The 114,190-nt window shown below is 68.9% G+C and carries 108 protein-coding genes, 3 tRNA genes and 2 pseudogenes (2 of these 113 running past the window's edge); 63 read left to right on the top strand and 50 right to left on the bottom strand.

Annotated elements, in window-relative coordinates; translation table 11 throughout:
* Positions 1-2,171, top strand: partial view of a phosphoribosylformylglycinamidine synthase subunit PurL gene (gene purL, locus QSU92_RS08985; protein WP_289261077.1) — the 3' portion only. It extends 160 nt beyond the left edge of the window; 2,171 of the gene's 2,331 nt are visible here — the last part of the coding sequence; its start codon lies beyond the left edge, outside the window; its stop codon occupies positions 2,169-2,171.
* Positions 2,172-2,270: 99 nt separating this feature from the next.
* Here the strand turns inward: purL and QSU92_RS08990 are convergent, their stop codons facing one another.
* Positions 2,271-2,723 carry an SRPBCC family protein gene (locus QSU92_RS08990; protein WP_289261078.1) on the bottom strand — a complete coding sequence of 151 codons (453 nt, stop codon included), beginning with the start codon at positions 2,721-2,723 and terminating at the stop codon, positions 2,271-2,273.
* Between the two features lie 189 nt (positions 2,724-2,912).
* Between QSU92_RS08990 and QSU92_RS08995 the strand changes: the two genes are divergently transcribed.
* The 7 genes from QSU92_RS08995 to QSU92_RS09025 all read left to right on the top strand — a co-directional run bounded on the left by QSU92_RS08995 (position 2,913) and on the right by QSU92_RS09025 (position 7,422).
* Positions 2,913-3,047 carry a hypothetical protein gene (locus QSU92_RS08995; protein ID WP_268815526.1) on the top strand — a complete coding sequence of 45 codons (135 nt, stop codon included), beginning with the start codon at positions 2,913-2,915 and terminating at the stop codon, positions 3,045-3,047.
* A 187-nt stretch (positions 3,048-3,234) separates the two neighbouring features.
* Entirely contained in the window at positions 3,235-4,200 is a 966-nt protein-coding gene (locus tag QSU92_RS09000; protein WP_289261079.1) for an HlyD family secretion protein, read from the top strand.
* A 45-nt stretch (positions 4,201-4,245) separates the two neighbouring features.
* Positions 4,246-4,440, top strand: coding sequence for a hypothetical protein (locus QSU92_RS09005; protein ID WP_289261080.1), 195 nt, complete (start codon positions 4,246-4,248; stop codon positions 4,438-4,440).
* A gap of 79 nt (positions 4,441-4,519) precedes the next feature.
* Complete coding sequence (locus QSU92_RS09010) at positions 4,520-4,918, top strand: hypothetical protein (RefSeq protein ID WP_333783417.1); 399 nt, start codon at positions 4,520-4,522, stop codon at positions 4,916-4,918.
* Positions 4,919-5,421: 503 nt separating this feature from the next.
* Positions 5,422-5,790 (top strand): GntR family transcriptional regulator, encoded by a 369-nt coding sequence (locus QSU92_RS09015; protein WP_289261081.1) that lies wholly within the window; start codon positions 5,422-5,424, stop codon positions 5,788-5,790.
* Positions 5,791-5,809: 19 nt separating this feature from the next.
* Positions 5,810-6,730 (top strand): ABC transporter ATP-binding protein, encoded by a 921-nt coding sequence (locus QSU92_RS09020; protein ID WP_289261082.1) that lies wholly within the window; start codon positions 5,810-5,812, stop codon positions 6,728-6,730.
* Positions 6,727-7,422, top strand: coding sequence for a hypothetical protein (locus QSU92_RS09025; RefSeq protein WP_289261083.1), 696 nt, complete (start codon positions 6,727-6,729; stop codon positions 7,420-7,422). Before QSU92_RS09020 ends, QSU92_RS09025 begins: the two co-directional genes overlap by 4 nt.
* Positions 7,423-7,459: 37 nt before the next feature.
* Here the strand turns inward: QSU92_RS09025 and QSU92_RS09030 are convergent, their stop codons facing one another.
* The 3 genes from QSU92_RS09030 to QSU92_RS09040 all read right to left on the bottom strand — a co-directional run bounded on the left by QSU92_RS09030 (position 7,460) and on the right by QSU92_RS09040 (position 9,164).
* Positions 7,460-7,705 carry a DUF3072 domain-containing protein gene (locus QSU92_RS09030; RefSeq protein ID WP_289261084.1) on the bottom strand — a complete coding sequence of 82 codons (246 nt, stop codon included), beginning with the start codon at positions 7,703-7,705 and terminating at the stop codon, positions 7,460-7,462.
* Between the two features lie 63 nt (positions 7,706-7,768).
* Positions 7,769-8,857: an ATP-binding protein gene (locus QSU92_RS09035; RefSeq protein WP_289261085.1), complete on the bottom strand. Its 1,089-nt coding sequence runs from the start codon at positions 8,855-8,857 to the stop codon at positions 7,769-7,771.
* A gap of 1 nt (position 8,858) precedes the next feature.
* Complete coding sequence (locus QSU92_RS09040; RefSeq protein ID WP_289261086.1) at positions 8,859-9,164, bottom strand: chorismate mutase; 306 nt, start codon at positions 9,162-9,164, stop codon at positions 8,859-8,861.
* Positions 9,165-9,249: 85 nt separating this feature from the next.
* Between QSU92_RS09040 and QSU92_RS09045 the strand changes: the two genes are divergently transcribed.
* Positions 9,250-10,398: an AI-2E family transporter gene (locus QSU92_RS09045; RefSeq protein WP_289261087.1), complete on the top strand. Its 1,149-nt coding sequence runs from the start codon at positions 9,250-9,252 to the stop codon at positions 10,396-10,398.
* Between the two features lie 335 nt (positions 10,399-10,733).
* Here the strand turns inward: QSU92_RS09045 and QSU92_RS09050 are convergent, their stop codons facing one another.
* From QSU92_RS09050 to QSU92_RS09060, 3 genes are all read right to left on the bottom strand, one after another.
* On the bottom strand, positions 10,734-12,005 hold the full coding sequence (locus QSU92_RS09050; protein WP_289261088.1) for a lactonase family protein: 1,272 nt from the start codon (positions 12,003-12,005) through the stop codon (positions 10,734-10,736).
* Positions 12,005-13,291: an adenylosuccinate synthase gene (locus QSU92_RS09055; RefSeq protein ID WP_289261089.1), complete on the bottom strand. Its 1,287-nt coding sequence runs from the start codon at positions 13,289-13,291 to the stop codon at positions 12,005-12,007. Before QSU92_RS09055 ends, QSU92_RS09050 begins: the two co-directional genes overlap by 1 nt.
* Positions 13,292-13,414: 123 nt before the next feature.
* Complete coding sequence (locus QSU92_RS09060; RefSeq protein ID WP_289261090.1) at positions 13,415-14,419, bottom strand: DUF1254 domain-containing protein; 1,005 nt, start codon at positions 14,417-14,419, stop codon at positions 13,415-13,417.
* Between the two features lie 61 nt (positions 14,420-14,480).
* Between QSU92_RS09060 and argG the strand changes: the two genes are divergently transcribed.
* The 4 genes and pseudogenes from argG to QSU92_RS09080 all read left to right on the top strand — a co-directional run bounded on the left by argG (position 14,481) and on the right by QSU92_RS09080 (position 21,287).
* Complete coding sequence (gene argG, locus QSU92_RS09065; RefSeq protein ID WP_289261091.1) at positions 14,481-15,917, top strand: argininosuccinate synthase; 1,437 nt, start codon at positions 14,481-14,483, stop codon at positions 15,915-15,917.
* A gap of 168 nt (positions 15,918-16,085) precedes the next feature.
* Positions 16,086-17,491: pseudogene (locus QSU92_RS09070) on the top strand (hemolysin family protein).
* Positions 17,488-18,522 carry a hemolysin family protein gene (locus QSU92_RS09075; protein WP_289261092.1) on the top strand — a complete coding sequence of 345 codons (1,035 nt, stop codon included), beginning with the start codon at positions 17,488-17,490 and terminating at the stop codon, positions 18,520-18,522. Before QSU92_RS09070 ends, QSU92_RS09075 begins: the two are co-directional and overlap by 4 nt.
* A 137-nt stretch (positions 18,523-18,659) precedes the next feature.
* A complete protein-coding gene (locus QSU92_RS09080) occupies positions 18,660-21,287 on the top strand; it encodes a penicillin acylase family protein (RefSeq protein ID WP_289261093.1) in 2,628 nt (875 codons plus the stop codon).
* Between the two features lie 19 nt (positions 21,288-21,306).
* Here the strand turns inward: QSU92_RS09080 and mnhG are convergent, their stop codons facing one another.
* The 7 genes and pseudogenes from mnhG to QSU92_RS09115 all read right to left on the bottom strand — a co-directional run bounded on the left by mnhG (position 21,307) and on the right by QSU92_RS09115 (position 28,709).
* Positions 21,307-21,663 carry a monovalent cation/H(+) antiporter subunit G gene (gene mnhG / locus QSU92_RS09085; RefSeq protein WP_289261094.1) on the bottom strand — a complete coding sequence of 119 codons (357 nt, stop codon included), beginning with the start codon at positions 21,661-21,663 and terminating at the stop codon, positions 21,307-21,309.
* Positions 21,660-21,932, bottom strand: a complete 273-nt coding sequence (locus tag QSU92_RS09090) for an MrpF/PhaF family protein (RefSeq protein ID WP_289261095.1) — start codon at positions 21,930-21,932, stop codon at positions 21,660-21,662. Before QSU92_RS09090 ends, mnhG begins: the two co-directional genes overlap by 4 nt.
* Entirely contained in the window at positions 21,929-22,531 is a 603-nt protein-coding gene (locus QSU92_RS09095; RefSeq protein ID WP_289261096.1) for a Na+/H+ antiporter subunit E, read from the bottom strand. Before QSU92_RS09095 ends, QSU92_RS09090 begins: the two co-directional genes overlap by 4 nt.
* Positions 22,528-24,084, bottom strand: a complete 1,557-nt coding sequence (locus QSU92_RS09100; RefSeq protein ID WP_289261097.1) for a Na+/H+ antiporter subunit D — start codon at positions 24,082-24,084, stop codon at positions 22,528-22,530. The genes QSU92_RS09095 and QSU92_RS09100 overlap by 4 nt, the downstream gene beginning before the upstream one ends.
* On the bottom strand, positions 24,081-24,620 hold the full coding sequence (locus QSU92_RS09105; protein WP_333783466.1) for an NADH-quinone oxidoreductase subunit K: 540 nt from the start codon (positions 24,618-24,620) through the stop codon (positions 24,081-24,083). Before QSU92_RS09105 ends, QSU92_RS09100 begins: the two co-directional genes overlap by 4 nt.
* Positions 24,621-24,646: 26 nt before the next feature.
* A pseudogene (locus QSU92_RS09110) lies at positions 24,647-27,581 on the bottom strand (Na+/H+ antiporter subunit A).
* A gap of 66 nt (positions 27,582-27,647) precedes the next feature.
* Positions 27,648-28,709, bottom strand: a complete 1,062-nt coding sequence (locus tag QSU92_RS09115; protein ID WP_289261098.1) for a LacI family DNA-binding transcriptional regulator — start codon at positions 28,707-28,709, stop codon at positions 27,648-27,650.
* Between the two features lie 59 nt (positions 28,710-28,768).
* Between QSU92_RS09115 and QSU92_RS09120 the strand changes: the two genes are divergently transcribed.
* Genes QSU92_RS09120 through QSU92_RS09140 form a run of 5 tightly spaced genes read left to right on the top strand, consistent with a single transcriptional unit; the run spans position 28,769 to position 34,909 of the window.
* Positions 28,769-30,001 carry an MFS transporter gene (locus QSU92_RS09120; protein WP_289261099.1) on the top strand — a complete coding sequence of 411 codons (1,233 nt, stop codon included), beginning with the start codon at positions 28,769-28,771 and terminating at the stop codon, positions 29,999-30,001.
* A 40-nt stretch (positions 30,002-30,041) separates the two neighbouring features.
* A complete protein-coding gene (gene nucS, locus QSU92_RS09125; protein WP_289261100.1) occupies positions 30,042-30,737 on the top strand; it encodes an endonuclease NucS in 696 nt (231 codons plus the stop codon).
* Positions 30,738-30,779: 42 nt separating this feature from the next.
* The gene (locus tag QSU92_RS09130) at positions 30,780-31,463 is read left to right on the top strand and encodes an HAD hydrolase-like protein (RefSeq protein ID WP_289261101.1); all 684 of its coding nucleotides are present in this window, start codon (positions 30,780-30,782) and stop codon (positions 31,461-31,463) included.
* 11 nt (positions 31,464-31,474) lie between these two features.
* On the top strand, positions 31,475-32,761 hold the full coding sequence (locus QSU92_RS09135; protein ID WP_289261102.1) for a hypothetical protein: 1,287 nt from the start codon (positions 31,475-31,477) through the stop codon (positions 32,759-32,761).
* Positions 32,762-32,791: 30 nt separating this feature from the next.
* Positions 32,792-34,909, top strand: a complete 2,118-nt coding sequence (locus QSU92_RS09140; RefSeq protein ID WP_289261103.1) for a DUF2156 domain-containing protein — start codon at positions 32,792-32,794, stop codon at positions 34,907-34,909.
* 9 nt (positions 34,910-34,918) lie between these two features.
* On the opposite strand, the gene QSU92_RS09145 is transcribed toward QSU92_RS09140, so the two are convergent.
* Complete coding sequence (locus QSU92_RS09145; RefSeq protein ID WP_179561133.1) at positions 34,919-35,125, bottom strand: cold-shock protein; 207 nt, start codon at positions 35,123-35,125, stop codon at positions 34,919-34,921.
* Positions 35,126-35,441: 316 nt separating this feature from the next.
* Here QSU92_RS09145 and QSU92_RS09150 point away from each other — a divergent pair, with 316 nt between their 5' ends.
* The 6 genes from QSU92_RS09150 to QSU92_RS09175 all read left to right on the top strand — a co-directional run bounded on the left by QSU92_RS09150 (position 35,442) and on the right by QSU92_RS09175 (position 38,991).
* Entirely contained in the window at positions 35,442-36,116 is a 675-nt protein-coding gene (locus tag QSU92_RS09150; protein ID WP_289261104.1) for a GntR family transcriptional regulator, read from the top strand.
* A gap of 4 nt (positions 36,117-36,120) precedes the next feature.
* Positions 36,121-36,612 (top strand): GNAT family N-acetyltransferase, encoded by a 492-nt coding sequence (locus QSU92_RS09155; RefSeq protein ID WP_289261105.1) that lies wholly within the window; start codon positions 36,121-36,123, stop codon positions 36,610-36,612.
* Positions 36,613-36,759: 147 nt separating this feature from the next.
* Positions 36,760-37,089 carry a PadR family transcriptional regulator gene (locus tag QSU92_RS09160; RefSeq protein WP_289261106.1) on the top strand — a complete coding sequence of 110 codons (330 nt, stop codon included), beginning with the start codon at positions 36,760-36,762 and terminating at the stop codon, positions 37,087-37,089.
* Entirely contained in the window at positions 37,089-37,454 is a 366-nt protein-coding gene (locus QSU92_RS09165) for a DUF1048 domain-containing protein (RefSeq protein WP_422880370.1), read from the top strand. Before QSU92_RS09160 ends, QSU92_RS09165 begins: the two co-directional genes overlap by 1 nt.
* A gap of 14 nt (positions 37,455-37,468) precedes the next feature.
* A complete protein-coding gene (locus QSU92_RS09170) occupies positions 37,469-38,233 on the top strand; it encodes an ABC transporter ATP-binding protein (protein ID WP_289265864.1) in 765 nt (254 codons plus the stop codon).
* The gene (locus QSU92_RS09175) at positions 38,230-38,991 is read left to right on the top strand and encodes an ABC transporter permease (RefSeq protein ID WP_289261108.1); all 762 of its coding nucleotides are present in this window, start codon (positions 38,230-38,232) and stop codon (positions 38,989-38,991) included. The genes QSU92_RS09170 and QSU92_RS09175 overlap by 4 nt, the downstream gene beginning before the upstream one ends.
* Before the next feature lie 118 nt (positions 38,992-39,109).
* On the opposite strand, the gene QSU92_RS09180 is transcribed toward QSU92_RS09175, so the two are convergent.
* Positions 39,110-39,193: transfer RNA gene (locus QSU92_RS09180), tRNA-Leu, on the bottom strand.
* A 188-nt stretch (positions 39,194-39,381) separates the two neighbouring features.
* Between QSU92_RS09180 and QSU92_RS09185 the strand changes: the two genes are divergently transcribed.
* From QSU92_RS09185 to pknB, 8 genes are all read left to right on the top strand, one after another.
* Positions 39,382-40,713 carry an alpha/beta hydrolase gene (locus tag QSU92_RS09185; protein WP_289261109.1) on the top strand — a complete coding sequence of 444 codons (1,332 nt, stop codon included), beginning with the start codon at positions 39,382-39,384 and terminating at the stop codon, positions 40,711-40,713.
* Positions 40,714-40,892: 179 nt separating this feature from the next.
* Complete coding sequence (locus QSU92_RS09190) at positions 40,893-41,633, top strand: FhaA domain-containing protein (RefSeq protein WP_289261110.1); 741 nt, start codon at positions 40,893-40,895, stop codon at positions 41,631-41,633.
* Positions 41,630-42,190, top strand: a complete 561-nt coding sequence (locus QSU92_RS09195) for an FHA domain-containing protein FhaB/FipA (RefSeq protein ID WP_289261111.1) — start codon at positions 41,630-41,632, stop codon at positions 42,188-42,190. Before QSU92_RS09190 ends, QSU92_RS09195 begins: the two co-directional genes overlap by 4 nt.
* 17 nt (positions 42,191-42,207) lie before the next feature.
* Positions 42,208-43,446 (top strand): PP2C family protein-serine/threonine phosphatase, encoded by a 1,239-nt coding sequence (locus QSU92_RS09200; RefSeq protein WP_289261112.1) that lies wholly within the window; start codon positions 42,208-42,210, stop codon positions 43,444-43,446.
* Positions 43,443-44,849, top strand: a complete 1,407-nt coding sequence (locus QSU92_RS09205; protein ID WP_289261113.1) for an FtsW/RodA/SpoVE family cell cycle protein — start codon at positions 43,443-43,445, stop codon at positions 44,847-44,849. Before QSU92_RS09200 ends, QSU92_RS09205 begins: the two co-directional genes overlap by 4 nt.
* Complete coding sequence (locus QSU92_RS09210; protein WP_289261114.1) at positions 44,846-46,303, top strand: peptidoglycan D,D-transpeptidase FtsI family protein; 1,458 nt, start codon at positions 44,846-44,848, stop codon at positions 46,301-46,303. The genes QSU92_RS09205 and QSU92_RS09210 overlap by 4 nt, the downstream gene beginning before the upstream one ends.
* The gene (locus tag QSU92_RS09215) at positions 46,300-48,078 is read left to right on the top strand and encodes a serine/threonine-protein kinase (RefSeq protein ID WP_289261115.1); all 1,779 of its coding nucleotides are present in this window, start codon (positions 46,300-46,302) and stop codon (positions 48,076-48,078) included. The genes QSU92_RS09210 and QSU92_RS09215 overlap by 4 nt, the downstream gene beginning before the upstream one ends.
* 78 nt (positions 48,079-48,156) lie before the next feature.
* A complete protein-coding gene (pknB, locus tag QSU92_RS09220) occupies positions 48,157-49,857 on the top strand; it encodes a Stk1 family PASTA domain-containing Ser/Thr kinase (RefSeq protein WP_479724387.1) in 1,701 nt (566 codons plus the stop codon).
* 11 nt (positions 49,858-49,868) lie between these two features.
* On the opposite strand, the gene QSU92_RS09225 is transcribed toward pknB, so the two are convergent.
* From QSU92_RS09225 to QSU92_RS09235, 3 genes are read right to left on the bottom strand one after another with little or no spacing between them, the layout of a single operon-like run.
* Positions 49,869-50,501, bottom strand: coding sequence for an anthranilate synthase component II (locus QSU92_RS09225; RefSeq protein ID WP_289261116.1), 633 nt, complete (start codon positions 50,499-50,501; stop codon positions 49,869-49,871).
* The gene (locus QSU92_RS09230; protein WP_164478133.1) at positions 50,498-50,653 is read right to left on the bottom strand and encodes a hypothetical protein; all 156 of its coding nucleotides are present in this window, start codon (positions 50,651-50,653) and stop codon (positions 50,498-50,500) included. The genes QSU92_RS09225 and QSU92_RS09230 overlap by 4 nt, the downstream gene beginning before the upstream one ends.
* Positions 50,653-51,510: a class E sortase gene (locus QSU92_RS09235; protein ID WP_289261117.1), complete on the bottom strand. Its 858-nt coding sequence runs from the start codon at positions 51,508-51,510 to the stop codon at positions 50,653-50,655. The genes QSU92_RS09230 and QSU92_RS09235 overlap by 1 nt, the downstream gene beginning before the upstream one ends.
* 55 nt (positions 51,511-51,565) lie before the next feature.
* On the opposite strand from QSU92_RS09235, the gene QSU92_RS09240 reads away from it, so the two are divergent.
* Positions 51,566-51,805 carry a cell division protein CrgA gene (locus tag QSU92_RS09240; RefSeq protein ID WP_124292017.1) on the top strand — a complete coding sequence of 80 codons (240 nt, stop codon included), beginning with the start codon at positions 51,566-51,568 and terminating at the stop codon, positions 51,803-51,805.
* A gap of 365 nt (positions 51,806-52,170) precedes the next feature.
* Here QSU92_RS09240 and QSU92_RS09245 read toward each other — a convergent pair whose 3' ends face one another.
* On the bottom strand, positions 52,171-53,052 hold the full coding sequence (locus QSU92_RS09245; RefSeq protein WP_289261118.1) for a rhomboid family intramembrane serine protease: 882 nt from the start codon (positions 53,050-53,052) through the stop codon (positions 52,171-52,173).
* A gap of 23 nt (positions 53,053-53,075) precedes the next feature.
* Complete coding sequence (locus QSU92_RS09250) at positions 53,076-53,633, bottom strand: peptidylprolyl isomerase (RefSeq protein ID WP_289261119.1); 558 nt, start codon at positions 53,631-53,633, stop codon at positions 53,076-53,078.
* Positions 53,634-53,734: 101 nt separating this feature from the next.
* Here QSU92_RS09250 and QSU92_RS09255 point away from each other — a divergent pair, with 101 nt between their 5' ends.
* Together QSU92_RS09255 and QSU92_RS09260 are read left to right on the top strand one after the other, a co-directional pair.
* Complete coding sequence (locus QSU92_RS09255) at positions 53,735-54,319, top strand: DNA helicase (RefSeq protein WP_124292014.1); 585 nt, start codon at positions 53,735-53,737, stop codon at positions 54,317-54,319.
* A 40-nt stretch (positions 54,320-54,359) separates the two neighbouring features.
* The gene (locus QSU92_RS09260; protein ID WP_289261120.1) at positions 54,360-54,839 is read left to right on the top strand and encodes an aminoacyl-tRNA deacylase; all 480 of its coding nucleotides are present in this window, start codon (positions 54,360-54,362) and stop codon (positions 54,837-54,839) included.
* Here the strand turns inward: QSU92_RS09260 and QSU92_RS09265 are convergent.
* The 10 genes from QSU92_RS09265 to dnaA form a co-directional block, all read right to left on the bottom strand.
* Complete coding sequence (locus QSU92_RS09265; RefSeq protein WP_289261121.1) at positions 54,836-55,294, bottom strand: NUDIX hydrolase; 459 nt, start codon at positions 55,292-55,294, stop codon at positions 54,836-54,838. The two genes, QSU92_RS09260 and QSU92_RS09265, sit on opposite strands and share 4 nt — an antisense overlap.
* Positions 55,295-55,353: 59 nt before the next feature.
* A tRNA-Ala gene (locus tag QSU92_RS09270) sits at positions 55,354-55,426 on the bottom strand.
* A 10-nt stretch (positions 55,427-55,436) separates the two neighbouring features.
* Positions 55,437-55,513: transfer RNA gene (locus QSU92_RS09275), tRNA-Ile, on the bottom strand.
* A 69-nt stretch (positions 55,514-55,582) separates the two neighbouring features.
* Positions 55,583-55,987: a DUF3566 domain-containing protein gene (locus QSU92_RS09280; RefSeq protein WP_124292011.1), complete on the bottom strand. Its 405-nt coding sequence runs from the start codon at positions 55,985-55,987 to the stop codon at positions 55,583-55,585.
* Positions 55,984-58,608: a DNA gyrase subunit A gene (gene gyrA / locus QSU92_RS09285; protein ID WP_289261122.1), complete on the bottom strand. Its 2,625-nt coding sequence runs from the start codon at positions 58,606-58,608 to the stop codon at positions 55,984-55,986. Before gyrA ends, QSU92_RS09280 begins: the two co-directional genes overlap by 4 nt.
* Positions 58,609-58,669: 61 nt before the next feature.
* The gene (gyrB, locus tag QSU92_RS09290) at positions 58,670-60,718 is read right to left on the bottom strand and encodes a DNA topoisomerase (ATP-hydrolyzing) subunit B (protein ID WP_289261123.1); all 2,049 of its coding nucleotides are present in this window, start codon (positions 60,716-60,718) and stop codon (positions 58,670-58,672) included.
* A 120-nt stretch (positions 60,719-60,838) separates the two neighbouring features.
* The gene (locus QSU92_RS09295) at positions 60,839-61,336 is read right to left on the bottom strand and encodes a DciA family protein (protein ID WP_289261124.1); all 498 of its coding nucleotides are present in this window, start codon (positions 61,334-61,336) and stop codon (positions 60,839-60,841) included.
* Entirely contained in the window at positions 61,329-62,585 is a 1,257-nt protein-coding gene (gene recF, locus QSU92_RS09300; protein ID WP_289261125.1) for a DNA replication/repair protein RecF, read from the bottom strand. Before recF ends, QSU92_RS09295 begins: the two co-directional genes overlap by 8 nt.
* 51 nt (positions 62,586-62,636) lie before the next feature.
* Complete coding sequence (dnaN, locus tag QSU92_RS09305; RefSeq protein WP_289261126.1) at positions 62,637-63,788, bottom strand: DNA polymerase III subunit beta; 1,152 nt, start codon at positions 63,786-63,788, stop codon at positions 62,637-62,639.
* A gap of 471 nt (positions 63,789-64,259) precedes the next feature.
* Positions 64,260-65,711, bottom strand: a complete 1,452-nt coding sequence (gene dnaA, locus QSU92_RS09310; protein ID WP_289261127.1) for a chromosomal replication initiator protein DnaA — start codon at positions 65,709-65,711, stop codon at positions 64,260-64,262.
* A gap of 326 nt (positions 65,712-66,037) precedes the next feature.
* On the opposite strand from dnaA, the gene rpmH reads away from it, so the two are divergent.
* From rpmH to QSU92_RS09355, 9 genes are all read left to right on the top strand, one after another.
* Positions 66,038-66,175, top strand: coding sequence for a 50S ribosomal protein L34 (gene rpmH / locus QSU92_RS09315; protein WP_124292004.1), 138 nt, complete (start codon positions 66,038-66,040; stop codon positions 66,173-66,175).
* A gap of 8 nt (positions 66,176-66,183) precedes the next feature.
* Entirely contained in the window at positions 66,184-66,519 is a 336-nt protein-coding gene (gene rnpA / locus QSU92_RS09320; protein WP_289261128.1) for a ribonuclease P protein component, read from the top strand.
* On the top strand, positions 66,519-66,875 hold the full coding sequence (gene yidD, locus QSU92_RS09325) for a membrane protein insertion efficiency factor YidD (protein WP_289261129.1): 357 nt from the start codon (positions 66,519-66,521) through the stop codon (positions 66,873-66,875). Before rnpA ends, yidD begins: the two co-directional genes overlap by 1 nt.
* A gap of 8 nt (positions 66,876-66,883) precedes the next feature.
* Positions 66,884-67,930, top strand: coding sequence for a membrane protein insertase YidC (gene yidC, locus QSU92_RS09330; protein WP_289261130.1), 1,047 nt, complete (start codon positions 66,884-66,886; stop codon positions 67,928-67,930).
* A gap of 30 nt (positions 67,931-67,960) precedes the next feature.
* Complete coding sequence (locus QSU92_RS09335) at positions 67,961-68,470, top strand: Jag family protein (RefSeq protein ID WP_289261131.1); 510 nt, start codon at positions 67,961-67,963, stop codon at positions 68,468-68,470.
* Positions 68,436-69,122 (top strand): 16S rRNA (guanine(527)-N(7))-methyltransferase RsmG, encoded by a 687-nt coding sequence (gene rsmG / locus QSU92_RS09340; RefSeq protein WP_422880371.1) that lies wholly within the window; start codon positions 68,436-68,438, stop codon positions 69,120-69,122. Before QSU92_RS09335 ends, rsmG begins: the two co-directional genes overlap by 35 nt.
* Before the next feature lie 2,490 nt (positions 69,123-71,612).
* On the top strand, positions 71,613-72,572 hold the full coding sequence (locus tag QSU92_RS09345) for a ParA family protein (protein ID WP_289265867.1): 960 nt from the start codon (positions 71,613-71,615) through the stop codon (positions 72,570-72,572).
* The gene (locus tag QSU92_RS09350) at positions 72,572-73,609 is read left to right on the top strand and encodes a ParB/RepB/Spo0J family partition protein (RefSeq protein ID WP_289261133.1); all 1,038 of its coding nucleotides are present in this window, start codon (positions 72,572-72,574) and stop codon (positions 73,607-73,609) included. The genes QSU92_RS09345 and QSU92_RS09350 overlap by 1 nt, the downstream gene beginning before the upstream one ends.
* A 58-nt stretch (positions 73,610-73,667) precedes the next feature.
* Positions 73,668-74,015: a tryptophan synthase subunit alpha gene (locus QSU92_RS09355; protein ID WP_289261134.1), complete on the top strand. Its 348-nt coding sequence runs from the start codon at positions 73,668-73,670 to the stop codon at positions 74,013-74,015.
* Positions 74,016-74,163: 148 nt separating this feature from the next.
* On the opposite strand, the gene trxA is transcribed toward QSU92_RS09355, so the two are convergent.
* The 4 genes from trxA to QSU92_RS09375 all read right to left on the bottom strand — a co-directional run bounded on the left by trxA (position 74,164) and on the right by QSU92_RS09375 (position 79,616).
* A complete protein-coding gene (gene trxA / locus QSU92_RS09360) occupies positions 74,164-74,487 on the bottom strand; it encodes a thioredoxin (RefSeq protein ID WP_289261136.1) in 324 nt (107 codons plus the stop codon).
* 95 nt (positions 74,488-74,582) lie between these two features.
* Entirely contained in the window at positions 74,583-75,569 is a 987-nt protein-coding gene (trxB, locus tag QSU92_RS09365) for a thioredoxin-disulfide reductase (RefSeq protein ID WP_289261138.1), read from the bottom strand.
* Between the two features lie 205 nt (positions 75,570-75,774).
* A complete protein-coding gene (gene murJ / locus QSU92_RS09370; RefSeq protein ID WP_333783418.1) occupies positions 75,775-77,283 on the bottom strand; it encodes a murein biosynthesis integral membrane protein MurJ in 1,509 nt (502 codons plus the stop codon).
* Positions 77,280-79,616: a DUF6049 family protein gene (locus QSU92_RS09375; RefSeq protein WP_289261140.1), complete on the bottom strand. Its 2,337-nt coding sequence runs from the start codon at positions 79,614-79,616 to the stop codon at positions 77,280-77,282. Before QSU92_RS09375 ends, murJ begins: the two co-directional genes overlap by 4 nt.
* A gap of 175 nt (positions 79,617-79,791) precedes the next feature.
* Here QSU92_RS09375 and QSU92_RS09380 point away from each other — a divergent pair, with 175 nt between their 5' ends.
* Positions 79,792-81,378: a N5-glutamine methyltransferase family protein gene (locus QSU92_RS09380; protein WP_289261141.1), complete on the top strand. Its 1,587-nt coding sequence runs from the start codon at positions 79,792-79,794 to the stop codon at positions 81,376-81,378.
* Between the two features lie 22 nt (positions 81,379-81,400).
* The gene (locus QSU92_RS09385; RefSeq protein WP_289261143.1) at positions 81,401-82,831 is read left to right on the top strand and encodes a CCA tRNA nucleotidyltransferase; all 1,431 of its coding nucleotides are present in this window, start codon (positions 81,401-81,403) and stop codon (positions 82,829-82,831) included.
* Positions 82,832-82,975: 144 nt separating this feature from the next.
* On the opposite strand, the gene QSU92_RS09390 is transcribed toward QSU92_RS09385, so the two are convergent.
* On the bottom strand, positions 82,976-83,632 hold the full coding sequence (locus QSU92_RS09390) for an FMN-dependent NADH-azoreductase (RefSeq protein WP_289261146.1): 657 nt from the start codon (positions 83,630-83,632) through the stop codon (positions 82,976-82,978).
* An 86-nt stretch (positions 83,633-83,718) separates the two neighbouring features.
* On the opposite strand from QSU92_RS09390, the gene QSU92_RS09395 reads away from it, so the two are divergent.
* The 5 genes from QSU92_RS09395 (at position 83,719) to QSU92_RS09415 (ending at position 89,013) form a co-directional block, all read left to right on the top strand.
* Positions 83,719-84,057 (top strand): winged helix-turn-helix transcriptional regulator, encoded by a 339-nt coding sequence (locus tag QSU92_RS09395; RefSeq protein ID WP_289261147.1) that lies wholly within the window; start codon positions 83,719-83,721, stop codon positions 84,055-84,057.
* Positions 84,058-84,366: 309 nt separating this feature from the next.
* The gene (locus QSU92_RS09400; RefSeq protein ID WP_289261149.1) at positions 84,367-85,587 is read left to right on the top strand and encodes a GAF domain-containing protein; all 1,221 of its coding nucleotides are present in this window, start codon (positions 84,367-84,369) and stop codon (positions 85,585-85,587) included.
* Positions 85,588-85,671: 84 nt separating this feature from the next.
* Complete coding sequence (exaC, locus tag QSU92_RS09405; protein WP_289261151.1) at positions 85,672-87,222, top strand: acetaldehyde dehydrogenase ExaC; 1,551 nt, start codon at positions 85,672-85,674, stop codon at positions 87,220-87,222.
* A 106-nt stretch (positions 87,223-87,328) separates the two neighbouring features.
* Positions 87,329-87,727, top strand: a complete 399-nt coding sequence (locus tag QSU92_RS09410; RefSeq protein WP_289261153.1) for a DUF779 domain-containing protein — start codon at positions 87,329-87,331, stop codon at positions 87,725-87,727.
* Positions 87,728-87,837: 110 nt separating this feature from the next.
* Positions 87,838-89,013, top strand: coding sequence for a mechanosensitive ion channel family protein (locus tag QSU92_RS09415; protein ID WP_289261155.1), 1,176 nt, complete (start codon positions 87,838-87,840; stop codon positions 89,011-89,013).
* 23 nt (positions 89,014-89,036) lie between these two features.
* Here the strand turns inward: QSU92_RS09415 and QSU92_RS09420 are convergent, their stop codons facing one another.
* The 4 genes from QSU92_RS09420 to QSU92_RS09435 all read right to left on the bottom strand — a co-directional run bounded on the left by QSU92_RS09420 (position 89,037) and on the right by QSU92_RS09435 (position 92,686).
* Complete coding sequence (locus tag QSU92_RS09420; RefSeq protein WP_289265869.1) at positions 89,037-89,525, bottom strand: FBP domain-containing protein; 489 nt, start codon at positions 89,523-89,525, stop codon at positions 89,037-89,039.
* Between the two features lie 336 nt (positions 89,526-89,861).
* Entirely contained in the window at positions 89,862-91,073 is a 1,212-nt protein-coding gene (locus QSU92_RS09425; RefSeq protein ID WP_289261156.1) for a hypothetical protein, read from the bottom strand.
* Complete coding sequence (locus QSU92_RS09430) at positions 91,070-92,086, bottom strand: hypothetical protein (RefSeq protein ID WP_289261158.1); 1,017 nt, start codon at positions 92,084-92,086, stop codon at positions 91,070-91,072. Before QSU92_RS09430 ends, QSU92_RS09425 begins: the two co-directional genes overlap by 4 nt.
* A gap of 9 nt (positions 92,087-92,095) precedes the next feature.
* Complete coding sequence (locus tag QSU92_RS09435; RefSeq protein WP_289261160.1) at positions 92,096-92,686, bottom strand: TetR/AcrR family transcriptional regulator; 591 nt, start codon at positions 92,684-92,686, stop codon at positions 92,096-92,098.
* Positions 92,687-92,813: 127 nt separating this feature from the next.
* Here QSU92_RS09435 and QSU92_RS09440 point away from each other — a divergent pair, with 127 nt between their 5' ends.
* The 6 genes from QSU92_RS09440 to rplI all read left to right on the top strand — a co-directional run bounded on the left by QSU92_RS09440 (position 92,814) and on the right by rplI (position 96,066).
* Complete coding sequence (locus tag QSU92_RS09440) at positions 92,814-94,148, top strand: glycosyltransferase (protein WP_289261162.1); 1,335 nt, start codon at positions 92,814-92,816, stop codon at positions 94,146-94,148.
* A gap of 36 nt (positions 94,149-94,184) precedes the next feature.
* The gene (locus QSU92_RS17585; RefSeq protein ID WP_422880438.1) at positions 94,185-94,247 is read left to right on the top strand and encodes a hypothetical protein; all 63 of its coding nucleotides are present in this window, start codon (positions 94,185-94,187) and stop codon (positions 94,245-94,247) included.
* 176 nt (positions 94,248-94,423) lie between these two features.
* The gene (gene rpsF, locus QSU92_RS09445) at positions 94,424-94,801 is read left to right on the top strand and encodes a 30S ribosomal protein S6 (protein ID WP_289265870.1); all 378 of its coding nucleotides are present in this window, start codon (positions 94,424-94,426) and stop codon (positions 94,799-94,801) included.
* A 5-nt stretch (positions 94,802-94,806) separates the two neighbouring features.
* On the top strand, positions 94,807-95,322 hold the full coding sequence (locus QSU92_RS09450; protein WP_289261164.1) for a single-stranded DNA-binding protein: 516 nt from the start codon (positions 94,807-94,809) through the stop codon (positions 95,320-95,322).
* Between the two features lie 27 nt (positions 95,323-95,349).
* Positions 95,350-95,604: a 30S ribosomal protein S18 gene (gene rpsR / locus QSU92_RS09455; RefSeq protein WP_289261166.1), complete on the top strand. Its 255-nt coding sequence runs from the start codon at positions 95,350-95,352 to the stop codon at positions 95,602-95,604.
* A 9-nt stretch (positions 95,605-95,613) separates the two neighbouring features.
* Complete coding sequence (gene rplI / locus QSU92_RS09460; RefSeq protein ID WP_289261168.1) at positions 95,614-96,066, top strand: 50S ribosomal protein L9; 453 nt, start codon at positions 95,614-95,616, stop codon at positions 96,064-96,066.
* A 386-nt stretch (positions 96,067-96,452) separates the two neighbouring features.
* On the opposite strand, the gene QSU92_RS09465 is transcribed toward rplI, so the two are convergent.
* The 5 genes from QSU92_RS09465 to QSU92_RS09485 form a co-directional block, all read right to left on the bottom strand.
* Entirely contained in the window at positions 96,453-96,590 is a 138-nt protein-coding gene (locus QSU92_RS09465; protein WP_289261170.1) for a hypothetical protein, read from the bottom strand.
* A gap of 430 nt (positions 96,591-97,020) precedes the next feature.
* On the bottom strand, positions 97,021-97,284 hold the full coding sequence (locus QSU92_RS09470; RefSeq protein WP_289261173.1) for a hypothetical protein: 264 nt from the start codon (positions 97,282-97,284) through the stop codon (positions 97,021-97,023).
* A 16-nt stretch (positions 97,285-97,300) separates the two neighbouring features.
* Positions 97,301-98,551: a chaplin family protein gene (locus tag QSU92_RS09475; protein WP_289261175.1), complete on the bottom strand. Its 1,251-nt coding sequence runs from the start codon at positions 98,549-98,551 to the stop codon at positions 97,301-97,303.
* 78 nt (positions 98,552-98,629) lie between these two features.
* A complete protein-coding gene (locus tag QSU92_RS09480) occupies positions 98,630-100,105 on the bottom strand; it encodes a hypothetical protein (RefSeq protein ID WP_289261177.1) in 1,476 nt (491 codons plus the stop codon).
* A gap of 108 nt (positions 100,106-100,213) precedes the next feature.
* Complete coding sequence (locus QSU92_RS09485) at positions 100,214-100,732, bottom strand: GNAT family N-acetyltransferase (protein ID WP_289261179.1); 519 nt, start codon at positions 100,730-100,732, stop codon at positions 100,214-100,216.
* Between the two features lie 520 nt (positions 100,733-101,252).
* Here QSU92_RS09485 and dnaB point away from each other — a divergent pair.
* Positions 101,253-103,715, top strand: a complete 2,463-nt coding sequence (gene dnaB, locus QSU92_RS09490) for a replicative DNA helicase (protein WP_422880439.1) — start codon at positions 101,253-101,255, stop codon at positions 103,713-103,715.
* Between the two features lie 80 nt (positions 103,716-103,795).
* Here the strand turns inward: dnaB and QSU92_RS09495 are convergent, their stop codons facing one another.
* Positions 103,796-104,437, bottom strand: coding sequence for a rhomboid family intramembrane serine protease (locus QSU92_RS09495; RefSeq protein ID WP_289261183.1), 642 nt, complete (start codon positions 104,435-104,437; stop codon positions 103,796-103,798).
* Between the two features lie 428 nt (positions 104,438-104,865).
* Here QSU92_RS09495 and QSU92_RS09500 point away from each other — a divergent pair, with 428 nt between their 5' ends.
* The 3 genes from QSU92_RS09500 (at position 104,866) to QSU92_RS09510 (ending at position 106,796) form a co-directional block, all read left to right on the top strand.
* Positions 104,866-105,246 (top strand): hypothetical protein, encoded by a 381-nt coding sequence (locus tag QSU92_RS09500; protein ID WP_289261186.1) that lies wholly within the window; start codon positions 104,866-104,868, stop codon positions 105,244-105,246.
* Positions 105,247-105,340: 94 nt separating this feature from the next.
* Positions 105,341-106,267 carry an NAD(P)/FAD-dependent oxidoreductase gene (locus QSU92_RS09505; RefSeq protein WP_289261187.1) on the top strand — a complete coding sequence of 309 codons (927 nt, stop codon included), beginning with the start codon at positions 105,341-105,343 and terminating at the stop codon, positions 106,265-106,267.
* A 262-nt stretch (positions 106,268-106,529) separates the two neighbouring features.
* On the top strand, positions 106,530-106,796 hold the full coding sequence (locus QSU92_RS09510) for a 2TM domain-containing protein (RefSeq protein ID WP_289261189.1): 267 nt from the start codon (positions 106,530-106,532) through the stop codon (positions 106,794-106,796).
* Positions 106,797-106,952: 156 nt separating this feature from the next.
* On the opposite strand, the gene QSU92_RS09515 is transcribed toward QSU92_RS09510, so the two are convergent.
* Positions 106,953-108,272, bottom strand: coding sequence for a condensation domain-containing protein (locus QSU92_RS09515; protein ID WP_289261191.1), 1,320 nt, complete (start codon positions 108,270-108,272; stop codon positions 106,953-106,955).
* A gap of 51 nt (positions 108,273-108,323) precedes the next feature.
* Between QSU92_RS09515 and QSU92_RS09520 the strand changes: the two genes are divergently transcribed.
* Positions 108,324-109,103, top strand: a complete 780-nt coding sequence (locus QSU92_RS09520; RefSeq protein WP_289261193.1) for an alpha/beta fold hydrolase — start codon at positions 108,324-108,326, stop codon at positions 109,101-109,103.
* A 144-nt stretch (positions 109,104-109,247) separates the two neighbouring features.
* On the opposite strand, the gene QSU92_RS09525 is transcribed toward QSU92_RS09520, so the two are convergent.
* Together QSU92_RS09525 and QSU92_RS09530 are read right to left on the bottom strand one after the other, a co-directional pair.
* On the bottom strand, positions 109,248-110,057 hold the full coding sequence (locus tag QSU92_RS09525; RefSeq protein WP_289261195.1) for an SDR family oxidoreductase: 810 nt from the start codon (positions 110,055-110,057) through the stop codon (positions 109,248-109,250).
* A gap of 88 nt (positions 110,058-110,145) precedes the next feature.
* Positions 110,146-111,759, bottom strand: a complete 1,614-nt coding sequence (locus QSU92_RS09530) for an SPFH domain-containing protein (protein ID WP_289261197.1) — start codon at positions 111,757-111,759, stop codon at positions 110,146-110,148.
* A 191-nt stretch (positions 111,760-111,950) separates the two neighbouring features.
* Here QSU92_RS09530 and gad point away from each other — a divergent pair, with 191 nt between their 5' ends.
* On the top strand, positions 111,951-113,345 hold the full coding sequence (gene gad / locus QSU92_RS09535; protein WP_289261199.1) for a glutamate decarboxylase: 1,395 nt from the start codon (positions 111,951-111,953) through the stop codon (positions 113,343-113,345).
* On the opposite strand, the gene QSU92_RS09540 is transcribed toward gad, so the two are convergent.
* A protein-coding gene (locus tag QSU92_RS09540; RefSeq protein ID WP_289261201.1) for a GNAT family N-acetyltransferase crosses the window boundary here: on the bottom strand, positions 113,342-114,190 show its 3' portion. Its footprint extends 186 nt past the window's final position; 849 of the gene's 1,035 nt are visible here — the last part of the coding sequence; its start codon lies beyond the right edge, outside the window; it ends in the stop codon at positions 113,342-113,344. The two genes, gad and QSU92_RS09540, sit on opposite strands and share 4 nt — an antisense overlap.

The raw sequence follows: 114,190 nt of genomic DNA on the forward strand, positions 1-114,190 counted from the left end.
ACTCGGTGATGTGGAGCGAGCACTGCTCCTACAAGTCGTCGAAGATCTACCTGCGCCAGTTCGGCCAGAAGGTCTCCGACGAGATGAACAAGCGCCTCATGGTCGGCATGGGTCAGAACGCGGGCGTCGTCGACATCGGCGAGGGCTGGGCGGTCACCTTCAAGGTCGAGTCGCACAACCACCCCAGCTACATCGAACCCTTCCAGGGCGCCGCGACCGGCGTCGGCGGCATCGTCCGCGACATCATCTCGATGGGGGCCCGCCCGGTCGCCGTCATGGACCAGCTCCGCTTCGGCGCGATCGACGACCCCGACACTGCGCGGGTGGTGCACGGCGTGGTCAGCGGCATCTCCTTCTACGCCAACTGCCTGGGCCTTCCGAACATCGGCGGCGAAACGGTCTTCGACCGCGTCTACCAGGGCAACCCGCTCGTCAATGCCCTCGCGGTCGGCGTGCTCCGCCACGAGGATCTGAAGCTCGCCAACGCCAGCGGCGCGGGCAATAGGGTCGTGCTGTTCGGCGCGCGCACCGGCGGAGACGGCATCGGCGGAGCATCCATCCTCGCATCGGACTCCTTCGACGCGAGCGGCCCGACCAAGCGCCCCGCGGTGCAGGTCGGCGACCCGTTCGCCGAGAAGGTGCTCATCGAGTGCTGCCTGGAGCTCTACCGCGACGAGCTCGTGGAGGCCATCCAGGACCTCGGCGCCGCCGGCATCTCCTGCGCGACGAGCGAGCTCGCCGCCAACGGCGGCTCGGGCATGCGCGTCGACCTCGAGAAGGTGCTGCTGCGCGACCCCACGCTCACGCCGGAGGAGATCCTCATGAGCGAGAGCCAGGAGCGGATGATGGCGATCGTCGCCCCCGACAAGCTCGACGCCTTCCTCGCGGTGACCACCAAGTGGGACGTCGAGACGAGCGTCCTCGGCGAGGTCACCGGCGACGGACGCCTGCAGATCTTCTGGCACGGCGAGGAGATCGTCAACGTCGATCCCTCGACGGTGGCCGTCGACGGCCCGGTGTACGAGCGCCCGGTCGCCTACCCGACGTGGATCGACGCACTGCGGGATGACTCCGCCGAGGCCCTCCCCCGCCAGAACGACCCCGCGAGCCTGCGAGAGCAGTTCCTCGCGCTGGTCGGCAGCCCCAACCTGGCCGATCCGTCGTGGGTCACGAACCAGTACGACTACTACGTCATGGGCAATACCGCGCTGTCGTTCCCCGATGACGCCGGCATGGTCCGCGTCGACGAGCGGTCGGGCCTCGGGTTCGCCATCGCGACCGACTGCAACGGCCGCTACTGCCAGCTCGACCCCTACGAGGGTGCCAAGCTCGCCCTCGCCGAGGCGTACCGGAACGTCGCCGTCACCGGCGCCGAACCGACCGCGGTCACCGACTGCCTGAACTTCGGCAGCCCGGAGAACCCCGAAGTGATGTGGCAGTTCTCACGCGCGGTCGAGGGGCTGGCCGACGGATGCCTCGAGCTCGGCGTCCCGGTCACAGGCGGCAACGTGTCGTTCTACAACCAGACCGGTGACCAGCCGATCCACCCCACCCCGGTGGTGGGCGTGCTCGGCATCATCGACGACGTCGCCCGCCGCATCCCGTCGGGGTGGCAGGATGCCGGCGAGAACATCTACCTCCTCGGGGTGACCTCGACCGAGCTCAGCGGATCGGCATGGGCCGAGACCGTACACGAGCACCTCGGTGGCCGCCCCCCGGAGGTCGACCTCCCTCAGGAGAGACGGCTCGCCGAACTTCTCCACGCGGCTTCGCAGCAGGGGCTCGTCTCCAGCGCCCACGACCTCTCGACCGGCGGTCTCGCACAGGCTCTCGCCGACTCGGTGCTGCGGTTCGGAGTCGGAGCCCGGGTGTGGCTGACGGAGATCATGGAGCGAGACAGCGTCGACGCGGCATCCGCTCTCTTCTCGGAGTCCACCGGACGCGTGCTCGTGTCGGTACCCCGCGAGGACGACGTCAAGTTCCGCGGGCTCTGCGAGGGTCGCGGCTACCCGGTGCTGCGCATCGGCGTGACCGACGCGCCCGCCCAGGGTGAGGCCGAGCTGGAAGTGCAGGGACTGTTCTCCGTGCCGGTGCCCGAGCTCGGAACGATCTCCCGCGCAACGCTCCCCGACGCCTTCGGCCCCACGATCACGGAGCCCGTCGCGGGGTGACGCACCTACGGTGACGCACCGCTGGTGACGCACCGCGAACGTCGAAGAGCCGGGAGCATCCCGCCCCCGGCTCTTCCGGCCCCCGCCTGCAGACCTGGATCAGGACTGCACGTCACCGCGCCATGCGCCGGTCTCGCCCCCGCGCGACTCGATGAACGTCTTGAAGTTCTTCAGGTCCTTCTTGACCGAGCGGTCGTCGATGCCGAGGGCATCCCCGACGTGCTCGACGAAGCCCTGCGGCTCCCAGTCCAGCTGCACCGTGACGCGCGTCTCGGTGTCGCTGAGCTTGTGGAAGGTCACCACGCCGGCGTGATCCTCACCGCCGGTGCTGCGCCACGCGACGCGCTCGTCGGGGTGCTGCTCGGTGATCTCGGCGTCGAACTCGCGCTCGACGTTGCCGATCTTCACGCGCCAATGGTTGTGGGTGTCATCCAGCTGGGTGATCGACTGGACGAAGCTGAGGAACTCGGGGAAGGTCTCGAACTGAGTCCACTGGTTGTAGGCCGTGGAAACCGGGACATCGACATCGACGGTTTCGATGATGCGCGCCATGTCGCACTCCTTTCGTCGACAGAGCCGGGTTCGGCCCCGTCGAGGGAAATCTATCGAGCGGGCGTCGATCCCGACGCGGCGTTGACGCCCGTCGATCGGTCGGCTATCGTCGCGCGATCGCGCTCCGAGACGAGAACGGATGCCGCGGAGCGCTCCTTAGACTGGAGGAGACCCCCGGACGGAGAGCCGATGAGCGACGACGACGATTTCGCCATGTACAGCGACGCGCGCCAGCGCCGGATCAAGGCGGTGGCGTGGGTCGTCATCCTTTCGCTCATCCTCGTCGGGGGCGGCGCGACGGTGCTGTCGCTGCTCTTCGGCTGACGCCTGCCGTCGGACTGCTCGCGCCGCACGCCCGCCGCACGCCGCACGCCGGAGGAGATCTGCACGCCGGATGACGCGGAGCGACGACTCACCCTCCGGTGGGCCGATATCCTCCCGGGTGCCGTGCGCGGCTCGCGCCCCGCGGAACTCGTGGCCCGCGTCCAGCCACCGTGACTAGCATGGCCGGGTGGACCCGCTCATGGCGATCGCCGAGTTCTGGTGGATCGGGGCGTCGGCAGCCGGCGCTGGAACCATCGGATGGTTCGGGCTGCGCCATCAGCGCGCAAAGGGATCGCGGCATCTCGCCCTCCACGCCGCCCGGCATGAACTGCGCGAAGCGCGCGACGCCGTCACCGCCTCGCGCGTCGAGGTGCGGGTCGCGCGCGCGGAGCTCGCCCGAGCGCAGGCCGATCGAGCGGCCGACCGCGTGCCGCCATCCGAGGTGACCCTCGCCCGGCAGCGGCTGCAGCAGGCCCAGCGCGAGGTTCGTGCCGCACACGCCGAGATCCGCCTGCGCCGGATCCAGGTGTCGGCGGCGCGGGCGACGATCCCGCGAGCGAAATCCACCCCCGACACCCTGCCGCTGGCGCGCTTGATGGCCGCGCACACCGCGATCGACGGGCGCTGGCTGGAGTACGAGACCGATCCCGCCAAGCGCATCGCATTCCCGGCGATGAGCGATGTGCGTCAGCCGTCGACGGCCGCCTACCTCGCCGCCCGCGCCGAGGCCAGTCGACTCCGCCCGCCCACGGCCGTCACCCGCATGACGCCCGTCGAGTTCGCGCAGTACCGGGCGGCCGTCGAGAACCTCGGCAAGCTGTTCGAGCGCGCAGAGCGCGAAGCGTGGCGGGCGTCTGGAGCCGGCGACGGCCCCTCACGCCAGGATGACCCCCACTGGGTCGATCTCGCCCAATCGGTCGCGCAGACCGTGATCGCCCGCGGGACCGAGGCGATCGCACGCGTCGCGGAGACGAACGCGCGCAATCGCGAACGAGCGGGCGGGCGGACGGATGCGGCGGGCGCCGCGCCGCGGCCCGACTCGGCGTCGACCGGCGGTGCCGGGCCCAAGGCGGGGGAGGGCCGACCGCCGCAGCCTCCAGGGTCTCCGGTGTGGCCTGTTCCCTCTCGCGGAGCGCGGCGGAACCAGGACTGACGGCGCTGCGGGGATGCGCGGATGACGATCGAGTGGGGATGACGGGTGGACTGGTCGAACATCTGGATGTTCTGGTGGCTGATCTTCCCGATCGGCGCCGCCATCGGCGGTGCCATCAAGTCGTTCGACCGTGCGTCGGAGCGGCGTCATCGGCGGCGGCTGGAGATGATGCGGGCCAAGGCCGAGCCTGCGCTCCGGCGCCATCCCCGCCGTCGCGGCGCGAGCTGCGAAGGCGGGTGACGCGGACGACGACGCCGGGCCCGCGGCATCCGATTCGGCCGACGCCACCCTCACGCAACTGCTCGCCATCCATGACGACGTGACCGCCCGCTGGCTCGATTACGAACTGGATGTCGCCAAGCTGATCGCCTTCCCCGCGATGAGCGACGGGCGCCAGCCGCTGACGGCGGCGTTCCTCCGCGCGAAGCGCGTCGCCGACCGGCTGCGACCGCCGTCGGCGACGGCGCGGATCAGCCCCGAGCAGCTGCGGGAGTACCGCGAGGCGGTCACCGACTACGAAGTCGCGTTCGACCTGGCCGAGCGCGACGCACGGCGGCTCAAGGACGCCAACTTCAGCGCCGAGGAGCGCAAGCGCCTCGACACCGCGCAGCAGCTCCTCTCGGTGGCGATCGATGAGGCGGCGACGCCTGCCGAGCGGCAGCTGGCCTATCGCCGCGTGCGGGAGGAGCCTCGACGGGCTCCTCCTCCTGTCGGATGACGCCATCGAGGTGCTGGAGAAGAAGGTCGCGCAGGAACTTCCCGCGCGCCCCTCGACCGCGCCTCCCGCGGCGCCGCCCGCGCCGTCCGCCTGAGGTCCTCCCCGCCGTCGCGCCACCCCCGCAAACCGGGCCTGTCGTCGCGGCCACTCGCCCACCCCGCACGACACTGGCTCCCAGCCATCCTGCTCCCCCGACACGATCTGCCCCTCCACGTGCAAGACCGGGGCACACCGTGACGGCGGACGCACCCCCGTGCTCGCCATCGCCCCGCTCACCCGGCGCAAACGGCCGCCCGCAGCAGCAGAGCGCGACAGGCGAAGCGGGGCGGTCCGAACCCGCGTTGTTCGCCCGGCGCAAACGGCCGCCCGCAGCAGCAGATCGTGACAGGCGTAGCGGGCGGGCGGCCTCCAGCGCGCGGGCCGTCGCCGCGGCGGAGGTTGACATTCGCCCCTCCCATGTTGCATGGTTAGTTAGTCAACTAATGAACCAGTGAGGAGTCGACGTGGTCGAAGAAGGCAGAGCGCTCTTCCTCCAGATCGCCGAGAGCGTGGAGGACGCGATCATCGACGGCAGCCTCACCGAGGAGAGCCAGGCGCCGTCGACGAACGAGCTCGCCGCCTTCCACCGCATCAACCCCGCCACCGCCGCCAAAGGAGTGAACATGCTCGTCGACAAGGGCGTGCTGTACAAGCGACGCGGGATCGGCATGTTCGTCGCCCCAGGGGCTCGCGAGCGCCTGCTCGACGAGCGCCGCACGGCCTTCGCCGACCGCTACGTCGGACCGCTTCTCGCCGAGGCCCGCAAGCTCGGCCTGGGCCCTGCCGACCTGACCGCCCTGATCAACGACCGCGCTGCGGTCACCGAACCCTGAGCTGCGAAAGGACACCACGATGACCCACGTGATCGAGGTGGAGCACCTGACCAAGCGCTACCGCGACACCGTCGCGGTCGACGACGTCAGCTTCTCCATCGAGAAGGACACCATCTACGGCCTCCTCGGCCGGAACGGCGCGGGAAAGACGACGGTGATGTCGATCCTCACCGCCCAGAACTTCGCCACCAGCGGCACCGTCCGCGTCTTCGGCCAGCACCCGTACGAGAACGCGCGGGTGCTCGAGCGCATGTGCTTCGTCCGCGAGAGCCAGAAGTACCCGGATGACGCGACCCCGCGTCACGCGCTGCGGATGGCCCGGCTCTTCTTCCCCCACTGGGACCAGGACCTCGCCGATCAGCTGGTCGACGACTTCCAGCTGCCGCTGAAGGGCCGCACGATCAAGAAGCTCTCGCGCGGTCAGCTCTCCGCGGTCGGAGTCATCATCGGACTCGCCTCCCGCGCCGAGATCACCTTCTTCGACGAGCCGTACCTCGGACTCGACGCGGTGGCTCGCCAGATCTTCTACGACCGCCTGCTCAGCGACTATGCCGAGCACCCGCGCACGATCATCCTCTCCAGTCACCTGATCGACGAGGTGTCGAACCTCCTCGGCCGGGTTCTGGTCATCGACCGGGGTCGGATCGTGATGGACGAGGAGACCGACGAGATCCGCGACCGCGCCGCGAACATCGTCGGCGACGCGGCGGCCGTGGAGGCTTTCACCGCCGGCCGCGAGATCATCCACCGACAGAGCCTCGGCCGCACGACCTCGGTGACGGTGCTCGGCCGCCTCTCGGCCGACGATCGTACGCGCATGGCGGAGGCGGGACTGGATGTCGCTCCCGTCTCGCTCCAGCAGCTCATCGTCCGCACCACCCAGCACGCCGCCGAACAGAGCGGCTCATTCACCTCGCTCGAGGAAGGAGCACTCCGATGAACCGCACGCTCCGCGTCGTCCGGATGCAGCTGATCAACCGGCAGACCTATGTGTGGGTGCCTCTCATCGTCCTCGGCGGCGCCCTCGTCTTGACCCTGGCGATCTGGTGGATCCTCGCAGGGTCGGGAGTGACCGGGAACTTCTACGGCGGCGGCGCCCAAGCCCCCCTGTGGTACCTCGCAGTCGTCGGCGTGCAGGCGCTGACCCTGACGTTCCCGTTCTCGCAGGCGATGAGCGTGACGCGCCGGGAGTTCTTCTTCGGCACGTATCTCACCGCCGCGCTCAGCGCCGCGAGTCTGGCGGTGATCTTCGTGATCGGCGGCTGGATCGAAACCCTCACCCAGGGGTGGGGACTCAACGGCTACTTCTTCTACGCCGCCGAGATCTGGCAGGGCGGACCGCTCGGTGCCGCGTTCATCTTCTTCACCGTCGCGATGCTGATGTTCACGCTCGGCTTCGCCGGCGCCACCGTCTACAAGCGCTTCGGCCCCACCGTCTTCACCGTGAGCCTCATCGGCCTGGGGGCGCTGCTCGTGGGAGCCCTGTTCATCGTCGGCCGACTCAACGCGTGGGGCCAGGTGTTCACGTGGATCGGCGACCAGGGACCCCTCGGGATGGCTGCCTGGGGACTCGTTGTGGCCGCTGCCCTCGGCGCGGCTGCGTTCGCAACGCTTCGCCGCGCGACGCCCTGACACACGCGCCGCGCGAGAAGCGCTGAAAGAGGGCGGGTCAGCTCGGCGAGCGGCCCGTCTTCTCCTGCAGCCGTTCGATGTGCTCCGAGGCCTCGGCCTTATTGAGATCGGCAGACAGCTCTTCCCCCGCCTCGCGGGCGAGGGTGTCGAGGTAGCTGCGCTGCGGAGCGGTCATGGGCTCGTCGCCGGTGACCCAGTCGGCCGGATCCTTCTCCGCGGCGTTGGTGGTGTCGTCGGACGTGGTCGCACCGAGGGTCTCGGCGCCGGATGTGTTGTCGGACATGCGTTCGAGAGTACGTCGGGCCACCGACATCCCTTTCACCCTTGACAAACGGTCCGGACCCGGTCACCGGATGGGCACCGCCACGTCGCTCCCGCCCTCGACGGTCAGCCGCCCGCCCATCTGCACCAGCCCGGCCGTCTCGACGAAACCGCCCGCGAAGAGCGCTTGCCCCTGCGCGAACAGCGGCGAGCGCTCGACGAGCGCCGCCGGTGCGTACCCGAAGACCTCGCCGAGCTCGGCCAGATCCCGCGGGGAGCTCATGCGCATGAGGGCGAGGTTGTCGCACTGCGACAGCGCGTTGGGGTGCACCTTCGAGGGGCGCTGGGTCGACAGCAGCAGCCACAGGCCGTACTTGCGGCCCTCGGCGGCAATCTGCACGATGCGCTCGGTGAGCTCGCGCTCCACCGGGGTCATCGGGTTCGGCTGCACGAGGTTGTGGGCCTCGTCGATGACGATCAGGCGGCCCACCCGGTCGGTGCGGTGCTCCCACAGGTGATCGAGCACGGCGAGCGCCGCCGCGAGCATCTCGGCCCGCGTGGGGAAGCCGCCGAGGTCGAGTACCGTCGCGTCGGGCTGCTCGCGGATGTCGTCAGTGACGCTCCGGCCGCGCCAGGCCCACAGGCCCCAGCCGCCGAGGCCGAGGTTCTCGAGCCGGGTCGCGAGGCGGTGACGCGCAGGATCGTCGCCCGACCGCAGATGTGCGACGAGGCTCCCGCGGCGGATGACGTCGAGCTCTTCCTCGAGCTTGAGCAGGGCGTTGAAGTCCTCCGCGTCCCGAACCGGATCGAGCTCGAGCAGCGCCGCGCGCGAGCGCCACGGCATGTCGAGGAATCGTGCCTGCAAGGCGTCGGGGCGGTCGCGCCCCGGGCGGAACACGCGGATGTCGCGCTCGTCCCAGGCGGCGCGCACCGCGTCATCCACTCCCTCCCGCACCGTGCCGAGGCCGACGAAGTCGGAGTTCGGATCCAGGATGACCAGGGGCAGGCGAGTGTGGAGGATGACGCGCTCGAGCAGCACACCGAGGGCGTAGGTCTTGCCCGACCCGCTCTGCCCGCACCAGAAGGTGTGCCGATTGAGCTTGCGCGCGAGCACCTGCGCGGGGGTGGGGTCCGCGGCCTCGAGGAGGGTGCCGATGTCGAGCCGATCGCCCATGTCAGCGCCCTCCGCGCACAGCGCCCGCCGCGGTGTGGTGGCGGATCACCTCGGCGACGACGAAGTTGAACCACTTCTCGGCGAACTCGGGATCGAGGTCGGCCTCCTCGGCCAGTCGCTTCAGGCGCGCGATCTGCTGCTCCTCGCGTCCGGGGTCGGAGGCCGGCATCCCGTGAGCGGCCTTCAACTCGCCGACCTGTTGAGTGCAGCGGAAGCGCTCGGCCAGAAGGAAGACCAGCGCCGCGTCGACGTTGTCGATGCTCGCGCGCAACCGCAGCAGCGTGGTCGTGGGATCTTCAGTCGTCATGGCTTTCCCCTCCCCGATCCACGACCATACCGCGCGGTCCCGAGTGCCGCCGAGGGCACGAGCCGTGCGCCCCTAGAGTGTGACCATGACCGACGTCAGCCCGCCCGCCTCGCCTTCCGCGGACGACCCTGTCACCAGCGCGCCCGACTCCGCCGTCGAGACTACCTACGTCAGGCGCCGCACCCTCTTCACCAGCGTGAACAACCCCTTCGCGGTGGGCTTCTTCCTCACCCTGGGCGGACTCGTCGCCCTGGGGCTCGGTGTCGCGTTCATCAACCTGTCGACGGTGCTGATCTACATCGCCTTCGCCCTGTTCGCGGCGCTCGGGCTCGACCCGATCGTGCGCTTCCTCGAGAGGCGCGGGCTCGGACGCGGGTGGGCGATCCTCATCGTCTTCGCGGGCTTCGTCGTCATCGTCGTCGGGGTGGTGTCGCTCGTCGTCCCGACGCTCGTGAGACAGATCACACAGTTCTTCACCGACCTGCCGTCGACGATCAACGCCTTCCAGGGCTCGGACGTCTACGCCTGGCTGCAAGACACCTTCGGCGACCAGATCGGCAGCCTGCTGGGCGAGTTCGAGACCTTCATCACCAACCCCGCGAACATCGCCGCGATCGGCGGCGGAGTCCTGCAGGTCGGCGCGACCATCGCGACGACGATCTCGGGCATCCTGATCGTGCTGGTGCTGAGCCTGTACTTCCTGGCATCCCTGGACACCATGAAGGTCGCCTTCGCCCGCCTGTCCCCCGCCCGCTACCGCCCGAAGGTGCGGTCGATGACCGATGAGATCACCGACTCGATCGGCGGATATCTCATGGGCATGGTGGTGCTGGCGTTCTTCAACTCGCTGGTGGCGTTCTTCCTCCACCTCTTCCTCGGTCTGCCCTTCCCGGCGCTGATGGCGGTCGCGGCATTCGCGATCACGCTCATCCCCCTCGTGGGTCCGGTGCTGTACTGGGTCTTCGCCAGCATCCTCGCCCTCTTCACCAACCCCCTCACGGCGCTGATCTTCGCGATCCTGTATCTGATCTACATCCAGATCGAGGCGTACGTGCTGACCCCGCGGGTGATGAGCCGCGCGATCGCCGTACCCGGGGCGCTGGTCGTCATCGGCGCGCTCGTCGGCGGCACGCTGCTGGGCCTCCTCGGCGCGCTCGTGGCGATCCCGGTCACGGCGTCGATCCTGCTGATCATCAAGCAGGTCGTCATCCCCCGCCAGGACGCGAAGCTGTAACTCGCGGTGGCGCGGGGTCCGTGCGCCCGCGGCACCCGACGCGACCCAGCGGCACCGCGAGCCGCCAGAAAACGTCGCTCCCGCGGCATCCGCCCCGCAGAAATCGACGGGTCGTGGGGGAGTTCTGGTGCGATGAGGCGCGAGGGCCGGGGCGCGGGCGGCGGCGCGGGGTCCGCGCGCCCGCGGCACCCGACGCGACCCAGCGGCACCGCGAGCCGCCAGAAAACGTCGCTCCCGCGGCATCCGCCCCGCAGAGATCGACGGGTCGTGGGGGAGTTCTGGTGCGATGAGGCGCGAGGGCCGGGGCGCGGGCGGCGAGGGCGACCCGCCGGCCCTCAGACCAGCGGCGTGAGGCAGGTCGGCGACGGCGCCGGCGCGCGATGGCGTACGCGACCCGGAACCCCGGAGCGGATGTCGAGGGTCAGCGACACTACATCGTCGGACCGTTCCCCGGCGACGAGCAGGGTGTCGCGCACCACACGGTGGTGCCGGGGCCAGTTCACGCCCGCCTCGACGAGGGCGACGGGCGCGAGGGTCTCCCCCGCGCCGCGCACCGCGACGACGGCGATCGTGTTGCTGCCACGCACTCCGGCGTAGAGGAACGCCCCGTCCCGCGACGGCGCCAGCTCGGCCGCGCTGTCGGCGGGGAGCGTCGCGGCTCCGAGCGGGGCACCCTGCACCACGCGCCAGCGCCCGGCTTCGTCGCGCGCGAGCGCGAACACCTCGCAGCTGTGCTCCGTCACCACGTAGAGGTGCCCGCTCGGGTGCCACACCATGTGCCGCGGACCGCTGCCGTACGGCAGGGCGACATCGTGAAGCGGTCGCAGCTTTCCGTCGACGAGCCGCCAGAAGCGCACGAGGTCGAATCCCAGATCGGATGTCGCGACGATCCCGCCGGGCAGGAACACCGTCTGGTGGGCCCGCGAGACCCGCTCCTGCTCCGCGCCGGGTTCAGGCAGGGCCGAGCCGGCACCGCCGCCCGCACCGCCGAACAGCGCGACCCCGTCGAGCCCGCCCGCCCCGTCAAGCCCGTCAAACCCGTCGAACCCGCCGACGCCGTCGAGCCCGCGCCCGCCGAAGAGCCCCGCATCCCCGCGACCCCCGAGGCCCAGCGCCGCCAGGTCGATGCCGACCTCGGCCGCGGCCGCCTCGACACCCGACACCGCCTCCACCGCCGCGCCCGGCGCCGCCGGATCCACCGCGGCCGGCGCGAACGACGGCCGACCGATTCGCCCATCGCCCGCAAGCGGGTACCGCACCACGCGCCCGCCGCCCCAGCACGTCGCGACGAGAGTCCCGCCGTCGGGCGACACCGCGACGTGGCACACGGCCTCCCCGGCCTCGACCGGATTACCGAGCGGAGTGAAACGGTCTTCCGCGATGCGGCGGAACGCCTGCACGGTCCCCTCCGCCTCGAGGGTCGCGTAGGCGACATCCGTCCGCTCGTTCCAGGTGACCCACGACGGCGAACTCGCTGAGACCGCCTCACCGACGAGGGCGAGTGGGCCCCCCGCGGAACCGGAGTCGGGCTCACCCGCCACGAGCATCCCGATGCCGGTGGCGATCCCGCCGCTGTCGGCGGAGTACCCGCCGACGAGGAACCGCATCAGTCGACCAGGTCGTGCCGCACGATGACCGCGTCGCGGGCCGCGCCCACGCCGATGACCGAGATGCGGGTGCCGCTCATCTCCTCCAGCGCCAGCACGTAGTCCTGTGCCGCCAGCGGCAGGTCTTCGAAGGTACGGGCGCCCGAGATGTCGTCCTTCCATCCGGGGAACATCTCGTAGATCGGCCGAGCGTGGTGGAAATCGGTCTGGTTGACCGGCACCTCCTCGAACCGCTCGCCGTCGACGTCGTACGCCACGCACACCGGGATCTCGTCGAGACCGGTGAGGATGTCGAGCTTGGTGAGCACGAGATCGGTGATGCCGTTGATGCGAGTCGCGTACCGCGTGATCGGCCCGTCGTACCAGCCGACGCGGCGCGGGCGCCCGGTCGTCGTGCCGAACTCGAACCCGCGCGAGCGCAGGAAGTCACCGTGCTCGTCGAACAGTTCGGTGGGGAACGGTCCCGACCCGACGCGCGTCGTGTACGCCTTGACGATGCCGACGATGCGGTCGAGGCGCCGGGGCCCGACCCCCGATCCGGTCGCCGCGCCGCCCGCGGTCGCCGACGACGACGTGACGAAGGGGTACGTGCCGTGGTCGACGTCGAGCATGGTCGCCTGCCCGCCCTCGAACACCACGACCTCATTCCGGTCGAGCGCCTCATCGAGCAGCAGTGAGGTGTCGGCAACCATCGGCCGCAGACGCTCGGCGTAGGACAGCAGGTCTTCGACGACCTCTTCGACGGCGATCGCGCGACGGTTGTAGACCTTCAGCAGAAGGTGGTTCTTCTGCTCGAGCGCCCCCTCGACCTTCTGGCGCAGGATGTTCTCGTCGAAGAGGTCCTGCACGCGGATGCCGACGCGGTTGATCTTGTCGGCATAGGCCGGGCCGATCCCGCGGCCGGTCGTGCCGATCTGGCGCTTCCCGAGGAAGCGCTCGGTGACCTTGTCGAGCGTGCGGTGGTACTGCGTGATCACGTGTGCGTTGGCGCTGATCTTCAGCCGCGAGGTGTCGAGGCCGCGCGCCTGCAGCGCCTTCAGCTCGGCGAAGAGCACCTCGAGATCGATCACGACACCGTTGCCGATGACGGCGTTGACACCCGGCGACAGGATGCCCGAGGGCAGCAGGTGCAGCGCATACTTCTCGTCGCCGATGACGACGGTGTGGCCGGCGTTGTTGCCGCCGTTGAACTTCACGACCCAGTCGGTGCGTTCACCCAGGAGGTCGGTGGCCTTGCCCTTGCCCTCGTCACCCCACTGAACGCCGACGATCACAATGCCTGGCATGGCCCACTCCCCCGTTGTCGGACGGTTACACCCGATCCTATCGGGCGGGCCCTCCACGCCCCCGGACCGCGCCGCGGTCGTCGTCGCCGCCGCGGTCGTCGTCGCGGTCCGGCGACGCCGCGATCACGACCGGGAGGAGTCGTCGGTGGGGGCCTCCGCCTCCGGTGTCCGCGCGTCGTCGACCGCCTCGCGCACCAGGTCGGGCACCTGCCAGCGCCCGTCCAGGATCTCCGGCCGAGGCCGGTAGAGACGGACGAGGAAGTTCCATCCCTCCGGCAAGGGGATGTCGTTGGGTCCTTCGACCTGGCCGGGAGGGGTGAATCGCACGGTGATCGAGCCGTCCTCATCGCGGACGCCGGTGACGCTGTTCACCGAGTACCGGCCCTCGGGGTTCGGCTCGAAGAAGCCACGGGCGTTGTAGACCGACACCGACCAGAAACCGTCGACCGGGACCTCGTGCATCGTGAGCTCGTAGTGCCCGACGGGCAGCTGGGGGTCCACCCCCAGGTAGGAGGCCTCCCACAGCGGCAGGCCGCCCCAGCCGGCGGCGGTGCCGATGAGGTGGCGCACCGGATCGACCTCGTCCCGGTCGCCGAAGGTGCGGTCGAACGCGCGAAGGCCCCGCGCGAGCGTCAGCAGTGCGTCGCGGGTCGCGTCGAGGGACGTCGGGTCCCAGTCGCCCGGCTCGAACACCCGGGCGGACCCCGCCTCGAGCACGAGCTGATCCTGCAGGGCGGCGACCTCGGCGACATCGTCCGGATCATCAGGGTCGACGAGCGTCCGCGCGGCGATGAGCACGTGATCGGCGCCGGGCGCGAGGGCCGCGACGTCGTGCTCGCCGGCATCGTGCATCACCGCCCGGACGTAGTGATCGCGATCGAGCACCATCACCGAGAGGTATCGGCCGGCGGCATCCGGAATCGTCACCCGGGCACCCTCGGACAGATCGACGATCGCGAAGCTGTAGAGGGTGTCGCGATTGAGCCGGATGACGGTCTGATGCGCGACGTCCGCAGGCTCGCGGCTGTGCTTGAACACGTTCACTCCGCCGGCATCGCGTTGGATGTCGGCGAACATCCGGTCGGTCTCGGCACGCACGAAGGTGTCGACATTGACATGCATCGCCATGAGAAAACCCTCCCGCACGACGGATCAGGGCGCAAACCCCCCGCTCACTAGACTTGGGGGCATGTCGAAGGTCCTTCAGTCCCTGCCCGTCGGCGAGCGCGTCGGCATCGCCTTCTCGGGGGGTCTGGACACCTCCGTCGCCGTCGCCTGGATGCGCGACAAGGGCGCGGTGCCCTGCACGTACACCGGCGACCTCGGGCAGTACGACGAGGACGACATCGCCTCGATCCCCGACCGCGCGCTGCAATACGGAGCCGAGATCTCGCGCCTGGTCGACTGCAAGACCGCCCTGGTCGAGGAGGGGTTCGTGGCGCTGGCGTGCGGCGCGTTCCACATCCGCTCCGGCGGCCGCACCTACTTCAACACCACGCCCCTCGGCCGCGCCGTGACCGGCACGCTGCTGGTGCGCGCGATGAAGGAGGACGGCGTCGACATCTGGGGTGACGGGTCGACCTACAAGGGCAACGACATCGAGCGGTTCTACCGCTACGGCCTGCTGGCCAACCCCGCCCTGCGCATCTACAAGCCGTGGCTCGACGCCGACTTCGTCACAGAGCTCGGCGGTCGCACCGAGATGAGCGAGTGGCTGATCGCGCACGGCTTCCCCTACCGCGACAGCGCCGAGAAGGCGTATTCGACCGACGCGAACATCTGGGGCGCCACCCACGAGGCCAAGACCCTGGAGCACCTCGACGTGTCGCTCGAGACGGTGCAGCCGATCATGGGCGTGCGGTTCTGGGACGACGGCGTCGAGATCGCCCCCGAAGACGTCAGCATCACCTTCGATGCCGGCAGGCCGGTGGCGATCAACGGCGAGCAGTTCGGCGACCCCGTCGAACTCGTCCGGGCCGCCAACGCCGTCGGCGGTCGCCACGGCCTCGGCATGAGCGACCAGATCGAGAACCGCATCATCGAAGCGAAGTCGCGGGGCATCTACGAGGCGCCCGGCATGGCGCTGCTGTTCATCGCGTACGAACGCCTCGTCAACGGCATCCTCAACGAAGACACCCTCGCGACCTACCACGAGCAGGGCCGCCGCCTCGGGCGCCTGATGTACGAGGGACGCTGGCTCGAGCCGCAGTCGCTGATGCTGCGCGAGTCGATCCAGAAGTGGGTCGGGTCCTCGATCTCGGGGACCGTCACTCTGCGCCTCCGCCGCGGCGAGGACTACACGATCCTCGACACGGTGGCCTCGGGCCTGTCGTACGCCCCGGAGAAACTGTCGATGGAGCGGGTCGGAGACGCCGCCTTCGGTCCCACCGATCGCATCGGCCAGCTGACGATGCGCAACCTCGACATCGCCGACTCGCGCGCTCGTCTCGAGCTCTTCGCCGGGCTCGGACTCATCGGCGGCGCCACCGGCGAGCTGGTCGGAAAGCTCGAGCAGGGTGGCGCCGACGACATCATCGAACCGGCCGAGCCCGACGAGCGCGGTCGACTGGCCGAGGCGACCGACGCCGCCTCGGGGGCCGCGGCGTTCGACGCCGGCACCGACTGACGGCCCTCTCGGACAGCCGGGCGGCCTGCGCCGCGCAGCTGCCGTATATCCTGGGGCAACCCCATCACCGGAGAGTGACCTCGCTGTGTACCCGATGACGGGGTCGTCCGCGGACGACCTCAGCCATAGTCCGAATCTCAGCCTCAGCCCGGCGTCTGGCCACACGCCATGATCGCGGCTCTTCTCCTGCTCCTGGTCGGCCTCGCGCTCACGGCCGTCATCATCGCCGCGAACGGCTACTTCGTCGCGCAGGAATTCGCGTACATGTCCGTCGACCGGTCTCGGCTTCGAGCTCGGGCGGAATCCGGCGACGCCGCCGCCGCGCGTGCCCTCAAAGTCACCAAACGGACCTCGTTCATGCTCTCCGGCGCGCAGCTGGGCATCACCATCACCGGCCTACTCGTCGGATACGTCGCCGAGCCCTTCATCGGAGAATCCCTGGGAGTGCTCCTGGGCGGAATAGGCATCCCTCCCGCCGTGGGCATCACAATCGGGACGGTCTCGGCGCTGGTGGTGGCCACCGTCGTCCAGATGATCTTCGGCGAGCTGTATCCGAAGAACCTCGCCCTCGCCAATCCCGAGCCGCTGTCGCGGGGTCTGGCCGCATCGACTCTGGTCTACCTGACAGTCTTCGGGTGGCTCATCACGGTCTTCGACAAGTCCTCCAACGCGTTGCTCCGGCTGCTGCGCGTCGAACCGGTCCACGACGTGGACAGCAGTGCGACGGCGAAGGATCTGGAGCGGATCATCGAGGACTCCCGAGCCAGCGGCGATCTGCCCGAAGATCTGTCTCTACTCCTCGACCGCATCCTCGACTTCCCGAATGAGGATGTCGAACACGCGATGATCCCCCGGGTGCGGGCGGGCACGGTCTCGCCAGAGACCTCGGTCGCCGAGGCCCGTGCGATGATGGCCGACGGTCACACCCGCTACCCCGTGGTCGGGCCAGGCGATGAGCCGCTCGGCGTCGTGCACCTGATCGACGTGCTCGAAGCCGCACCCGACGACGCGCGCTCGGTCACCGCCATCATGCGTCCGCCGACCGTGCTGGCGACGCTGATGCCCCTCACCGATGCCCTCGCCGAACTCGCCCGCGAGAAGAACGAGCTCGCATGCGTCATCGACGAATACGGCGGTTCGCGGGAGTGTTGACCGTCGAGGATCTCGCCGAGGAACTCGTCGGCGAGATCAACGACGAGCATGATCCACGCGACGACGAATCGTCGGCGACGACGGAGGACGGTGTGTGGGTCATCAACGGCGAGACCCACATCGACGAGATGGAACGGGTGATCGGTCGCGACCTGCCGCGCGGCGACTACGAGACGATGGCGGGCCTACTGATCGCCGAATTGGGCAAGCTGCCCGAGCTCGGAACGGAACTGGTGGTCGATCTCGTCGCAGAGGGCGCTGATTTCCTCGAGGACGAACCGCGCACCCGGAGTGTGGTGATCGAAGTCCTCGAGGTCGACCGTCATGTCCCGTCGCGTCTCCGAGTCGAGCTGACGCCCGAACCGGCCACCGAAGAGGATGACGCCGCTCCCACCGCGGATCGGGACGAGGAGCGGTCGTGAGCATTTGGGTCGTCCTCGCCACGGCGGGCCTCATCGCTTTGAGCGCGTTCTTCGTCGTCATCGAATTCGCCCTCCTGGGGGCGCGCAAACACCGTCTTGAAGAGATGGCCGGTAGCGATCCGTCGGCGCGCGCCGCCCTCCGCGGCATGAACGAGCTGACCATCATGCTGGCCGGAGCGCAGCTGGGCATCACCGCGTGCACCTTCGCCCTCGGTGCCGTCACGAAGCCGGCGATCGATTACTGGCTCGGCCCCGTGTTCGTGTCATGGGGCATAGCGGAGTGGCTGGCCGGCAGCGCGTCCTTCGCCATCTCCCTCCTGGTCGTGACCTTCCTCCACCTCGTCATCGGTGAGATGGCTCCGAAATCGTGGGCCATCGCACACCCCGAGCTCGCCGCTCGGCTGATCGGAATACCCTCCCGCGCCTTCATCTGGCTCTTCCGCCCGTTCCTGGTCTGGGTGAACCGGATCGCGAACGTCCTGGTCGCGCGCAGCGGCGTCGAACCGGTCGATCGCGCCGCCGTTGGAGGTCGAGATGCCCAGACCATCCGCAACCTGGTCGAATACTCCGGACAGGTCGGTGTGCTCGAGCCCGAGCTGCGCGAGCAGATCACCGAGGTGATCGAGCTGCAGAGCCTCACAGTGGCGGAGATCGCCTCACCGAAGGCCAGGCCGACCTCGCTCCCGCACACCGCCACCGTCAGTGATCTTCGTGATGCGGCCCTCCGGTCGGGCCACCTGCGCATCCTGCTGTCGGATGACCGGGGCGCGCTTGATTCCGTCGTGCACGTGCGAGACGCGCTACTCGCTCCGGATGACACCCCGGTCGCCGGCTTCGCACGCTCGGTCTTCCGGCTCGAACCCGCAACACCGGTATACGAGGCGCTCCGCCGCATGCGCGAGAACCGTGAGCAGCTGGCGGTGGTCTCCGGCGGTCCCGATGGCGGAGAAGGCGCGGGCGGCGGCGACCGGGTCATCACCCTCACGGATGTCGTCCGCCGGGTTCTGCCGAGCATCGCACCGCGCAGCTGAGGCCTCCCCCCGCCGACCGCCCGCGCCTTCCCGCTCTCCGTACCCCGACCCACGGGATACGATTCTCCGGTGCCGCCCGAACGGCACCGAGGCCCACGCTGTCTGGCACCCGGTCTCGCGAGTGGAGGTCCCCTTCGATGACGAAGCCCGCAGACGTGATCGACGACGTCGAGCTGTTCGACGAGCCCGAACCGCCCGCGAAACGATCTCTCGGCCGCCGCATCGCGATCACCGCCTACGCCGTCTTCGTCGGTCTCGTCGTGCTCGCGCTCATCGCGGCGAGCGTCGTGGTCTACTCCGTCCAGCGGTCCTTCCCCCAGCTCGACGGCGAAAGGACCCTCCCCGGCCTCACCGCCGAGGTCAGCGTGCAGCGCGATGCCCTCGGTGTCCCGACCATCACCGCCGCGACCTCCCGCGACCTCTTCTACGCGCAGGGGTACGTCCATGCGCAGGACCGGTTCTGGGAGATGGATTTCCGCCGTCACGTCACGAGCGGCCGGCTGTCGGAGCTCTTCGGCGAATCGCAGCTGCAGACCGACATCTTCCTGAGGACACTCGGATGGCGCGAGGTCGCCGCCCAGGAAGTGGCCGCTCTCGACCCGACGGCCCGTGCGAACTACGACGCCTACGCCGACGGGGTGAACGCCTACCTGGCCGATCATCAGGGCCCGGACGCCTCCTTCGAGTACGCCGTCCTCGGACTGCAGAACCCCGACTACGAGATCGAGCCGTGGACGCCCGAAGACTCCGTCGCGTGGCTGAAGGCGATGGCCTGGGACCTCCGCTCGAACATCGGCGACGAGACCGGCCGCGCGATCGCCGCGGCATCCTTCACTCCCGAGGAACTCGCCGACCTCTACCCCACCTACCCGTTCGACCGGAACCCGGTGATCGTCCCCGTTCTCGACGAGGCGGGAACGCCCCTGCCGGCGAGCGCGAACGGGAGGGCCGCGGACCCGTCGGTGGTCGAGGCCACCGTCGACTGGACCGAGGTCGGCGACGTCGTCGCGGCCGTCAGCACCCTCGTCGGGCCGATCGGCGAAGGCGTCGGCTCCAACTCCTGGGTCGTCTCGGGTGCCCTCACCGACACCGGGATGCCGCTCCTCGCCAACGACCCGCACCTGGGCGCGTCGCTCCCGAGCGTCTGGCACCAGGTCCAGCTGAAGTGCGAGCGCGTGCAGCAGACCTGCCCCTTCGACGTCGCCGGGTTCGGGTTCTCCGGTATGCCCGGGGTCATCATCGGCCACAACGCCGACATCGCATGGGGCTTCACCAACCTCACCACCGACGTCACCGACCTGTACCTCGAGCGGGTGCAGGATGACGCGTACTGGCGCGACGGGGAGCTGCTCCCCCTCACCACGCGACAGGAGACCATCGAAGTCGCCGGTGGCGACGATGTCGAGATCACGGTGCGCGCGACCGAGAACGGTCCCCTGATCTCCGATGCCGGCGGCGAGCTCGCCGGCATCGCCGACGACCCGTTCGTCGGCACCGAGGGCGCCCCCGCCGCGCCGAGCGACGCCCCCGACGGGGAGTACGCCGTGAGCCTGCGGTGGACCGCGCTCGAACCGGGTACGACGGCCACCGCCATCTTCGCCCTCAACCAGGCGAGCGATTTCGATTCCTTCCGCACCGCCGCGTCGCTGTTCGACGTGCCGGCGCAGAACCTCGTCTACGCCGACACGGCGGGCAACATCGGCTACCAGACGCCGGGCAAGCTGCCGATCCGCGGCGCCGGCGACGGGTCGCTGCCGCAGCCGGGGTGGGACTCCGCCTACGCCTGGCAGGGGTACATCCCCTTCGCGGAACTGCCGGTCTCGCTGAACCCTCAAACGGGGTACATCGTCACCGCCAACAACGCCATCGTGGACGAGGACTACCCGTATCCGCTCACCCGCGACTGGGACTACGGATGGCGTGCGGCGCGCATCGTCGAGATGCTCGAGCGACGAATCGCCGCGGGACCGCTGACAGCGACGGACATGCGCGACATCCAGGCCGACAACGCGATGTGGGTGGGGCCGCGCCTCATCGCCGCCTACGCGGGCGTGCGCACCGGTGACGAGGGAACGGATGCCGCACTCGACCTCCTCGGCGGGTGGGACGGACAGAATCATCCCGGGTCGGCGACCGCTGCATACGCCAACGTGCTGTGGGACGAACTGGTGCAGAACATCTTCGTGCGCGAGCGCGACACCGCGGCACCCACCGGCAACCAGGCCCGGATGTTCCTCGTCGTCGACACGCTGCTCGCCGACCCCGCGTCGCCGTGGTGGCAGAACGAAGGCCTCGATGTGGCGTCGCAGGCCGAGATGCTCGAGCGCACTGCGACCGACGCGTACGAGCGGCTCGTGACGCTGCAGGGCGACAACCCACGGATGTGGAAATGGGGCACCCTCCATGCCCTCGACCTGAAGAACGACACCTTCGGAACCTCGGGCATCGCGCCGATCGAGATGCTGTTCAACCGCGGCCCCTACCCCGTCGGAGGCGGTTCTTCGGTGGCGAACGCCACCGGCTGGGTGCTCGGTCAGGGCTTCGAGACCGTCACCGTGCCGTCCATGCGCATGATCGTCGACCTCGGCGATCTCGACCGGTCGAGCTGGCACCATCTCACGGGCGCGAGCGGCCACGCCTTCCACCCGAACTACGTCGATCAGACTCCCGCGTGGCAGCGCGCGGAGCCGCTCCCCTGGGCCTTCACCCCCGACGCGGTCGCGGCGACCACCACGCACACGCTGCGGCTGGTGCCCTCAGACTGACAGAACCGGCACCGACGGGTCAGCCACCCGCGGCGGGCGGTGTGCTCTTCTGCTCGGCGAGCTCATCCACGAGCAGATCGCGGTCGTCGATCGTGCCGTTGCGGTGCGCCTGGCGGGCGATCATGTGGGCCGAGAGCGGGGCGGTCGCCATCTGCAGCAGCATCACCGGCACGAGGAAGGCAACGACCGGCCACGACTCCAACGCCAGCGCGATGGCGATGCAGATGAGGAGCAGCCCGAGCACCTGGGGCTTCGTCGCAGCGTGGAGGCGCGCGCCCACATCCCGGAAGCGGAGCAGACCGATGGCGGCGGTGAGGCAGAGCAGACTCCCCGCGAGGATCAGCACGAGGGCGATGAGGTCGAGAACATCGGTCATCGCTCTGCGGTGTCCTTCCGTGCGACGAAGCGGGCGATGGAGATCGATCCGAACACCCCGACGGCGGCGATGACGAGGAGAACGGGAAGGGTGCGGGTGTGCTGGTTGATGGCCATCTCCGCGCCCAGGACGCACAGCACCTCGGTGAGGAGGACATCGGATGCCACGGCGCGGTCGAGGATGGAAGGACCGACGACGATGCGCCACAGCGTGAGCAGTGCCGCGACGACGAAGATCACGAAGATCGTGATGAGGAGCACGGTACTCATGTCGGTGTTCCTCCCTGTCGCGGGGTGTCGACCGTCGCTTCGCGGATGATCTCGAGCTGCGCGGTGGATCCGACGGCGCGCACGATCCGCGCCTCCCAGCCGAGCACGGTCTTGCGCTGCAAGTCGATGTCGTCGTCGTCATCCACCCCGATGACGTGCAGGTAGAGCACACGTCGGTCGCGATCGGCTTCGACGACGAGCGAGCCGGGGATCAGCGACGAAGTCACCGCGGTGTGCGTCATGATCAGGTCGTCGTCGGTGCGCAGGTGCACGGCGATGATCGCCGACCCCGGCAGCTTCCCCGGGTGAACGGTCTGCCACGCCACCAGAAGCGAACCGCGCACGAGCGATACGAGGAAGGTGACGACGAAGACCAGTCCGTACCAGAGGTTGAGTCGACCCGACAGCGCGACCGGCGGCAGCCGGAACACGCGCGTGACCACGATGGCCGCGACGAGACCCGTGAGGAACGCGAGCACGGTGAGCTGGCCCCACAGCAGCATCCACAGAGCGATCAGCCACAGGAAGAACGGCAGCTGACGCCACGTGATCCCGAGCATGCCGCGAGGCGGGGGCGGAGTCGCGCGATCCTCGCTCATGAGTCCGCCTCCTGCTCGAGCTGCACGAGCTGGATCGGCTCGAGCAGGGCCGCACCGATGCGTTCGCACACGCCGTAGAGCGGGCCGGCGAAGACCGTCAGCGCGACCGTGATGGCCACCATGCCGGTCGTCGCCGCCGTCATGATGCGGGGGATCGCGCGCCGCTCGGTCTGGATGCCCGCGGCCGGCGCCTGGCCGAGGTAGGAGATGCGCGCCTCGGTCTCGGTGGAGTCCTCGTCCTCGCGCCAGAACGACAGGTTCCATGCGCGCATCAGCGCGTAGAGGGTGAGCAGGCTCGTCACGATGCCGCCGACGATGAGCACGAGCATGATCGGGGTACCGACCTCGGCGGCGGCGTCGAACAGGGCGAACTTCCCGATGAACCCGGAGAACGGCGGCAGACCGCCGAGGTTCACGGCGGGGATGAAGTACAGCACCGCGATGACGGGTGCCGCTCGCATCAGCCCCTTCACGCGCAGGATCGACGTGCTCCCTGCTCGGCGCTCGATGAGCCCCACGGCGAGGAAGAGCGTCGTCTGCACGACGATGTGGTGGACGGTGTAGTAGATCGTCGCGCCGATGGCCGCGGGGGTCGCGATCGCCAGCCCGAAGATCATGTACCCGATATGACTCACCAGCGTGAACGAGAGGATGCGCTTGAGCTCCGCCTGCGCGATCGCGCCGAGCACCCCGACGATCATCGTCGCGAGCGCCACGCACATGAGGAGGAAGTTCAGGTCGTTGTCGTTGAACAGCTGGGTCTCGGTGCGGATCAGTGCGTAGACGCCGACCTTCGTCAACAGCCCCGCGAAAACCGCGGTGACCGGGGCGGGAGCGGTCGGGTAGGAGTCGGGCAGCCAGAACGACAGCGGGAAGACGGCGGCCTTGATGCTGAACGCCACGAGCAGGAGCAGATGCAGCACGGTCTGGGTGTCCTGCGGGAGCTCCATCATCCGCTCGGAGATCTGCGCCATGTTGACGGTGCCCAGGGCCCCGTAGATCGCGGCGATCGCCGCGAGGAAGAGGATGGATGACACCAGCGAGACGACGATGTAGACGACGCCGGTACGGATGCGGTTCTCGGTGCTGCCGAGGGTGATCAGCACATACGAGGCCACGAGCAGGATCTCGAACCCGACGTAGAGGTTGAACAGGTCCCCGGCGATGAAGGCGGTGAAGATCCCCGCCGCGAGCAGCAGGTACGACGGGTGGAAGATCGACACCGGCGTCTCGTCGTCGTTGTCGGCCGCGCCCTGACCCACCGAGAAGAGCAGAACCGCCAGCAGCACGATGCTCGAGACGACGATGAGCAGCGCCGAGAGCCGATCGACGTAGAGGACGATGCCGAAGGGGATCGGCCAGTCGCCGACCGATACCGCCAGGGCATCGCCCCCCTGGTCGACGACGACCAGCAGGATCGCGGCGATCACGGTGACGGTGGTCAGTGTGACGATCGAGATGGCGACCTGGGTGCGCCGATGCCGACCGGCCACGAGGGCGAGCGCTGCGCCGAGGAGGGGCAGCGTCGCCAGGAGCGGGACGAGGGCGATCATGCGTCTCCCCCTCGCTCGGTCGAGTCGGTCCGCCGCGACCGGCGCGTCGACGTCTCGGGCAGGTTCACCGGCGCGTCATCCTGCACGCCGGAGATGTCTCGGCTGCCGAGCACCGTGATCGGCGCGGTGTCGAGTCCGACGAAGTCGGTGGTGGCGTCGTCATCGGTGTCTTCGATCTCGGTCTCGTCGTCGATCATGTCCTCGTCGGCGGCGCCGCGATCGCGCACCGCCAGATCGGCCTCGTCGTCGGCGACAGTGTCGGCCTGGCCGAGCTGCCACGACCGGTAGATGAGAGCGAGGAGGAACGCCGACACGGCGAAGGTGATGACGATCGCCGTGAGCGTCAGCGCCATGGGAAGGGGGTCGGACATCTCCTCGGGTTCGCCGGACCCGAAGAACGGGGCGATTCCGGGCCGGCCGATCACCACGAGGAGGAACAGGTTGGCCGCGTTGCCGAGGAGGAGGAAGCCGATGAGCACGCGGGTGAGGCTGCGCTCGAGCATGGCGTAGACGCCGCAGGCGAAGAGCACGCCCATGATGAAAATGAGGGTGAGAGAGACGCTCACGACACGCTCACCCCCCTGGCCTTGCTCCCCTGCATCTGCCGATCGACCTCGGCGCCGAGCGAGCGCAGCACGTCGAGCACGAGGCCGACGACGACGAGGTAGACCCCGATGTCGAACAGGGTGGAGGTGACGAACTCCACGTGTCCGAGGATCGGGAGCTCGGCCTCGAACCAGGTGCTCGTCAGCGGCGGTGCGCCGAAGAGGAGCGGCACGATGGCGCATCCCACCGCGATCGACATGCCCACGCCCAGGAGGCGCCCGGCGTCGGTCGGTGCGGCGACGCCGAGTTCGTATCGCCCACCGGCGACGTACCGCATCACCAGCGCCATCCCGGCCACGAGTCCCCCGGCGAAGCCGCCGCCGGGCAGGTTGTGTCCGGCGAAGAGCAGATAGAGCGAGACGATGATGATCGAGTGGAAGAGGATCCGCACGATCACCTCGAGGAGGATCGAGCGGTTCTCCGGACGCACCTGCTGCCCGCCCACGAGCCACGCCATGCGCTGACGCCCGCTGTCCGCGTTCCGCGGCTTGACGCCCGACGGGGTCTCGATGAGCAGACGGCGATCGCGCCCACCCACGCGCGGCAGGGCGTTGGTGGCGGTCAGGTTGTCTTTGCGGTCGGTGACGAAGACGAGGGATGCCACGCCGGTGGCCGCCAGGATGAGCACGCTGAGGCTCTCCCATCGTGTCCCAGCCGCGGATGTCGACGAGGGCGACGTTGACGACGTTGCGGCCATGACCGAGTTCGTATGCGAGATCGGGCCAGGCCACCGAGACCGGATCCTGCAGACGCGCGCCGGTCGCGATGACGGCGATCGCCATCATCGTGATGCCGACGGCTCCGGCGACGAGCGCCCGCGGGATCGCGGCGACCGAGGCGTTGTGCTCCCCCATCCGCGACGGGATGCGGCGCAGCACCAGCGCGAACGCGACGAGGGTGACCGTCTCGATGAGGATCTGGGTCAGCGCGAGGTCGGGGGCGCCGCTGATCGCGAAGAGGGCGGCCATTCCCAGCCCCGTCACCGAGACGAGCACCACGCCGGTGTAGCGCTTCTTCGCGCGGACGGCGATCAATCCGGCGACGATCATCACGGGTGCGATGGCCAGCTGCGCAGGATCCTGGAACAGATCGACGTCGGCCCGCCAGTCCGGTCCGCCCATGATGAGGGCGGTCGCCTCGGCGACGACGAACACGATGAAGATCGTTCCGATGTAGACCGGCAGCGAACCGCGCTGGGTGAAGGTGGTCGTGGCCACCGACAGGCGGGCGATGCCGCGCAGCACGGCGTTGTAGACGTCGAACGCCTCGAAGGGAAGGACGCGCTTTGCGACATCCTTCCGCACCGTCGCCCAGAAGATCGCCGCGCCCAGCGCGATGGTGCCCAGCGAGATGAACAGCGCCGGCTCGAGACCGTGCCAGAGCGCCAGGTAGTAGGGCTCGGGCTCGGCGACACCCGGGGTGGCGAGGGGAGCCTCGTCGGCGTAGGTGGCGAGCACCGTGTCGACGGCCGGGGCCGCGAGACCCGCAACGAGGGTGAGGGCGGAGAGGATCAGCGGGGCGGCGAGGAATCCGGCGGGGGCGCCGGGCCACTCGGTGCGCTTCGGCTCGGTGCCGTCGGGTCGGATGCGCTTGGTCCAGAAGGCGCCCCAGACGAACCGGATGCCGTAGGCCATCGTCAGCGCCGAGCCCGCCGCGACACCGAGGATGCCCACGATCCCCCAGGCTTCGCCGCCCTCGGCCTCGTGGAGGAGCGCGGTGAGCGCGGTCTCCTTCGCGACGAAGCCGATCGTCGGCGGCAATCCCGCCATCGAGGCGACGGCGACGATCGACAGCGTCGCGAGGATCGGCGCCTGCCGGCCGAGGCCCGACAGCTCGCCGATGTTGCGGGTGGCGAGCTGTCGGTCGATGATGCCGACGACGAGGAACAGCGCGGACTTGAACAGCGCGTGGCTCAGAAGGAGGGCGAGCCCCGCGAGCGCGGTGTCGCGGACGCCGTACCCCAGGACGACGGTGAGGAAACCGAGCTGGCTGACGGTCCCGAATGCCAGGAGGCGCTTGAGGTCCGTCTCCCGGAGCGCCTGGAATCCGCCGAGCAGCATCGTGAAGACGCCGAGCGAGACGACGATAGGCCGCCATCCCGGCTCGTTCGCCTCGAACGGGGCGAAGAGGGCGATGAGGTAGATGCCGGCCTTCACCATCGCCGCGGCGTGCAGATACGCGCTGACCGGCGTCGGAGCGGTCATGGCGCCGGGGAGCCAGAAATGGAACGGGAAGACCGCCGACTTGCTGAGCGCGCCGACGAGCAGGAGCACAAGGGAGGCGACCACGACGGGGCCCTCGGGCCGGACGGCGAGGATCTCGGAGATGCTCGAGGTCCCCGTGTCGACGACGAGCAGCACGACGCCGATCAGCATCACCAGGCCACCGAGGGTCGTCACCAGCAGGGCCTGCAGGGCCGAGCGGCGACTCGCGCCGCGGCGGTGGTAGTACCCGATGAGCAGGTACGACAGGACGCTGGTGACCTCCCAGAACATCACCAGCACGACCAGGTCGTCGGTGAGCACAAGACCGTACATGGCCCCCGCGAAGGCCAGCAGCACTGCGGCGAACTGGCCGAGGCCTTCGGCGTTGTCGCGGAAATACCACCGGCAGTACAGCAGGACGAGGGAGCCGACTCCGGTGACGACGAGCGCGAGGATCCACGACAGGGTCGTCATGCGCATCGACAATTCGATGCCGAGCGGCGGGATCCAGTCGTATGACTCGAACGGAATGTTCCCCGCGAGCACCCCGGGTCCGAGGATGACGGTGTAGACGAAGGCGGCAGCCGCCACCGCGGCGGCGAAGAAGAACGCGCGCGCTCCGAGGCGATGGACCAGCCACGGGAGGACGAGCGATGACGCCGCGAACACAGCGAGGAAGACCAACATGCGGCCTCCTCAGGGTCGTCGGTCGGCCGGGGCAGCGCGACTCAGGCGATCGGGGTCGGACCCATTCTATTGGGCGGCCGGGGCCGGGCCGGTCGTGTTCCCCTCGCGGAAGGTGCAGGTGAAGTGCATCGACACGGGGCTGCCGCCCTCGATCATGCTGGCGACGGCGAGCCCGGCCGCGCGCCCCTTGTCAGCGGCCGGCTGCACGAGGGTGGTGAGGACATAGGGCGCGAGACCGTCGACCACGATGCCGTCGAAGCCGGTCACGCTGAGGTCGTCGGGCACCCGCATCCCGCGCTCCTCCGCGGCCCGGATGACGCCCGCGGCGAGCAGGTCGCTCTGGGCGATGACCGCCGTCGGCCTGTGCGGTCCCGCCAGCAGGTCGCGCCCCGCCGCAAGTCCCTCATCGATGAAGCTGCCCGCCGCGGCGTAGGCGGGGGCGTCAGGGTAGACGTCGCGCGCACCCGCGAGCCGGTCGCGGGTGACGTCGACGCTCACCTCCGCGTCGGATGAAAAGAACCCCCGCGGACGATCGGCGTTCACCGGGAGCGTCAGGATCACGACGTCCTCGTGGCCGAGCGCCCGCAGGTGACGGGCCGCGTGACGCTGCGCCTCCCTGTTGTCCAGCCCGATGCGGGGGATCTCGCCTCCGGCATCCCCCTCGATGACGACCACCGGGATGCCGCGAGCCCGCACAGTGTCCAGCGATCGCCGCATCAGCGGGCTGCACCCGATGAGCACGGCCGCATCGATCGGCGCAGTGGTCAGCGACGGCGCGGTCTCGGCGGTCTCATCGTCGCGCAGGAGCAGGAGCCCGGCACCGAGTCCGGCGACACCCTCGGTGAGTCCGTCCATCATCTGGGTCTTCACCGGGTCGAGGAAGGCCGTGCCGAGGTGCTCCTCGAAGACGACGCCCACGATGCCCGACCGCCCGCGTCGCAGGGACGCGGCCCGCGGATCGGGTCCGGTGTACCCCAGCGACGCCGCCGCCTCGAGCACCCGCGTCCGCGTGGCATCCGACACCGGCGTCTTGCCGCTGAAGACGACGGAGGCCGTCGACGCCGACACCCCCGCTTCCCGCGCGACGTCCGCGATCGTGGCACGGCGCCGCTCGTCGCTGCGTCTCATGCTCCCAGCCTAACGGCCGCGCCGTTCCGCGGATCGAAACGATTCGGTATCCTTCACGGGTGGAACTCGTCCTGATCCGTCCTCAGCTGGTGCGCTGGCGCACCGCCGTCTTCGCGATCTTCCTGGCCAGCGGCCTCAGCATCGCCACATGGGCGTCGCGGGTACCCGCCATCAAGAGCGCACTCGGTGTGGACAACGTCGAGATCGGGTTCCTCCTCCTCGGCGCCGGCATCGCCTCCATCCTGGGGCTCTCCGTCGCGTCGGCCGTGCTCGCCCGGTTCGGCGCCAAGCGCGGGATGCTCGGTGCGATGATCACCTTCGCCATCGGCGTCGCCATCGTAGGAGTGGGTACCGACGCCGTGCCGTCCTACGCCATCGTCCTCCTGGGCCTCTGCCTCTTCGGGTTCGGCAACGGCGCGGTCGACGTGATGATGAACGTCGACGGCGCGGCGATCGAGAAGCAGTCGAACAAGACGATCCTCCCTCTCTTCCACGCCTTCTTCAGCTTCGGAACCGTCATCGGCGCGGGCGTGGGCACCCTCGCCGCCGCGGTCGGCATCAACGTGCTCGCCCATACCGTGACGATGGCCGTCATCGTGCTCGCCATCGCTCTGGCCACGTATCCGGCCGTTCCGGCGCGCGAGCTCGCCGAAGACCCGACGCCGGGGGAGAAGGCCGACTGGCGCGAGCGCCTCCGCACCAACCTGTCTGCCTGGCGCGAGCCGCGCACCTACGCGCTGGGTGTGATCATGCTCGGCATGGCCTTCGCCGAAGGGGGTGCCAACGACTGGCTGGCCCTGGGTGTCGTCGAGGGTCACGGCGGCACGGAGGCCGTCGGCGCCGCGGGGCTCACCGTCTTCTCGATCAGCATGACCGTCGTCCGCGTGCTCGGCGGACCGCTCGTCGACCGCTTCGGTCGCGTCAACACCCTCCGCATCCTGGCGGTGACCGCCGCGGTCGGCCTGCTGCTGTTCATCCTCGCCCCCAACCTGCCGCTCGTCTTCGTCGGCGCGGCGCTCTGGGGCGCGGGAGCATCGCTCGGGTTCCCCCTCGGCATGTCGGCCGCCGCCGACGACCCGGCCCGCGCGGCAGCCCGGGTGAGCGCGGCCGCCACCATCGGCTACGTGGCGTTCCTCTGCGGACCGCCCATCCTCGGATTCATCAGCGAGCAGATCGGGCTGCTCAACACGCTGTTCATCCTGGTCGCGCTCATCGTGGCATCCGGCATCGCCTCTCCCGCCGCGCGACCGATCGCCGGCTCGACCGTCGGCGCCGGGCACCCGCACCACTGATCCTCGGGCAGCACCGCGCTTCGGCGACTACGCTCGACGGGTGCGCCTGGTCATCGCTCGCTGCTCCGTCGACTACACGGGCCGCCTCACCGCTCATCTCCCGCTCGCGACGCGCCTGCTCGTCCACAAGGGCGACGGGAGTCTGCTCGTGCACTCCGACGGCGGCTCCTACAAGCCGCTGAACTGGATGAGTCCGCCGTGCACGCTGACGGTGCAGACGCCGGATGAGGATGCCGCTGCGGCCGGCGTCATCGAGCAGTGGCGCGTCACACATGCCAAGACCGGCGACGCGCTGCTGGTGCACCTGTACGAGGTGCTGCACGATTCGTCGCACGACCTCGGGATCGACCCCGGGCTGCAGAAGGACGGGGTCGAAGCAGACCTGCAGCGGCTTCTCGCCGAACAGGTCGCGATCGTGGGGGAGGGGGTCTCACTCGTGCGACGTGAGTTCCCCACCGCCATCGGACCCGTCGACCTGCTGCTGCGTCACCCCGAGGGCGGCACCATCGCGATCGAGGTCAAGCGTCGCGGTGACATCGACGGCGTCGAGCAGCTCACCCGCTACCTCGAGCTGCTCAACCGCGACCCGCACCTCGCACCGGTGACCGGCGTCTTCGCCGCCCAGGAGATCAAGCCGCAGGCGCGCGTGCTCGCGGCCGACCGCGGCATCCGCTGCCTCACTCTCGACTACGAGGAGATGAAGGGCGTGGACTCGGGACACCTGCGGCTCTTCTGAGCGCGGTCCGAGAGGCCGTCGCGGACTTGTAGCGTGGAGGTCATGTCGACGCGCTCACCCTGGACCTGCATCCTGTGGGACGTCGACGGCACCATCATCGACGCCTCGGTCGGCATCCTTCGCCGGCTCACGATCACGCTCGAGCACTTCGGCAAGCCCGCGCCCACCCGCGAGGAGCTCGCCCACTGGATCGGCCCGCCGATGTACGAGTCGTTCCAGGTCAACGTCGGCATGACGCCTGACGAGTCGACCGAGGCCGTGGCGTTCTACCGGACGCTCGGCAAGCAGGACGGCTACACCACCGATGCGCGGCTCTTCCCGGGCATCGCCGAGATCATCCACGATGCCCACGCCGCCGGCATCCCCCAGGCGACGGCGAGCTCGAAGCCGGAGGTGCAGGTGGTCGCCCTCATGGACCACTTCGACCTCTCGCCCCTCTTCACAGCGATCGCGGGCGCAACCCCCGACGAGAAGACGCTGAGCGCGAAGTCCGACATCGTCGCCGAGGCGCTGCGCCGCCTCGAGGCCGCCGGCGTCGACATCGCCCGGCCCGTGCTGATCGGCGACCGCCACCACGACATCGAGGGCGGCGCCGAGCACGAGGTGCCCGTGATCTTCGTCACGTGGGGCTTCAGCTGGCCCCATGAGGCCGAGGGCGCGCAGGCGGTCGTGTCGGATCCCGCGCAGCTGCGGAGGCTCCTCTTCGTATCCGACGGCGACGGCTGAGCGAGGGCCCGATGACCGAGCAGGCCGACGACCTTCTCCGCTGGGTGGTCCCTGCCGCCGTCGTGTTCGGTGTGACGGCCCTCGCCGTCGTCGTCGGGCTCATCGCACTGCGGCGCTCGCGGCGTTCGCCCAAGGCGGTTGCCGCCGCCGAGTCGGCGCGGGACGAAGCCGGTCGCGCCCTGGTGAGACTCGATGACGCGGTCGATGACCTCGACGTCGAAGTGAGCCTGTCGGGGGCGCTCTACGGCGGCGACGCCCCGACGACCCTGCGCCGCGCGCGGATGACCGCCCAGCACGTGCGCGACGACGGATTCGAGGAGTACCGGCGCCTCGCCGCGCGACTCGAGCGCGGCGAGGAGGCGGCGCGCGTGCGCCGCACCGCCGAGTCGATCACCCGGAGCGTCGAGACCGCCCTTCTCGCCGTCGACGGCGCTCGCACCGCGCACGCCGCGTGGGTGACCGCGCACGTCACGGCCGCCGACCAGGTCCGCTCCGCGCAGGCGCGGCTCGCCGAGGTGCGGGCGGGGATGGGCGATCCCGAGGCCCTCATCGCGCAGCTCGCCCGATTCGACCAGCGCGAATGGCAGGATGCCGCGGCGGCAGCCCGCGCGGCCGTCACCGAGGCCGACGAGGCCGAGGAGCGCCTCGCCGAGGCGTCGCGCTCGGCCGCGGACCCCACCCGCAACGCCCTCGCCGACCTCGCCGCGGGGGAGCGGGCCCTCCGCCGCGCCGAGGCCGACGCCCGCACGCTCGAGGAGACCTACCGCCTCATCACGCAGGCCTCGCAGGCGCTGTCGGACGAGTTCGATTCGGCACGGGGTGCGCTGCGCGCCGCAACAGCGATCCGGACCAAGCTCGAGCCGGCCGATGCGGAGCGCCTCGGCGATGAGATCCGCGCTGTCGCCACCTCCCTCGACGCGCTCGAGGCGGGAGCAGCACGCCGGCCCACCCACACGATCGGCGAGATCGCGCGCCTGCGCGACCGCCTCGACCGCGCTCTCGGTGACGCCCGCACCGCGCAGCAGCGCCTCCGCGGAGCCCGTACCGCTCTTCCCGGCACGCTCGCCGCGGCCCGCAACGGCGTCGCGCTCGCCGAGGCGGCGATGTCGGGCGTGCACACCGGCGCCGACGCGCGGGCGCGCCTCATCTCCGCGCAGCGCGACCTCGCGGCCGCCCGGCACGCACAGGATCCGGTCGAAGCACTCGACGCCGCGCGGCGCGCGCTCCGGCACGCCGAAGACGCGCAGGCGCTCGCCCACTACGCCGCCGACAGCGGCGCGGCCATCGATCCCGCGTAGAGTCCGACGGCCCTCGCTAGGGTGAGTGCCATGGCGGGGGCGGGCGGCGACGCAGGCGGAACCACGACGAAGGATGCCGGGCGTGCTGCGCCGTACGCGCGGCATCCGGTCGTCCGGATCGCCCGTCGAATCCCCGCGACGCTGACCCTGGTCGCCCTGATCCTCGCGGCCGGAGTGATCTGGCAGGGACTCTGGCGCCCGTTCGAGGACGCCGACCTCCACGACACCGTCGCGTACGGTCTTCCCGCGCTCCTGGAGGGACGGTGGTGGACCCCGGTCACGGGCACGTTCTTCGTGAACCAGCCGTGGGTGTACCTGTTCACCATCGCCGGCTTCTGGGGGATGGCATATCTGGAATACCACCGCGGCTCACGCGTCGCCCTGGCGTACTTCTGGATCGGCCAGCTCTTCGCCGTATGCGCCACGGCGCTCCTGCTGTGGTTCGCCGCGCTCCTCCCGTGGGGATGGGCCCAGGCCGAGGCGGCCGCGCTGGACGTCGGCGCTTCAGGCGGCACGATGGCGTGCATCGCCGCGGCGATCGGGCTCTTCCCACCACCGTGGCGGGTGCGCGCATGGCTCGTGCTGCTCGGGTTCGTCTTCGTCGCGCTGCTGTTCTGGGGCGCGCTCCCCGACCTCGAGCATGTCGTCGCCGTCGTGCTCATCCTCTTCGTCGACCGGTCGCTGCGCCTCCAGCGCATCACGGTGCGCGAACAGCGACTGCTGGCCTTCGTGTCGATCGTCGTGCTCGGCGTCATCCAGATCGCCCTCATCGTCGTGCCGACCAACGGGCCATTCGGTCCCACCGAACCGGTCTCGGGCGGGTTCTTCGACGTCGCCGTCGACACGATCATCATCGCCGTCATCGCCAACGGGCTGCGCCTCGGACGCCGCTGGGCGTGGGTCCTCGGCCTCGTCCTCGGCATCCTGAACGTCCTCGTCGGCGTTCTCATCGTGGTGGCCATCGTCCTCAGCAGCGAAGCGCAGGTCGAGGTCGTGATCGACGGCGAGACCGAGATCGGGCTCGTCTCGGCGGCGCTGTGGCTCATGCTCGCCATCTACCTCGTGTGGGTGCGCGCGGCGTTCCGCGCCAAGCCGCGCCGCGGGCTCGGCGCGACGCCCGTGCCGAGCGTGAACGACGTCAAGGACATCATCCGCGCCGATGGCGGCGGCACCCTGTCGTGGATGGCGACGTGGGAGGGCATGGCGTACTTCCGTACGACCGCGGGCGTCGTGCCCTACCAGCGGCACCTCGGCACAGCCATCGCCCTCGGCGATCCGCTCGGTCCCGAAGAGTCGCGAGCGGACTCGGTGCGCGAGTTCGCCGACGCGGCCGAGCGCGCCGGCCTGATCCCGTGCTTCTTCAGCGCTGGCCAAGCCACCCGCGCGGCGATTCCCGAGGGATGGCGGAGCCTCGTGGTCGCCGACGACACGATCGTCGATCTCCCCGGCCTGCAGTTCACCGGCAAGGCGTGGGGCCCGGTGCGATCGTCGTTGAATCGCGCGGAGCGCGAGGGGATGACCTTCCGGATGACCCGGCTCGGCGACGAGCCGTGGGGCGTTCAGGCACAGCTTCGCGCGATCTCGGAGGCGTGGGTCGGCGACAAGGGCCTCCCTGAGATGCGGTTCACCCTGGGCACGCTGATCGAAGCGGCAGACCCCGAGGTGCGCCTGGCGCTGGCGCTGTCACCCGCCGGCGACGTCGACGGCTTCCTGTCGTGGCTGCCCGTCTACGGCGCCGGCGGCGACGTGCGCGGGTGGACGCTCGATCTCATGCGACGCCGCGAGGGCGGCTTCGGCCCCGTGATGGAGTTCCTCATCGGGTCATCCGCACGCCACTTCGCCGACGAGGGCGCGGCCGTGCTCTCGCTCTCGGGCGCACCGCTCGCCCACGAGGGCCCGGCCGACGCGGGGGTCATCGCCGACCTCACCGACCGCCTCGCGCAGATGCTCGAGCCGGTGTACGGGTTCCGATCGCTGCACCGCTTCAAGCAGAAGTTCAACCCGCGGTACGAGACGATGTACCTGCTCTACCGCGACGAGGGCGACCTCTCGCGGATCGCGGCCGGCCTCACCCGCGCGTTCCTGCCCGATGCGACCCTCCGGCAGTTCGCCGGCGCGGGTCTGGAGCTGGTGCGCGGAAAGGACTGACCGACCGGGTCAGACGGGGCGGATGTTCTCCGCCTGCAGACCCTTGGGACCCTGCGCCACATCGAACTCCACGCGCTGGTTCTCCTCGAGGGAGCGGTACCCGCTCGCCTGGATCGCCGAGTAGTGCGCGAACACGTCGGCGCTCCCGTCATCCGGTGCGATGAAGCCGAAGCCCTTCTCGGAATTGAACCACTTGACCGTGCCCTGCGTGCTCATCTACTGCCTTCGTTCCGCCCGCGAGCCCTGTGCCCGCGCGGCGTGACCCACGCTAACGAAGGCCGCGGTGTCACCGGGAGATGGTGACACAAACGTTGCGAAAGCAGACGTCTGCGGATGCCGGAGGAGCCGCGTATCGCTCGGTCCCATCGTCCGCCCGGGCCGAGCAGAGAGCTCGAGGCCCGGGCGTCGACGGATCCCCCCGGATGTGTCGCGGGCGCCGTCGCAGGGACGGCGCGTGGTCGCGACACTCTCACTGTACCGATATATCAGTACTGATGCGAGGAATGTGTCGGTTGAATACACTTGTGGCGCGATGGCCGACAACGACTTCGTTCCGCTGACGCCCCGCGAAGGTGCGGCGCTCGGCGACGACGTCTACGCAGTGCTGGGCGAGGCGATTCTGCGGGGCACGCTGCGCCCGGGAGATCGCCTGCGCGATGTCGAACTCGCCGCGCGGCTCGGCGTCTCGCGCACGCCGGTACGTGAAGCGCTGCAGCGCCTCGAACGACTCGGCCTGGTCGAGGTCGCCGCGAACAGGTATACCCGTGTCACAGAGGCGCACCCCGACGCGTACGCGCACACCACCGAGTTCATGACCTACATCGCCGGTGACGCGGCGATCCTCGGTCTTGCGCGGGCGACCTCCGAACAGCACACCGACCTCATCGAAGCGGTGGACGCCCTCATCGCCCGCTCCGAACGCAACGACGGCATGGGGATCCTCGGCGGTACGACCGCCTTCTACCAACTGCTGATCCGGGCGACGGGCAACCACGTCTTCATCACGATCATGCGCGAGGCGGGACTCGCTCTTCAGCGGAACCTGCAGGGATGGACCCAGCCCGACGAGGATGTCGAACTTCGCACCACCCGCTACCGGCGTCTGCGGGACGCTGTCGTCGCGCGAGACGGCCGAGCGGCCGAGAGCATCCTCATGGAGCCTGAACCATCTGCCCTCGCCCTGCGGGGACGACCCTCGCTAGGTTGACCTCGTGGGCCACATCGAACTGCGGGACCTCGACGACGACGACCTCGACGCCGTGTTCGAGATGATGCGCGACCCCGCCGCGGTCGAGCTGGCGGCCTTCACCGCCGACGATCCGGGCGACCGCGGTGCCTTCGACCGCTGGATCGCCCGCATCCGCGGGGACGACGACGTCACGTACCGCATCGTGACCGAAGACGGCGCCTTCGCCGGGGCTGTCGGATCCTTCACCGTCGACGGCGATCGAGAGATCACCTACTGGATCGCCCGCCACGCATGGGGGAGGGGCGTGGCGACGCAGGCGCTGCGCCTCCTCATCTCCCGCGAGCCCGTCCGCCCGCTCTTCGCTCGCGTGGCCGTGCAGAATGCGGCATCCCGCGCCGTGCTCACCCGGTGCGGCTTCACCGAGGTGTCTCGCACGACCTCGTTCGCCCCCGGCGTCGGTCGCGACATCGAGGAGGCCGTCTACACACTGCTGCCCGTGCTCGACGGCAACTGACGCCGCGGCGCGACGTCCCTTCTTCTGCTCCGGCCCGCGCCGCCGGCGCGCCCGCTCACCCCGTGCGCTCAGGACGCTGTTGCGTTCTCGGTAGTCAGCGCTACTATGTAGTGGTACTCACCGACACTGAGTACCGGAAGGTTCCCGATGGGCAAGCAGACGACCGAGATGCTGAAGGGCATTCTCGAGGGCATCGTGCTCGCGATCCTGGCCACTCGCCGCGCCTACGGCTACGAGATCACCGCGTGGCTGCGCGAGCAGGGCTTCACCGACATCGCCGAGGGCACCGTGTACGCCCTTCTCGTGCGGATAGAGCAGCGGGGTCTCGTCGACGTCGAGAAGGTGCCGTCGGAGAAGGGTCCGCCGCGGAAGGTCTACAGCCTCAACGCGGCCGGGCGCGACTACCTCGATGAGTTCTGGAGGACCTGGAGCTTCCTCTCCGAACGACTGCAACAGCTCCGCGAAGGGGGATCGTGATGGCCAACTGGATCGAATGGGTGACGGGGTCACTCGCCGACAAGCGACGCTGGAAGGCGTATCGAGCGCGGGTGGAGGCGCTGCCGGCCCCGTATCGGACCGCCGCGCGAGGCGTCGAGCGCTACCTGATGTACAACGGCGGCACCGACCAGGGCGAGCTGCTCCTGCAGATGTTCGACGACCTCGCCGATCTCTTCGAGCGCGCCGCCGCCGACGGGATGCCGGTGCGCGAGGTCGTCGGCGATGATCCGGTCGAGTTCGTCGACACGTTCAAGTCCAACTACGGCCTCGGGTCATGGATCACGAAAGAGCAGAAGAGGCTCGCCGCTGCGATCGAACAGGCGGAGAAGGAGGAGGCGCCGTGAACGCGCCGCTGACGATGACCGCCGGCCCCGCGGTGCACATCCGGGGGCTGGTGAAGGCCTTCGGCGACCTCTCCGTCCTGAAGGGCGTCGACCTCGACGTGCCGACCGGCACGATCTACGCCCTCCTGGGGTCCAACGGCGCCGGCAAGACCACGGCGATCCGCATCCTCGCCACGCTGCTGCGCGCCGACGCCGGCACCGTTCAGATCCGGGGACGGGATGCCGCGGCCGAGCCCGCACGCGTCAGAGAGGCGATCAGCCTCACCGGCCAGTTCGCCGCGGTCGACGAGGTGCTCACCGGGCGCGAGAACCTCGCGCTCATCGCTCGGCTCCGGCACGTGGCCGATCCCGCCGAGGTCGCCGATCGCCTGCTCGAGCGATTCTCCCTGACCGAGGCCGGCGGTCGCCGCGTCGGAACCTACTCCGGCGGGATGCGCCGCCGGCTCGACATCGCGATGAGCCTCATCGGCGATCCGCCTGTGGTGCTGCTCGACGAGCCGACGACGGGTCTGGATCCCCAGGCGCGCATCGAGGTGTGGGACGCCGTGCGCGAACTCGCCCGCGGGGGCACGACCATCCTGCTGACGACTCAGTACCTCGACGAAGCCGAGCAGCTGGCCGACCGCATCGCGATCCTGCACGAGGGGCGCATCATCGCCGAGGGCACGCTCGACGACCTCAAGCGACGTTTCCCGCCCGCCCGCGTGGAGTACGTCGAGAAGCAGCCGAGCCTCGAGGAGATCTTCCTCGCGATCGTCGGCCGAAAGGACACACCATGACCACACACGTCGTCGGCGACACCGCCGCGCTCACGGGGCGGTCGCTGCGCCACATCCTCCGCAGTCCCGACACCATCATCACCACGGCGGTGATGCCGATCGCCTTCCTGCTCCTCTTCGTCTTCGTCTTCGGCGGGGCGATCCAGACGGGAGGGGAGTCGTACGTCGACTACCTTCTGCCGGGCATCCTGCTCATCACCGTGGCCTCGGGAGTCGCGTACACCGCTTACCGGCTCTTCCTCGACCTGCAGGGCGGGATCTTCGAGCGCTTCCAGTCGATGCCGATCGCCCGATCGTCGACGCTGTGGGCGCATGTCCTCACGTCCGTCGTGGCCAACGCGGTGTCGCTGACCGTCGTCGTGGCGGTGGCGCTCATCATCGGCTTCCGGAGCCCTGCGGGCGTCGGGGCATGGCTCGCCGTCTGCGGCATCCTGCTCCTGTTCACCCTCGCACTCACCTGGCTCGCCGTCATCGCGGGACTCACCGCGAAGACCGTCGACGGCGCCAGCGCATTCTCGTACCCTCTGATCTTCCTGCCGTTCCTGAGCTCGGCCTTCGTCCCGACCGACACGATGCCCGGGCCGGTGCGGTGGTTCGCGGAGTATCAGCCGGTCACGTCGATCGTGAACGCGATGCGGGCGCTGCTGGCGGGCGAGACCCCGGGCTCCGACCTCTGGATCGCCCTCGCCTGGTGCGCGGGCATCCTCGTCGTGGCCTACCTCTGTGCGGCGCTGGCCTACCGGCGACGGTTCCGCTGACCGCGCGAAGACATCGGCCCTGCGGGGCGCGGCACTGCTCGCGCGGCCGCGCGTGTGTCGCGCCGCGAACGACGAAGCCCCCGACCGGCAATCCGGGTCGGGGGCTGATTCGTCGCTGTGCGCGAGGGGGGAGTTGAACCCCCACGCCCTTTCGGGCACTGGCACCTGAAGCCAGCGCGTCTGCCTATTCCGCCACTCGCGCGAGCCGCGGTTCATCGACCCGCGAAACTCAACTTCCCGAGGATATCACGGGCCAGGTGGCGCCTACACATACGGACGGAGGCGTCCATTTTTATCAATTTAGTTGATATTGCGGATGAGACGCGGCACGATGCCCTCAGGCCTTGTCGGCCGACAGGCTGCAACAACGACGTTGGAGGAGAAGCACACATGGCTCACAAGCGAAGGATGACCCATCTGACGGTGGCTGCGACGGCCGCCGTCGCGCTGGTCACCGCGGGAGCGCCCGCGGTCGCGGCCGAACAGGGAGAGCGCACGATAGAGGGCAGGCTCGCCGACACCACGTCCTACCGCTTCATCGTCCCGGACGATTGGAACGGCACGGTCTTCGTGAACCTCGACTTCGCGGGCGGACCGGCCTCGGCCGCGCAGCGCGCGCTGATCGACGAGGGCTTCGCCTACGGCGGAACCACCCGGAACGTCACCGGCTGGCGGTTGAGCGACGCCGTGGACAATCAGATCGAGGCGCTCGATGCGTTCGCGGACGTGATGGGCGACCCCGACCGCACGATCGCCATGGGCACGTCGATGGGGGGGATGATCGCCGCCACCGCGGGCGAACTGCACCCCGACCGCATCGACGGTGTGCTCGCCGGCTGCGGTGGCCTGTCGGGCACCGTGTCGCAGTGGAATCAGAAGCTCGACACCGTGTTCGTGCTCTCCCGCCTGCTCAATCCTGAGGGAACACTCCCGGTCGAAGACGTACCGGCCGACATCGAGAGCGCTCGCAGCGCCTGGCTGAACCGGCTCGCCGAGGCGCAGGAGACCCCGGAAGGACGGGCCCGGATCGCGCTCGCGTCGGCGATCGGACAACTGCCCGCATGGTCTCAGGAGGTCGCCGATCCTGCTCCGGGTGACGCCGAGCGCTATGAGGCGGCGTGGTACGGCGCCCTGGCGGGCGATCCGCTGCCGTACATCGGCCAGGCGATGAGCAGCCGATACACCAGCACACTCGTGTTCGGAGGAATGCCGTCGTGGAACACCGGCATCGACTACGCCGAGCAGCTGCGAAAGGCCTCGCCCGAAGCGCGCCGCGTCGTCAAGGCGCTCTACCGTGACGCCGGATTGTCCCTGGACGCAGATCTCGACACCGTGAATGCCGGCGACCGTGTCGAGGCGGATCCCGATGCCGTCGAGCGCTTCGCAGCGTCCTACGAGTTCACGGGAGAGATCTCGGTGCCGACGCTCACGCTGAACAACCTGGGCGACCAGATCTCGACCGTGGCGCAGCAGCACAAGTACGAGGAGCGCGTGCGGGTGGCGGGCAATCTGCCGCTGCTTCGCCAGACGTACGTCGCCTCGGCGGGGCACTGCGCATTCAGCACCGCCGAGACTCTCACCGCCGCCAACGTGCTGATCGAGCGACTGGAGACCGGGCGCTGGTCGCCGACGACCGCGAATCACCTGAATCGTGCCGCCGAGGCGCTCGACCAGGGTGAATCACGGTTCGTGAACTACCACCCCGACCGCTTCAACCGCTGAACGCGGGCGGACCAGACGGACGCCACCGACCCGGCGCGAAGGGCTGCCCGCACCCGCGGAGACAGCGCTTCGCGTCGGGTTGCGTTCTCAGGGCCACGGCGGGTCGAACGGGGTGTGGATCGGCTGTCCAGGCTGGACAACTAACATGTACCGACTGGATCGCCTGCCTGAGGAGCCCCGTGGGACTACTAGACAGCTTCGAGAAGGGACTCGAACGCGCCGTCAACAGCGCCTTCGCCAAGACCTTCCGTAGCGGGATCCAGCCTGTCGAGATCGCGTCGGCGCTCCGCAGCGAACTGGACAAGAAGGCCGCCGTCGTCAGCCGCGACCGCATCCTCACGCCGCACACGTTCACAGTGCGCCTGGCCCCGAGCGACGACGAGCGCATGCGCGCGATCGGGCCCGCTCTCGGGCAGGAACTCCAGGCGCTCGTCGAGAAGCACGCCCGCGCCCAGGGCTACAGCTTCGCCGGGCCCGTCACCATCACTCTCCAGCGCGACGACCAGCTCTCCACCGGAACGCTCCGCGTCGACAGCAGCAGCGCCGAGGGTGAGGTGTCGTGGCGTGGAGTGATCGATGTCGAGGGCAAGCGCCACCCGCTGGTGAAGGGCCGGACCGTGATCGGGCGCGGCAGCGACGCCGATGTCACGATCTCCGACGCCGGAACGAGCCGCAAGCACGTCGAGGTGCTGTGGGACGGCGAGCGCGCCATGGTGCGCGACCTCGGGTCGACAAACGGCACCCTCCTGGGCGGCAGCCGTGTGAGCGAGGCCCCCCTCGCCCCCGATTCGACCATCACGATCGGCCGAACCGATATCGTCTTCCGCGTGGTGGCGCAGGCGGTACCTCCTCGGCCCTCCCGGCCGGCTCCCGACGCCACGCGCGCCTTCGACATCCGCGAACAGGGGCCGCTGCCGTGAGTGAATTGACCCTCCTGCTGCTGCGCATCGGCTTCCTGGTGCTGCTGTGGTTCTTCGTCTTCGCCGTCGTGTATTCGCTGCGCGCCGACCTGTTCGGCATGAAGGCGCGGAAGATGCCCGAGCCGGCCGCCGCAGCCGCAGCCCCCGCGGGTGCCGCGGTCACGAAGTCGCCCTCGTCACCCTCGGCGCTCACCGAGCCCGTCGCCCGCGCACGCCCCGCCGCTGCCTCCGCCGCACCGCAGAAGGGCGGACCGGCGACACCCTCCACCGTCTCGCGCATCGTCATCACCAGCGGCCCGAAGGCCGGCCTCGAGCTGCCGCTCGGCAGCGAACCGCTCACGATCGGGCGATCGAGCGAGTCGGGACTGGTGATCCGCGACGACTACACCTCCAGCCACCACGCTCGCATCATGCTGTGGGGCAATCAGTGGATGCTGCAGGACCTCGATTCCACCAACGGCACCTGGCACGACGGCGCGCGTGTGTCAGCCCCGGTCGCCATCACCGTCGGTGCGCCCATCCGCGTGGGGGCGACCACCTTCGAGCTCCGGAAGTAGCGGACGGACCCTCCTTCATGGTCTTCCAGGGCTCGAGCGCCGCGATCTCGCACACCGGCAAGGTGCGCTCCAACAACCAGGACTCCGGGTACGCCGGGTCGAACCTCTTCGTCGTCGCCGACGGCATGGGCGGGCACGCCGGTGGAGATGTCGCCTCGAGCCTGGCCATCGAGCGCCTCCGCGACCTCGACGACTCGTTCACCTCGACCGCCGAGGCCGAACGCGCGCTGCGCGACGCCATCGCCGAGACCGCGCAGCACCTGATCGACACCGTGGGCGTCAAGCCCGAGCTGGCCGGTATGGGCACGACAGTGAGCGCCCTGCTGATGGTCGACGACTACGCCGTGATCGCCCACATCGGCGACTCGCGCATCTATCTGTACCGCGACGGCGCGCTGACCCAGATCACCACCGACCACACCTTCGTGCAGCGGCTCGTTGACTCCGGCCGCATCACCCCCGAGGAGGCGCGGTACCACCCGCGCCGGTCGGTGCTCATGCGGGTGCTCGGCGACATGGATCCCGATCCCGAGGTCGACACGTTCATCATGCCGACCCAGCCGGGCGACCGGTGGCTGCTGTGCTCGGACGGACTGTCGGGGGTCGTGGACGATCCGCACACCGCCAAAGCCCTCGGGCTCGGCCTCGCGCCCGGCCGCACCGCCGATGCGCTGCTCAAGCAGGCGCTCGACGGCGGCGCCCCCGACAACGTCACCATCGTCTTGGTCGACGTCGGCGGGCAGCATCCGGTCTTCTTCGGCACTCCCACGATCGTCGGCTCCGCCTCCAACCCGATCGGCGTCGAGGTGCCCGCCGCCCGCCCCGGACGCAGCAGCTGGCTGCACCCCAACCGCGGGGCGGCGAACGAACCTACGCACTTCGAGCCCGACGCCGAGTTCCTCGAGGAACTCATCGAAGAAGACCGGCGCCGCGCCCGGCGGCGCCGGATCGCGTGGTTCGCGGGGCTGATCCTCGTGATCGCCGCCCTCGCGACGACGCTGATCCTCGCCTACCAGTGGACGCAGACCCGCTACTTCGTCGGCGCCGACGAAGACACGGTGGTCATCTACCGCGGCGTGCAGCAGGACATTGGGCCGCTGCCCCTGTCGACCCCTTTCGAGGACACCGGTATCGACCTGTCCGACCTTCCCCCCTTCTCGCGCACCACCGTCCAGCGCACGATCACCGCGCAGTCGCTCGACGACGCCCGGACGATCGTCGACCGGCTGCGCATCGCCGCGGAGGCGAACTCATGACCGCAGCACCTCCGGGCGTCACCCGCCCCGACGCGCCCTCGACCGACACCGCCGTGATCCGTGCGCTCAAGCGCATCCGCGTGCCGCAGACGCAGCGCAACCGCGAGCTGTTCCTGCTGCTGTTCGCCTGCGCGCTCACGTGGGCGGCCGTCGCTCTGGTGCAGCTGGGCGCGATCGGCGCAATCGAGCCGACGTTCCTCTACTACTGCGGCGGTCTCACGGTGCTGGTGCTGGCTCTGCACATCGTGCTCCGGTTCCGCGCGCGCGACGCCGATCCGTTCGTCGTCCCCATCGCGACGATCCTCACCGGCCTCGGCATCGCGATGATCTACCGGATCGACATCGCCATCCGCGTGGAGGGATGGGATGCCGCGTCGACACGTCAGATGGCCTGGGCGGCGATCGCTGTGGTCGCCGCAGTGCTCGTGGTGATCTTCCTCCGCAACTACCGCGTGCTCTTCCGCTACACCTATGTCTCCGGCTTCGCGGGCATCGCCCTGCTGCTCCTGCCGATCGTGCCGGGCCTGGGCACCAACGCCAATGCCGATGTCTGGGTCTCGCTCGGATTCGTGTCGTTCCAGCCCGGCGAGCTCGCCAAGATCGCCCTCGCCATCTTCTTCGCCGGCTACCTCGTGCGCACCCGGGAGAGCCTCACCTCCACAGGCACGCGGTTCCTGGGCATGACCTGGCCGCGCGCCCGTGAGCTCGGGCCGCTGCTGGTCATCTGGCTCGTCTCGCTCGGCATCATCGTGATGCAGCGCGACCTCGGCACCGGCACGCTCATCTTCGGCATGTTCGTGGCGATGCTCTACGTCGCCACCGGCAAGACCAGCTGGGTGCTGATCGGCGTGGCTCTGGCCGCCTCCGGCGCCTTCCTCGCCTCCCGCGTCCTTCCCTACGTCGGCGGGCGCTTCGCCAACTGGCTGAACGCCTTCGATCCGGAGATCATCGAGCGCTCCGGCGGCAGCTATCAGCTCGTGCAGGGCATCTTCGGACTCGCCCACGGTGGACTCATCGGCACGGGGCTCGGTCAGGGCCGCCCGTTCATCACCCCGCTGTCGCAGAGCGACTACATCCTGCCGAGCCTCGGCGAGGAGCTCGGACTCGTGGGCGTCTTCGCGATCCTGTGCCTGTACATGGTGTTCGTCAGCCGCGGCATCCGCATCGGACTGGCGGGGCAGGACGACTTCGGCAAGCTCCTGGCCACGGGACTGGCGTTCACGATCGCGCTCCAGGTTTTCATCATGGTCGGCGGCGTCACCCGCCTCATACCCCTCACGGGCCTGACGACACCCTTCCTCGCCGCGGGAGGATCATCGCTCGTGGCGAACTGGATCATCGTCGCGCTGCTCCTGCGCATCTCCGATGCGGTCCGCAGCCGCCCCCGGGTGGTGATCGGATGACGAAGGAACTGCGCCGGCTCAGCATCATCGTGCTGCTGATGTTCCTCGCCCTCTTCGGGTCGACGAGCATCATCCAGGTCATCCAGGCCGAAGCCCTGGCGGCCAACTCGGCGAACACGCGCTCGCTCTACGACTCGTACGAGGTGCAGCGCGGCTCGATCGTCGCGAGCGGCATCGAGATCGCGTCATCCGTCCCCTCCGACGATGTCTACAGCTGGCAGCGGGTGTACCAGAACGGCGCCATGTGGGCGCCGGTGACCGGATACATCAACCCTGCTCTCGGCGCGTCGACCGGCATCGAGCAGGCGATGAACGGTGAACTCAGCGGAACCTCGAACGCGCAGTTCCTCTCCCGGATCGAGCGCATCTTCACCGGACAGCCGCCGCGCGGCTCGAACGTCGAACTGAGTCTGGATGCCACGGTGCAGCAGGCCGCCTACGACGCCCTCGGTGACCTGCAGGGTGCGGTCATCGCGATCGAACCCGACACCGGCCGCGTGATCGCGCTCGTCACGAGCCCGAGCTACGACACCAACCTGCTGGCCATCCACGACCCCGAGCAGGTCAACGCCACATACGAGCAGCTGCTGGCCGACCCCGCCGATCCGCTCATCGATCGCGCGATCGGCGGCGACCTGAACCCGCCGGGATCGACCTTCAAGCTCGTCGTCGCCTCGGCCGCCCTCGCGTCCGGGGACTACACACCCGAGTCCGAACTGCCCAACCCCGCGGTGTACCAGCTGCCGCAGTCGAGCAACGTGGTCTACAACGCCAGTCGCGGTGCGTGCGGTCCGGGCGAGACGGTGACCCTCGCCGACGCGCTGCGCCTCAGCTGCAACATCCCCTTCGCCGAGCTCGCCGTCGAACTCGGCGACACCGCGATCCGCGAAGAGGCCGAGAAGTACGGCTTCAACCGCAGCTTCGACATCCCGCTCACCTCGACCGCCTCTCCCTACCCGCGGGCACTGGATGACCCGCAGACCGCCCTCACCGGGTTCGGCCAGGGTCAGGTCGACGCCACGCCGCTGCAGATCGCCATGGTCTCGGCCGGGATCGCCAACGGTGGCGTCGTGATGAACCCCCGCATGGTCGACCAGGTCATCGGGCCGGATCTGTCGGTGCAGCAGACCTTCGAGAACACCGAGTTCGGCCGCGCGCTGGACGAGGATCTCGCCGAGGAGATGGTGGCGATGATGGTGGCCAATGTCCAGGACGGCGCGGCGAGCGGTGCAAGAATAGACGGGGTCGACGTGGCCGGGAAGACCGGCACGGCGGAGAACGGATCGGATGAGCCGTACACGCTCTGGTTCACCGGTTTCGCACCCGCCGACGACCCTCAGGTCGCCGTCGCGGTGGTCATCGAAGACGGTGGCGGACAGGGCCAGTCCGGCAGCGGGAACACAATCGCGGCGCCCATCGCGAAGACGGTCATGGAGGCGGTGTTGGGAAGATGAGACCCACGCAGGGAGTGACCTTCGGAGGACGCTACGAGCTGGACTCGCGCATCGCCATCGGCGGCATGGGCGAGGTCTGGGAGGCGACCGACCACGTCATCGGACGCACGGTCGCGATCAAGATCCTCAAGGACGAGTACATGGGGGACCCCGGGTTCCTCGAGCGCTTCCGCGCCGAGGCCCGCCACGCGGCCCTCGTGAACCACGAGGGGATCGCCAGCGTCTTCGACTACGGCGAGGAGGCCGGCTCCGCCTTCCTCGTGATGGAGCTCGTGCCCGGAGAGGCGCTCTCGACCATCCTCGAGCGCGACGGGGCCCTGTCGACCGACAAGACCCTCGACATCGTCGCGCAGACCGCCGCGGCGCTGCAGGCCGCGCACGCCGCTGGCCTGGTGCACCGCGACATCAAGCCGGGAAACCTCCTCATCACCCCCGACGGCCGGGTGAAGATCACCGACTTCGGCATCGCCCGCATCGCCGACCAGGTGCCGCTGACCGCCACCGGCCAGGTCATGGGGACCGTGCAGTACCTCTCGCCCGAGCAGGCATCGGGTCACCCCGCGTCTCCCGCGACCGACATCTACTCGCTCGGCATCGTCGCCTACGAGTCCCTCGCCGGCAAGCGCCCGTTCACCGGGGAGTCGCAGGTCGCGATCGCGATGGCCCAGATCAACGAGCAGCCTCCGCCGCTTCCCCCGACGGTCGCGCAGCCGGTGCAGAACCTCGTCATGGCGATGATCGCCAAGAAGCCGGAGGACCGCCCGGCGTCCGCCGCGGCGGTCGCGCGCGCGGCATCCGCCCTTCGCCGGGGCGACCTGGCTGCAGCGGCCGCAGCCGTGCCGGCCGTCGCCGGCGCCGCCGCGCTGGCCGACGACGCCACCCAGCTCCTCGCGCCGGCGGGTGCGACCGCCGCGGCGACCCAGATCCTCTCCGCACCGTTGCCCGACTACGCCGAGCCGCAGGAGCCGGAGCCGAAGAAGCGCAGCCGCTGGACCTGGCCGCTCGTGGCCCTCATCGTCATCCTGCTCCTCGTGCTCGGCGGAACGCTCTGGGCGCTGTTCGCCAATCAGGGCGACCCGTCGCCCGACCCCTCCGGGTCGACGACGACCTCGCGCCCGTCGCCGTCGCAGACGACCCCGTCGGCGACGCCGACTCAGGACCGCATCGACCTCGACACACTGGGTCTCGTCGGCGTCGACTGCGACACCGCACGTGCCGCGGCGCTGGATGCCGGCGTGCTCACCGTCAACTGCCAGCAGGGCAATGCGGCGCCCACGGCCGACGAGGTCTCGCTCGTGTACGACTACGAGCCGCAGGGATCCATCACCCCCGACCAGGTGCTGACGCTGTCGTTCTACGGACCGCAGACCGAGCTGCCGCAGCCGACCGCCCCAGCCCTCAACTCGGGCACGGTCGCCCCCGGTGGCACCCTGACCGTCAACTGGCAGGGCTACTCCTGCCCCGCCGGCGAGGGCTCGCCCGGCGCGTACACGCTCACCGCGGTGAACGGCACGTTCTCGAACGGCCAGAACACCATGCCCTTCGACACCAACACGCGCCAGGCGCAGCTGTCGGTGCCGAACAACGCCAGCGGCACCGTTCTGGTCACCTACACCGTCACCTGCACCGGCGGACCGTCCGGCGAGCGCACCTCCGGCAGCTCTCCCGAAGCGCAGGCGACGATCGAGGCCGCGCCCTCGCCTTCGGCCTCGCCGACCGACGGCGGTGGCGAAGGCGGCGAAGGCGGCGGCGGTGACGACGGCGCTGACGGCTGAGCCGCGCCATCCGGTTCGATCCCAGCAAGACCGCCGGGACCGTCCGTTAGGCTGTATCCGTTCCACCTGGGGGTGACTGTGACCACTGAGACGCGCGTGCTTTCAGGGCGATACCGCGTCGATGAGATCATCGGTCGCGGCGGGATGGCCACGGTGTACCGCGGCGAAGATCTGACGCTCGGCCGTCAGGTCGCGATCAAGATCCTCGACCGCGATCTCGCCGACGACAATGCCTTCCGCACCCGTTTCCGGCTCGAAGCGCAGGCGGCCAGTCGTATGGCCAATCCCGCGATCGTGCGTGTGTACGACGCCGGCGAGGACTCCGAGTCCGGCGTCGATGGAGTGACGCGCCCGGTGCCCTTCATCGTCATGGAGCTCGTGCGAGGGCGCCTGCTGAAGGACATCATCGCCTCGGGCCCGGTGCCGGTCTCCGATGCGGTGCGCTACGTCGACGGCATCCTCGAGGCCCTCGAGTACTCGCACCGCGCCGGGGTGGTGCACCGCGACATCAAGCCCGGCAACGTCATGGTCACCGACGCCGGCCAGGTCAAGGTGATGGACTTCGGGATCGCCCGAGCGGTGTCGGACTCGTCGTCGACCGTCGCCGAGACGACGCAGATCCTCGGCACCGCCGCGTACTTCTCTCCCGAGCAGGCCAAGGGCGAGCCGGTCGACGCGCGCGCCGACCTGTACTCCACGGGAGTGGTGCTCTACGAGCTGCTGACCGGCCGTCAGCCGTTCCGCGGCGAATCGCCCGTGGCGGTGGCGTATCAGCACGTCAGCGAGACGCCGCTCACGCCCTCGGAAGTCGTCGAGACCGTGCCGCGCGCGCTCGACACCGTCGTGCTGAGGGCGCTGGCGAAAGATCCTTTCCAGCGGTACCAGGATGCCGCGGGCTTCCGCGAGGCACTCGATGCCACCATCGACGGAAAGGCCCCGTCCAAGCGTCAGGTGGGCGCCCTCACCAGCGAGCTCTACGGCCCGAACCCGCGCGCCGCCGCCGAGACCGCGCGGTCGCTGCGGCAGCTCAGCACCGACACCACGATGAAGCGCACTCAGTCGGGCCCGCCGGTGGCGTGGATCTGGGCGGGAGTCGCGCTCTTGGCGGTGCTGCTGATCTCGGTGCTGTTCTGGGCGGTGACGATCCAGCCTGCGAACGAGGTGCCCTCGAGCGCCCGGATCGTCCCCGACGTCTCGGGCATGACCTACGAGCGCGCCGTGGTGGAGCTCGAGGGGCAGGACCTCGTCCCGTCCCAGATCTCCGAACCCAGCGTCGATGTGCCCGAGGGCGCGGTCATCCGCACCGATCCCGCTTCCGGTGTCTCGGTCTCGCCCGGGCAGGACGTGCTCGTCGTGGTCTCGGAGGGCCAGGATCTCGCGACGGTGCCCACCCTCGAGGGGGTGACACGGGATGCCGCGGCGCAAGCCCTCACCGATGCGGGGCTGCGCGTGGGAACCATCCGCACCGAGAACGATCCCGGCCGCGAGGCGGGCGTGGTCCTGTCGGCCGATCGCGACGCGGGCACCGAGGTGCCGGTGGGCACAGTGGTGAACCTCCTCGTCGCCACAGGCAATGTCACGATCCTGGATTACCGCGGCTACACCGTCGACGCCGCGACGCGCGAGCTGCAGTCCGACGCTCTCGGCCTCACGGTCGAGACGGCCGAAGACCCCGGCTGCCCGGCGACGGATCCGCCGACGGTGTCGCAGCAGTCGCTCGCCCCGGGCGACGTGCCGGTGCGCTCGACCATCACCCTGACGTACTGCACCGGCGGCTGAGCCGGCGAGCGTCAGCGGCGCGGGCTGAGGTGCGCGCCGCGCTCCGCGGCGCCGTCGAAGCCGAGCGTCTCGAGCCAGTTGCCGAGGAGTCGGTGGCCCCCCTCGGTGAGCACGCTCTCGGGGTGGAACTGCACGCCCAGCACCGGGGCGGAGCGGTGGGCGATGCCCATGATCACACCGCTCTCGGTCTCGGCTGTCACCATGAGCTCGGGCGGCAGCGTCGGGCGCTCGACGGCGAGTGAGTGATACCGCGTGGCCGTGAACGGATCGGCGAGCCCGGTGAACAGCGTGCTGCCGTCGTGACGCACCTCCGAGGTCATCCCGTGCATCAGCTCCGGGGCGTGACCGACCCGGGCGCCGAACGCTTCGGCGATGGCCTGGTGGCCGAGACACACCCCGAGAAGAGGGATGCCGCGGGCCGACGCCGCGCGCACGACCTCGATCGAGGCCCCGGCGTCGGCGGGCGTGCCGGGGCCGGGGGAGACGAGGATTCCACGGTGACCCTCGAGGGTCTCGTCGAGCGTCCCCGGTTCCAGCGCGTCGGCCTCCACCATGCCGGTGGAGGCGCCCAGCTGATGAAGGTAGCCGACGAGGGTGTGGACGAAGCTGTCGTGATTGTCGACGATGAGGACGTCGGCCGTCACTCGACCGTCACTTCCTGCGGATTGACGAACTGACTGACCCACGGGAAGGCGTAGAAGAACAGCCCGTAGAGGATCGCGGCGACCAGCACGATCACGATGAAGAGCCGCACCCACCAGGGGCCGGGAAGAACCCGCCAGAACGCGGCGTACATCAGCTGACTCCCTCGGTGAGCGAAGCCGGCGGTCCGTCGGCGTAGGGCTGGAACGACTCGAACACGCCGTAGGCGACGATGCGCTCGGCGAGCGAGAACATGGGGCTGCAGCTGGTCATCGTGATGTAGCGTCCGTTGGCCGGCACGTCGGGCATCTGCGGCACGGGCAGCAGCACCTCGACCTCGTCAGGCGTCACGTACTCGAGAGTGCGGAACCGGTAGGTGTACCACCCCGCCGGCGTCTCGATCACGATCGCATCCCCGACGTGGAGTTCGGCGATGCGGTTGAACGGCGCGCCGTAGGTGGTGCGGTGCCCGGCGACGGCGAAGTTGCCGACCTCTCCGGGCATCTTGCTGCCGGGGTAGTGGCCGATGCGGAAGTTGTCGAGGGTGCCGGCGCGCGTGACACCACCCGCCATGGTCCAGGCGTAGTCCGAGCCGAACCGCGGGATGCGCATGATCGCGAAGTCCTCCGTGCCGGTCGGCTCGGGGAGGATCACCGGCTCGACCGCCGCCGGCTCTGCATCGGCGGGTGGGTCGGACGGCGTCGGTACGGCCTCGGGAAGGCTCTCGCCGTACTGCTCGGCCCACTGCTCGGACAGCTCCCGTCCCTCCGCATTCGCCTGTGCGCCGAAGATCAGGTCGCCGAGATACATCTGCCATCCGACGTAGAGCAGGGTCACGACGCCCGCGGTGATGAGCAGCTCGCCGAAGACGCCGACGACGGACACGCGCGGTCGCGGCTTCGCGTGGCGCGGCGCTTTCCCGGGACGGGATGCCTGTGGTGGCGCCGCACGGGCGGTGCGATCACGGCGCAGGGCCGGCTCGGTCATCCGCTCGTCATGCTCGTCACCCACGGGGCGATTGTAGCCACCTCTCGCTGGGATCACGCTGGCGGATAGAATGGGGACCATGGCACGCTCAGGCAGGGACGACGACACGCTCATCGAGCGCGCGGAGGGCGAAGCCGCCCCCAACCCGGTGTGGTTCAAGCCGATCATGATCGGCCTCATGCTGATCGGACTCGTCTGGGTCCTCGTCTTCTACATCAGCGGCATGCAGTGGCCGATCCCCGGCATCGGCGCCTGGAACCTCGCGATCGGCTTCGGCATCGCGTTCATCGGGTTCCTGATGACCACCCGCTGGCGCTGACGCCCGACCCCCGGCGCCGACCCGGCCCATCTGCTGGCCCTCACCCGGCTCATCTGCCGTCCCCGACCAACCCTGCTGCGCTTGACGGCGTCGTCTCTGCGCACCGCGCCATAGGCGCGCATCCGGCCTTCGACGCCGACCTCTCCCACCCCTGACCGCGGTGACCTCCCCGACCGCGGTGATCTGAGCACCCGCGAACCGTGGCACGGTGAATCTCCGCGGTAGGGGACGGGTGGGCGGCGGGGCCGGGCGGCTGCGCCCAGCCGAGGAAGGACGGATGCCGCGGCATCCGATCTGTCCTCGGCGACCTAATTACACCCGTGTGATTCATCCCCACCTGGGGATGAATCTGTGGATAAGTGCGCTCAGAAGTACAGGACCGGCGGTACCAGCAGCAGCGCGAGCGATGCCACCGTGAGGGCGATGAGCAGTGCGATCTGCAGCGGCCGCCGCGACCGAGCCCGCGTCTGCGTGAGGATGACCGCGACGAGGAGTCCTGCGATCAGGCCACCGACGTGCGCCTGCCAGGAGATGTTGAATCCCGGGATGAATCCGATGACGAGGTTGATGCCGAGCACGATCGCGATGCCCGTCACCGGCGCGCCGAGGTGCCGGCCGATGATGAGGAGCGCCCCGAAGAGGCCGAACACCGCGCCCGAGGCTCCGACGACGGGCGTCCCGAACGACAGGAGCGTCACCGCCACCGAGCCACCCAGAGTGCTGATCAGGTAGAGCGCGATGAATCGCCATCTGCCCAGGAGCGGTTCGAGGCTGCGGCCGATGAGCCACAGCGCCAGCATGTTCAGGCCGATGTGCCAGAAACCCGAGTGCACGAGCGACACCGTGAGCAGACGCCACGGCTGGAAGACGCCGAAGGCCTCGGGGTAGAGCGTCGGCGCCCAGAACGACAGCGTGTCGGTCACCGCGCCGCCGAACCCGGGGATCAACGAGATGAGGTACACGAGCGCGGTGATGCCGATGATCGCGTACGTCGCAAGGGGCCGGGTGTCGCCGACGACGACCGCAGCAGGACGGCGAGCCCACCGGCGCTCGGCCTTCTTCTGCGCGGTCGTGCGTGACGCCTGCTGCTCCGCGAGGCACTCGGGGCAGATGACGCCCACGGGCGCCTGAATCTGACACTCGGGACAGATGGTGCGCAGGCACCGCTGACACAGGACGAAGCTCTGCCGGTCGGGATGCCGGTAGCAGAAGTTGTCGCTGTTGCGACGAAGGTCGTCGGAACTCACGTCCGTGTCAGCGGCGCCGCCGCTCAGGCGGTGACGACGTCGATCGACTCGATGACGACCGGCTCGACCGGGCGGTCGCCGGCTGCCGTGGGCACCTTCGCGATCGCGTCGACGACGGCGCGCGAGGCATCGTCGGCGACCTCGCCGAAGATCGTGTGCTTGCCCTGCAGCCACGGGGTCGGATCGGTGGTGATGAAGAACTGCGAGCCGTTGGTGCCCTCGGGCTTGCCGGTCAGGCTGTTGCGGCGGAGCCCGGCGTTGGCCATGGCCAGCTTGTAGGGAGCGTTGAAGTCGACCTCAGGACTGATCTCGTCGTTGAAGGTGTATCCGGGGCCGCCGGTGCCCTGGCCGAGCGGGTCGCCGCCCTGAATCATGAAGCCGGGGATGATGCGGTGGAAGATGACCCCGTTGTAGAGGGGGCCTTCGCCGGGCTTGCCGGTCGCGGGGTCGGTCCAGGAGCCCGAGCCGTCGGCGAGGCCGACGAAGTTCTGAACCGTGCGGGGGGCCTGGTCGCCGAACAGGTTGACCACGATGTCTCCGTGGTTGGTGTGGATCGTGGCGACTGCGGTGTGAATGGGCATGAGTACATTCTTTCAGAGTCCCGTGCAAGCCCTGGCGGTCCGGGGGCAGTCTGGCAAGATGGACGAAACGTCCGATCACGCCTGTCCAGAGGGAGGGCCCCGTGAGCCTCAGCCGTAAGCGCAAGAAGGAACTCCGCAAGCTTCAGCGTGAAGCCAACAATCTGTGGGAGTCGCAGCAGGTGCTCGTCGGCCAGGCCGCGAACGTCGCCCGCGAGGCCGGCCGCCAGCTCGGCAAGTACGGTCGCGAAGACCTCGGCCCCCAGGTGCAGGCCACCTACGGCAAGTATGCCGAGCCGTACATCACGAAGAGCCTCGACGTCTCGCGCGACGTGCTGACGCACCGCGTGATTCCCGCCACGGGTGCCGTGGTCGGTTCGGCGATGTCGGTGTGGGATGCGGCCAACGACACCCGGGCCCGCCTCGCCAAGGGCAAGGGACTGGCGCTGCCCGACTCGAAGACCTACTCCAAGAAGGCCGAGAAGTACGGCAAGGACGCCACCAAGGCGCTGTCGAAGAAGTTCTCCGTGCTCGAGCCCAAGAAGCAGGGCATGGGTGCTGGTGGGGTCATCGCGATCATCCTCGGTGTCGCCGCCGCCGCCGGTGTGCTCTACGCCGCCTGGCAGACGCTGCGGGCAGATGACGAGCTGTGGGTGGCCGACGACCCGCTTCGCGCCCCCGACGCGTGAGTCGTGGCGGGCGCGCAGCCCGCAGATCGAAATCTCATCCATGAGTGACGCGCTGAACCGCGTGGAAGAGGCCGCCCGCGAGCGCGGCCTCGCCGTCGAGTTCCGCGAGCGCCCGGCAGCGAAGAGCCTCCCCGAGGCGGCCGAGCTTCTCGGCATCCCTCCCGCAGGCATCGTGAAGACGCTGGTGGTGAAGAGAGCGGATGACTCGTACCTGTTCGCCCTCGTGCCAGGTGATCGGGCCATCTCGTGGCCGAAGCTCCGCGCCGTCGTCGGCGTAAATCGTCTGAAGCTTCCTGATCCGGATGCCGCCCTTGCGGCGACCGGCTACGAGCGGGGCACCATCGTCCCCATCGGCAGCACGTCCGACTGGCCGATCTACGCTGACGAGCGGATCGTCGGCGAGCGTATCGCGATGGGAGCGGGTGCGCACGGCTACAGCCTCTTCGTCGACGCCGACGCGCTGATCGCGGCGTACGGCGCGACGGTGGCGGACATCTCGCAGCCGGCGGAGGAACGCTAGCCCGACGCGGCGGCGGGGTCCGGCGCTGCGTCGGTGAGACCTGCCATCCCGAGGGCGACGTCGATCAGCCGCACATGCCGGAGCTGAGCCACCTCACGGAGGCCGAACCATCCTGCCCTGTCGGTACTGCCGCCGATCTCATGACGCAGACGGCCGCCGACGATGTGTGCCCGGTAGACGATCTGAAGGGTGTGAAGCGGCTCGGTCGCGCCGGGAGTGATGCGGCGGTTGCCGGGGATCACGCGAGAGTTGATGCCGAGAAGCTCGTCGAGTTCGACGTCGAATCCCGTCTCCTCCTGCACCTCTCGGCGGGCCGCCGCCGCGGGGTCCTCGCCGGGCTCGAGTCCCCCGCCGGGAAGAGTCCAGGCCGCCCGGCGCCCCTCGTTCCAGTGAGCGAGGAGGAGGCGATCGGCGGCGTCGAGAACGACCGCGTACGCAGCGACTCGCAGGTCCATACGCATGACCCTAAACCAGCATGAAGGGCCGACCTCTCGGACCGGCCCTTCATGCGTTGTGGAGCCTAGGAGATTCGAACTCCTGACATCCTGCTTGCAAAGCAGGCGCTCTACCAACTGAGCTAAGGCCCCGGGGCAGGGATGGTGGGGCTACCAGGACTTGAACCTGGGACCTCTTCATTATCAGTGAAGCGCTCTAACCGCCTGAGCTATAGCCCCGATCGCGTCGGCGACTCGCGTCGCCAACCTCCAAGAGATTACCGGACGCGACCGGTTTTCTCGAATCGGTCAGTTGGAGGTGAACCCGACCAGCAGTCCGCCGGTGACCTTCACCGCGAGGTTGTAGATGCCCGCCATGACCGCGCCGAGCACCGTGACGACGACGAGATTCAGAATGCCCACGACCGCGGCGAACGCGAGCACCTGAGGGAGCCCGAGGAACTGCGCCAGAACGAAGCCGCCATCGGTGAAGCTCGCCAGCAGCTCATCGACCTCGGCGATGAGCCCCGTCGTCGACACGACGAGGTAGATCATCACCAGCGAGACGACCGTCACGATCGCCACAGCCACCGCGGCGAGGAACGACAGTTTGACCGCCGACCAGAAGTCGACGTACACGAGCCGCAGGCGCACCTGCTTGGCGCTGGTCTTGCTGCTGGATTTGCGGGCGAGCTTGTCGGCTACCGTGCTCATGCGTCAGTACTTCCTTCGGGCGTCTCAGGGGTGTCGGGTGCATCCGCCTCCTGCGGCACCGCACCGGCCGGGAGGTCTGGGTCGGCCGCCAGACTCGAGTCTGCCTCGGGTGCCTCGCCGTTCTCTGTGAGATTGCGCTCGGAATTCCTTGCGATCGCGATGATCCGATCATCGTCGCCGGCACGAGCGAACACGACACCCATCGTGTCGCGTCCCTTGGCAGGCACCTCGGCCACCGCAGAGCGTACCACCTTGCCGCTGGCAAGGACCACCAAGACTTCGTCGTCCGCCGAGGCGATGAGACCGCCCGCCAGAACGCCCCGATCCTCCGTGAGACGCGCCACCTTGATGCCGAGACCTCCGCGCGTCTGGCTGCGGTACTGGTCGACGGAGGTCCGCTTGGCATAGCCGCCCTCGGTCACGACGAAGACGTATCCGTCATCCGAGACCACCGAGGCCGACAGCAGCGAGTCGTCGCCGCGGAACGACATGCCCTTCACACCCTCCGTGGCGCGCCCCATCGGGCGCAGCGCCTCGTCGGTGGCGGTGAAGCGCAGCGACATCCCGTGCCGACTGATCAGCAGGACGTCGTCGCCGTCGTTCACGAGCATCGCGCTGACGAGCTCGTCGCCGTTCTCCTCGTCGGCACCGCGCAGCTTGATGGCGATGACCCCGCCCTGGCGGTTCGTGTCGTACTCCGTGAGCCGGGTCTTCTTCACCAGCCCGCTGCGGGTAGCGAGCACCAGGTGCGTCGCGACGCTGTAGTCGCGGATGTCGAGGATCTGCGCGATCTCCTCGCCGGGCTGCAGTGCGAGCAGATTCGCGACGTGCTGACCCTTTGCGTCGCGCCCGGCCTCAGGAACCTCGTATGCCTTGGCCCGGTAGACGCGGCCCTTCGTGGTGAAGAAGAGCAGCCAGTGGTGAGTGGTCGTGACGAAGAAGTGCTCCACCACGTCGTCGGCGCGCAGCTGGGCCCCCTTCACCCCGCGGCCACCGCGGTGCTGCGAGCGGTAGTTGTCACTGCGCGTGCGCTTGATGTATCCGTCACGGGTGACGGTGACGACCATCTCCTCTTCGGGAATGAGGTCTTCGACCGACATGTCACCGTCGAACCCGGGCAGGATCTCGGTACGACGGTCATCGCCGTACTTGTCCACGATGGCGGTGAGCTCGTCGCGGATGATCCGGCGCTGACGCGCCGGATCGGCGAGGATCGCGTTGAACTCGGCGATCTGCGCTTCGATCTCGCGTGCTTCGTCGATGATCTTCTGACGCTCGAGGGCCGCCAGGCGACGCAGCTGCATCGCCAGGATCGCATCCGCCTGCAGATCGTCGATGTCGAGCAGAGACTTCAGGCCCTCGCGTGCATCGTCGACGGTCGGCGACCGGCGGATGAGGGCGATGACCTCGTCGAGCGCATCCAGCGCCTTGAGGTAACCGCGCAGGATGTGCATCCGCTCCTCGGCCTTGCGCAGGCGGAAGCGGGTGCGGCGGACGATCACGTCGACCTGGTGGGTGATCCAGTACGAGATGAACTGGTCGAGCGACAGCGTGCGCGGCACGCCGTCGACGATCGCCAGCATGTTGGCACCGAAGTTCTCCTGCAGCTGCGTGTGCTTGTACAGGTTGTTCAGCACGACCTTGGCGACCGCATCGCGCTTGAGGACGATGACCAGGCGCTGGCCGGTGCGCCCCGACGTCTCGTCGCGGATGTCTGCGATGCCCGTGATCTTGCCGTCACGGGCGAGGTCGCCGATCTTCACAGCGACGTTGTCGGGATTCACCTGGTAGGGCAATTCGGTGATCACGAGGCATGTGCGACCCTGGATCTCCTCGACGTTGACCACCGCCCGCATGGTGATCGACCCGCGACCGGTGCGATAGGCCTCCTTGATGCCGCGGTTGCCGAGGATCTGCGCGGAAGTCGGGAAGTCCGGGCCGGGGATGCGTTCCAGGAGGGCCTCGAGCAGCTCCTCACGCGTGGCATCCGGGTTCTCGAGCGCCCACAGCGCACCGGAAGACACCTCCCTCAGGTTGTGAGGGGGGATGTTCGTGGCCATGCCGACGGCGATACCGACGGATCCGTTGACGAGCAGGTTGGGGAAGCGGGAAGGGAGCACGACGGGCTCCTGCGTGCGACCGTCGTAGTTGGGCTCGAAGTCGACAGTCTCCTCTTCGATATCGCGCACCATCTCCAGCGCGAGAGGAGCCATCTTCGTCTCGGTGTACCGGGGTGCTGCCGCACCCTGGTTCCCCGGTGAGCCGAAGTTCCCCTGGCCGAGAGCCAGCGGGTACCGCAGTGCCCACGGCTGGACGAGGCGGACCAGGGTGTCGTAGATCGGTGCGTCGCCGTGCGGGTGGAACTGACCCATCACTTCCCCCACGACACGAGTGCACTTCGAGAAAGCCTTGTCGGGGCGGTAACCCCCGTCGTACATGCCGTAGATCACCCGACGGTGCACGGGCTTCAGGCCGTCCTCCACTCGCGGCAGGGCACGACCCACGATCACGCTCATCGCGTAGTCGAGGTAACTGCGCTGCATCTCCAGTTGCAGGTCGACCTGGTCGATGCGCCCGTGGTTGTGTCCGGCGTTCGCGTCAGGACGCTCGTCGTCAGCCATCAGTTGTCTCTACTTTCTTCGTTTCGTCTCGCGAGAGACGGAACGCGCATGGATCGCGTCGTCAGATGTCGAGGAAGCGCACGTCTTTGGCGTTGCGCTGGATGAATCCGCGCCGCGATTCGACGTCTTCGCCCATCAGAACCGAGAAGATCTCGTCGGCCGCCGCGGCGTCGTCGATGGTCACCTGGCGGAGGATCCGGGTCTCGGGATTCATCGTGGTCTCCCACAACTCGTGATCGTTCATCTCGCCGAGACCCTTGTAGCGCTGGATTCCGCCGTCGTTGGCCTTGGGCAGCCGGTTGCCGCGCGCCTGCCCTTCGACGAGCATCGCGTCGCGCTCCCTGTCGCTGAAGGCGTACTCGTGATCGGCATTCGACCACTTCAGCCGGAAGAGCGGCGGCTGCGCGAGGTAGACGAAACCCGCCTCGATCAGACCGCGCATGTAACGGAACAGGAGGGTCAGCAGGAGCGTCGTGATGTGCTGCCCGTCGACGTCGGCATCGGCCATCAGCACGATCTTGTGGTACCGCGCCTTGCTGATGTCGAAGTCCTCGCCGATCCCCGTCCCGAAGGCCTGGATCATCGCCTGGACCTCTTTGTTGCCCAGGGCACGGTCGAGGCGCGCCCGCTCGACGTTGAGGATCTTGCCTCGGAGCGCGAGGATCGCCTGCGTGCGCGGGTCGCGCCCCTGCACCGCCGATCCGCCGGCGGAATCGCCCTCGACGAGGAAGATCTCGCTGATCGACGGGTCTTTGCTCGTGCAGTCCTTCAGCTTGTCGGGCATCGCCGCCGACTCGAAGACGCTCTTGCGTCGCGCCGTCTCACGCGCCTTCCGGGCCGCAAGGCGCGCGGTCGCCGCGTCGATGGCCTTCCGGATGATGTTCTTCGCCTGCACGGGGTTTCGATCGAACCAGTCACCCAGTCGATCGCCGACCACCTTCTGCACGAACGCCTTGGCCTCGGTGTTGCCGAGCTTGGTCTTGGTCTGCCCCTCGAACTGCGGCTCGGAGAGCTTGACCGAGATGACCGCGGTGAGCCCCTCGCGGACGTCCTCGCCCGAGAGGTTCTCGTCCTTCTCCTTCAACAGGTTGTTGGCGCGGGCGTACCGGTTCACGAGCGCAGTCAGAGCCGCACGGAACCCCTCCTCGTGGGTACCGCCCTCGTGGGTGTTGATGGTGTTGGCGAAGGTGAAGACGTTCTCGGTGTAGCTGGTCGTCCACTGCATCGCCATCTCGAGGGCGATCTTGCGCTCGGTGTCCTCCGACTCGAACGCGATCACCTCCTCGTTGACGATCTCGGCTCGGCGCACCTTGTTGAGGTACTCGACATAGTCGACCAGTCCGCGCTCGTAGAGGAAGCTGTCACGCGGATGATGCGGCTTCTCCTCACCTGATTCGTCGGCCTCGACAGACACCGCGGTCTCGCGCTCGTCACTGAGCGTGATGCGCAGCCCCTTATTGAGGAAGGCCATCTGCTGGAAGCGGGTGCGCAGTGTCTCGTAGTCGAAGTCGACGGTGTCGAAGATGCCGGCGTCGGGCCAGAAGGTCACGGTCGTCCCGGTCTGGTCGCTCGGTTCGTCCTTCGACAGCGGCGCCTGCGGCACACCCCCGGCGCGGTACGACTGCCGCCACACGTGACCCTGACGGCGCACCTCGACCTCGAGGCGAGAGGACAGGGCGTTCACGACGGACGAACCGACGCCGTGCAGACCCCCCGAGACCGCGTATCCGCCGCCGCCGAACTTCCCACCCGCGTGGAGAACCGTCAGGACGACCTCAACGGTGGACTTGCCCTCGGTGCGGTGCATGTCGACGGGGATGCCGCGGCCGTTGTCGATCACACGGATGCCGCCGTCTTCGAGGATGGTGACCTCGATCGCGTCGCAGTAGCCGGCAAGAGCCTCATCGACGGCGTTGTCGACGATCTCGTAGACGAGGTGGTGGAGGCCGCGCTCGCCGGTCGAGCCGATGTACATGCCCGGGCGTTTGCGGACCGCCTCAAGACCCTCGAGCACCTGGATGTCGTCGGCTCCGTACTCGCCGGCCACCCGGTTGTCCGCGGAACGCGGATCGGTGCCTTCGGGAACGCTTTCAGGGGTCACAGACGTCATAGATTTCCAGCGCTCCACATCGGTTCACGAACCTTGACAGTCTATCAAGCGGACGACTCGTTTGACGCCTCTACGCCGCTGTGGCGGCATGAAATGCCTTCGGACGGGATCGGACGTGGCTCAACCGTAGGTATCGCGCGGACCGCGCCCTGGAATGGCTCTCGGACCCCATTTCCAGGAGGGGACGTCTGGTCCGATGAAACGGATGGACTCCACGCCCGCTTCGGGATACCTGCGAACGATCTCCGACAGGATGTGCGCGCGCATCAGCTGCAGCTGCTTGGCCCACGCCGTCGAGTCGGCCTGGACTGTGAGGATGCCTCGGTCGAACGCGACCGGGCGGGTGTGCTGCGCCGTGTTCTCACCGGCGACCTCGTTCCACGTGCGCACCACATCTTCGCGGGACAGCTGGGGCTCCCACCCCGCCTGTCGGGTGAGATCGGCGAGCACATCGGCTACGCCGTGGGGATCGCGCCCCGGCGCGAACGGCTGATGCGCCTCATCCACATCGCGCGTGCGACGGCGACGACGCAGTGCGCGGGGCGAGGGATCGAGGCCGCGCAGGCGCAGGTAGGTGGCGATCGTCTCGGGGACCGAGTCGGCGTCTGCCTCAGTCATGCGCGTTGCTCTCATCGCCCGGCACGACACCGATGACCGCCGGCGCCGGCGGCTCGGACTCGTCGGAGTCGAGGATCTCCCCGGCCTCGACCCGCAGCGTGTGCGCGCGTAACGCGCCGGGCACATCCGCGCCCACGGCGGCCGTGACGATCACCTGCTCGAATCCCGAGGTCAGCTCGGCCAGGCGCCCCCGGCGCCCGGTGTCGAGTTCGGCGAAGACATCGTCCAGAATGACGATCGGGTCGCCGAGCTGCGAGTCGGCCCGCAACAGCTCGGCTGACGCGAGACGCAGCGACAACGCGACCGACCACGATTCGCCGTGCGATGCGTAGCCCTTCACGGGCAATCCGCGCACCCGGAGGACGAGATCGTCTCGATGCGGACCCACCAGGGTGACGCCCCGGTCGAGTTCGGCTGAACGCCGCGCGGCCAGCGCCGTGCGGAACTGCGCGATCACCTCGGCGGCGGCGGGGACGGTCGCGGGAGCCGCATCCGTCCTCGTCTCGTCCGCCGCAACGGCGTCGTCGTCGTCGGAATCGGGATCGGACTCACGTGAGAACGACAGCGCCCACTCGAGCTCGGGACGGTGATCCTCACCCGCGATCGCGCGGTACGCCGTTGCGACGGGCGGGGTGAGATCAGCTGCGAGCGCGATCCGCGCACGGACGATCTCGGTTCCGAGGGTCACGAGCTTGTCGTCCCACACATCGAGCGTGGAGAGCGCCTCACCCTTGAGCCCCCGGGCGCGCGCTGATTTCAGCAGCGCGGTGCGCTGCTTGAGCACGCGGTCGTAGTCGGCGAGGACTCCGGCCATGCGCGGGGCCCGCTGCACCAGCAGCTGATCGGCGAAACGCCGTCGCGCCGACGGGTCGCCGCGAACGATCTGGAGATCCTCGGGTGCGAACAGCACCACCTGCGCGTATCGCGGCAATTCGGCCGTGCGCACGGAGGTTCCGTTGACCCGCGCCTTGTTGGATCCCTGGCGATTGACCTGCGCTTCGAGCTGCACCCGACGCTCGCCGTGGGCAAGGCGTGCACGGACGATCGCATACTCCGCCCCGTCGCGCACCATGGGTGCATCACTCGAGACCCGGTGCGACCCCAGAGTGGCGAAGAAGGCGATCGCCTCGACGAGATTCGTCTTTCCCTGCCCGTTCTTGCCGACGAAGACGTTGGGACCGGGGAGCAGAGCCAGGTCGACGGCCGCATAATTGCGGAAGTCGGCCAGGCTCAGGTGCTCGACGATCACCGTGACAGCCTAGTTCGACGCGCCGACGTCGATCCGGGGACTTCGATCGACTCAGCGCAGCAGCAGGTTGGGCTGCAGCAGATACTTGAACGACTCCGCACCGCCCTTGTCGACCGAGGTCTGAGGGGTGATGAGCACCGGGCTGAGCTTGTTGGCGTTCTCGCTGGAGGTGAAGGTGATGCGCGCGAACTCGCTGCGCACCGCACCCAGCGACTCGAGAAGGTACTGCGGGTTCAGGCCCAGCGTCACGTCGTCGCCGACCAGGGTTGCATCCACCGACTCGGTGGCGCGGGCCTGCTCGGTTCCCGAAGCATCCATGGCCACCCCTTCGGATGTGAAGGTGAACCGCAGCGGAGCGGAGCGGTCGAGCACGAGGGAGACACGGCGAACGGCTTCGGCCAGCTCGGCGGTGTTGACCACGGCGTGATGCTCGGTCTGCTCGGGGAACAGCCGTCGCACGGGCGGGAAGTTGCCCTTGATCAGCAGCGAGGTCACCGTCTTGTTGCCGGCGGTGAACGCGATGATCTCCCGGTCGCCCGCACCCGAGAAGGCGATCGAGATGTCGCCTCCGTGCGCGAAAGTCTTCCCGACTTCGGTCAGGGTGCGCGCGGGAACGAGCGCGGTGGTGGTGTCATCGGATGCTGCGGAGCCGCCATCCCACGGAATCTCGCGCAGTGCCACGCGGTACCGGTCGGTCGCCACGAGGCTCAGCCGAGTGCCCGTGACTTCGAGCTGCACACCCGTGAGCACGGGGGTGACGTCGTCGCGGGATGCCGCGAAGGCCACCTGTGCGATGGCGGTCGCGAAATCCTCGGCCGGGACGAGACCCGATTCGCCCGTGACCTCGGGGATCGCGGGGTACTCCTGCACCGGCATCGACGACAGGGTGAAGCGCGCAGAGCCGCAGGTGAGGAGGATCCCGCCGTCATCCTCGACCGCGATCTGGATCGGGGCGTTCGGCAGACGGCTGGCGATCTCGGACAGCAGCCGTCCGTGTACCAGGATCGTGCCGGGCTCGTCGACCGTCGCCTCGATGGTCGTGCGGGCCGACGCCTCGTAGTCGAATGCGGACAGCGACAGCCCCGACTCGCCCGCCTCGATGAGGACGCCCGCCAGAATCGGCTGCGGATTGCGCTGCGGAAGGAGCTTCACCACGAATGACACGGCTTCGCTGAACACATCGCGATTGACGTGGAACTTCACGGGTGCTCCCTCGACGTCGGGCTGGGCCTTCTCATGCTAGTAGTCGGCCTCGCCCATGCTAGTGCCCGCATCGAGCGGCATCCGGACGGGTCTTCCGTGCCGGCCGATCCTGTGGAGGTGATCGGATGAGCTTTCTCCAGATCTATTTCCGTCATCTTGTTAACACCTGTGGAATCTGTGGAGAACTCGGTGGATGTCACTCGGCACACGGAAACTACACGCGTGTGAGATGTGGAGCAGCTGCGGACGGGGCGTGAACAGTCGGAGCGCCGACGCGGTGTTGTCCACAGTTCTCCACAGGTGAATGCCCGGCGTGCACAGTGATTCCGCAGGGCTGGGGAGTTATCCACAAGTTTTCCACACTGTGAGGAAACGGATAATGGCGCCGCCTGCGGGCTCGTGTCAAGCACGAATTCCGGCATACACCGACGGACGACGCCGCATCGCATGCGGGCAGTGGGATCGATCGGGTCAGCGCCCGCTGCGTCCGAGCTGCGTGGTGATCTCCGTCACCTGGTTGTAGATGGAGCGACGCTCTTTCATGAGGTCGCTGATCTTCTTGTAGGCGTACATCACGGTCGTGTGATCGCGATTGCCGAAGAGCTGGCCGATCTTCGGCAGAGACAGATTCGTGCGCTCGCGGCAGAGGTACATCGCGATCTGGCGCGCCGTCGCCACCGCCTGGGATCTGCTCGAGCCGTACAGGTCGTCGACGGTCAGTTTGAAGTACTGCGCGGTGGCCGTGATGATGTCCGTCGGCGAGATGATGTTCGCGTCGTCCTGGTCGACGATGTCGCGAAGCACGGTCTGAGCGAGAGACATGTCCAAGCTCGAACGGTTCAGACTCGCGAATGCCGATACCCGGATGAGGGCGCCCTCGAGCTCGCGGATGTTGCTGGAGACGACGGTGGCGATGTACTCCAGGACCTCGTCGGGAATGTGCAGCCGCTCGGACTGCGCCTTCTTGCGAAGGATGGCGATGCGTGTTTCGAGGTCGGGCGCCTGCACGTCGGTGATGAGGCCCCACTCGAACCGGCTGCGCATGCGGTCTTCGAAGCCGGTGAGGTGCTTGGGGGGCACGTCGCTCGTGATCACGACCTGCTTGTCGTGGTCGTGGAGGGTGTTGAACGTGTGGAAGAAGGCTTCCTGCGTCTCGGCACGCCCCTGCAGGAACTGGATGTCGTCGATCAGCAGGATGTCGACATCGCGATACCTGGCCTGGAAGGCCGATCCGCGGTTGTTGGCGATCGAGTTGATGAAGTCGTTCGTGAACTCTTCGCTGGAGACGTATCGGACCTTGATGCCGGCGTACAGGCTGATGGCATAGTCGCCGATGGCATGCAGCAGGTGGGTCTTCCCCAACCCGGAGTCGCCGTAGATGAACAGCGGGTTATAGGCCTTCGCGGGAGCCTCGGCCACGGCGACCGCCGCGGCATGGGCGAAGCGGTTGGACTGACCGATGACGAAGTTGTCGAAGGTGTACTTGGGGTTCAAGCGGGTGTCGGTACGGGAGCCGGATGCCGGCTCGACGGGCTCTTCCCGCGGAGAGCGGATCGGCGTGAGCGTCGCGGTGACCGTCGGCGCTGAGCCGTTGGTCTCGCCGGATGATGTCGCGACGGAAGGCGCCGACATCGGAACATCCACCAGGTCGGGGTTCACCACCACACGGAACGCGCTGGCTGCCGGGTTGCCGTCGACGTCGACACGGGAGAGGGCCTCGAGGAGGGGGGCGCGCATGCGCTTGTTCACCTGTGCCGCAGTGAGGTCGTTCGGGACGTCGAGGTACAGCGTTCCGCCGATGACACCCTGTGGCACGGCGAGGTTCAGGAACCCGTGGAGCTGCGGGGTGACGCGTTCGTCCGACGCGAGGATCTCCATGACCGCAGGCCAGAACGGTACATCTGGTGCGTCCTGCTCGGCCATGTGCCCCCCGGGTGAGATTCGCGGTCCCAGGCCGTGCGGAGTCGACACGCCGGGCCTGTGGATAACTGCCGGAGCCACGCTAGTCAGCGCGGGTCGCGGGAGCAAACTCCACTGTATGGCCCGGCGGCGTGTCGTGCCACCGCCGAAGTACGTCACACTGGTAATGCGGCGAGGGGCCCGGAGGGCGGGTCGGTTTGAGTTCTCGGGCATCTCGACGTAGCCTTAGTCGGTTGACTTATGCCCTCGTGGCAGTCCCCGTAACGTCGTCCCCGGTCCTCCAAGGGTAGAACCCCGTCCCGGTGACACCTGATCCGGAGTTGATCTCTATGAGCAAGCGCACCTACCAGCCCAACAACCGTCGCCGGGCCAAGAAGCACGGCTTCCGCGCCCGCATGCGCACCCGCGCCGGCCGCGCCATCCTCTCGGCTCGCCGCTCCAAGGGGCGCACCGAGCTCTCCGCTTGATCTGACCGGTGCTCGCGCGGTCGCATCGGCTCACCCGCGGTTCGGACTATAAAGCTGTCGTCCGCCGGGGGCGTCGCTGTGCAGGCGCCCACACCGTCACGTACTCGATGCGTGCCGCCGACGCCGATGCGCCTCGTTTCGGGTTCATCGTGAGCCGCCAGGTCGGGGGTGCGGTCGTGCGCAACACCGTTCGGCGACGACTGAAGGCAGTGTGCGCAGAGGCGTTGCCCGATGTCGACGAGGGGCGTGACATCGTGATCCGTGCACTCCCCAGCGCGGCGACCGCGACCTTCGCCGACCTTCGCGCCGAGGTCACCCGGTGCCTGTCTCGGCAGGTCGCGTGATGAGCGTCTTGCCGGCATACGCCCGTGGCGAGGCGCACTTCGACGCATCCGCTCTTCTCTCTTCTGTGCCGCTGCTTCCCCGCAACGCCCTTCTCGGTCTTCTCCATGCCTACCGTGCGACGATCTCCCACACGTACGGTGATGTGTGCAAGTACTACCCGTCTTGTTCGGCCTACGCGGTCGGTGCGGTGCAGCAGCACGGCGCCGTCGTCGGGACGGCGATGACGGCGGCGCGGCTTGCACGCTGTCATCCGTGGGCGAAGGGCGGCGTCGATGACGTTCCCCTCCGTCCCGACTTCCGTCACGGCATCACCCCTCACGGCTTCGTCGTGGCTGCCACCCCTGGAAAGGACTGATCCGTCACATGGATCTCATCGGCATCATCCTCTGGCCCCTGAAATGGGTGGTCGAGCTCGTGCTCGTCGCATGGCACGCCCTCTTCACCGCGGTGGGGCTTCCGCCGGCCGACGGCATCACCTGGGTGCTGTCGATCGTCGGTCTCGTCATCGTCGTGCGCGCGGCGCTGATCCCGCTGTTCGTCCGACAGATCAAGAGCCAGCGGAAGATGATGGAAATTGCTCCTGAACTGCGAAAAGTTCAGGAGAAGTATCGCGGCAAGCGCGACCAACTCTCTCGCGAGGCCATGAGCCGCGAGACCATGGCGCTGTACAAGAAGCACGGCACGACGCCTGTCTCGAGCTGTCTGCCGCTCCTCGTGCAGATGCCGATCTTCTTCGCGCTGTTCAGCGTGCTCAACGACGTGACCCGTCATGCCGATGCCGGAATCGGCGGCGTCGGGCTGCTCAATGCCGAGCTCACGCAGCAGTTCTACGACGCCAAGCTCTTCGGTGTGGCCTCGCTGCACGAGACCCTGATCAACGCGTTCGAATCGAACAACATCACGGCGATCGTCATCCTGCTGACACTCGTCGTCCTGATGATCGTCTCGCAGTTCTTCACCCAGCTGCAGATCATCTCCAAGAACCTGTCCCCCGAGGCCAAGACCGGCCAGGCGTACCAGATGCAGAAGATCATGCTCTACGTCCTGCCCTTCGCCTTCGTCTTCTCCGGCGTCTTCTTCCCGCTGGGTGTGGTGATCTACTGGTTCGTGTCGAACCTGTGGACCATGGGTCAGCAGTTCCTCGTCATCCGTGAGATGCCGACGCCCGGTTCGGACGCGGCGAAGGCACGCGAGGAGCGGCTCGCGCGGAAGGGCAAGGCCATCGATTCGTCGGGCAAGGTCGTCCCGATCGAGAAGTTCCAGGCCGAGCAGCAGCGTCTGCTCGAGGAAGCGGAGCGGGCGAAGGCGACGCAGCCCAAGCGTCAGCAGCCGATGAGCAAGCAGCGAGCCAAGAAGCAGCAGCGCCCCAACTCGCAGGCGGGGCAGAAGCCCGATCCTGCGGCCAGCTGATCCCCGACCCTCCCCCGCGAAGGAAATCCCATGTCTGACGTCGCGCCCGTTGACGCACGCCCGCTCCGCGAAGAGCCGTCCGTCGAGCAGCTCGAGGAGGAGGGCGATATCGCCGCCGACTTCATCGAGGGTCTGCTCGACATCGCTGACGTCGATGGCGATCTGACTCTGGATGTCCGCGGCGGCCGTCCGTATGTGTCAGTGGAGGGCGATGATGGGGAATCGCTTTCCCTGCTCTCGGACCCCGACACAGTCCAGGCCCTGCAGGAGTTGACGCGTATCGCGGTGCAGAATCGCACGGGTCGGCTGTCGCGTGTGATCCTCGACGTCGGTGGTTCCCGGGACGCGCGTCAGCGTGAGCTGGAGAAGCTGGTGGACCGGGCGATCGCGCGCCTGGACGAGGGTGCGACGCAGGCGTCTCTCCCAGCCATGTCGAGCTACGAGCGAAAGCTCATCCATGACATCGTCGCCGAGCGTGGCCTCGTCTCGGAGTCGTACGGCGAAGGTGCCGATCGTCACACCGTCATCCGACGTGGTTGACGAGAGCGTTCCACGTGAAACCCCGGTGACGGTCGAGGCCGAGCCGGCGGCTGCCGTGTTGCTGTTCGGGGGCGAGATCGATCGTGCTCGGCGGTTCACCGAGGCGCTGGCGCAGCACGGCGAGGAGCGGGGCCTGATCGGTCCGCTCGAACTCCCCCGGCTGTGGACGCGCCATGTCCTCAACAGCGCCATCGCCGCACCGTTGTTCCCGGCCGGACGAGTCGGTGACGTCGGCTCCGGCGCGGGTCTTCCCGGATTGGTCTTGGCGATCATGCGTCCGGACATCCAGTGGGTGCTCATCGAGCCGATGGAGCGCCGTGTGGCCTGGCTGTCCGAGCAGGTGGAGGAGCTGGGGCTGACGAACGTCGACGTGGTGCGTGCGCGCGCGGAAGAGTGGTCGGAGGGTGCGACTCTCGACGCCGTCACAGCGCGTGCGGTAAGTGCTCTCCGTACTCTGTTGCCTCTGACTGCTCCGCTGGTGCGCGATGGTGGCGAGCTGATCTTCCTCAAGGGTCGGAACGCGCAAGCCGAGATCGAGGCGGCGACGAAGCAGCTACGGAAGTTCCATGTCGTGGATGCGCACGTCGAACTCCTGGGCGAGGGCGTGCTGTCCGAGCCGACACGCGCTCTGCGCGCTCGCATCTCCCGCTGACCCACGTCGGTGTGGACGTTCGGCTGGTGTTGCCGGCCGAGACCTTGACATGACCCTGTATCGACGGGGTTTCGGGGCGGTGACGACGGCACCACTGAGCCGCACCGCGGCGGTTGACGAGCGGCGGACACCGCTCGCCCGGCGCTGTACGGGCGCTGGGCGCTCCGCTCAGGTGAGTGGTGGCGCGGGAGGCTGCGCTTCTATGTGGAGCCCTTGGTTCGACGGTGTGCCCCGATGATTCGGGTGCCCCAGCCGCGGGCCGCCGGGCTCCGAGCCGCGGAGATGGAGCGGCACCGGATGCCGATCCTCGGCGAGATCGAGGAGCGCCGAAGACGCGAATCGCGGTGACAGCGTGCGTCGCCGGTGGTTCAGATGTTCACGTAATGCGACGTCTGAGCACCGTATCGAGATCGACCACCTCTCCAGCTGCATTCTCTTCTGCCCGACCGGTGTGGCCGTCGAGTTCTCCACGATTGCGTCTCGGCCGCGTACCCGGCTTCGCGGCGGCGCCATGATCGAGCGTGGCCTCATGTATATCCTCGCCGACACCTCCGCCTCTGTCGGCAGCACGCGAGACCTGGATCAACGTCTCTCGCAGCGCAACGGATGCTTGGGCGTCGCCGCGAGAAACTCCGTTAGGGATGCGATCGAGCGAAGCGGCTCGCGCTGGTAAACGGTCGTCTTGTCGGTAAACGGGCTGAGTCGAGAGCCTTCTCGCTGCGGTGCATCGGCGCTCGTGGATCCGCCCACACGATTGGTCCGGAAATGGGAGGGGCCCTGTCCCCTACCCGGTCACCGGTCGGGTGTGCAGAGAGCTCAGATCGAGGTACGTAGGGGGCCCATGCAGAGATCCGAGCGTTTCACGTGAAACGAGACTCTCGACGCCTCAGCTGCGCCGCATAACTCGAACACCCGCGGGTAAGCAAAGCCGGTGGTTCGGCAGTTCCGACGCGAGGACCGACATGGACGCGCTTAACGCGAGATCCGGTCCTTTGTGCGGCGACCAGACCGTGACCCAAACCCCGCGTCGGGGAGCGCAAGCTTCGATCAGCGAGCGGCTCCGACGCGTGTATCGAGGTCTGTCGTGATTCGCGGGGTCTGAGGTCTCGATACGGTGGCTGCCCCCCCCACACACGCAGTGTTGCGGGATGGGTCGGGACTCCGCGATCGAGAAGCAACGGGGTGCACGGATTGCCGGACTGTTTCACGTGAAACGCTCGTGTACGGCGGACTCATTCAAATCTCGCTTGACTAGCGCGGCATGACCTGCTGTGTCGCGGTGGAGGGATGCCCGCTGAAGTGTGCGTACGAGCTGAGGTCCGAGTACCGCGACGGTGCCCCGTGTCTCGACACAGCGCGGGCGCGGCGTACCCGACCACCGGGGTGGGAAGCGCTGCTGGGTCTCGGAGGTGGCACAGCGTCGATGACGCGCATCGATGTCTCGCGCCGGGCTCGCGGAATACACGTCGCGATACGGAGGCGGATCCGCTCGTCTGACCACCCGAGAAAGCCCCGTCTGCGTCCTACTTATCGAGCGAGGACAGGTGGCTACCGAGAACCGGAATGTTTCACGTGAAACGTGCAGTGCGACAGTGCTGTGCTGTCTTCTATTCACCGACTGGCCCAGAGTCGCCGCTCGGAGCAGGTAGCCGATGAGCGTCGTGGTCGGCGATCACGAGTTGGCGCTTTTCAGGTGGAGGATGGGTGTCGAAGAAAGGCCGGTACCCCCGCTCGTCCACCGTGGGCCAAGCGGGGAGTTCCAGCGTGCGGGAGGTACCGGTCGCAGGCAACACCGAGGTCGCTGGTGTTTCACGTGAAACATGCGCGATGACGCAGCAGATGCTCTGCCTGAGCGACCGCTGGCGTTATGCGTGAGGCAACGGTGGTCGGTGACGCTGGAGGCAGGTACCTAAGTGCAGGAACGAGCCGCGTCAACGCGGGTCACGATAGAGCGGCGGCGCCGTCCTCTCGATCGCTTTGGACGATCGTCAGACCTCTGGGGATAAGCCGCGCCGGAGCACGTGTGGGCAGCAGCAGCGTTACACGTGAAACGTCGGCTTCGACATGCGAGCCGGGCGGCGTCGTCCTCGACCGTATGACATGCGGCGGGCGCAGCGAGCAGAGCCGCAGACCGCGTATCAAGCGCCCGAAGTGTTTCACGTGAAACGCATGGTCTCCATGCATCGACGTTCCGTCGTGCCCAACCTTCGTCAGGGGATGAAATGCCCGGCTTCGGTGATCGAGTGGTGCGGGTGCGTATCTCGACACGCGGCTTGCTGCCGTGAGACGTGGGTCTCGATCTGGTGGCTGCGCCGCGTCCTCGACTGCCGACACGGCGCGGGTGAGGTCGCGGTACCGCGGAGCGCCGATTGCGTAGCACGCTGCGACGCGTTTCACGTGAAACGCCGCCCCGATGCGGTGGCGCACGACGGGTGCGCAGCGGTGGGGCGTCCGGGAATGTCAGCGCTGGCGATTAGAGTTGAGCGAGTGATGAACGAAGCGAGCGGAGCGTTTCACGTGGAACACGCCGAAGACCGGACGCCCGCAGCATCCGTCACCTTCGACGACACACCCCTTGCTCGCGAACTCGCCGATCTGTCGGCTCGTCGCCGGCGGCTGGAGGGGGTGGACGTCCAGTTCTCGGGGAAGACCCGAGTCTTCACCGTCGCTAACCAGAAGGGCGGCGTCGGGAAGACCACGACGACGGTGAATCTCGCCGCTGCCTTGGCATCGCTTGGCGCGCGCGTGCTTGTCATCGACCTTGATCCTCAGGGCAACGCCTCGACAGCGCTCGGAGTTCCGCACGACGCGGACACTCCGAGTATCTACGACGTGCTCATCGACGATTTCCCGCTCGCCGACATCATCCAGACGAGTCCGGAATCCGATGATCTCCTCTGCGCACCCAGCACGATCCACCTGGCCGGCGCCGAGATCGAGCTCGTTTCCCAGGTCGCCCGGGAGCACAGACTCCGCACCGCAGTCGACGATTTCCTCGCTACGACCACCGAGCGCCTCGATTTCGTCCTGATCGACTGTCCGCCCTCACTCGGGCTGCTGACGATCAATGCGTTCGCGGCCGGGCACGAGCTCCTCATCCCCATCCAGTGCGAGTACTACGCGCTCGAGGGATTGAGCCAGCTGCTCGGCACGGTGCGCATGATCCAGAAGCACCTCAATCCCCGACTGCATCTCTCGACCATCATGCTGACCATGTACGACGGGCGTACCCGTCTGGCGCAGCAGGTGGCCGAAGAGGTGCGACAGCACTTCCCGAAAGAGGTGCTGCAGACCGTGATCCCGCGCTCTGTCCGCGTGTCGGAGGCGCCGAGCTTCGGACAGACGGTCATCGCCTACGACGGCCAGTCCGCCGGCGCGGTCGCTTACCGCGAGGCAGCGGTGGAGGTACTCCGCCGCGAGAGCACGACCCAGCATGAAGGAGACGCCTGATGGCGAAGCGCACAGGACTCGGACGCGGCATCGGCGCGCTGATCCCCACCAGTGAACCCAGCGAGGCGCGGCCCGCCGACGTCTTCTTCGCCCGAAGCGCGGTCGCCGTCGAGGAGCGCCCGGTTGCGTCGCCGGAAGCTGAGCCGGACACCGATACGGCAGCTTCGTCGCACAGCAACGGGAGCTCCCCGGCCACCCCGGACGACGAGACCGCGAACCTCGTGGCCGTGCCGGGTGCTCGCCTCGTGCAGGTCGATCCACACGCGATCGTCCCGAACCCTCGGCAGCCCCGGACGCACTTCGACGCCGACGATCTGGCGGAGCTCGTACACAGCGTGCGGGAGTTCGGCGTCCTGCAGCCGGTCGTCGTCCGCGACCTCGGCGACGGCTCCTACGAACTCATCATGGGAGAGCGACGCACCCGCGCAGCGCGCGAGGCGGGCCTGGCCACCATCCCCGCTGTTGTGCGTGACACGTCCGACGAGCATCTGCTCCGCGATGCCCTCCTGGAAAACCTTCACCGATCGCAGCTGAACCCGCTCGAGGAGGCATCTGCGTACCAGCAGCTTCTCGAGGACTTCGGCATCACCCAGGAGGAGTTGGCGGCCCGTATCGGACGGTCGCGGCCGCAGATCAGCAACACCATCCGTCTGCTCAAGCTCCCCGTACCGGTCCAGCAGCGCGTCGCCGCAGGTGTGCTGAGCGCAGGCCATGCTCGCGCCATCCTCTCCCTCCCTGACGATGACGCGATGCAGCGTCTGGCCGACAAGATCGTCAACGAGGACCTCTCGGTGCGGGCCGCGGAATCGGCTGCGAAGCTCACGGACGCCGGTCTGATCCGCTCCTCACGCCCGAAGGCCGGCGCACGACGCGGCCACCTCGACGAGCTCGCGGAACGGCTCGGAGATCGCCTCAACACCCGCGTGAAGATTTCGTTGAACGCGAGAAAAGGCCAGATCAGCATCGATTTTGCGAGCATCCAGGATCTCAATCGAATCCTGTCCGAGCTGGGGGAAAACGGGTACGGCGACAGCTGAATCCACAACCTCACGCTGTGCGGAGCCGAGTATCAGCGAGGACACGTACGCTGGTCGAGTGACATCCCAGGACCGCTCACCCCGCCGCCGCGCCAGCCTCGAACTCCTGCGCGCGGAAGCCTCGGACGAGCTATCCGTCATCGTCGCCGAGCGACTCCGCGGGGGCGAAGACCCTTGGGACTTCATGGAGGATCTCCCGACGGTGGACGAACTGGTGGTCTTCACCCTCCGTGCCGAGCACATCGAAGCCAATGGCGGCGTTCGACTGAACGCCTCGCGTCACTACCGCGTCCTCCGTCAGATCGCGCTGGACTACCCGCCGCTCACTCGGGCGGTGTGGCGACTCCTGGGAACCGACACCCCCTATCGTCGCTGGGACGCGGCGGTTCAAGCTGACGCCTCTTGAGCAGTGCCGCGCACGGCTGTCGCGCGGTCATGCCGTGTGCGGCATACAGCCCGCTGACGCTCGACGAATACGGCGTCGCTGACCCTTGAACGACGAGAGCCCCGGTCCGCCACGTCGAGCGGGGGACCGGGGCTCTCAAGCGGAGAACTCAGGACAGGTAGGACGCCAGGTCCTGCTCGAGGGCGAACTTCGGCTTGGCGCCGATGATCGTCTTCTCGACCTCTCCCTTGTTGAAGACCTTCATCGCCGGGATCGACGTGATCTGGTACTTCATCGCGAGGTCGGGGTTCTCGTCGACGTTCAGCTTGAGAACCGTGATCTTCTCGGGGTTCTCGGACTGGATCTGATCCAGCACCGGCGAGACCATGCGACACGGTCCGCACCACTCGGCCCAGAAGTCGACGAGCACAGGGCCGTCGGCCTTCAGAACATCCTGCTCGAACGTGGCGGAGGTGGTGGCCTTCGCAGTCATAGCTGTCTCCTTCGTTTCAAAATCCAACTGTGTGATCAAACGCTCGCGCGCTCCGTGGTGTTCCCGAAACCCGCGCGAGCAGGCGGACTTACGCCTCAGGCGGCGTCGGCATCGGGCAGGTTGTCGATCTCCGCGACGTCGGGTGCGGGCTCCCCGGCCTCGCCGAGCGCAGCGAGGTAGTGCTCCACATCGAGAGCTGCGACCGTACCACTGCCTGCCGCCGTGACGGCCTGGCGATAGGTCGGGTCGATCACGTCGCCGGCGGCGAAGACACCCGACACAGAGGTGCGAGAGGACCGCCCGTCGACCCACACCGTTCCCGCGTCCGTGAGATCGAGCTTGCCGTGCACCAGGTGCACACGGGGGTCGTAGCCGATGGCGACGAAGATCCCGTCCAGTGCGAGCTCACGACGCGACCCGTCGACGGTCGACTCGAGGACGAGACCGGTCACGGCCTCCTCACCGAGGATATCGACGACCTCGCTGTTCCACACGAACTCGATCTTGTCGTTCTTGAACGCGCGCTCCTGCATGATCTTGGAGGCGCGAAGCTCGTCCCGGCGGTGGATGACGTAGACCTTCGAAGCGAACTTCGTCAAGAACGTCGCCTCCTCCATCGCGGAGTCTCCGCCGCCGACGACGGCGATGGTCCGCTCGCGGAAGAAGAAGCCGTCGCAGGTGGCGCAGTACGACACACCGCGTCCCGACAAACGCGACTCGCCCTCGATGCCGATCTTGCGCGGCGCAGAACCTGTGGCGAAGACGATCGAATCGGCCTCGTGAGACGCGCCGCTGCCCAGAGTGACGCGCTTGACGTCTCCGTCGAGGTCGAGTGATACGACGTCGTCGTAGACGACCTCGGCACCGAACTTCTCGGCCTGCTCCTGCATCTTGGCCATGAGTTCGGGGCCCTGGATGCCCTCGGGGAACCCGGGGAAGTTCTCCACCTCGGTGGTGTTCATCAGTTCGCCGCCCGCCTCGACCGAGCTGGCGATGACGAGGGGTTCGAGGTTGGCCCGGGCCGCGTAGATGGCCGCCGTGTAGCCGGCAGGGCCCGATCCGATGATGATGACGTGACGCACGACGCGCCCCTTTCGATTGCTTCCGGGGTTCTCAACACATGGTAGACGCCCGACATTCCACAGCCTGGAGGTGAACGACGGGTAGCGGGTCGCGCTCAACGGCGGCCGGGCAGGAACCGCTTCGCCAGCGCCAACGCGGGCGTCAGCTCCGGCGCACGCAGAAGCGCGAGCACTCCGATGTAGACGCCCAACACCACGACGCCGATCAGCACGGTCCCGAGTGCCCCGAGGAACCGATCCGACACCGCCCACCCGTCGACCCCACCCAGAAGCAGGAACACCCCCAGCCGACGGCCGCGGCGGGAAGGGCGGCGAGCGCGAACCGGCCGAGCGAGAGCATCCATCCCCGCACGTGGATGTCGCCGATTCGTCGCCGCAGCAGCAGTGTCGCGATGATCACCTGCACGAGGCTCGCGAACGACTGCCCCAGGGCCACGGCGGCGGCAAGACTCTCGAGCGGAAGGATGCCGGCCTGCTGCGCCGCGCCCGCCGCCCACGCCGTGGCGACAACGACTCCGCACTGGAACAGGGTGAAGAAGAACGGCGTGCGGGTGTCGTTGTAGGCATAGAAGGTGCGCTGCACGGTGAACAGCACGGCCAGGGGCACGAGCCCGACGAGATAGGCCAGCAGAACCCATGCCGCCTCGACGGCGTCACCGGCGGAGTTGGTGAAGATGCGTGAGGCGGGCACGGCCGCGACGGCGACGGCGGCGGTCGCGACGACGATGAAGAAGCCGAGGGTGCGGATGCTGCGGCCGACGTCGGCACGCACTTCGGCCTCGCGGCCAGCGGCGGCATGCTCGCTGAGCTGTGTGAAGTAGGGCGTCCCGATCGAGATGACGATGATCGAGTACGGGAGCATGAAGATCAGCCAGGCGTTGGCCATGACCGTCAACGACGCGCCGTCGCCCGACGCCTCGGACACCACACGGGTCTGAACGAGCCCGGCGAGCTGTCCGGCGAGCACCATGAGGAACGTCCAGCCCGCAAGACGGCCGACCTGACCGAGACCGACACCGCGCCACACGAAGTCGGGCCGAACCCGGATGCCGGTGCGACGCCAGAACGCGAGGAGCAGCGCCGCCTGCACGACGATGCCGAGGGTCGCTGTGCCGCCGAGAATGGCTACGCGCGTGGCATCCCATTCGTCGACGAATTCCAGATTTGACCCGAACACGGCGATGAAGATCCCGAAGCCGATGATCGAGATGACGTTGTTGACGATCGGCGCCCAGGTGAACGGGCCGAAGACGCGACGCGCGTTGAGGGTCTCGCCGACGAGCGCGTAGAGACCGTAGAAGAAGATCTGCGGCAGACACCAGTAGGCGAACGCCGTCGCGAGGGCGAGCTGGTCGGCGGTGAAGCCGTCGGCGTAGACGGCGATCAGCCACGGCGCGATGAGCAGGGCGATCGCCGTGGTGACGAGCAGCACCACGGTGCCGAGCGTGAACAGCTTGGAGATGAAGCGCTGCCCGCCGTCGGTGTCGGCGCTGGCCCGGACGATCTGCGGAACGATCACGGCGGTGAGGATGCCGGTGGAGATGATCGCGTAGATGTTGTTCGGCAGCTGGTTTGCGATGGTGAACGCGTCGGCGGCGCGACTGCCGACCGAACCGATCGCGGCGACCAGCACGATCGTGCGGAGAAGCCCCGTCACCCGCGAGACGATCGTGCCGGCCCCGATGAGGACGGTTGCGCGCCCGATGCCGCTCACGGCGCCCGCTCGGCGGGTTCAGAAGCCGACGCGTCGTCCGCGTCATCCGCCGTCTTCCGGTGGCGCAGGCGCCGGATGGTGCGGATCACCCCGATGACGAGGAAGATCCCGACGAGCGTGGCGAGCACGATCAGGCCGATCGACTCCCACTCGGCGCTGACGACGACCTCGACCCACTGCGTCTGCCCGATCGGCTCGAGCGTGGGGCTTCGCAGCTGGAGATCGACCCGCACCTCGCCGTTTCCCAGCCGTGCCTGGACGGGGATCTCGACGCGGGCGTTCGATCCGGCGGGAACGGTGAAGGCCGTCAACTCCTGCACGTCGAGGCGGACGTCGTCGGGGGCGGCGCGCAGCTCGAGATTCACCGGCCACGGGAGGTCGTTGCGCACCCAGGGACGCAGCGCCGAGTCGGCACTGATGAGCTGCGTCGTGCTCGGCGGGAGCATCTCCACCGCCGAGAGGGTCTCCTCGGTCGCGGTGCGGTGCTCGGTGAGCGCGAGGGTGCGGGCGGCGGGGGTGGTGAGCCATGACACCCCGAGCAGCTGCAGCAGCTCAGCGCGCTCGGGTCCGGTGAGCAGCTGGGGGTCGTCCATGATGCTCGAGAACCGGCCGATCCGGGCCTCGTCGTCGATGAGAGCGGATGTCGCGGCAGCACGCTCGGCTTCGAGAGCGGCCTCATCGTCGGTAAGCGCGATAATCTCGGCCGTCGTCGGCGGTATGGCGACGAGCCCCGGAAGGGAGAGGGCCGTCACGCCCGGCGCCTCGAGCGCGGCGGCGATCGCGGTGTCGAGGGCGACGTAGGAGCGGGTCGACGAACGGTCGAAGGCCACCATGAGCGCTTCCCCGGCGGCGTCGGCTTTGGCGAAGGCGAGCTCTGCGCTGGCCGTGGCGAGCTCTGCGCCGCGCAGGACCGCGTCATCGAGGAGCGAGGCGGTCTGCAACGCGTCGGAGAGGCGGCTGTCGTAGACGAGCACGCCCGCACCTTCCGCGTCTCCGCGGGCCGCGACGGCGGCCCCGTCCGCGCCGGCCGCGGTGCGGACGGAGGGCACGAGCGTGAGCGCCGGCGAGTTCTCGGTACCGAGCGGCGCGAGTCCGGTGATGGTATCGGGTGCCACCCCATCCCCGGCGGGCCAGTACACCGCCTCACGCGCCGAGCCGATCGACAGCAGCTCGGCGAGGTCGGGGTAGACGGGGGCCGAGGGGTCGGCGGGCGCGGACGGGGTGGCGGATGGGACTCCGGTGGTCGCACCCGGGGTGGGTGAGCCACCTGCGCTCGGCGCACCCGACGGGTTGCTCTCGCCGGTCTCGTCTCCGTCCGCGCCGTCTGCAGCGGTCTCGTCGTCCCCCGGGGCGAAGTCGTCGGCGTCCATGTACGACAGCAGCGATGTCGGCTGTAGGGGCACGGTCAACCCGGCCCGCAACTGCGTGGCGACGTCGGCGTCGCCGAACTGGGTCGCGAATCGCGAGTTCGGCAGCGAGAGCAGGCGCTCGAGCCACTCGACGGCCTGCTCCGGGGCGCTGTCCCCGAGGACGCGGATGCTGGCGGGGATGGCCGGATCGATCGCGAGGATCGCGGCCGTTCCTTCGACGCCGGTCAGCTGGGCGTCGAGATCGCCACCGGGGGCGGTGAGGGCGGCGAGTTCGTCGGCGGTGAGGAGCCCCGCCGACAGTGCGGGGGCGGTGATCGGCACCACGGCGGCGACGGCGGCGGTGGCGGCGGGGTCGGGAACCACGATGACGCTGCGGGCCTCGAGGTCGCCCTCGGCGCCGGCGACCCGCGCGGTGATCGGGTAGACGCCGGGGGCTCTCCCGGCGAGGACGGGGTCATCTGCGACGACGGTGACAGGGATGGTCTCTCTCGCGCCGGACGCGACCGGCTCGACCGGTGCCCTGCCGGCCTCCTGCACGGTGGCGCCATCGCTGCCCGCGAGCCACCCGTCGAGCGCGCCGCGGTTCGGCAGCGCCTCGAGGCCGACCGAGAGAACAGCCTCGGCCCCGACGGTGGGCAGCTCGGTGCCGTTGTCGACCGTCACCGATGCGGTGAGCGGCTGACCGGCCCCCACGATGCCACCGCCGATCGGAGCGACGAGGAGCGTCACCTCCCCCGAGAGCGCCGGCACGTCGTCGGACGGCGTCGGCGTCGGACTGGGGGTGGCTGCTGTTCGCCCCTGCTGCGTCGTCGAGACCGATGGGCCGGCCGGCACCGCGGCTGTCGCGCCGGCAGGCGCCCCGGTGAGGGTCAGCAGGGTCGCGAACGCGGCGACCGCCGCGCTCCAGCGGGCGCGCGTGCCGCGTCGGGATCTCGCCCGCGGATCGGAGGGGCTCAGCGTCATAGATGGTCGGCCCCGGGAGTCGCTGTGTGCGACCGAAGACCCGTGGCCGGGTGAGATTCTACGGTCCGGGCCTTCGAGGTTGCCGATGCCCTTCCGCGCAGCGGCTGATCGGCAGCGCCCGCACCAGGGAACCACCCGGCCCGAGGCGGTTCGGCCGATCGGCTTGAATGGGCAGATGCCCTTCGCTTCGCGCCCGACCGTCGCGCCGCTTCCCGAGCCCGACCCGGTGCGCTGCCGCGCGCTCGCCGACGACCTCCGCGCCGCCGAGTTCACCTCCGAGGCGCTCCGCGCCGCCTGGGGGCCTACGGCCGACACCGCCATCGCACGCGGTCTGCGCGGTCCCGCGGTAGCCGCTCTCGGTGACCGGACCGATCCGCTCGCCGTGCTCGGGCGTCTCTTCGTGCTCGGTGTCACCGAGCCCGCGGGGCACGTCGCGGCATCCATGCCCCACGCGGGCATCGAAGGACTGGTGGCCCTCGGGCTGGTGGAGAGGACGGACGACCCGGATGCCGCGGTGCGGCCGCTCGCCATCATCCGCCCCCAGTCGTTCGTCGACGAGCACGGCGAGGGCGAGTGGTGGATCGCCAGCGACCTCGATGAGGCGGCCCTCGCCGGCCCGCTCGCGGAGGGACATGTCCTGGGGGTCGGCGGCGCGTCGCAGACGCTCGCGCGACTGCAGCTGCCAGGCGATTCCCTTCACAGCGGCGAGCGCGGCCTGGACCTCGGCACTGGCTGCGGCATCCAGGCCCTGCGGCTCCGGCGCGGGGTGCGACAGGTGGTGGCGACGGACATCTCCGAGCGCGCCCTCCGCTTCACCCGCCTGAACGCGCTGCTCAACGATGTCGCCGAGGTGGAGACACGGTTCGGCAGCCTGTTCGACCCGCTCGAACCGGGCGAGCAGTTCGAACGGATCGTCTCGAACCCGCCCTTCGTCATCACACCTCGCGTCGACGGCGTGCCGGCATATGAGTACCGCGACGGCGGACTCGTCGGCGACGCGCTCGTCGCCGAGGTGGTGACCGGGCTCGGGGTGCATCTCGCTCCGGGAGGCGTCGCACAGCTGCTCGGGAACTGGGAGTACCGCGAGGGTGTCGACGGCCTCGATCGCGTGCGCGGCTGGGTGGCCGAGGCTCCCGTAGCCCTCGACGCCTGGGTGATCGAGCGCGAGCGCCTCGATCCCTTGGCGTACGCGGAACTGTGGATCCGCGACGGCGGAACGGCGCCCGGAACGCCGGAGTACGCCCGTCTCATGGAGGCGTGGCTCGACGACTTCGCCCGCCGCGGGGTGACCGAGGTCGGTTTCGGCTACATCCTGCTGCACCGGCCGCCGTCGTGGAACGTCACCCTCGAGCGGTACGAGCGGGTCCGCGGCACCGCCGAGGCCACCGGTGCCGACCTCGCCGCCTCGCTTGCCGCGCATGCCCGACTCGTGTCGCTCGGGGACGGGCCCGCCGGAGACGCCGCCCTCGCGGCATCCGTCCTCCGGGTCGCATCCGACGTGACGGAGGCCCGCCACCACCGCCCTGGAGAAGAAGCGCCCACGGTCATCGAACTGCACCAGGGGGGAGGGTTCGGCCGCGTCGTGCCGGTCGATCCCGCGCTCGCCGCCCTCGTCGGCGCGAGTGACGGCGATCTGGCTGTCGGACCCCTTATCGACGCGATCGCCCAGCTGCTCGAGGTCGACCCGGTCGCCTTGCGCACAGACCTGCTGCCGCGGGTGCGGGAGCTGCTCTTCACCGGCTTCCTCCGGTTCGCCGACTGAGCCGGCGGATATCGTGGAAGCCATGCTCAACATGGCCGAAGGCCTGGCGCGCCTGAGCGCGCTCGCCGCATCACCGGTCGTGTCGACCCTCGCCACCGCGTTCGCCGCCGCCGGCCGCGAGCTGTCGATCGTGGGGGGTCCGGTGCGCGATGCGTTCCTCGGGCGCCAGACGAACGACCTCGACTTCACCACCGACGCGTCGCCCGATGACATCCTGCGCATCGTCACCCCCATCAGCTCCACGCAGTGGGACATCGGCCGTGCGTTCGGCACGATCGGGGCGAAGGTGCAGGGCGAGAGCGTCGAGATCACGACCTACCGCGCCGACAGCTATGACGGCGTCACTCGCAAGCCCACCGTCGAGTTCGGCGACACCCTCGACGGCGATCTCGCCCGGCGCGACTTCACGGTGAACGCGATGGCCCTGCGGGTGCCGTCGTGCACTCTCGTCGACCCGACCGGCGGCGTCGAAGATCTCGTCGGGCAGCGGCTGCGCACTCCGGGCGACCCGCGCGTGAGTTTCGGCGATGACCCGCTCCGGATGCTGCGGGCTGCCCGATTCGCCTCGCAGCTGGAGTTCGACGTCGACACCGACACGGTGGCGGCGATGGGGGAACTGCGCGACACCCTCTCGATCGTGAGCCCCGAGCGGATCCAGGGCGAGCTGGTGAAGCTGCTGCAGACCGATGACCCGGCGCGCGGCATCCGCCTTCTCGTCGACACCGGGCTGATCGACCTCTTCCTTCCGGAGGTTCCGGCGCTGCGCCTCGAGATCGATGAGCACCATCATCACAAGGACGTCTACGAGCACTCACTGACCGTGCTGCGTCAGACCATCCAACTCGAGAAGCAGCGCTTCCCGGATGCCGCCCCCGACGTTCCGCTGCGTCTGGCCGCACTGCTGCACGACATCGGCAAGCCCGCGACGAGGCGGCTCGAGCCCGGCGGTGGGGTCACTTTCCACCATCACGACGTCAAGGGTGCGCGCATGGCGCGAAAGCGCCTCCAGTCGCTGCGGTTCGACAGCGACACGATCGGCACGGTGACCCGGCTCATCGAGCTGCACCTGCGCTTCTTCGGCTACGCCGAAGGCACGTGGACGGATTCGGCGGTCCGGCGTTACGTGCGCGACGCCGACGCCGAGCTCGAGCGGCTTCACATCCTCACCCGGGCCGACGTGACCACCCGCAACCGCCGCAAGGCGGCGCGACTGGCCTCGGCGTACGACGACATCGAGAACCGCATCGCGGCGCTGCGGCAGCAGGAGCAGATCGACGCGGTGCGCCCCGAGCTCGACGGCAACCGCATCCAGGAGGTGCTCGGCATCCGCCCCGGCCGTGAGGTCGGCGAGGCCTACCGGTTCCTCCTCGACCTACGCCTGGACGAAGGCGTGCTCGGCGAGGAGGAGGCCGAGCGACGCCTGCGCGCCTGGTGGGCCGCCCGCTCGGCGTGAGCGGCGCGGCGCCCCGCACCGCCGCACCACCTGCCGCCGTTCGGCTTGGCCCCGAGAGTGCAATGGCGCGCCGAGAATCCGGGTGAACCCCGCATTCTCGGCGCGCAGATGCACTCTCGCGGTGAGCGGTGCGGCGGCGGAGCGTCAGGCGACGCGCGAGCGATGCGCCTCGGCGATCTCACGGCCGGAGCGCCGCGCGCCCTCCTCGGCTTTCACGCGCAGCTCAGCGGCGGTGTCGGCGAAGGCGTCGAGTGCCGGGTTCACGCCGACCAGGGTGAATGGACGCTGCACGACGCGAAGGTCGAGGCCCCAGACATCCTGCAAGACTCGACGCAGCCACCCGGTCGAGTGATCCCATCCCTCCTTGGGCGTGCCCGGCGCGTAGTTGCCGCCGAGGACCGTGACCAGCGTCGCGGGCTTTCCGTTCAGCGCCGTTCCCTGTGGGTCGATGCGCGGGTCGGTGTAAGCGACATCGAACCACGCCTTGAAGTGCTGCGAGACGCCGTAGTTGTAGAGCGGTACGGCGAAGAGGAGCGCGTCGGCCTCGAGCATCTCGTCGGCGAACGTGCGGGCAAGGGTGAGGGCCTCTTGCTGTTCCGGCGACCGATCGGACTCGGGCGTCATTCCACCCGTCACGGCATTGACCCAGGCCGTGGCGGGCACCGGGTCGGCGGCGATGTCACGGCGCGTGACGGAGGAGTCGGGGTGCGCACCCACCCACTCGGCTTCGACGAGGTCGGCGAGCTGGCGGCTGGCCGACCGAGCAGGGAAGACGCTGGCGTCCAAACGGAAGAGGGACATGCTGCTCCTGATCTGTACTGGGAAACGAAGAGTCACTAAGAAAAGCAAAGTGACTAAGTTGAGCGTAGCACTAGTAAGATCAAGGGGTGAACGAGCCGCAGACAGAGGTGCATCAGTGCGATGCCGCTGTCACTCTGGCGTTCTCGATCCTCGGCAAGCGTTGGAACGGGATGATCATCGACGCCCTCGGTGGCGGCGAGCTTTCCTTCGTCGCGCTGCGCCGGACGGTCACCGGGATCAGCGATGCCGTGCTGTCGGATCGACTCAGCGAATTGACCGATGCGGGGCTCGTCCTGCGCGAGGTGAACGCCGGTCCGCCCGTCGCCGTCGTCTACCGGCTCACCGATGCGGGACGCGAACTGGTGCCGGTGCTCGCACAGCTGGGCGACTGGGCCCGAGTGAACCTCATCGTCACTCCCCGCTGAGTCCGAGCTCCGCGCACTCGACGCCCCCCGATGCGGCGAGAGTGCATCCGGGCGCCGAGAATGCGGGTGAACTCTGCATCTTCGGCGCGCACATGCACCCTCGCCGGGCGAGGGCACGGAGTGCTACCGCCCGCCCCGGCGACGCGCGGACGTACACTGGCGGCAACCGCTCGCTGACGAACGGAGCCGGCGTGACATCGTCGTGGTCGTCGCGCCGCGAGGTCTCGCCTGAGACCACGCGGCTGCTCATCGAGCGCGCGCACGAGGAGCCTCCTCGCCGGCAACGCCGCCGATCGCCGACTCGACGACGTGCGGCCCCTGGTGCGCGAGTCGTGGCGCCGGTCGCTCCAGCGCCTCGTCGGCGCCGAAGACCTTCCGCCTCTCGATCTCGGCGCCGATGCGCTGGAGCAGTACCGGCGCCGTCATCCTCTCGGGTCGGTCATCGACATGGTGCGCGGGCTGCTGCTTCCCGGCGGCGCGGCCGAGTCGGGCGTCATCGTCGCCGTGGGCGATGCCGCCGGGCGGCTCATCTGGGTCGACGGCGATCACCGCGTCCGGACCCTGACCGGCGACATGGGCTTCGTCGCGGGCGCGAACTGGTCGGAGGACGCGGTCGGCACGTCCGCCCCCGGAACCGCCCTCGCCCTCGACCGCTCGGTGCAGATCCACGGCGCCGAGCACTTCAATCGCCTCGTGCAGCCGTGGTCGTGCACGGCGGCGCCGGTGCACGACCCCGAGACGCGGCGCCTCCTCGGGGTGATCGACGTCACCGGCGGGCCCGAGGCGGCCACGCCGCAGGCGCAGCTGCTGGTGGATGCCGCGGCGCGGGCCATCGAGGGCGAGTTGCTCATCGCGCGCCTGCGCGAGCGGGCAGCGCCGTCGCATCCGTCCCCCTCACCGCGCCCGAGGGCTCGCGCCTTGCGCACGGAACCCACCCGCGCGACCCTGCGCGTGCTGGGACGCGACCGCGGCCTGCTCGAGGTCGGGGTGGGCGACACCGAGACGGTCGTCGACGTCAGCGGTCGCCACGCCGAGCTGCTGCTCCTCCTCGCCGTCCACCGCCAGGGCCTCTCGGCCGAGCGGCTCAGTGAGCTCGTCTACGGCGATCCCGGCTCCGTCGTCACGCTTCGCGCCGAGATGGTGCGTCTGCGCAAGGTGCTGGAGAAGATCTCTCCCGATCTCGTCCCCGCATCGCGCCCCTACCGCCTGGCCACCGCTGTCGAGACCGACGCGCACCAGCTCCTCTCGCTGCTCGGCCGTGGCGCCCACCGGGTCGCTCTCTCGGCCTACCGAGGCGAGGTGCTGCCCGACTCTGTCGCGCCCGGTGTGGAGGAGTTCCGCCGCACGGTCGCTGCGACCCTCCGCGAAGCGCTGCTCGCCGAGGCGTCCGTCGATGTCCTCCTCGCCTACGCCGACACCGCTGCCGGCGCCGACGACGTCGACGTGCTGCGCCTGTGCCTGTCGATGCTGCCCCCGCGGTCTCCCAAACGGGCGGGCCTCGTGGCGCGCGTGGCACAGCTCGAAGGCTGACGCTGCAATCGGATGCAACCTCCGCTCATCTAGCGTCGGGGCACGCGACGACGACCTGTCGCGAACCTGTCGAAGGAGACATCCATGACCATCGTCGAAGAAGGCGTGTCGAGCATCTACGCCGCCCCGGGCGAGCGCGGCTCGCTGGCGGATTACCGTCCCCGATACGGCCACTACATCGGCGGCGAGTTCGTCGAGCCGATCAAGGGCCAGTACTTCGAGAACATCTCACCCGTCAACGGCAAGGCCTTCTGCGAGGTGGGGCGCGGAACATCCGAAGACATCGACCGGGCGGTGGATGTCGCGTGGCGCGCCTTCGAGGGCTGGAAGCGCACCACTCCCGCGGAGCGCGCCGTGATCCTCAACAAGATCGCCGACCGCATCGAGGACAACCTCGAGAAGATCGCCGTCGCCGAGACCTGGGAGAACGGCAAGCCCGTCCGCGAGACGCTCGCCGCCGACATCCCGCTCGCCGTCGATCACTTCCGCTATTTCGCCGGCGTGCTGCGCGCTCAGGAGGGGACGCTCAGCCAGCTCGACGAAGACACCGTCGCCTACCACTTCCACGAGCCGCTGGGCGTGGTCGGGCAGATCATCCCGTGGAACTTCCCGATCCTCATGGCGACGTGGAAGCTCGCCCCCGCGCTCGCGGCGGGCAACTGCGTCGTGCTGAAGCCCGCCGAGCAGACCCCGGCATCCCTGCTGTTCCTGTTCGAGCTCATCGGCGACCTACTGCCGGCGGGCGTGGTCAACATCGTCAACGGCTTCGGCATCGAGGCCGGTGCACCGCTCGCGCAGCACAAGCGCATCCGCAAGGTCGCCTTCACCGGTGAGACGACGACCGGGCGGCTCATCATGCAGTACGCGTCGCAGAACCTCATCCCGGTGACGCTGGAGCTCGGCGGCAAGAGCGCCAACGTCTTCTTCGAGGACGTCGCGCGTTCGACGGATGATGCCTACTACGACAAGGCGCTCGAGGGTTTCACGTTCTTCGCGCTGAACCAGGGCGAGGTGTGCACCTGTCCGTCGCGGGCGCTCATCCAGCGCTCGATCTACGACCGGTTCCTCGGCGACGGGCTCGACCGGGTGTCGAAGATCGTGCAGGGGAACCCCCTCGACCCGGCGACGATGATCGGGGCGCAGGCGTCGAACGACCAGCTCGAGAAGATCCTGTCCTACATCGACATCGGCAAGGCCGGGGGCGCCAAGCTCCTCACCGGCGGCGAGCGCGTCGACCTCGGCGGCGACCTGTCCGAGGGCTACTACGTTGCCCCGACCGTGTTCGAGGGGACGAACGGCATGCGCATCTTCCAGGAGGAGATCTTCGGGCCCGTCGTCTCTGTCACCTCGTTCGACGACTTCGACGATGCCATCTCGATCGCCAACGACACCCTTTACGGCCTGGGCGCCGGGGTGTGGAGCCGTTCGGGCGACACCGCATACCGCGCGGGCCGCGCGATCGAAGCCGGTCGCGTCTGGACGAACACGTATCACCAGTACCCGGCGCACGCGGCGTTCGGCGGGTACAAGCAGTCGGGCATCGGGCGGGAGAACCACCTGAAGATGCTCGACCACTACCAGCAGACGAAGAACCTGCTGGTGTCGTACGCCGAAGGCGCGATGGGCTTCTTCTGAACCCGGCGGCGTTTCGTCTCGCCGCTTCGCGGCTCGCTCAACGACCGGTCCCCGGCCCGGTCGTTGAGCGAGCGCAGCGAGACGAAACGCCCGAAAGGAGTGACCGATGAGCGAACCGAAGCCACACAGCCGCGTGGCGGTCACCGACGCGGCGGCGACGCTGCTGCGGAGCCTCAGCGCGCAGCACGGACCGCTGATGTTCCATCAGTCGGGGGGATGCTGCGACGGCAGCGCCCCGATGTGTTACCCGGTCGGCATGTTCCTCATCGGCCCGAGCGACGTGCACCTCGGTTCGCTGGAGGTGGGGCTCGACGAGCCGATCGAGGTCTACATCTCCGAGGCGCAGTTCGAGTACTGGAAGTACACCCACCTCACCATCGACGTCGTTCCCGGCCGCGGCGCGGGTTTCAGCGTCGAGGGGCCGACGGGCAACCGGTTCGTCATCCGCTCCCGCATGCTCTCCGACGTCGAGCTGCGGGCCTTCGGCCTCGCCCCGTCGATCTGATCGACCCACCCACCGGTGCACCTGGGCGTCGCGTCTGAGATCCCGTGAGGATTTGCGTCGTCATCCCCTCCGATGTCTACCGTGGAAGTCGGGCAACGGAAGGGAGTGGTGTGTTCCTCACCACCGACGACGGGAATATCGGCGACAACGTGACGCAGGCCCTCGAGGACGGCTGGCGCACCTGGACCGGCTTCGGGCTCGCCCTGGCGATCGCCATCGGCGTCGCCCTCGCGGTGATGATCGTCGTCTCGGTCGCCCTCTCTCTGATCGGTCGCCGTGGGCGGTGGGCGGCAGAGCTGCACGCCCGCACGCGATGGCCGTTCCGTGCGACCCTGCTCGTCATCGCGCTCCTCATCGCCTCCATCGCTCTCCCGGTCGGGCAGTCTCTGCGAGACGGAGTGCACCACACGCTCGGGATCATCCTCATCGCATCGGCTGCCTGGCTCCTCACGCGGGTGTTCCTCTTTTTCGTCGACAGCGGAACCAAGCGGTACCAGCGCCACGGCGTCGACACCTTCTCGTCGCGCAAGATGAGAACGCAGCTGCAGATCATCCGGCGCCTGGTCGTGGCGGTCATCGTCATCTTCGCCGTCGGGGCGATCCTGATGACCTTCGAGTCGGTGCGGGCTGTGGGTGCGAGCGTGCTCGCCTCCGCCGGTGTCGCGTCGATCGTCGCGGGTCTGGCCGCGCAGTCCATCCTCGGGAACCTGTTCGCCGGGGTGCAGCTGGCCTTCAGCGAGGCGATCCGGGTCGGAGATGTCGTGGTCGTGCAGGGTGAGTACGGCAAGATCCGCGAGATCACGCTCAGCTACGTCGTGCTCGAGGTCTGGGATCAGCGCACGCTGGTGCTGCCGTGCACCTACTTCACCACCACGCCGTTCGAGAACTGGACGAAGCTCGGCCGGGCCCTCATGGGCACGGTGTTCTTCGATCTCGATTGGCGGGTCGACGTCGACGCCCTGCGCGATGAGGTCGACCGCCTGCTGGCGACCACCGATCTCTGGGACGGTGTGGGAAGCGGCGTCGTGGTGACCGATGCGAGCGGCGGGATGCTGCAGGTGCGCGTCATGGTCAGCGCCGCGGACGCGGACAAGCTGTGGTCGCTGCGCTGCCTGGTGCGTGAGCATCTCGCGAGCTGGGTGCGCCGCGAGCATCCGGATGCCCTTCCCCTGCAGCGGGTGCGCATGGATGAGCCGACGGGCGGCGAGCGCGACTCGGCCGACGCGTTGAACGCCCGCGACCTGACCGGTCCCGGTGCTGCGCTGCCCGTCCGGTCGTACGGGTAGGCGCAGCACCGAGCGGGGTCGCGTCAGGTGTTGTCGCGGAGGTCGCGCGCGAAGTCGGTGATGCGCAGGCGGAGCGCCTCCATCCGACGTGCCCGGGCCGCCTCGACGTCGAAGCCGAGGTAGGCGGGCGGCGGCAGCCGGCGGACGTTCTGCGAACACTCGAAGTGTTCGCAGACGAGCGTTCCGACCGTGTTGCCGTTGCGGCCGGCGCGGCCGGCGCGTTTCGCGCTGAAGAGCACGACCTCGTTCGGAAGGGTCACGTCCTCGCACCACGAACACTGGGTGCGAGCGAGCGTGCGCTGCTCGGTCTGGCGGAGGACGATCCCGACGAGGTCGTCGTCGACGGGGATCACCGCGTAGGCGGCGAGCGGCGTCTTCGACGGGCGCCAGCCGAGGAAGTCGCGTTCGTCCCAGTCGATCTCGGCGAGATCGGGGATCACGACGGCGGCGCGTTCGCGCTGAGAGGCGTTGACGAAGGACGCGCGGATGTCCTTCTCGGTGAGTGCGTGCATGGTCACGGCTTTCGTGTGCGGCTCGCCGGAGCGAGCGGAATCGGATGCTGCGGGCTGACCCGCCCGCGAGGAAGAGGCGTCGGCGCCGCTCCGCGGCGCGCGCGACTACCTCCGCTCGGCGCACGGAGCGCCGGCGACCTCCTCGTGCCCTGCGGGCGTCACACGAATCTGCACCGCAACACCCTAACCCCACCCGCCGCCGGCGGCTCCGGGCCGCCACTTCCCGGGCCGGGCGCAACCGCGGGGACCGGGCCCGACACGCCGCGGCGCGGCATCCGTCTCCGGCGTGTGCGCCCGCGACCCCGCGGTCATGCCCGGCTCGCGCTGGAGGAGGGCTCAGCGGAAGAAGAGGCCGAGGAAACCGGTCTGGCCGATCAGCCAGAACAGTCCGATCACACCGAAGACGATGATCGCGGCCCAGGGCACCCCGCGTCTGAGGCGCCGCCCGGGGGCGGCGACCCCGGGCGGCGGACGCAGCGCCGCCGCCGGCACCGAGAACGGGACGGCGGTCGCGGCGGGTGCCGACGGTCCGGACCCGGGCAGGGCGGATGCCGCGGCTGCGGCGTGCGCGGCATGCACGGTTCCATCGGCCAGCCGCTCGTCGCGCCAGCGCGCCCACTGCGCGAGTTTGTCGAGCAGGGCGCCGACGACGGAGAACAGCCAGGCCCACGTGGCGGGGTCGAGGGTGGAGAAGTCCCGTTTGGCATAGAGGAAGAGCCAGTCATCGACGATCTCGACGTCGAGAGCCGCGGCGTTGTCGATGAAGCGCGCCATGATGTCGGGGGTGAAGAGGTAGAGGGCGTCGCGCTCGTAGCCGGCCGGGCAGTAGAGGGAGAAGTAGCGATCGAAGTCGCCCTCGAGTCCGAAACGCTGGTCTCTGTCAAAGGCGAGCGGCAGATTCGAGCCGAACAGCCCGTTGTTGCCGGTGGCGTCGAGCACGATGTGGGGCAGGGGTACGTCGAGCTTCACAGCCACGTAGCCCCACTTGTGAGTCGTCTGGTTCTTGCCCGAACCGGTGACGTAGCGATAGTTCGCGAATTCCACGAATCGTGGCCGTTCCCCGCGCACGAGGTCGGTCGACCGGCGCGACCGCCCCTGCGAGAAGATCATGCCGGGCAGGCCCGGCGAACCGAACTGCGGCACGTAGGTCATGCCGTTCGCCCGGGCGAACCGATCGAGGCGGTACCAGCGCTCGCTTCCGCCGCGCAGCGATCTGACGGTCAACACCGTCGCGAGCGCGATGACGCCGGCGAAGAACAGGACGGGCACGATGGCGACCAGGCTGAACGCGCCACTGCCGTTCTGCGCCAACGCGGCGAAGACGCCGACGAAGATGCTGAGGGCGCTCGACCCGACGATGAGCACGGCGATGCCGCCGACGACGAGGCCGACGATCGCCTGAGGCGACGAGAACACGCTCGCGACGCGCCCTTCGGCGCGAAGCCGGCGTGCGAACTCGCGTACCGCCCGGTCGTCGACCGGCTGCACGAGCGGATCGGCGTCGAACGGGTAGGCCGTCCGCATCCCACCGTCGCCCGGCGTGGTCATGCGTTCACCTCGTCGCCGCCCCACGACAGGTCCGCGCCCTCGTCGATGGGCCACGCCTCGAGGCGCAGATCGGTGCACACCGCGCGGATCGCTGCGGCAGAGCCCGCGATCACGGTCGAATCGGCGTCGACGTCGGTCGCGAGGACCCAGGCGCGATCAGCCGGCCAGGCGAGGCTCGGTGACACAGCGGATGCCGGGCCCCCGGGCGGCTCCAACGCGGTGTCGCGCCACGGCGCCTGCCACGGCCACTCGGGGTCGGCGAGTACGGCCAGGTCGGCGTGGAAGAGGACGTGGTCGCGGTTCGGCAACCGCAGCCGTGGTCCTCGCGACACCTCATCGTCGAGCACGCCCGGCTGCCAGGAGGGCTTGCGGAACACATCGTTGAAGCGGTCGCGCACCGAAGTGGCGAGGAAGCTGGCGTGGCGATCGGTGGCCGGGCCGGCGGGGTCGCCGTCAGCGGTGAGGAGCACGCGTGACGGACCGAACCCGAGGCCACCCACCAGGCCACCCCAGCCTTCCCACAGCGCCACGAAACCGTCGGCGGGGGTGGTCGTGTGCGAACGAAGCGCGCGGACGGTCGCGGCGAGCAGATCGCCGGGGAGCTGACCGGTCGGAGGATCGAGGTAGCGCCAGCCCGCGGCATCCCTCGGTCCGTCCTCGTTCTCGACCTCGCGGGGTCCGACGACGCTCTGCCACTGGGCCTGCGGATGCATGGTGGTGCCGAAGGCCCCGGCGGCGGCGGACCAGCTCACCCGTTCGACGTCGATCTGGGGCGCGTCGGCCTGGAAGGCCGCCCACTCGCGGTGGTGGCGATCGTAAGGGAGCGGCGGCCACGAGCGTCCGACAGGGCGATCGCGGTCGGCGGGGTGGAAGATCCGTGCGTAGGCCTCGTACCCGCGCGGCACCCAGGCGTGCATGGTCGCGCCCCAGGAGGGACCGTCCGCGTCGACCCGGTCGCTCAGCCAGTCGCCCGCGGCGACCTCCCCGGTCCATTCTATCCGTGTCCCACCCACGGCGCCAGGCTACCGGGCGGACCGGGACATCTCCGCCCGCACGGCCTGCCCCACCCAAGTCAGGTAGTCCTCGTACGTCCGTCCGGATTGGGCCACCAGCTGTTGATACCCCTCGGGTGACAGAAGGAACGAGACCGCGGCCGCGCGCTCGCGGCGCTCCGACGTCGGGGGCGCGAGCCGTCGCGCGATCAGCTCGTCGACCAGGCGCAGGTAGTCGGCGGCACGTCGCTCGAGCATCCCCTGCAAAGCCGCCTCTACGACGGGATCGGATGCCGCGGCGCCGAGCAGCACCGTCCACAGCGCGTAGCCGCGGGCGTTGGCCAGGGCTATCTGCCGGATCACCGTGTCGAGGAAGACGTCGTCGGGAAGGTCCAGTACCGCGGCCGCGACCTCCGTGTCGGTCAGAGACCGGGCCGACTCCGCTCCAGCGAAGGTCACCTCGAAGGCGGCGATGAGGAGCTCGGCTTTGGACGCCGCGGCTTTCACGGTCTCGGCCGAGACACCCGCCCGGCGGGCGATCGCGGCGAGGGTGGTCGCCTGGTAGCCCTGCGTGGCGAAGAGGTCAGCGGCGGCCGCGACGATGCGCTGGCGCGTCTGCATGGCCTGCTGGGCGCGAAGTTCGGAGCGATAACTTCGGCCGGGGGGAGGGGGAGGCGACATGTATTGACTAACCTAACGGTGTGGTGAATACTTCGTGGGGTTATCGATTCTACGGGGGAGTCCGCTCATGTCCACCTTTCTCATCACCTGCACGCCTGCTCACGGTCACGTCATGCCGCTGCTGCAGATCGCTCGCCATCTGGTCGGTCGCGGTGACACCGTCCGATTCCTCACCAGTCCGCGGTACGCCGCGGCGGTGCAGGCCACCGGCGCTGAGCTCGTCCCGCTGACGGACGACGCCGATGTCGATCTCGACCACGCCGACGAGGCCTATCCCGAACGTGTCGGTTTGACCGGACCGGCCGCTCTCCGCTTCGACATGAGCACCCTCTTCCTCCGTCCCGCGCCGGCGCAACTGGCCATGGTGAGGGCGGAGCTCGCCGCTCATCCGATCGACGCCGTGCTGACCGAGCCGCTGTTCCTGGGGTCGGCTCTCGCCCTCCATCTGCCCGAGAAGGAGCGGGTGCCGGTTGTCGTGCTCGGCATCTTCCCGCTCGGCGTCCCGAGCCGCGACACAGCGCCGTTCGGCCTCGGCGTCACGCCGCTGCCCGGGTGGACCGGCCGGCTGCGCAACGCCATGCTCCGCGTCGCGGCCCGACACGTCATCTTCGGGGGTGTGCAGCGTGAAGCCGATGCGCTCAGCCGACGGGAAGTGGGCGCCACCTTCGGCGGCCTCTTCCTCGACTGGCCGAGGCACGCGCAGGCGATCGCGCAGTTCAGCGTGGCGGCATTCGAGTACCCGCGTTCGGATCTCTCCCCGAGCGTGCACTTCCTCGGGCCCCTCACGCCCGCGGCATCCTCGACTCCACTTCCCGATTGGTGGGACGACCTGAACACCGACCGCCCCGTGGTCCATGTGACACAGGGCACGATCGCGAACAGCGACTTCGACCAGCTCGTCGGGCCGACACTCGAGGCGCTCGCCGAGAGGAACGCCGTCGTCGTGGTTTCCACGGGAGGGCGCCCGGTCGACGCCCTGACAGGCGCGCTCCCTGCGAACGTGCGGGTGGCGAGTTACCTCCCGTACGACCGACTCCTTCCCCTCGTCGACGTGATGGTCACAAACGGCGGGTACGGGGGCGTGCAGCAGGCGCTCGCCGCAGGCGTCCCGCTGGTGGTTGCGGGGCAGACGGAAGACAAGGTCGAGGTGAGCGCCCGGGTCGGCTGGACGGGGGCCGGGGTCAATCTGCGTACCTCGACGCCGACGGCGCGCGCGGTCGGCGAGGCGGTCGAGCGGGTCCTGCGGGAGCCGTCTTTCCGCGAGCGCGCGCACGAGCTCGCCGCCGCATACGCTCGCGCGGATGGTCTCCAGGGGCTCGTATCACTGCTGCAGGCTGTCGTCGCGGACCGGAGGGTGACCGCGCAGGCGCCGACCTCGCCCGGCGTCGTGACGCACGAGTGACCTGCACCGGCGTGGCGCGACGCCGGCGCGCAGGGCATCGGCGGGTGCTGCCGCGTCGGCGCGGACGAGATCCGCGCCATCGCCCACGCGCTCGGCTGATCCGCGGAATCGCGCCGGGACGGGCGATCCGGTAGCATGGGAGGGTTGTCCGGCTGGGCCTCACGCCCGTGAGCCCGTGACGACGTGCACACACCCTCCTGCTGCCGGGAAATGCCCGGCAGCCGTTCTAGTCCGAAGGAGGTGGGTAAGTGACGCACATCCACCAGTACGAGCTCATGGTCATCCTGAACCCTGAGATCGACGAGCGCCAGGTCGCCCCGAACCTCGACAGGTTCCTGAAGGTCATCACCAACGCTGATGGCTCGATCGACAACGTCGACATCTGGGGCCGCCGCCGTCTTGCCTACGAGATCCAGAAGAAGACCGAGGGCATCTACGCCGTCGTGAACTTCACCTCGACCAGCGAGGCCGCTCAGGAGCTCGACCGTCAGCTCAAGCTGAACGAGAGCATCATGCGCACCAAGGTCCTCCGCGCCGAAGAGGCCCAGGCCATGGTCGCCGCCGAGAAGAAGCGCGCCGACGAGAAGGCTGCCCGCAAGGCCGCCGCTCCCGCCCGGGCCCCGCGCCGCGAGTCGGCTGAAGCGAAGGCGTAACGACGATGGCCGGCGAAACGATCATCACCGTCGTGGGCAACCTCACGGCAGACCCCGAGCTGCGCTACACGCAGAACGGCCTGCCCGTCGCGAACTTCACGATCGCATCGACGCCGCGTACCTTCGACCGTCAGGCGAACGAGTGGAAGGACGGCGACGCGCTGTTCCTCCGGGCGAGCGTCTGGCGGGAGTTCGCCGAGCATGTCGCCGGGTCGCTGACGAAGGGCTCCCGCGTCATCGCGACCGGTCGCCTGAAGCAGCGCAACTACCAGGACCGCGAGGGCAACAACCGCACCTCCATCGAGCTCGAGGTCGACGAGATCGGCCCGTCGCTGCGCTATGCGACGGCCCAGGTCACGCGCGCGTCGAGCGGTGGCGGCGGTGGCGGCGGCGGAAGCCGTCAGCAGGCACAGGTGGCGGATGAGCCGTGGGCGACCCCCGGCTCGTCGAACGCCGGTGGCGGCGCCGACGCCTGGAGCACCCCCGGGTCCGCCGCCTACGGCGACGACACTCCGTTCTAAAGATCTCAAGAAACGTAAAGGAACACCATGGCTGGAAAGTCGAGCGGCGACCGCCGCAAGCCGCGGAAGGGTGGCAAGCCCACCGCTCCCGCGAAGCCGACTCGCGTCGGCGTCATTGACTACAAGGACGTCGCCACGCTTCGCAAGTTCATCTCGGAGCGCGGCAAGATCCGCGCCCGTCGTATCACCGGCGTCTCGGTGCAGGAGCAGCGTCTGATCGCCCGTGCGATCAAGAACGCGCGCGAAATGGCGCTCCTGCCCTACTCCGGCGCTGGCCGCTAAGGAGCACCCATGTCGAAGCTGATTCTCACGAACGAGGTCGCCGGGCTGGGCTCCGCCGGTGACGTGGTCGATGTCAAGGACGGGTACGCCCGTAACTACCTGATCCCGCAGGGTTTCGCCGTGCAGTGGACCCGCGGTGGCGAGAAGCAGGTGGCGTCGATTCGCGCCGCCCGCGAGGCCCGCGCCTTCCACGACCACGAAGAGGCCGTGGCGCTGAAGAACCGTCTCGAGTCCAACACCGTCAAGCTGACCGTCAAGGCCGGCGCCGAGGGGCGTCTGTTCGGCTCGGTCAAGACCGGTGACGTGGCCGACGCCGTCAAGGCCGCCGGTCTCGGCGAGCTGGACAAGCGCACCATCCACATCACCTCGCCGATCAAGGCCGTGGGCGAGCACGAGGCGACCGTTCGCCTGCGTGACGACCTCACCGCCGTCATCACGCTGCTGGTCATCGCCGCGAAGTAGGCGCGAACCCGCAGAGCGGATTCCGGATGCCGCGGAGCGGCCCTCTTCCGAGAGGGCGGCCCCGCGGCATCCGTCGTCGTTGTGGGCTATGTCCTTCTCTCGCGTACCCTCCTCCGACGTGCTCCGCGCCGAGACACCACATCTGCGCCGAGACACCACACATCGGCGCGGGTCTGGGCGGGATCGTGGTTTCTCGGCGGGGCCAGCGGCGTCGTCGGAGCACGAGCCGATGCGATCGGGGTGGCTCGCCGACGGTCGCCAAGATGATGTGTTGCCGGATGCCGCGGAGCGGCCCATCCCCAGAGGCCGGTGCTCCGCGGCAACCGTCGTAACGGCGTGACGATCACGGTGCGTGTCCCTCGCGGCACGCACCGTGATCGGGTGTGTCACGCCGTACGGTGCCGCACCGTCCGCAGGCCCGCGCCCAGGGCGATGAGTCCGAGCGCCAGCAGCACCGCTGCCGGGCCGGTCATCGCGCCGCCGGTGGCGGCGAGGGGCGTGGAGGCAAAGGCGGTGCCCCCCATCACGCGCTGCGCAGCGAGCGACGGGTCAGCGGATGTGCCGGTGACACCGGGCGTGCCGGGCGTTCCGGGCTCACCCGGGGTTCCGGGCTGTCCGGGCGTGCCGGGTGTTCCGGGCTGACCAGGCGTGCCGGGCTGACCAGGGCTGCCGGGCTGACCAGGCGTCCCGGGCTGACCAGGCGTGCCGGGGGTTCCGGGCTGACCGGGTGTTCCGGGCTCACCGGGCGTTCCGGGCTGGCCAGGCGTGCCGGGGGTTCCGGGCTCACCCGGGGTTCCGGGCTCACCGGGCGTGCCGGGCGTTCCAGGTGTCCCCGGCGTACCCGGCTCACCCGGCGTGCCAGGGGTGCCAGGCGTTCCAGGCGTTCCAGGCGTTCCAGGGTTACCAGGAGTCCCGGGAGTACCGGGCACGACCGTGGTCGAGCCGGATTCGCTATCACCGATGACCGAGATGGCGTTGCCACCGATGGTGACCGGAAGCGAGATCGGCGCCAGAAGTTGGGTTCCGCCGAGGATGCTGCCTTCGCCGGAGGTCACGCCGGTGATCCCACCGCCGTTGCTGCCGGTGTTGACGTCGGTGGTCGATGAGCCTGTCGCTGTCGCCGATGCCGGAGATGGCGTTGCCGGCGACGGTGATGGGTGCGGTGATCGGGGCGATGACCTGGGTTCCGCCGAGGATGCTGTCCTCGCCGGAGGTCACGCCCGTGATTCCCCCGTCACTCTCGCCGTTGCTGCCGGTGTTGACGTCGGTGGTCGATGAGCCTGTCGCTGTCGCCGATGCCGGAGATGGCGTTGCCGGCGACGGTGACGGGTGCGGTGATCGGGGCGATGACCTGGGTTCCGCCGAGGATGCTGTCCTCGCCGGAGGTCACGCCCGTGATCCCACCGCCGTTGCTGCCGGTGTTGACGTCGGTGGTCGATGAGCTGTCGCTGTCGCCGATGCCGGAGATGGCGTTGCCGGCGACGGTGACGGGTGCGGTGATCGGGGCGATGACCTGGGTTCCGCCGAGGATGCTGTCCTCGCCGGAGGTCACGCCCGTGATTCCGCCGTCACTCTCGCCGTTGCTGCCGGTGTTGACATCGGTGGTCGATGAGCTGTCGCTGTCGCCGATGCCGGAGATGGCGTTGCCGGCGACGGTGACGGGTGCGGTGATCGGGGCGATGACCTGGGTTCCGCCGAGGATGCTGTCCTCGCCGGAGGTCACGCCGGTGATTCCGCCGCCACTTTCGCCGTTGCTGCCGGTGTTGACATCGGTGGTCGATGAGCTGTCGCTGTCGCCGATGCCGGAGATGGCGTTGCCGGCGACGGTGACGGGTGCAGTGACCGGGGCGATGACCTGGGTTCCGCCGAGGATGCTGTCCTCGCCGGAGGTCACGCCCGTGATTCCCCCGTCACTCTCGCCGTTGTCGCCGGTGTTGACGTCGGTGGTCGACGAGCTGTCGCTGTCGCCGATGAGCGACACAGCGTTGCCGGCGACGGTGATCGGTGCGTCGACCGACACGACCCCCTGCGTTCCGCCGAGGATGCTGTCCTCGCCGGATGTCTCGGCCGTGACTGGCGCCGACACCGGTTCCGATGTGGTCGTCGATGACTCGGACGAGCTGTCACCCAGCACCGAGATCGCGTTCCCGGAGACGGTGATGGGTGCCTCGACGTCGAGCACGGCTTGCGAACCCGACCCGATCCCGTGAGAGCCGTCGGTGGTGGCTGCCGGTTCCGGCGCCGACGACCCGCCCCCGGTGGACTGAACCGTCGAGGCCTCGGACGACGACTCGCTGTCGCCGATGACAGAGACGGCATTGCCGACGACCGAGACCGGTGCGTCGAGGTCGACGACGGCTTGGGTGCCGGAGAGGAGTCCGTCCTCTCCGGTGGTTTCGGCCGCCGTGGCGACCGATGTGCCGAACAGCGTGAGACCGCCGGCGATGACCGTGCCCCACAGGGCACGCTTGACGAACGTGTGCATGGAAGTTTCTCCCTAGAACTGATGGATGTCGCGCGAACGCGGTGACTCTGGCGGCGCCGCAGGGCGGCGCAGAGTCGATCAGTCGGGAGAAGCGTCTGTCTCGAAGATCGGCGCCCCGGGAAGGCGATCATCCGCAGGGCCGGCTCGACGCATCCAGGCACGGTATGCGAAAAGCGGTCCGAAGGCGATCAGCCCCCAGGCGCCGAGGCTGGTGCCGCCGGATCCGGCGGCAGTGGCATCGCCGGGGAGAACTCCCCCGGGCGAGTCGAAGGGTCCGCCGCGCTCGATGGCGACGGCGGCGAGTTCGGCCGGGTCGCTCGGACCGGCGGTCGCGACGACGGAGGGGATGTCCGCCTCAGTCGAGGGGGACACGCCGGTCAGGCGCTGGACGAGCTGAAGTGCGCCGGATGCCGCGAACGAGGCCGCCTCGGCGGCATCCATCTCCTGGGCACCGACGGGTACGACGCCGTCGACGGTCCCGGCGGTCTCAGTGGCCGGAAGCGCGGGCCGGTCGTTCGCCAGCGGCGGCCGGACGATGGGAAGCGCGGGAACGAGAGGGGCGGGAGCGAGGTTCTCGCCGGATCCGCCGATGGTCTCGCCGACCGATCCGACACCGCTGTCGAGCGATCCGCCGACCTGCTGGACCGAGTCGGGGATGCCGAGTTCCTCGGCGACCTCACCGACGACGGGGGTGTGCTCGACGATGTCGGTCACCACATCGACGACCTCCGACACCGGACGCTCCTCACCCACCGACTCGGTCAGGTCTCCGACGGTGTCGAGCGCCGTCGACGCGACCTGGGCCACCGGGCGGACGATCGGTTGCAGCGGGGCCGTGTCCAACAGGTCGCCCGCGGTGTCGGTGACCTCGTCGACGACGGTTCCCACCGTCGCGGTGAGGGTGTCGACGGAGTCGTCGACAACGGATGCTCCTTCGCCGACGATGTTTCGGACGGGCTCGTCGACGATGTCCAGTACGGGTTCGGTCGCCGGCGCCGCGACCTCTTCAACGGCGTCCACGGCGCCGCCGACCACGATGCCCGCGGTGTCGGTGACGGGTTCCGCAGCCTTCTCGACGGTGTCGGCTGCGGTGTCGGCTCCGGTCGCCACGACGGTGGCGACGGGCTCGGCGACCTTTGCGACAGTCTCGGTTCCGCTCGGGACGACGGTCGAGGCTGTGTCGGTCGCGGGCTGTGCCACCTTCTCGGCGGTGTCGGTCACCGGCTCCGCCGTCGACGTGACGGGCTCCGCGACCTTCTCGATGGTCTCCGCACCGCCCGTCACCACTGCATCAGCGGTGTCAGTCACCGGCTCCGCCACTTTCTCGACGGCGGTGGCTCCCCCGCCGACCACGTCGCCGGCGGTGTCGGCGACCGGCTGAGTCACCGCGCCCACCGCGTCAGCGCCGCCCTCGGCGACCGCACCTACCGCGCCCAGCAGACCCCCGGAGTCTTCGGATTCGTCGGCGAGGGCGCTCGAGGACGACAGTCCGAGCACGAAGGACACAAGCATCCACCCGATCGCGACGCCCAAACCCGTCAGCAGAAGCCGCACGGGCCGTGGGCTACGACCAAGAATTGCCCTGTCCATCCTTCACCTCCGCACGCGAATGACTCGCTCCGCGCAACTTCGCGCGGATCTGGGGTGCCTGGATTTCCGACCCTATGACCGAGCTATGAGCCTGTCAAGAGGGCGCGGATCAAGCGTCAGCTCGAAGCACAGCGAGTTCGGCATGGTCGCGCGGTAGGGCTCGTACACGGGGGTCGGCGTGAATCCGAGGCTGACGTAGAGCGCGATCGACTCGGGTTGCGGGACGCCCGTCTGGAGGATGACGCGCTGCGCACCGCCTTGTCGCGCCCGCTCGATGACCCGCTCCGTCAGGGCGCGTCCGATCCCGCGGCCGCGGGCGGCGGATGTCACGATCAGGCGCTTCAGCTCCCATTCGGAGCCCAGGCGCCGGAGCATGACGTGCCCGACCGGCCCGTCGTCGGTGATCGCGATCCAGGTCGATACGACCTCGTCCGGCGTGATGCGCAGCGCCTCGATGCGGGCGGCGGCGACGTCAGCGGGCTCGTCTCGGTTGAGTGGTCCATAACGCCGCCCGAGGTCCTCATCGAGGGCAGCCCGCAGCATCGCGGCGCGCGAATCGTCCACGGCGACCTCGAGAATCTGATACGTCACCCCTCCATCCTCGCGGTGTCGCGGCATCCGGGTGACCATCCGGATGCCGCCCACGTTGTCCACATCCGTTTGTCAAGTCGGCAAACCTTCAACGAATACTTCAAGCACATCGTTATCCACATTCTGTGAGCGAACAAAGCCCAGGTCACAGGCTGAAGAGGATGCTGCAGCGGCGACCATTCCCAGAGTTGTCCACAACCGTTGTTCACAGGCCGGACGGCGTTTCGCGCACAGTTTGCACAGAGTTATCCACAGGCCGTCTTGCGAGTGTCCGACCCCCTCCTTACCGTGAGGGGAGCTCAGGACGAGCCGCACGCACAGCGTCGACGCGGACGCTGCGGGAACATCCGATCCCGGGGCCGGCGTGACGGGTCGTCGCTTCCGCGCGCGCACGAAAAACGGGGAGAACACATCGCCTATGTCGATCGCAGACATCTCTGATGAACGCATGGGTAGCCGCCGCGAACCCGAGCGGACGCCACCGCACGACATGGCCGCCGAGCAGAGCACGCTGGGCGGGATGCTGCTGTCGAAAGACGCCGTCGCCGACGTCATCGAGACGCTGCGGGGCGCCGATTTCTACATCCCCAAGCACGAGATCATCTACGAGGCGATCCTGTCGCTGTACTCGCATGGCGAGCCGACGGACGTCATCGCCGTCACCGATGAGTTGATCAAGACCGGCGATCTGCAGCGAGCGGGCGGGGCCGACTACCTCCACACCCTCACCTCGATCGTCCCGACCGCGGCGAACGCCGGGTACTATGCGTCGATCGTCGCGGAGCGCGCGTTGCTGCGCCGCCTCGTCGAGGCCGGCACCCGCATCGTGCAGATGGGATACAAGGGCGAGGGCGACGCGATCGAGCTCGTCAACAACGCCCAGGCCGAGATCTACTCCGTCAACAGCGGGCAGGAGACCGAGGACTACGTTCCCCTGACCATCGCGGTCGATGCCGCCGTGGACGAGATCGAGGCTGCGCGCGGGCGCGACGGTCAGATGACCGGAATCCCGACGGGGTTCGCGGGACTCGACCAGCTCACGAACGGTCTGCACCCCGGGCAGATGATCGTCGTGGCGGCGAGGCCCGCTATGGGCAAGGCCCTGGCCCTGGACACGCCGCTTCCCACCCCCACGGGTTGGACCACCATGGGCGAGGTCAAGGTCGGGGACGAACTGTTCGATGCCGACGGACGGCCGACGAAGGTCGTCGCGACCACCGAGGTCATGACAGACCGGCCCTGCTACGAAGTCGAGTTCTCTGACGGGTCGCGCATCATCGCCGACGCCGAGCACCAGTGGGTGACGGAGACTCGCGCCGCGCGTCGCAATGCCCGTGCGACCGCCAGCGTCATCACGACTGAGCAGATGGCGGCGACGCTGACGGTGGGCACCGAGAAGCGGGCCAATCACTCCGTCCGGAACGGTCGACCGCTTCAGGCTCCTCACGCTGACCTTCCGGTGGCACCGTACGCCCTCGGCGCGTGGCTGGGCGACGGTCACACCGCCGGCAATCGCATCACAAGTGAGACCGACGAGATTCCCGGTTTCATCCGCCGCAGCGGACTTCGTGTCGAGGCTCGAGGCGGGATGCTCTACTCCGTCCAGCTCCTCGAGCGAGAGGAGTTGATCCGGGTCTGCGAGATCTGCGGTACCCGCTTCAGCGCTCGCCACCCGCACGTCCGCACGTGCGGCCGCACCTGCGGGCCGAAGAACAAGGCCGCTCACCCGGAGCGCCTGTCTTGCCCGGATTGCGGCCAGCCCTTCTCGGGGGAAGCCCAGCGCTGCGCAGCCTGCCATCGCGACCACGGCTCATTCACGGCCCTCCTGCGGAAGGCAGGCGTGCTCGGTGACAAGCACGTGCCGCTCGCATACCTGCGAGCCTCTGAGGCGCAGCGCCGCGAATTGCTGGCAGGGCTTCTCGACACCGACGGCACGGTCGTGCGGGGCGTCGGATCGTGCCAGTTCGCCGTGACCAACAAGAAGCTCGCCGACTCCGTGTACGAGTTGATCGTCAGTCTCGGTTACCGCTGCGGACGTACGACCAAGCGTGTCAACGGCAGATCGACGGAATCATCCACCTGTTACATCCTGAACTTCTCGACGACCGACGACGTGTTCTGGCTCGAGCGCAAGCGCGCCCTCCACGAGCAGGAGCGTCCGGTCGATGCGACGCGGACGGGTCGCCGTTATGTCACGGCGGTCCGGCCGATCCCGAGCGTCCCCGTGCGCTGCGTGCAGGTGGACAACGACGACCACCTGTACCTCGCCGGGAAATCGATGATCCCGACGCACAACTCAACGCTGGCTCTGGATTTCGCGCGCGCCGCCGCAATCAAGAACAACATGCCCACCATCGTCTTCTCCCTCGAGATGGGGCGGAGTGAGATCGCGATGCGTCTGATGAGCGCCGAGGCCGCGGTGCCGCTGCAGAACATGCGCAAGGGCACGCTCGACTCGCGCGACTGGACGACGATCGCCTCCACCCGCGGGCGCATCAACGACGCGCCCCTCTACATCGACGACAGCCCCAACATGACCCTCGTCGAGATCCGCGCGAAGTGCCGGCGCCTGAAGCAGCGCGTGGGTCTGAAGATGGTCATCATCGACTACCTCCAGCTGATGACGAGCGGCAAGCGCGTCGAGTCGCGGCAGCAGGAGGTCTCGGAATTCTCTCGTGCCCTGAAGCTTCTCGCCAAGGAGCTGCAGGTACCGGTGATCGCCCTGTCGCAGCTGAACCGTGGTCCTGAGCAGCGCGCCGACAAGAAGCCTGCCCTGTCCGACCTCCGCGAGTCGGGGTCGATCGAGCAGGATGCCGACATGGTCGTCCTCCTGCACCGGGAGGCGGCGTACGAGCGCGACAGCCCCCGCGCCGGCGAAGCCGATCTGATCGTGGCGAAGCACCGTAACGGCCCGACCGACACGGTCGTCGTGGCGTTCCAGGGTCACTTCTCCCGGTTCACCGACATGGCTGTGGGGATGTAGGACAGCGGGATGAACACCCGTGCGAGTCCTCGCATCCGCGAATGCCTGGGCCATGAGACTGACGGTGACTCTGGGGAACGTCACCTGATGCGGGAGTGCGGCTCCGGGGCTCTCGACCGGGTGCCGGCGCGCGCTCGGCGAAGGGCGAGCGCCGCGATCGCTCCCCCGATCGCGCCGAAGAGGTGCGCCTGCCAAGAGATGCCGTCCGCGGCGCGGAAGATCCCGGCCAGCATGCTGCCGCCGTAGATGGCGATGACCGTCAGGGCGATAAGCGCGTAGAGAATGCCGTGGCCCAACGACCTCGCCACGAATGCCCGGACCACCAGGTAGCCGAAGTAGCCGAAGACCATGCCGGACGCGCCTACGGTGATGGTGCCGGGTGAATTCACGATCCACGTCCCTACACCAGCGATCACCCCGACGATGGCCGTCACCGCCCAGAACCGGCCGATGCCGTCGAGTGCGACGAGCACCCCGAGGACGAGGAACGGGATCGTGTTGGCGAGCAGGTGCGGCCACCCGGTGTGCAGGCCGTGGGCGAGCAGGATGCCGTCGAGGCCGTCGAGAGCCCATGACTCGATGCCGAACACCCGAACCCAGCTTCCGGGCAGGACCACGTCGAATGCCGTGACGGCCCACATGATCGCCACGAGGATCAGCGGCTGGAGCGCGCGGGTCGCCCAGCGGGTGGTCGATCGCGGCGAGGTCGCGGCAGCGGTCATGGACACATCGTCGCATCCACTCCTGGTTATCGAGTCGGAAGTCCTCAGCAAGGACGTTCCTCGCGGTCGGGGAACGCCAGCCATCGAGTCGGGTGTGTCGCCCCGACGTCTATCCGATCGAACGAACGCGGGGCGTGTGTGACTTTGATCACGAGTCGGCATCGCGGGCCGATTCGGCAGCGCAGGGATCGTAGAGTGAGCTGCCGAAGAATTTAGGAGTTCTCATCGCCGCTCACGTTCGTGCCGCGTTTGCGGCCTCCGCCCTCCTCGCTCTTGCTCTGACAGGTTGCGCCGGCGTACCGTCGGCAGCGCCGAACTCGACTCCTGGCGCTTCGGTTGGCGAGTCGCCGACGCCGACGCCGACGGCCACCGCCCCATCTGCTGTCGCAGCAACATGCGACAACACGTCCACTGCTGAGTTCCAGAACGTGATGGAGGAGTCCGGGTGGGTTGCGAGCTCGCCCGATGAGACCGGATGGCCCTTCAGCGAGTTCCCGAACGGCGCGCCATCGGGAAGCATCGCCTGTGTGTGGAGCGCGGATCCGAACGTCGGAACGGACAACGTCGTCACCCTCGCATGGGCACCGATAGATGCTGAGGCCGCCAGCGCCGCTCAGGCAGGACTTGAGACGGCCGGGTTCGATCGCATCAGCGCGCCCGAGGGGATCTACCTGGCGATCAAGGGTGACCCCGGTTGGGTCGATGCAGAGGGATACGGCGCGTCATATCTCTTCACCGTTACCGATGTTCGCTGGGCGATGTTCAAAGACGAGCTGAGGTTCATCAAGGCTCCCGACGACGTCGGCTGATTCGCCAGACCTCCTGCTCCCATCGTCACTCGCGATGCCGGCCGACTCTCGAGTTGCGGCCCGACCTGGCCCGCGGGCACGCCAGGATTCTTACATGACAGCGGACGTGACGGTGGTCGGTGGCGGGATCTCCGGACTCGCCTGCGCCCGAGCCGCCACGGCCCGCGGCCTGTCGGTGCGCGTTCTCGACCGCGGCCGCCGTGTCGGTGGGCGTCTCTCGAGCCGAACGCTCTGGGGACGCCCGGTCGATCTCGGCGCCTCCTACTTCGTCTCGGACGATTCGGACTTCGACAGCGTCGTGCGCGGATGGGCGGATCGTGGCCTCGCACGCCCCTGGACCGACACCTTCGCCGTGATCGATGCCGACGGTGAACAGACGCGCAAGAAAGGACCGATGCGCTGGGCTGCGCCGCGAGGGCTGCGATCGCTGGCTGTAGATCTCGCGGAAGGCCTCGATGTGCGCACCGAACACACCGTCGGACGCGTCGAGCCGCACCGCATCGACGGTGACGAAGCCGGCGAGGTCGTTCTTGCGATGCCGGGCCCCCAGGCTGCGCGCCTTCTCGACACGGCTCCCGCCAGCGAGCTGACTTGGGAGCCGGTCATCGCGGTGGCGTTGCGGTGGGACGGCCGGCAATGGCCGATCGACCTGCACGGCGCCTTCGTCGAGGCCGACCCGGACGTGTCGTTCGTCGCCGACGACGGTGACCGCCGGGGCGACGCCGCGCCTGTGCTCGTCGTGCACACGACGGCCGAGCGCGCGCGCAGGCATCTCCACGATCCCGCGACGGCGATCCCGCCCGTGCTCGACGCCGCGCGGCGGTTGCTGCGGATCGACGCCGAACCCACCGCGACGTTCGCCCATCGTTGGACGTTCGCCCGCCCCGTCGGAACGACCGGGGAGCCGTTCTTCCGGACTCCGGGGCTGTCTGCCTGCGGCGATGCCTGGGGTGACCGGGCCGCCGTCCGCACGGCGTGGGGCTCAGGTCACGCACTCGGGAGAGCACTCGCCGAGACGTGAGGAAGCGCTCTGTGCCGTCTCAGCGCGCATCGGACGATCGAACAGCCGTCGAACGCCAGACCGACCCGCATGCCCCGTTGATCACCGATGCGCGAATGGTGCGGTGACCTCGACGCGCGTCATCCGTCTGCCCGTCCGCCCGGTTCGTTCGTCGACGATGTACGCGTCCGGCGGGCCCGGGCGTACATGTGCGACGGACGAATTGCCACAGCCGCGCGAATCCGCCCCGCGAAGCCGACGCGTCGCCCCCTATGATCTAGCCATGACGGACCAGGGCGATCTCAGGACGCGCGCCGTGCAGCGGCTCAAGGCGAAGCAGCACTTCTGGTCTGCCCTCATCACGTGGGTCGTCCTCTCCGCGATGTTCATCGTGATCTGGCTCGCGACCGGCATGGGCGGCTTCTGGCCCGTCTGGCCGATCGCCGGCATCGCGGTCGGCGTCGCATTCACCGGCATCCGTGCGTTCGGTCCAGTCAACACGGGTCCGAACGAGGAGCAGATCCAGTCGGAGATGCGCCGCCTCTCCTGACGGCGCCCGACGACGAAGCCCCCGCTCGATCACATCGGGCGGGGGCTCGTTTTGGTACTTCAGCGTACGTAGGCTCTCATGATCGACATCCTTCCGTCGGGGACCTCGAGAGTACCCAGCGATCCGGGATCAGGCAAGGGGTCCGGGATCGCGCAGTCATTCCGCGGCAGCACGCAGCCCCGTCACCACGGCTTGTGACCAGCGGTCCACGTTCGTCTCGGCCTCGGCCGTCTGAGGGAAGCGACACCGCATCTGCAGGCCATGATCGGTCACGGTGAACCAGGCCATCACTCCGTCGACGTCGACCGCGGCGGACACGTGCTGAACCTCCCAGGTGGGGTCGGCGCGTATCGGCAGCCGGCGGGCGTCGAGCCAGGAGAGGGCGAACATCCCGGGACCCATCGGCATGCCGCCGTACGGCGCGAGGATCGGCGCAAGCGGATACGAGCCCAGGGCGACGGCGTCGCGGACCGCTGCCGCGCAGGCGTCCGGATCGGGGTCGGCGGATTCCAGGACGGCGTTGGTGATGAACCAGCCGACCGCATCATGCCATCGGCGTTCGTGTCGGCTGTGCACAGGGAACACAGCGCGCAACGGCGCACCGCCGGCGACACGCGCCGTGGCGGATGTGAGGACAGACACCGCGAGTGCGATCGGGCGGACCCCGAGCGCGGCGGCGCGGGCGTCGAAGCGTGCAAGCGTCGCCGCATCGAGCACATCGTGCACCTCCACGTGCGCGGGACCCGGCCGGGACACATCGCCGAGCGGAAGGGGGAACGTCGGCATGGTTCCGCCCTCGGCGTCGAGAACCCGCCTCCACCGCTCGATGATCGTGGCCGGTGCGGACGGCATGGCCGCGAGTTCGGCGGTGTGGTCTGCGAAAGCCGGTGCCGGGATGGGGGGCTCTTCGACCCCCTCGCGGATATCGACCGCCGCCGCGAGCAGATCGCGCACCAGCACTTGCCACGACAGCATGTCGACGTGGGAGTGATCGGCCCCGATGATCACGGTGGCGGCAGCCCCGTCCGCCGGCTCGACGAGGCAGAGCCGGTGAGAAGGCTGTGCGAAGGGGGAGCACACCTCGTCGAAGACGTCTCGCACCAGCCTCCGCACGTGCTCGGTTGTCGCACTCATCTCGCCCCCATGAGCCGACGTCCAGCCTTCGGCGACGACGTCGACCTCATGAAGAGCCAATCCGCGTCCGGTCGACTCGTCGTCGGCGACGAACACGGTCCGGAGGGTGCCGTGGCGGGCGACGACCCGCATCCATGCGTGTCCGAGCAGGTCGCGGTCGATGTCGTCGGGCAGACGGAAGGCGACGGCCATCCAGGATGCCGGTCGAGCGCCCTCCGACACATGCCGCCGTTGGTCGAACGACACCGGCAGGCGTCGCCCGAGGGGACCGGCAGTCCGCACGACGTGGGTGTGCAGCCTTCCGGGCGGCAGGTGCATCCGGGTGACCGAGGTGAGCCGCATGGCGCCGTAGTCTAGGCGGACGAGATTCCGCGGTGATGACGGGGGGCGTCCGTGGGGGTGCTGAGACGACCCGGAGCCGATCTCGTCTACGACGTGCTGGGCGACGACGGTCCGTGGGTGGTGCAGCTGCACGGACTGACGTCGTCGCGCCGCCGGGACGACCTCCTCGGCTTGGGGGTCAGCCATGCCCTGACCGCGCAGCGCGTTCTCCGTTACGACGCCCGTGGACACGGCGCGAGCACCGGCGACGTCGCCGAGGAGTCCTATCGGTGGGACCGCCTCGCCGACGACCTCCTCGCTCTCCTCGACGCGATCGCTCCGGGTGAGCACGTACACGGCGTCGGGCCGTCCATGGGCACGGGCACTCTCCTGCACGCGGCCGTGCGTGAGCCGCAGCGTTTCGCCTCACTGGCCCTCCTCGTGCCTCCCACGGCGGGCGCGACGCGCAAGGCTCAGGCCGATGCCTATCGGAGGAACGCCGACCTGGTGGAGCGTCATGGAATCGACGCGCTCGCCACGATGGGCAGCGCGACCCCCGTCCCGCCCACGCTCAGCGACGCGCCGCCGACGACGCCCGACGTTCCCGAGAGATTGCTACCCGCCGTGCTGCGTGGTGCGGCATCGACCGACCTCCCGAACGAAGCGGTGCTCCGGACCGTGTCGATGCCGTCGCTCGTGCTGGGGTGGGTGGACGACCCGGCCCACCCGCTCAGCACTGCTCGACTGCTGCACGACGTGCTCCCGAACTCGCGGATGGCGATCGCCCGAACGCCTCGCGACGTCCTCGCCTGGCCCGGTCTCGTCCGGGCGCACCTGGGCAGCAACGGATGAGCCCGGCCCGGCGGTCGGCCGAGCCTTCCCGAGCGTTCGTCCGTCGTGGATGTACGCGATCAGACGCCGTGGCGGACGCACTCGACGGATGAGCGGGAGTCGGGCCAGTGCGGCGGTGCGAGACACCGACCCCGGGCGCCTGCCTCAGCTCCCCGCGCGACGCCACTCGTCGGACGTGAGGTGCGACCCCGCCTGCGGTCCCATCTGCAGCATCCCGCCGTCGACGACCCAGCTCGCGCCCGTCACGTACGAAGCCGCGGGCGAGGCGAGGAACGCCGCCACAGCCGCGATCTCGTCGGGCCGGCCCGGACGACCGAGCGGGATGCCGGGGCGATGCGTGTTCTCGGCCTCTTCGGCGTCCATGTCGTTCAGAGGCGTGGCGATCTCACCCGGACCGAGGGCGTTGACGGTGATGCCGTGCTCGCCGAGCTCCTGCGCCATGGTCTTCACAAGACCTCCCAGACCGTGCTTCGCCGCGACGTACGCGGCACTTCCCACTCGAGGCTGGTGTTCGTGCACGCTGCTGATGGCGATGATCCGTCCACCGTGGGCCGCCGCGACCATGCGGCGAGCGGCAGCCTGCATCCCGACGAACGCGCCGTCGAGGTTGAGGAGGACATCCTTGCGCCAGGCTTCGACGTCGAGATCGAGGAACGGGCCACCCGACCCACCGCCGGCGTTGTTGACGAAGACGTCCACTCCGCCCAGTTCGTCGGCCAAGGCGTCGATGACGCGTGCGGCGCCTTCGAGATCGGTGGCGTCGAACTGCGTCACGACGGCCCGCGAGCCACGAGCGCGCACCTCTTCGGCGGTCTTCTCTGCGCCGTCCTTGTCCGAGTGCCAGGTGATGCCGACATCCAGCCCCGCTTCCGCCAGAGCGATGGCGGTCGCTGCGCCGATGCCGGAATCGGAGGCGGTGACGATGGCGTGCCGAGGAGTGAAGGTGTCAGTCATGGTCCGACGGTAGGCCGGGGGGCGCCACCGCGCGGGGGCCTTGCGCCCGGCGTGGTCGCTCGCTACGCGTCCATGCCGGGCCGACCCGTCAGCTGTCCGTCGACACGTCGGGGGTGGTGTCTTCGGCGGGTCCGCGGTTCGCCGTCTGGCGCGACGGCGTGGTCTGCGGGGCGGGCGCGGCGGCCCCCGCCATCCCCGTTCCGATCCCGCGGCCGACCGCCTGGCCCTGGATGATGCCCGCCAGGTCGAGACCGGTAGCAGACTCGACGCTGTCGAAGACCGAGCGCAGCGCCTTGGCGCTGTCGCCGCCGACGACCTCGGACGCACCGTCGGCGCCGGAGCTGCCGATGATCGACACGTTGCCGATCGTGGAGTAGCCCTTGGCGAACTCGGCCATGACCGACGGCAGCACCTCGAGCACCCGCTGCGACAGGAAGGCCTCCTGGTTCGAGGCGATGGCCTCGGCCTCGGCCTGCACGGCCGCAGCGCGTGCCTCACCTTCAGCGCGGATCGCGTCGGCTTCCGCCTGCGACCGCAGGCGGCGTGCCGTCGCTTCGGCGTCGGCCTGGGCGCGCAGCGCATTCGCGTCACCGGTGGCCTTCGCTTCGGCCGCAGCCGCCTCGCCGGCGGCGCGGGCACGGTCGGCCTGCGCCTGCTGCTCGGCGATCCGCGTGCGCGCCTCGGCCTGCTTCACCTGCTCGATCGCGGCGGCCTCTGCCGACCGCTCGCGGGTGTAGAGCTCGGCCTGGGCGCGGGTCTCGGCCTCGTACCGCTGCGCGTCGGCGACGCGCTTGACGTCGGCGTCGAGCTGGGCCTGCTTGTTCTCGGCCTGCTGCTGCAGAACGGCCTGCTCGGCCTGGGCGCGGGCGAGCTGCTCGGCCTGCTCGGCCTCGGCGCGCGCGCGACCGACCCCGGCTGCGGCGTTGGCGGTGTTGGTGTCGAGTGCCGTCTGCTCGACGAGGTTCGCTTCCTGGTTGGTGATGATCTTCTGGTTGATCGCACGGTCGGCGTTCGTCTGGGCGATCTCGGCCGCCTGGCGCTTGGCCTGGATCTCAGGGGCACCGAGGGACTGGATGTACCCCACGGAGTCGGTGATGCCCTTGATCTGGAACGAGTCGAGGATGAGACCCTGCTCGGCGAGCTCATGGGAGACGTCGGCGGCGATCTGGTCGGAGAACTTCTTGCGCTCGCGCATCAGCTCCACGACCGACAGGGTCGCGACGATGCCTCGCAGCGCACCCTCGAGCTGTTCGGTGGTGAACTGCTCGATCGCGGCGTCCTGCGACGCGAAGCGCTCCGCGGCGCGCCGGACGAACAGCGGGTCGGAGCCGATCTTCACGATCGCCACCCCATCGACGTTCAGCGTGACGTTGTCGAGCGACTGCGCCTCGGCGTTCAGCGACACCTGACGCGAGCGCAGCGAGATGATCTCGTGACGCTGGGTGATGGGGTTCACGAGCGACTTGCCGTTGACGATCACCGTGACCGGCGATTCCGACATCTCCGACGAGCTCGAGCCGTCGGCCGCCAGCACCGTGCTCTGCACCTTCTGCTTGCGACCCGAGATCACCAACGCCTCGTCGGCCCGGGCGACCTTGATCCAGCTGCGTGCGAACAGCAGTGCGACCAGGCCGATGACGACCGCGGCGACGACCGCGATACCGACGATGATCAGGATGCCGACGACTCCGGCGATCTCCATGGATGACTCCCCTTGCGTGTCTGAGTTCTGTCGTGCCTGAGCGTCGGTCCCCCCGCGCCCCGCCCCAGCCTGCCAGAAACCCCCCAATGCTGGCTCCCGCCTGTGAACACCGGCACGATGGCGGAAGGGCCGGCCGTCGTCATCCCTCGCCGCGAATCCCGCGCTCCGACGGCCCTCCGAGGAGGACGCACGTGCTTCACAGTCGGAAATCGCTTCGCGATGAATTGCTGGATGAGATCTTCGCCTCGCCCTATGCCGCGACCACGCTGCCGAAGTACCGGATCCCCGACGACGAGCACCTGCCCGACCGGGCGCATCAGATCGTGGTGGACGAGCTGATGCTCGACGGCAACTCACGGCAGAACCTGGCGACCTTCTGCCAGACCTGGCTCGAGCCGCAGATCCAGGACATCATGGCGCGGTCGATCGACAAGAACATGGTCGACAAGGACGAGTACCCCCAGACGGCGGCGATCGAGGAGCGCTGTGTGCACATCATCGCCGACCTGTGGAACTCGCCCGATGCCGCCGACACCATGGGGACGTCCACGACAGGTTCCAGCGAGGCGGCGATGCTCGGCGGGATGGCGCTGCTGTGGAAGTGGCGCGAGCGCCGTCGCGCCGCGGGCCAGCCGACCGACCGGCCGAACCTCGTCACCGGGCCCGTGCAGGTGTGCTGGCACAAGTTCGCTCGGTACTGGGACGTCGAGCTCCGAGAGGTCCCGATGGCGGAGGACCGGCTGCTGATGACCCCCGAGGAGGCCCTGGCCCGCGTCGATGAGAACACGATCGGTGTCGTCCCGACCCTCGGAGTCACCTTCACCGGCGCGTACGAGCCGGTCAGCGCCATCAGCGACGCGCTCGACCGGCTCCAGCGCGACACCGGCCTGGATGTCCCGATGCACGTCGACGCCGCCAGTGGCGGGTTCCTCGCCCCGTTCGTCACTCCCGACCTGGTCTGGGACTTCCGCCTGCCGCGGGTGAAGTCCATCAACGCCAGCGGTCACAAGTTCGGGCTCGCGCCGCTGGGTGTCGGGTGGATCATCTGGCGCGACGCCGCCGATCTGCCGAAGGACCTGATCTTCGACGTGAACTACCTCGGCGGCAACATGCCGAGCTTCGCGCTGAACTTCTCCCGGCCCGCCGGGCAGGTCGTCGCCCAGTACTACCTGCTGCTCCGCCTGGGGCGGGAGGGATACCGCCGGGTGCAGCAGTCCTGTTACGACACCGCGCAGCACCTCGCCGCCGAGATCGCCGCGCTGGGCCCGTTCGAGGTCATCCACGACGGGTCGCCGGCCGGCGGCATCCCTGCGATCTCCTGGCGGCTGAAAGCCGGACAGGAGGCGCCCTTCACCCTCTTCGACCTGGCCGACAGGCTGCGCACGCGTGGGTGGCTGGTCCCGGCCTACTCGCTCCCCGCCGACTGCGAGAACACTGTGGTGCAGCGCATCCTCGTCCGCCACGGCTTCGGACGCGACGAGGCGTCACTGCTGATGGACGACTATCGCGCGGCCATCGCGCACTTCGGCACTCACCCGATCACGGTGCCCATGTCGGAGGAGGAGGCGGGCAGCTTCCACCACTAGGGGTGCCGGACGAGGGCGACGGAACGCTCCTCGGCGACGAAGCCGAGGCCCTCGTAGAGCGTGTTCGCTCCGGTCGAGCTCGCGGTGTCGACGTCGAGGATCGCCTCGTCGATGTCGGCGTCGGCGATCGCGCTCAGCGCATGGGAGATGACGAGCGGTGCAAGCCCTTCACGCCGCCGGTCGCGCACCACGCCGATGAGGTCGATGTAGGCGTTGCTGCGCCCGCGGGCCTCCCAGTCGTCGCGGTTCACGGTGACCAGGCAGAAGGCGATGATCCGCCCGTCGGCGTCGATCACCATCCGTGACAGATCCGGACGGAAGAACTCGCTGCCGACGAACTTCCGCCACCCTTCCGGTGTCGAGGGGAGGCTGCCCCAGTGGTCACGGAAGGCGTCGTTGCGCGCCATGCGCGCATCGTCCTCCCGGTCGCTGGAGTACGCGACGACCTCGACGCCGTCGGGCTTCGTGATGTCGGGCACGGCCGACCGCTGGCGCACCATGGTGGCGAACCATCGTTCCGGAGCGAAGCCGAACGCGGAGGCGAGGGCCTGATGACCGACGTTGACCGCCTCTGCGTACGTCTTCAGCTCAGAGGGCAGCTCCGCACTCGCCACCGCAGCGGCCTCGGCGACCTGCTGCTCCGCGCGCGCGTTCTGCCAGGCGAACAGCTCACGGCCGATGCCGCGCCGGCGCCACGCGGGATGCACCGAGCCCGCGAGGTGGACGCTGAGCTTCTCATCCCGCGAGGGGTGGAGGAACGAACTCCCGGCGGCGATCGCCGTGCCGTCCTCGGCGAATCCGACGAGGGTGTCACGGGCGTGATCGATGTGCGGCAGGTCGAACGT

The organism is Microbacterium sp. ET2, assembly GCF_030347395.1.
GTDB lineage: Bacteria > Actinomycetota > Actinomycetes > Actinomycetales > Microbacteriaceae > Microbacterium > Microbacterium albipurpureum.

Coding starts and splice junctions, on each gene's coding strand:
- QSU92_RS08990 (WP_289261078.1), bottom strand. CDS start 2,723: ATGGCGCGCATCATCGAAACCGTCGATGTCGATGTCCCGGTTTCCACG.
- QSU92_RS08995 (WP_268815526.1), top strand. CDS start 2,913: ATGAGCGACGACGACGATTTCGCCATGTACAGCGACGCGCGCCAGCGC.
- QSU92_RS09020 (WP_289261082.1), top strand. CDS start 5,810: ATGACCCACGTGATCGAGGTGGAGCACCTGACCAAGCGCTACCGCGAC.
- QSU92_RS09025 (WP_289261083.1), top strand. CDS start 6,727: ATGAACCGCACGCTCCGCGTCGTCCGGATGCAGCTGATCAACCGGCAG.
- QSU92_RS09030 (WP_289261084.1), bottom strand. CDS start 7,705: ATGTCCGACAACACATCCGGCGCCGAGACCCTCGGTGCGACCACGTCC.
- QSU92_RS09035 (WP_289261085.1), bottom strand. CDS start 8,857: ATGGGCGATCGGCTCGACATCGGCACCCTCCTCGAGGCCGCGGACCCC.
- QSU92_RS09040 (WP_289261086.1), bottom strand. CDS start 9,164: ATGACGACTGAAGATCCCACGACCACGCTGCTGCGGTTGCGCGCGAGC.
- QSU92_RS09045 (WP_289261087.1), top strand. CDS start 9,250: ATGACCGACGTCAGCCCGCCCGCCTCGCCTTCCGCGGACGACCCTGTC.
- QSU92_RS09050 (WP_289261088.1), bottom strand. CDS start 12,005: ATGCGGTTCCTCGTCGGCGGGTACTCCGCCGACAGCGGCGGGATCGCC.
- QSU92_RS09055 (WP_289261089.1), bottom strand. CDS start 13,291: ATGCCAGGCATTGTGATCGTCGGCGTTCAGTGGGGTGACGAGGGCAAG.
- QSU92_RS09060 (WP_289261090.1), bottom strand. CDS start 14,419: ATGGCGATGCATGTCAATGTCGACACCTTCGTGCGTGCCGAGACCGAC.
- argG (WP_289261091.1), top strand. CDS start 14,481: ATGTCGAAGGTCCTTCAGTCCCTGCCCGTCGGCGAGCGCGTCGGCATC.
- QSU92_RS09080 (WP_289261093.1), top strand. CDS start 18,660: ATGACGAAGCCCGCAGACGTGATCGACGACGTCGAGCTGTTCGACGAG.
- mnhG (WP_289261094.1), bottom strand. CDS start 21,663: ATGACCGATGTTCTCGACCTCATCGCCCTCGTGCTGATCCTCGCGGGG.
- QSU92_RS09090 (WP_289261095.1), bottom strand. CDS start 21,932: ATGAGTACCGTGCTCCTCATCACGATCTTCGTGATCTTCGTCGTCGCG.
- QSU92_RS09095 (WP_289261096.1), bottom strand. CDS start 22,531: ATGAGCGAGGATCGCGCGACTCCGCCCCCGCCTCGCGGCATGCTCGGG.
- QSU92_RS09100 (WP_289261097.1), bottom strand. CDS start 24,084: ATGATCGCCCTCGTCCCGCTCCTGGCGACGCTGCCCCTCCTCGGCGCA.
- QSU92_RS09105 (WP_333783466.1), bottom strand. CDS start 24,620: ATGGGCGTGCTCTTCGCCTGCGGCGTCTACGCCATGCTCGAGCGCAGC.
- QSU92_RS09115 (WP_289261098.1), bottom strand. CDS start 28,709: ATGAGACGCAGCGACGAGCGGCGCCGTGCCACGATCGCGGACGTCGCG.
- QSU92_RS09130 (WP_289261101.1), top strand. CDS start 30,780: ATGTCGACGCGCTCACCCTGGACCTGCATCCTGTGGGACGTCGACGGC.
- QSU92_RS09135 (WP_289261102.1), top strand. CDS start 31,475: ATGACCGAGCAGGCCGACGACCTTCTCCGCTGGGTGGTCCCTGCCGCC.
- QSU92_RS09140 (WP_289261103.1), top strand. CDS start 32,792: ATGGCGGGGGCGGGCGGCGACGCAGGCGGAACCACGACGAAGGATGCC.
- QSU92_RS09145 (WP_179561133.1), bottom strand. CDS start 35,125: ATGAGCACGCAGGGCACGGTCAAGTGGTTCAATTCCGAGAAGGGCTTC.
- QSU92_RS09150 (WP_289261104.1), top strand. CDS start 35,442: ATGGCCGACAACGACTTCGTTCCGCTGACGCCCCGCGAAGGTGCGGCG.
- QSU92_RS09160 (WP_289261106.1), top strand. CDS start 36,760: ATGGGCAAGCAGACGACCGAGATGCTGAAGGGCATTCTCGAGGGCATC.
- QSU92_RS09165 (WP_422880370.1), top strand. CDS start 37,089: ATGGCCAACTGGATCGAATGGGTGACGGGGTCACTCGCCGACAAGCGA.
- QSU92_RS09170 (WP_289265864.1), top strand. CDS start 37,469: ATGACCGCCGGCCCCGCGGTGCACATCCGGGGGCTGGTGAAGGCCTTC.
- QSU92_RS09175 (WP_289261108.1), top strand. CDS start 38,230: ATGACCACACACGTCGTCGGCGACACCGCCGCGCTCACGGGGCGGTCG.
- QSU92_RS09185 (WP_289261109.1), top strand. CDS start 39,382: ATGGCTCACAAGCGAAGGATGACCCATCTGACGGTGGCTGCGACGGCC.
- QSU92_RS09200 (WP_289261112.1), top strand. CDS start 42,208: ATGGTCTTCCAGGGCTCGAGCGCCGCGATCTCGCACACCGGCAAGGTG.
- QSU92_RS09205 (WP_289261113.1), top strand. CDS start 43,443: ATGACCGCAGCACCTCCGGGCGTCACCCGCCCCGACGCGCCCTCGACC.
- QSU92_RS09210 (WP_289261114.1), top strand. CDS start 44,846: ATGACGAAGGAACTGCGCCGGCTCAGCATCATCGTGCTGCTGATGTTC.
- QSU92_RS09215 (WP_289261115.1), top strand. CDS start 46,300: ATGAGACCCACGCAGGGAGTGACCTTCGGAGGACGCTACGAGCTGGAC.
- QSU92_RS09230 (WP_164478133.1), bottom strand. CDS start 50,653: ATGTACGCCGCGTTCTGGCGGGTTCTTCCCGGCCCCTGGTGGGTGCGG.
- QSU92_RS09240 (WP_124292017.1), top strand. CDS start 51,566: ATGGCACGCTCAGGCAGGGACGACGACACGCTCATCGAGCGCGCGGAG.
- QSU92_RS09250 (WP_289261119.1), bottom strand. CDS start 53,633: ATGCCCATTCACACCGCAGTCGCCACGATCCACACCAACCACGGAGAC.
- QSU92_RS09260 (WP_289261120.1), top strand. CDS start 54,360: ATGAGTGACGCGCTGAACCGCGTGGAAGAGGCCGCCCGCGAGCGCGGC.
- QSU92_RS09265 (WP_289261121.1), bottom strand. CDS start 55,294: ATGGACCTGCGAGTCGCTGCGTACGCGGTCGTTCTCGACGCCGCCGAT.
- QSU92_RS09280 (WP_124292011.1), bottom strand. CDS start 55,987: ATGAGCACGGTAGCCGACAAGCTCGCCCGCAAATCCAGCAGCAAGACC.
- gyrA (WP_289261122.1), bottom strand. CDS start 58,608: ATGGCTGACGACGAGCGTCCTGACGCGAACGCCGGACACAACCACGGG.
- gyrB (WP_289261123.1), bottom strand. CDS start 60,718: ATGACGTCTGTGACCCCTGAAAGCGTTCCCGAAGGCACCGATCCGCGT.
- QSU92_RS09295 (WP_289261124.1), bottom strand. CDS start 61,336: ATGACTGAGGCAGACGCCGACTCGGTCCCCGAGACGATCGCCACCTAC.
- dnaA (WP_289261127.1), bottom strand. CDS start 65,711: ATGGCCGAGCAGGACGCACCAGATGTACCGTTCTGGCCTGCGGTCATG.
- rpmH (WP_124292004.1), top strand. CDS start 66,038: ATGAGCAAGCGCACCTACCAGCCCAACAACCGTCGCCGGGCCAAGAAG.
- yidD (WP_289261129.1), top strand. CDS start 66,519: ATGAGCGTCTTGCCGGCATACGCCCGTGGCGAGGCGCACTTCGACGCA.
- yidC (WP_289261130.1), top strand. CDS start 66,884: ATGGATCTCATCGGCATCATCCTCTGGCCCCTGAAATGGGTGGTCGAG.
- QSU92_RS09335 (WP_289261131.1), top strand. CDS start 67,961: ATGTCTGACGTCGCGCCCGTTGACGCACGCCCGCTCCGCGAAGAGCCG.
- QSU92_RS09345 (WP_289265867.1), top strand. CDS start 71,613: ATGAACGAAGCGAGCGGAGCGTTTCACGTGGAACACGCCGAAGACCGG.
- QSU92_RS09350 (WP_289261133.1), top strand. CDS start 72,572: ATGGCGAAGCGCACAGGACTCGGACGCGGCATCGGCGCGCTGATCCCC.
- trxA (WP_289261136.1), bottom strand. CDS start 74,487: ATGACTGCGAAGGCCACCACCTCCGCCACGTTCGAGCAGGATGTTCTG.
- QSU92_RS09375 (WP_289261140.1), bottom strand. CDS start 79,616: ATGACGCTGAGCCCCTCCGATCCGCGGGCGAGATCCCGACGCGGCACG.
- QSU92_RS09380 (WP_289261141.1), top strand. CDS start 79,792: ATGCCCTTCGCTTCGCGCCCGACCGTCGCGCCGCTTCCCGAGCCCGAC.
- QSU92_RS09385 (WP_289261143.1), top strand. CDS start 81,401: ATGCTCAACATGGCCGAAGGCCTGGCGCGCCTGAGCGCGCTCGCCGCA.
- QSU92_RS09390 (WP_289261146.1), bottom strand. CDS start 83,632: ATGTCCCTCTTCCGTTTGGACGCCAGCGTCTTCCCTGCTCGGTCGGCC.
- exaC (WP_289261151.1), top strand. CDS start 85,672: ATGACCATCGTCGAAGAAGGCGTGTCGAGCATCTACGCCGCCCCGGGC.
- QSU92_RS09410 (WP_289261153.1), top strand. CDS start 87,329: ATGAGCGAACCGAAGCCACACAGCCGCGTGGCGGTCACCGACGCGGCG.
- QSU92_RS09420 (WP_289265869.1), bottom strand. CDS start 89,525: ATGCACGCACTCACCGAGAAGGACATCCGCGCGTCCTTCGTCAACGCC.
- QSU92_RS09425 (WP_289261156.1), bottom strand. CDS start 91,073: ATGACCACGCCGGGCGACGGTGGGATGCGGACGGCCTACCCGTTCGAC.
- QSU92_RS09435 (WP_289261160.1), bottom strand. CDS start 92,686: ATGCAGACGCGCCAGCGCATCGTCGCGGCCGCCGCTGACCTCTTCGCC.
- QSU92_RS09440 (WP_289261162.1), top strand. CDS start 92,814: ATGTCCACCTTTCTCATCACCTGCACGCCTGCTCACGGTCACGTCATG.
- rpsF (WP_289265870.1), top strand. CDS start 94,424: ATGGTCATCCTGAACCCTGAGATCGACGAGCGCCAGGTCGCCCCGAAC.
- QSU92_RS09450 (WP_289261164.1), top strand. CDS start 94,807: ATGGCCGGCGAAACGATCATCACCGTCGTGGGCAACCTCACGGCAGAC.
- rpsR (WP_289261166.1), top strand. CDS start 95,350: ATGGCTGGAAAGTCGAGCGGCGACCGCCGCAAGCCGCGGAAGGGTGGC.
- rplI (WP_289261168.1), top strand. CDS start 95,614: ATGTCGAAGCTGATTCTCACGAACGAGGTCGCCGGGCTGGGCTCCGCC.
- QSU92_RS09465 (WP_289261170.1), bottom strand. CDS start 96,590: ATGGGGGGCACCGCCTTTGCCTCCACGCCCCTCGCCGCCACCGGCGGC.
- QSU92_RS09475 (WP_289261175.1), bottom strand. CDS start 98,551: ATGCACACGTTCGTCAAGCGTGCCCTGTGGGGCACGGTCATCGCCGGC.
- dnaB (WP_422880439.1), top strand. CDS start 101,253: ATGCTGCTGTCGAAAGACGCCGTCGCCGACGTCATCGAGACGCTGCGG.
- QSU92_RS09495 (WP_289261183.1), bottom strand. CDS start 104,437: ATGACCGCTGCCGCGACCTCGCCGCGATCGACCACCCGCTGGGCGACC.
- QSU92_RS09505 (WP_289261187.1), top strand. CDS start 105,341: ATGACAGCGGACGTGACGGTGGTCGGTGGCGGGATCTCCGGACTCGCC.
- QSU92_RS09510 (WP_289261189.1), top strand. CDS start 106,530: ATGACGGACCAGGGCGATCTCAGGACGCGCGCCGTGCAGCGGCTCAAG.
- QSU92_RS09515 (WP_289261191.1), bottom strand. CDS start 108,272: ATGCGGCTCACCTCGGTCACCCGGATGCACCTGCCGCCCGGAAGGCTG.
- QSU92_RS09525 (WP_289261195.1), bottom strand. CDS start 110,057: ATGACTGACACCTTCACTCCTCGGCACGCCATCGTCACCGCCTCCGAT.
- QSU92_RS09530 (WP_289261197.1), bottom strand. CDS start 111,759: ATGGAGATCGCCGGAGTCGTCGGCATCCTGATCATCGTCGGTATCGCG.